This is a genomic window from Clostridium beijerinckii HUN142, assembly GCF_000621745.1.
Taxonomy (GTDB): domain Bacteria; phylum Bacillota; class Clostridia; order Clostridiales; family Clostridiaceae; genus Clostridium; species Clostridium beijerinckii_A.
The window spans coordinates 173015-288357 of sequence record NZ_JHXK01000008.1 but is presented as its reverse complement, the minus strand read 5'-3'; the positions used below and the strand labels follow the sequence as shown (position 1 = coordinate 288357).

The window sequence follows — 115343 nt, the reverse complement described above, 5'->3', positions numbered from 1 at the left end:
GTAAGTTACTACTATCTAAAGAAGTCATTAATTCATGGTAAAGTAAACTATAATTATACTAAGAGTTATTTAGAAATGATATCTATCGCAGGATTAAAGCCGGAATCAATTCCTATTAATTTGAAGATCATTTTAATAGGAGATTATGAAAGTTTTCAGATATTATATGATAACGATGAAGATTTCAAACAAATATTTCCAATCAGAATAGAAGCAAGTACTGAACTAAAATATACTGATATTACTAAAAATTCAATAGAAGGATTAATAAAAGAAAAGATAAAAAAAGATAACTTATTGAATATAACAGATGATGCCCTTAGGGAAATGATTAAGTTTCTTGCGAGGGTTGCAGGACAGAGAAATAAAATATCTATAGATGATTACTATATAAACAAGTTACTGCATTTATCTAATAATAATGCAAAAGAAGATAAAAGAAAAAATATAGAAAAGCAAGATATAATTGATGTAGCATATGAAGATGAAAAAATTTTGGAAGATATAATGGATAACTATAAAAGTAGAAAAATACTAATAACAGTAAATGGAAGAAAAACAGGAATAATTAATGGACTTTCTGTAGTTGGAAATGGATCTTATAGTTTTGGTAAGCCTATGAGAATAACATGCTTATCAAATATAGGAGATGGAAGGATAATAGATATTCATAAAGAATGTAAAATGAGTGGAAATATCCATGAAAAATCGATTGGTATACTTCGTGGATTATTAAGTAATTTAATAAGTCCTTATGAAAAATTGCCAGTAGATTTTCAATTAAGTTTTGAACAAACTTATGGAATGCTTGAAGGTGATAGTGCTTCTGTTGCAGAGATAATTTGCATTCTATCGGCTTTAAGCAAGAGGCCAATAAGACAAAATATTGCTGTTACTGGATCTATAAATCAGTTTGGAGAAATTCAGGCAATTGGCGGTGTTAATGAAAAAATTGAAGGCTTCCATAGAGTTTGTAGTATTATTGATAAAACAGATGGAAAGGGTGTTTTAATTCCAAATACAAATGCTGATGAGTTAATATTAAGATGTGAAGTTGAAGATGATGTTAGAAGCGGAAAGTTTCATATATATACTATGGAAACTTTAGAGGATGCTATTGAAGTATTAATACTTGATGAAGGAGAATCTGGAAAGAGTTTCTTTAAGGAAATAGAAACTGAAATTTTAAAATATAAGGGTGGGAAAAAGAAAAAGTAACTAAATAAATCCAATATATATTTATTATTTAGCTTACAAACGATAAGCCAATAAAGATAGAAGATAATTGTATGGTATATATTTATATGAATATATCATGATTATCTTCTATTTTTTATATATTAAATAAAAATTTATTCACCTAACATTTGGAATTATCTGCTTTAGTTGAGTATTGATTTTTATATTGTATATATCATTATTTATAGAGGAAAAGTTAATAATTAAAATTATGAGTTATAATAAATAGAAAAAAATGTAATAAATAGTTTGACGTTGAATAAAATAGTATGTTAAAATATGGTAAAAGGTGAAATGAGATAAAAGAGGAGGTGAATGTAGAATATCTTAAAACTTAAATATATAAGTTTAAAACTATATTGTGAGATATTCTTAATTAATATGTATTTAAAATTTGAGAAACAAGGAAATATTCTAATAACTACTCTTAGTGGTGAACTAGATCACAATAGTGCAGAGGAAGTTAGAGTAAAAATTGATGATAGAATAGATAGAGATAATATAGAAAAGGTTATTTTAAATTTTTCAGGTGTTACTTTTATGGATAGTTCAGGAATCGGAGCTGTTTTAGGTAGATATAAAAAACTATCGAATAAAGGGGGGATGCTTTGTATTGCAGAACCCAACAAGAATGTAAATAGAATCTTTGAGCTGGCGGGATTGTACAAGTTAATTAAAAATTATAATACTGTAGATGAAGCAGTAAGGTGCATTTAGATGGAGGGGTTATCATGTCTGACAATAAAATGAGCATAGAATTTGTAAGCAAATCTAAAAATGAAGCTTTTGCAAGAGTTGCGGTTGCAGCTTTTGTTGCTCAATTAGATCCAACAATTGATGAAATAAATGATGTAAAAACAGCAGTATCTGAGGCCGTTACCAATTCTATAATACATGGATATGAAAATAGAGAAGATGGATTAGTTAGAATTGAAGCAGAAATTAATGAAAATCAGGTAACTATAGCAATTATAGATAAGGGAATTGGAATTGATAATATAGAGCAAGCGATGGAACCATTATATACATCAAGACCAGATTTAGAAAGATCAGGTATGGGTTTTACTGTAATGGAAACATTTATGGATGCGCTAGAGGTTGACAGTGAAAAAGGGATTGGTACAAAGGTGGTAATTAAGAAGAAATTTGACGTGGTAAGTTAGGTGAAATAAGATGGAAAAAGAGGATTTAAGACGAGAGGATTATAATTATGATAAGAATCCAAAGCTATTAGCTCTAGCAAGAAGTGGCGATACTGATGCTATGAATGAATTAATAGCAATGAATTTGCCATTAGTGTCATCTATAAGTAAGAAATTTCTAAATAGAGGATATGATTATGAAGATATATTTCAAATAGGATCTATTGGGTTAGTTAAAGCGATTAACAATTTCGACTTGACTTATAACGTTAAGTTCTCTACTTATGCAGTTCCTATGATTATAGGAGAAATAAAAAGATTCTTAAGAGATGATGGAATGATAAAAGTAAGTCGTAACGTTAAAAGTCTTGCTAGAAAGATACACTTTCAAAAGGAGGTTTTAACAAAGAAGCTTAAGAGATCACCTACTATAGAAGAACTTGCAGAGTATGCAAATGTTGATAAGGAGGAGATTTTATTTGCAATTGAATCTTCTAATAGCTTGCAATATTTATATGATACAATACACCAGGATGATGGAGCTCCAGTTCTTTTAATAGATAAATTAAGCGAGAAAAGTGCAGATGATGAAAATCTTATTGAAAAGATAGCTCTTAAAGAAGCTCTAAATAGTTTAGATAATAAAGCTAAACAGATTATAATGTTACGTTATTTTAAAGATAAAACACAAGTTCAAGTAGCTAAAATGTTAGGTATAAGTCAAGTTCAGGTATCGAGGATTGAAAAGAAGGTTTTATCTGAAATGAGGAAGAAATTAGAAGAATAAAATTTGTTAATCATACATTGGTAAGAAAAATGATAGATATAAAAAATATTATTATGGAATATATATTTGTAAAATTTTTAATTAAATTAGGACAAATATGTATTCTATTTTTTTACATAAAATATATGCCAAAAAATAACACGATTAATCTTAATAATTTTGCAAATGATAGATATACAGGTAAAAAAGGAGAGTGATCATCTTGACTAATAATAAAGAAGTGAGTGAAGAAAATATAAAGCAAAAATATAATGCTATGGCCAATGAAGCTGTCCCAAAATCTAAGATACTTAAAGATTGTTTGAAAGCTTTTTTAGTCGGAGGATTAATTTGCGATGTAGGTCAATTAATTTATAATATTGCAGCAGGATTTGGAATTGCAGAAGAACAAATAATGAATTTGGTTCCAATTATAATGGTATTTTTAGGCGCACTATTAACAGGTACAGGAATATATGCCAAATTAGCCAATTTTGGTGGAGCTGGTACTGTTGTTCCGATAACTGGGTTTTCTAATGCTGTAGTTTCGCCAGCAATAGAATTTAAAAAGGAAGGATTTATATTTGGAGTTGCAGCCAAGATGTTTACAATTGCAGGGCCAGTATTAGTATATGGTATTGGTACGTCAGTAATAATAGGAATAATTTATTATATAATTACAATAATTTAAATTAAAAAAATTTAAATTGAAAAAGGAATTACAATTGAAAATTGGGGTTATATATTTTATTGATAAGCGATCAAGTTGCTTTTAACTCAAAAATGTATAGGAGTGATTAATTTGCAAATGAAGAATAAGAAGATAGGAAGCCAAACTGTAAAATTGGATAATCCACCTAAAATAATATCAACACATTCCATTGTGGGTCCTAAAGAGGGGCAAGGACCACTAGGAGAATATTTTGATGAGATATTAAATGATGACACCTTAGGAAAAGAAAGCTTTGAAAAGGCTGAAAGCGAGATGATGTTTACGGCTATATCACAAGCTTTAAAAAAAGGTAACATTAAAGAAACAGATGTGGATTATTTATTTTCAGGAGACTTATTAAATCAAATTATCTCGTCGAGCTTTGCTGCTAGAGAATTTAGTATTCCATTTTTTGGATTATATGGCGCGTGTTCTACCATGTCCGAATCTTTGAGTTTAGCATCAATAATTATGGATGGAGGATTTGCCGAATATGTAGTTGCAGCGACATCTTCACATTTTAGTTCAGCTGAAAGGCAATTTAGATTTCCACTTGAATATGGGTCCCAGAGACCAGCAACAGCTCAGTGGACAGTAACAGGATCAGGAGCGTTAGTCTTAGGACATGAGGGAAATTATCCTGAAATAACATATGTGACAACTGGAAAAGTTAAAGATTATGGACAAAAAGATGCTAATAATATGGGAGCAGCTATGGCACCAGCGGCGGCTGATACGATTGTAAGTCATTTTAAGGATACAGGAAGAAAACCAGAAGATTATGATGTTATAGCTACAGGAGATTTAGGTGTAATAGGCAAGGAACTTGCTGATAAATTAATTGAAGACTTCGGATATAACATTAGAAATCAACATATAGATTGTGGTGAAATTATATTTGATAATGAAAAGCAAAATACACAGTCAGGCGGAAGTGGATGTGGATGTTCAGCAGTTGTTTTTACAGGTTATTTATACAAGAGACTTGTGAAAAAAGAAATTAAAAAAGTATTGTTAGTTTCAACAGGTGCACTTATGAGCACTACATCTTCTCTTCAAGGCGAGACAATTCCGGGAATAGCCCATGCAGTTGCTATTGAAATGAATTCAAATTAAGCGAAAAGAAAGATTCTTATAAATAAGATATCGATTCGCAAAAAATCTTTTGTTTGAAAGGAATGAAAATTGAATGAATTATATAAGTGCATTCATAATTGGGGGCATTATTTGTGTTATAGGTCAAATACTAATAGATGTTACAAAATTGACTCCAGGGAGAATACTAGTAGTATTTGTTGTACTTGGAGCTGTAGTAGGTGCTTTTGGATGGTATGATAAATTGATTTCAATCGGCGGAGCGGGTGCAACAGTTCCATTGCCGAGCTTTGGGAATGCGTTAGCTAAAGCTACAATAAAGGAAGTAAAGGAAACAGGATTGATAGGAGCTTTTACAGGAGGAATTAAAGGAGCGGCAGCAGGAATTACAGCATCAATATTTTTTGGATATCTTATGGCACTAATCTTTAATCCAAAAACAAAAAAATAAGCAAGTTTATATAAAAAATAATTGAGCCCAATGCAGATTATATAATAGAACCTAGCGTAAATAAAATTAACTTTTATAAATACATATCGAAAAAAATATATAAGATATTAAAGTTTTGCCTTTTAATGTCTTTGAACGTATAATTATACTATAAATGAATGTAAATATATAAGAATGAAAAATATAGTATAATAAAGAAGTTATTAAAGAAGTTATTAAAGAAGTAATTAGAATGGTGGGGTTTTTTTGGAAAAATACTGCAATAACTCTTGGGCTCAAATAGTTGAATTACTAAATAGTAATGTTCAGAATGGAATTAACGAAAATGATTGTGAAGCATTAAGATTAAAATATGGGACCAATAAGATTGATTTGCCGAGTGGAAATAAGGTTTATAAACATATACTAAGTGCCTTAAAGCAAAAAGCTGTAATTATAAATATAATAATTACAATAATTTTATTTCTATTTGAACATTATTTATTTAGTGCATTAATAGGCTTAATATTACTATTAAATTTAATTTTAATAGTAATGCATACTACAAAAAGAGATAAAGAAATTGGAGCTCTAGAAAGGCTTAATTCTGCGGATACAGTAGTTATTAGAGATGGAGCCCAGAAAATTATAAAATCAGAAGAATTGGTAATGGGGGATATAGTAAAAATTAATAGAGATTCTGTTGTTCCAGCCGATATAAGAATAATAAGTGCCAATGAAATTAAAGTAGATGAGAAGAGTATAACAGGAGAAGGGTTTTATAAGGAGAAGTTTGAGAGTAAGATAATAGGAAATATATTTTCTCTAACAGATATGAAAAATATATTGTTTAAGGGATCTATAATAAAATCAGGTAGTGGACTGGGAATAGTAATATCTACCGGTAATTCCACTCAATTGGGTAGAATGCTTACCATGCTTACGTATGCAAGTAATAGAAAACATAATTTTGGGACAATGATATCTAAAATTTTAGAAAAATATTTATTAATTTATTTCCTAGGAATTATATTTATAGGATCATATTTTATATATACAGGACGAGATATAAACAAGAATTACATATGCACAGCTTTATTTGCGCTTGGATGTTTCCCGATTACTATAATAGCAAAGTTAGTTTTTAAAAATATAGTTAAAAACTTTAAGGAAGAAAATATAGAAATAATAAATTTTTCGGTATTTAATTTGATTAAAGATGTGAATATTTTATTTTTAGATAAAGTTGGTGCAATAAGTAAAAAAGAAATGATAGTCAAGAAGTTATTTATTAATGATAATTTGATATCAGCTGAGGAACCTTATGTAAAAGAGACAACATTCGATAGGATAATTGAGATATCATTAATATGTAATAGTGCTATTTATAATCCAAGTGATGATAGTGGAAAAGGTGAGTTGGATGAACTTGCTTTCTTAAGTTATGCTGCTAGAAAAAAGATTTACAAAGCTGCCATAGATAGCAGAAATTCTAAGATTTTAGAAATACCTATGGATTCAGATAAAAGATTCTCTACAGTTGTAAGTAAATTTAATAAAAGATATAGAGCAAATACTAGAGGTAACGTAGATGATGTTTTAGAACAATGTACACATATCATGATAGAGGGCATTGAGAAAGAGATTACAGATGAATATAAAGCAAAAATAAAAGAAATTGATATGAACTTATCTATAGAAGGATTGATAACAGAAGGTTTTGCATATAGAAATTTTACTTATGAACCTTCCAGATCTGAAAATATAGAAAGCAATATGGTTTTTGTTGGAATAATCGGATTAGAAAATCCTCTCGAAGAAAATCTCGAAAATACAATAAATCGAATTAAGGATAAAGCTATAGTGCCAATATTATTTACAGAAGAAAGTAAGCTGAGTGCTATAACTAACGCAAAAATGGCTAATATAATAAGGAATAATAATCAGGTAGTGGCTGGTATAGAACTGGATTCTTTAAATCATCAAGAATTGAAGGATTTGCTTTGCAGAGTAAGAGTTTTTTGCAGAGTGAATCCAGAAATTAAATCAAAGATTGTTTCATTGTTTATAAAAGACGGTCATAAAGTTGCAACCACCGGCGAAACGTTAGGGGATCTCCCGGCACTCAACTTATCGAATGTAGGAATAGGCAAAGGAAAAGCATCTACAATTGTAAAAAAAGTATCGGATGTATATATTAAAGAAAATTATCTAGATGGATTTTTCAAAATAAGAGATTTTTCAAGAGTATTTGATGGAAATATAGATAGAGCATTCAAAATGTATTTTATGGCTTTATTTTCAGAACTTCTAACTTTAATGGGATGTATCATAATAGGACAAACTGAAAGTTTAGATTTCTGGAGTGTGATAACGATAAATGGAATATTATTCATTCCATTATCATTGATAATATTACTGAAAAAAGGACGAGATATTACTACTAATGAAATGATAGTTAGATCATTTGTTCTAAGCATAATTACAATGATTTCAATTTATAAACTTGATGTTAAGGAAGCAACAATAGTGACATTAACTATATTATCAATCGGTATTTTATTATCTACACTATTTAATATCAACATTTCTATAAGAAAATTTTCTAATGAATTGATTATGCCTGCTGTATCATTGTTAATAATAATTACGGCCATAGTTAGTATCGCTCTAATTAATAGAATATTAATTAGAGATATAATAGGAATAGAGTTAGCGGTATCAATAATATTTTTGTTGATTTTTGAAATTTTAGCTAGAAAGTGGCAAAACTCATTAATGAGGTGAGTTGATGTTTTCTAAAAAAATAGGAGATGTAGGAAATCCGTTAATATACATATTTTTAACGCTTGCAATTAGTTGTGTTTTCTATGGAATGGACAAAGAATTTAGAGGGCTTACAATATTCATTGTAGCCTTCTTTTTTATATGTATACTCTATTATTGTGGATTTAGTTTCTTTATTATTATGATTGGGTTTTTTATTGTTGGAATTTTAATTAATTTTTCATATTATAAAATTCCGAGCAAAATAGATGGAGAAGTAAGGATAATTAAAATAGATAATTATAATGTCATAGGAAGCTATGAAGGTAAAAATATCACAATAACAATCAATAATAAGAATTTAAGTATAGGTGAAAAATATAGAATTATAGGAAATGTTAATAGTATACAGGATAGATACAATGGAATAGTTGGAGAAGTAGAACCTAAAGTATTATATAAGATTAATGGAGATTTAATAACAAAGCTTTATGAAATTAAAAGAAATATATATTTAAAATTGGAAGAAAATTTAGGAACTAGAAAGGCTGGATTAATATCATCAATTGCTTTTGGATATTGTGATTATTTAGATTTTGAAGATAAAGATGATATGAAAAACTTTGGAATTATACATAGTATTAGCGTTTCAGGGTTACATGTAGCTATAGTATATGGTTTTTTGAGGATTTTTGTTGGTAGGAATTTAGGCGTTTTGGCGACTATGATATATGTCGTATTCACAGGGCTTAATTATTCTAGTATAAGATCTTTCTTAATGCTTGCATGTGTAGAAGGTGGACATATTTTAAAAAGAAATAATAATTCAATTTCTGCTTTATGTTTTTCAGCAACATTCTTGGTTCTTTATCAGCCTTATAGTATTTTTAATATATCATTTCACTTATCGTATTTGGCTACTCTAGGAATAGCAATATTTAATAAGAAATCGAACTATGCATTATATAAATTAAATGTTAAATTAAGAGAATCATTAAGTTTAACATTAAGTGCTCAGATGTTTACTCTGCCATATCTAATTTTAATTTTTAGAGATTTTTCAGCAAATTTTATTATTGGAAATTTAATTTTAGCTCCGCTTTTAGATGTCATTGTTATTACGGGAAATATATTGGTATTAACATATAAATGTCCTCAATTATTTGATTTTTGCAGTTATATGAACTTGAAAATAATAAATATATTTGATTGGATTCTAAATTATATGGAGAATTTTTCATTGCCAATGTTTTATGGAAATGAAAATGTAGTTTTCTTCTATCTATTTTTAATGTTTAGTGCGTATTTTGTAAACAAAGGATATAAAAAATTTATTTATCTTCCACTTATAGCTATTTTTATTATTACAATTCAAATATACAGTCCAATTCCAAGTATACGATGCTATAAAGAAGGTGCTATTTTGTTTTCTTATAAAGGTGATAGAATATTAATAGCCAATAAAAATCAGATTGACCTAAATAGACTCTCTAAATCAGCACTTGCAACAAGATATTTTAGACAGAGAAAGACAATTGTTATGAATGGAATTTGTAAAATAAGCTTCAAAGGAAAAAATTACGTTTTGGAAACTAGTGATGAAAAATATTTATTAAAAGTAACAAGTGATAAAATTCAATACGGAGAGTATGATATAATAAATTTTAATGATAGGATTACTAATAATATATTTATAATAGATGGAATATTAATATAGGCTTATAGATTTATATCAGAACTAAGTTTAAATTAATATAGCAGCACATTTTTACACGAAAGGAAAATTAAAGTGATTAATTACGAAGTTTATGAGCAAGAAATTGAAAAAGGAAATATAAAAAATGGGTATATATTTTGTGGGTTGGATGAAGAATTTATTAAAGATGGAATAAATCTTATTATAAAAAAAAAGATAGCTGAAGAATTTAAGGATCTTAACTTAATAAGGATAGATGGAATGAATACAAGTTTTGATGCTATTATGAATGCTTGTGAAACAATGCCATTCATGGGAGAAACAAAAGCTGTAATTGTTTATAGATCTAATTTTTTGCAAGATAAAACTGATTCGTCAGGGACTAAAATATACAACGATATTAAGAATTATATATCAAATTTACCTCCGTATACGGTATTAATAATGTATTATTTATTAAATGATAAAAGAGATAGACCAAATAAAAATAAAAAATTAGCTACTATTGGTAAATCTTTAACAATAGTATATTGTGATAAATTAAAAAGGGACAAATATTTAAAGAAAGTGTCTGAGGTATTTAAAGAAAAGGGAAAACAAATTGGAAGAACTGAGTTATCTTATTTCTGTGAGAAAGTCTATAATAATTTTGATATTATAAAAAGAGAAGCTGACAAGCTTATAGCGTATTGTAGTGAAAGAGAGATAAAAAAAGAGGACATTGATATGCTTATTTCAAAATCCAGTGAGGATGATACTTTTGATTTAGTTGAGTTAATAGCTACAAAAAAAATTGATAAAGCTATAGATACGATGAAGGAAATTTTGTATAAATCAGACCAGCATATGCTTATAGTAAGTGCTATTCAAAAGCATTTCTTGAGGTTATATGAGATAAAGATAAAGCTTAGTAATGGAAAAAAAGTAGAGGATTTTATGTCAGACTATAGATTGCCACAGTTTGTTTGTGAAAAGTTAATAATGCAGACGAATAAATTCACTGAAAAGCAATTATCAGAACTAATTAAGCTTTGTGTTAATACAGAAACAAAGTTAAAATCAACTGGAATAGATAAGACTATGGAAATGGAGTTCCTTTTAATAAATACCCTTACAGTTAAAAAATAATATTTATTAATAATATAAAAATAACCCATCTACTTAGATGGGTTTTAAGATTATGCCATAGAGTTTAACTTAGCAGCTAATCTTGATTTCTTTCTAGCAGCCATATTAGTATGAACAACTCCCTTAGTAGCAGCCATATCTAATGACTTAACAACTGATGTAAATAAAGCTTTAGCTTCTTCATTATTCTTAGCTTCTATAGCAGCTTCAAATTTCTTTATAGTAGTCTTTAAAGCAGATTTAATCATTCTGTTCCTTAAAGTCTTAGTTTCAGTAACTTTAATTCTCTTTTTTGCTGATTTTATATTTGCCATTCTTAATTCACCCCCTTAAATTTTTATAGGGTCTCTGCAGCTTTTGGGGAAATCTGCGTACGAGTTCATATTCAACAAACCTTATTATAGCATCAGAAGTTATGTAATTCAAGTATTAAATTCAAAGAAAAAGGAAAAATAAGACTGAGTAAATTTATAAAGAGGTGTTGGTATGATAAATGTTAGAACGGATTTAGTACTTGAAGCAAGAGAAATTTATAAAGAAAGTCACAAGGATGAAGTAGATATAGATGGAATAGAAGTTATAGAAGAAAGTGATGATGATATTAAGGTAACTACAGTAAAAGTAAAAAACGATGAAGGTGCTAAAAAAATTGGAAAGCCAAAGGGAAATTATATAACTATAGGAATGCCAGATTTTACAGCATATGATGGAGAAACTATGGATAGAGTTTCTCAAGTAGTATCAGAGATTTTGCAAAGATTAATTAAAATTGATACAGAGAAAACAGTATTAGTTGTAGGGCTTGGAAATTGGCAAGTGACACCAGATGCTTTAGGTCCGAAAGTAACAGAGAAGATTATGGTAACTAGACATCTACAAACAGTTATGCCTGAAGCAATTGATGAGTCGGTCAGACCTGTTTGCTCAGTGGCACCTGGAGTATTAGGAGTGACAGGTATTGAAACTGTAGAAATAATTAAAGGTGTTGTAGAAAAAATCAAACCAGACTTAGTGATATGTATAGATGCTTTAGCTGCAAGAAAAGTTGAAAGAGTAAATACAACAATCCAAATTGGAGATACTGGAATATCACCAGGTGCTGGAGTTGGAAATAATAGAAAACAGATAAATGAAGAGAATTTAGGCGTTAAAGTTATTGCAGTAGGTATTCCAACAGTTGTAGATGCAACTACAATTGCCAATGATACTATAGATTCTGTCATAGATTCTTTAATAAATAATTCATCAAGTGGAAATGAATTTTATAAAATGCTAAAATCGATTGATAAAAATGAGAAAGAAAGACTCATTAAAGAAGTAATGTCATCAAAAACAAGCATGGATATGATAGTTACACCTAAAGACATTGATTTAATGGTTAATTCTTTATCAAGAATAATAGCCAATGGGATAAACATGGCAGTTCAACCTAATATGGATATGGATGAGATTAATAAGTTTATGGGTTGATTATGAATAATATATTTTGAAAATTTTAGAATGATAATAAGAGGAAAAGGTCTCAAAATAATTTGAATTATTTTGAGACCTTTTCATACTAGATTGATTAGTAATGTATCTTTTAATTTATGCTAAGTTTTAAATAGATGAAATAATATTTATTAGAATAATTATGTAAATTCGTTAATATAAATATAAAAAAAGGGCAAGGGGGGGATTACCGTGATATATATGAGCAGAAGAGGAAAAAAAGGTGAAATTAATAATAGGATAAAAGCAAAACCTAACATTAATATAGGCTTAATAATCCTCATTTTAATTATAGGTGTGTTTTTCATAAGATTAGGTAATGTTTTAAAAAGTAACAAAGAAAGAGGAGCATTTGCCTATGTTCAATTACTAAATTTAGGAATGCCGATAATAGAATCACAAGTTTATGATGAAGGAACCTATGCTGAAAATAAACTTTCATTAAAAAATGTTTGCTTTCAAGTGTTAGGATTAAATAATCTTAGTTATAAAGGAATAATTCAAAATGAACTTAGTTTTTTTGGTGATGGAGAAAGTTCTGATAATACTAAAACAAATTTTATATTTAATCCGTTTCAAATAAGTGAAGACAGTATCTCTAAAGTACAAGTAAACACTGATAGTAAGAATACCCCAATTTATGATCCTAGTTTAAAGAAGGCCTTAGATAAATCTAAACCAGAAGTATTAATATACCACAGTCACACTACAGAAAATTATAATGCATCAGAACCCGATAGTTTAAATGAAGATACTAATGTAGTAGGGGTAGGAGATGTTCTTGCTAATGAATTAGAAGAGAATTATGGAATCTCAGTTATACATGATAAAACCAATAATTGTATTTCTTACAATGATAGCTATACAAGGTCAGGAGAAGTACTTGATAAATATTTAAAACAATATGGAGATTTCAAAATGATTATAGATCTGCATAGAGATTCAGTAGAAGATAAAGCTGCAACAACAACTGAAGTTGATGGAATGAGCGCATCTAAGGTAATGTTTGTAAATGCTGAAAATAGTACGAGATATCCTAAGAATAAAGAACTTACAGAGAAAGTATTTAACAAGACATCTGAATTATTCCCAGGATTGCCTATAAAAATATTGACATATCATAGAGGGAAAAATGCATTTAATCAAAGTAAAAGTGATGGATGTCTCCTTTTTGAAATAGGATCTCATACTAATACACCAGATGAGTCAAAGGTTACGGCAGAATGTATGGCTAGAGTAATTGCAGAGGTTTTGAATAAGAAATAAGTATAAAGTTATATGAAAGAAGTTTTGGAGTTATATTAAGTGCATATGAAAAATTAGATAACACGTGAGTGTGATTTTTAAGCACTAAGTATTTAAATAGATATTTCGAGTTGAGATTTAAACATAATCTTGATGATAAAAATTAAAGGAAAGATTAGAGACTTAAAGCTAGAATTTAGATCTTTAGTCTTTTCTTTATTTTAATTTATTAATACATAATATTGAGATGAGTAGTCAGTAGCTCGGTTGGCTGAGAAAATAGGTAATGAATAATAGTTTTGCTATATGGAAAGAATCTAAATAAAAATCAAAAAAACTTTAAAAAGGGTGTTTCGGCGTTGAAGAAAATTATTAAAAGTAACATTTTAAGAAGAATATCACCAATGATTTTTATATTATTTATTATTTTTCTTGGAATAATCAAAATAGATATGATTAATACTAAAGCATTATCTCCTCTTGGAAATACCAACGAAAATTATAAACTTGTAAGTAATGAATTTGGAGAAGATTTCTCAAACTTTATTAAAGACAATTCATTTCTTAAAATTTATAAGGAGTCTGAAAAAGATGTTTTGGTTAAGATAGGAAATAATGACTTTAGAATAAATAATCAATCTTCTTTTATAAAAAAAATAGAAGAGACAATTGAAAGAATAAAACCATAATATTAGTTAAATTATTTAGTTAATTTTAAAATATATATAAGGCATATTAGACATAGAACATTGAGGGAAAGTTTTGATAGCCTTTCTTTATGGATATATGTTATAATTTAGCTGATTTAATTATAACGGGGGTGAAAGGACTGTTTTTCGTTAATGATAACAGTTATGCGTATGAAAAGTGAAAGACAAAAACATATCAGAAATTTTTCAATTGTAGCACATATTGATCATGGTAAATCAACCCTTGCGGATAGATTACTTGAAACTACAGGAACCTTAACTAAAAGGGAAATGGAAGAACAAGTTCTAGATAATATGGAGATAGAAAAAGAAAGAGGAATTACAATAAAGTCTCAAGCAGCGAGACTTGTATATAGAAGAGATGATGGTGAGGAATACATTCTTAATTTAATTGACACTCCAGGGCATGTAGATTTTAACTATGAGGTTTCAAGAAGTTTAGCGGCTTGCGAAGGAGCAATATTAGTTGTTGATGCAACTCAAGGGATTCAAGCCCAAACTTTAGCTAATTGCTATTTAGCTTTAGATAATGATTTAGAAATTGCACCAGTAATAAATAAAGTTGATTTGCCATCTGCAAGACCAGATGAAGTTAAGAAGGAAATTGAAGATGTAATAGGAATTCCAGCAGAAGAAGCTCCTACTATATCTGCTAAAACAGGGCTTAATATAGGTGATGTACTAGAGTGTGTTGTTAAAACTATACCTTCACCTGATGGCGATGAAGAAGCTTCTTTAAAAGCATTAATTTTTGATTCCTACTACGATAGTTATAAGGGCGTTGTATGTATAGTTAGAGTAGTAGACGGAAGAGTAAAAATTGGAACTAAAATTAAATTGATGGCTACTAATAAAGTTTATGACGTTACTGAAGTCGGAGTGTTTACTCCAGGAGTGCTTCCAATCAGTGAGTTAAGTGCTGGTGATGTTGGATATGTGACAGCATCAATAAAAAATGTTAGAGATGCAAGAGTTGGAGATACTATAACTGAAGCTAATAGGCCAACTGAGACAGCACTGCCAGGTTATAAACCTGCTATACCGATGGTTTACTCAGGAATATATCCAGTTGATGGGGCAAAGTATGATGAATTAAGAGAAGCCCTAGAAAAGCTACAAATAAATGATGCAGCATTAAGCTTTGAACCAGAAACCTCTATTGCTTTAGGTTTTGGATTTAGATGTGGATTCTTAGGATTATTACATATGGAAATAATTCAAGAAAGAGTTGAAAGGGAATTTAATTTAGATATAATTACCACTGCACCATCTGTTATATATAAGGTAATTAAAACTGATGGGGAAATATTAGAAATAACAAATCCGACTAATTTACCACCTTTGACAGAAGTAGATTATATGGAGGAGCCAGTAGTTAAGGCATCGATAATAACCCCAAAAGACTATGTTGGAGCAGTTATGGAGTTGTGTCAAGATAGAAGAGGTATATACATAGATATGCAATACATAGAAGAAACCAGAGCTGTTGTAAATTATGATATACCGTTAAATGAAATCATATATGATTTCTTTGACACATTAAAATCAAGAACTAGAGGATATGCTTCACTAGATTATGAATTTAAAGGCTATATAAGAACTAAATTGGTTAAGTTAGATATATTATTAAATGGAGATGTAGTAGATGCATTATCTATGATAGTTCCAGAGGAAAGAGCATATCATAAAGGAAGAGGAATAGCTGAAAAGCTAAAAGAAATAATTCCACGACAATTATTTGAAATTCCGATTCAAGCAGCTGTAGGATCAAAGATTATAGCTAGGGAAACTGTAAAAGCTATGAGAAAAGATGTATTAGCTAAATGTTATGGTGGAGATATCTCAAGAAAGAAGAAACTACTTGAAAAGCAAAAAGAAGGAAAGAAGAGAATGAGACAGGTTGGTTCTGTTGAAGTTCCACAAGAAGCATTCATGGCGGTATTAAAGGTAGATTAGTTAGTATAAGTAATATAAAATAGAATGCTTTATACAAATAAATTATACTTATTTAAAAAGTAATTCTGAAAAACTAGCGAATGTATAAAATAAAAATATATTATTTTTGAGGAATTATTTGTATAATATTAATTAGTATTATACAAATAATTATTTTAATACCGGTTTGGGAGGGGTTTGAATGTTTTTAAATGAGTTAAAGAAAAATGAAGGAATTGCATTTATGCAATTAGTTAAAATCCTTGCAAATTCAGATAATGCTTTTGCGAGAGAAGAAAAAGAACTTTACAATGACTATTTAAAAGAGCTAAATATACATGAAAGTGAAATATCAGAATCAGATTTAAGTTCTGTATGTGAAACTCTAAAAAGTTCATCTAATAGATCAAAAAACATTATTTATTTTGAATTAATAGGCCTTGCTCTTATTGATGGAGAATATAATGAAGAAGAAGTTGAACTTTTAGAAAAACTAGGTGAAAGCTTAGAGATAACACGTAGCAAGCGAATATCATTTGCTAATTATTTCTACAATTTTGTAGATGTATATGGTTTTTCGGTTGTAGATGCAGAAAGTAAAATTGCTTTATTAAAAGAGCAAGCAGAAAAGTTATTAGCATAGATAAACTTTTATATGAAAAAAGCATGATGTATATTACCTGAAAATAAATAATAAAGAATGAATGATAAAAGTGAGAATATTTATTGAAATTTAAATTAAAGGTGTACGCCACTAATCGGTTTAAATGAAAAGTAAAAGCTCATTTAATTATTCATTCTTTATTTTTGCTTGATTTTAATCAGCAAAATATTTAAAAATATTTGGAGGAAAAATTGATGAAGGATATATCTTTATATATACATATTCCTTTTTGTAAACAGAAATGTCTTTATTGCGATTTTCCATCATATTCAGGAAAAGAAAGATTAATGGATGGATATATAGAGGCATTAAGTAATGAAATATTGCAAAAAGGAAAAGAATACAGAATAAGTAGTATATTTATTGGAGGAGGAACACCATCTTATTTGAATGAGTTAAGTCTACAAAAGCTATTGTATACTTTAAATAAATTGAATTTGAGGGATGGTTTGGAATTTACGGTAGAGTGTAATCCAGGTACATTAAATGAAAAAAATTTAAATATTATGAAAAAGCACAATGTTAATAGAATTAGTATGGGATTGCAATCAACAAAAAATTCTTTATTAAAGGATATTGGAAGAATACATAATTATGAAGAATTTGTAGAGAATTATTTCCTGGCTAGAAAGCTAGGATTCGATAATATAAATGCAGACTTGATGTTTGGATTGCCTAATCAAACGCCTGAAGATTGGGAATGCTCTTTACGGAAAGTAGCAGAACTTGGACTAGATCATATTTCTGCATACAGTTTAATTATAGAAGAAGGAACTTGGTTCTATAATTTATATGAAGAAGATAAATTGAATTTACCCGAAGAAGATAAAGAACGAATTATGTATTTGAAAACTAAAGACATATTGAATGAATATGGATATCATCAGTATGAAATATCTAATTATTCAAAGAAGAACAAGGAGTGCTTTCATAATAAAGTTTATTGGAAATGCAATGAATATCTAGGATTAGGCGCATCAGCTAGTTCGTTTATAAATAAGAAAAGAATTAAAAATATAGATAGTATTGAAGAATATATTAAAAGAATAAATAATGAAGAAAGTGTAATTGAAGAAGTGCACATAAATAATATTAAGGATGACATGGAAGAATTTATTTTTATGGGGCTTAGGATGATTGAGGGAATAAAAGTAGAGGAATTTAAAGAGCGATTTAATAAAGATATATATGAAGTGTATGGAGATATTATTGAAAAAAATATTAAAAAAGAATTATTAATTAATAATTCGGGAAATCTATATCTAACTTCGCATGGCATAGAAATATCTAACTATGTAATGAGTGACTTTATTTTATCTTAGTTAATTCACAGATGAAAAGTTTAAAGATAGATTTAGTATAATTATAAAATTACATTGTGTAGAAAAATCGAGTAAATAGCAGATATAAAGAGTTAAGTTAATAAAATCGCTTTATTATTAACGTTAGATAGCTATAATAAATATAAATAGAATTGACAAAAAACATCATAAATAATATATTAAAAACATAGTCATTAGCACTCGAGGTTAATGAGTGCTAACAAAAAGAGGTGAGGTTATGAGTATTGAAGACAGAAAAATAAGAATACTTCAAGCTATTATCAATGACTATATTCGAACAGGAGATCCTGTAGGGTCAAGAACTATTGCTAAAAATTATAATTTAGGTATTGGATCCGCAACAATAAGGAATGAGATGGCTGACCTTGAAGATATGGGATACTTAGAACAACCTCATGCTTCTGCAGGAAGAATTCCTTCTAGTAAGGGATATAGATTATATGTTGATCAGCTTATGGATAATCAGATGCTAACAGTTGAAGAGGATCTAAGAATAAAGCAATATATAATCGATTCGGCAATGCTTGAAGTAGATAAGATAGTTAAGCAAACCAGCGCCTTATTGTCAGAGCTTACTAAATTAACTTGTGTAATTGAGACACCATCAGTTAAAAGGAGTTTTATAAAGTCAATTCAGTTAATTAAAGTTGATGACCATAATTTAGTATCAGTTTTTTTAACAGATACTGGAGTTATAAAAAATCACATAATGAAGCTAAATAATGGAGTTCCTGAAGTGGAAACTTTAACTCGAATAAATGAAGTTATAAATAATAGGTTGGTAAATCTTTCTATACAAGAAATTAATTTAGAAGTAATTAATAACTTAAAAAAGGATTTAGGGGCATATGAAGAAATATTCAATGCTATATTACCTATTTTATATGAGACGCTAAACTCGGCAGATTCTACAGAAGTATTCATGGAAGGTACGACCAACATATTTAATTATCCAGAATATAACGATATTGATAAGGCTAAAGAAATGTTATCGCTTCTAAATGATAAGGAAGCTTTGATGGAGTTGTTTAATCCTCAAGACAATATAACAGTCAGCATAGGGGATGAAAACTACAAACCACAAGCCAGAGATTGTAGTATAATATCTGCTGAATATTCCTTTAATGATAGGCCTATTGGGAAAATTGGATTAATTGGACCTAGAAGAATTAATTACTCAAAGGTAATAACGATTATGTCAGAAGTTATAAAAGAGCTTAATAATATATTGAGCAATCCAAAATAGATGTTAGATTTGAAGAGAAGAGGTGTGTGTTAGATACATGGAAGAAAATAGAGATGTTAAAAATGAGGAACTAGACAAAGAAGAAATTACAGGTGAAGAAGTAGTAAAGGATAATGAGACTCAAGAACAAGAAAGCAATGAAGCAGTAGAAACAAATGAAGTCAGTGAAGAGGCTTCAGAAAATATAGAAGCTGCGGAAGAAGACCAAGAAGATTTAATAAAAAATCAAGAAGAGGAAAATAAGAAATTGAGAGAAGAATTAGATGCGACAAAAGATAGACTTTTAAGATTAACAGCTGAGTATGACAATTACAGAAAAAGAACAGTTAAAGAAAAAGAAGGAATATATAGCGATGCATATGTTGATGTGTTAAAAGAGATTGTTCCTATTCTTGATAATTTAGAAAGAGCTATTGCGGCTGATGGAAGTATTGAAGATCTAAAAAAAGGAATTGAAATGACAATAAAAGGCTGCAAAGATTCATTTACAAAACTTGGTGTTGAAGAAATAGATGCTTCAGGAGAATTTGATCCTAATCTTCATAATGCAGTAATGCATGTAGAAGATGAAGAATTAGGCAAGAATGTAGTAGCAGAAGTTTTTCAAAAGGGATATAAGAAAGATGATAAGATAATAAGACATACTATGGTTAAAGTTGCTAATTAGAAATAAGAATAAATTTCTTATTAATATATAAATAGGATTCAAAAATAATCAATTGAAAAATTCAAATTTAAATAAACTAATAAAGTTTTAGGAGGAAAATATCATGGGAAAAATTATAGGAATTGATTTAGGTACTACAAATTCATGTGTAGCAGTTATGGAAGGTGGAGAACCAACAGTTATAGCAAACTCAGAAGGTGCTAGAACTACTCCTTCAGTAGTATCATTTCAGGCTAATGGAGAAAGATTAGTTGGGCAAGTTGCTAAAAGACAAGCGATTACTAATCCAGATAAAACAGTTATCTCAATTAAGAGACATATGGGAACTGGATATAAAGTTGATATAGATGGAAAACAATATTCACCACAAGAGATTTCTGCTATGGTTTTACAAAAAATAAAAGCAGATGCTGAAAGTTATTTAGGTGAAACAGTAACTCAAGCAGTTATTACAGTGCCAGCTTACTTTAATGATAGCCAAAGACAAGCGACTAAAGATGCAGGTAAGATTGCAGGACTTGAAGTATTAAGAATAATTAATGAACCAACAGCAGCATCATTAGCTTATGGTTTAGATAAAACAGATTCAGCTCACAAGATTTTAGTTTATGATTTAGGTGGTGGTACTTTCGACGTATCTATTCTAGATCTTGGCGATGGAGTATTTGAAGTATTATCAACTAACGGTGATACAAAGCTTGGTGGAGATGACTTTGATGAGAAGATAATGAAATATATTGCAGATGAGTTTAAAGCTTCAAATGGAATTGACTTAATGCAAGATAAGATGGCAGTTCAAAGATTAAAAGAAGCTTCTGAAAAAGCAAAAATTGAATTATCAGCTTCTCAACAAACAAATATAAATTTGCCATTTATTACAGCTGATGCAACAGGTCCAAAGCATATAGATTTAACATTAAGCAGAGCTAAATTTAATGAAATTACTCACGATTTAGTTCAAAGAAGTATTGAACCTATGAGAAAAGCATTAGCTGATGCTAAACTTTCATTAAATGATATTGATAAGATAATCTTAGTTGGTGGATCAACAAGAATTCCAGCAGTAGTAGAAGCTGTTAAAAACTTTACAGGTAAAGAACCATCTAAGGGTGTTAATCCAGATGAATGTGTTGCAGTTGGTGCAGCTATTCAAGCAGGTGTATTAACAGGGGAAGTTAAAGATGTAGTATTACTTGATGTTACTCCATTAACACTTGGAATTGAAACAGCAGGTGGAATAGCTACTCCATTAATCGAAAGAAACACAACTATTCCAACAAAGAAGAGTCAAGTATTCTCAACTGCTGCAGATAATCAAACATCAGTTGAAATTAATGTAGTTCAAGGTGAAAGACAAATGGCTGTAGATAACAAGTCACTTGGACAATTTACATTATCAGGTATAGCTCCAGCACCAAGAGGAATTCCTCAAATAGAAGTTACATTTGATATAGATGCTAATGGTATTGTTAAAGTATCAGCATTAGACAAAGGAACTGGAAAAGAAGCAAATATTACAATTACTGCTTCAACTAATTTAAGTGATGATGAAGTAGATAAAGCTGTAAAAGAAGCAGAAAAATTTGCAGAAGAAGATAAGAAGAGAAAAGAAAAAGTTGAAGTTGTAAATAACGCAGACCAAACTATATACCAAATAGAAAAAACATTAAGTGAAGTTGGAGATAAAGCTACTGAAGATGAAAAAGAAGCAGTAAGAGCTAAAATTGAAGACTTAAAGAAAGTTAAAGATGGAGAAGATGTTGAAGCAATTAAAGCTGCAATCGAAGCAGTAAATCAATCATTCTATCCAATAGCTACAAAGATGTATCAACAAGCTGGTGGTCAAGACGGAGCAGGATTTGATCCAAATGCAGCAGCTGGAGGAGCAGGAGCTCAAAGTGCACCACATGATGACAATGTAGTAGATGCTGATTTCAAAGTAGATGAAGATAAATAAGATAAAGTGAAGCTTGATTCAGATGGGATATAATCCCATTCTGAATCTTAGTTGAACTTATCCAGGAGCGTGCAGTCGTTAACTACCACTGATAAGAGGGAGTAGTACGAATGCTAGCTATCGGATAATAAATTAGTTGTACTAAACTACAGTTATCTAATATAATAGGATAGGGAAGGCAAGCTCGTCTTCCCTTTTCTACAGTAAATAAAACTAGGTGGTGAATATAAACGAATGGCAAATAAAGACTATTATGAATTGCTTGGCGTTCAAAAGGGTGCAAGTGATGATGAAATAAAAAGAGCCTTTAGAAAATTAGCTGTAAAATATCATCCGGATAGAAATCAAGGAAATACTGAGGCAGAAGAAAAGTTTAAAGAGATAAATGAAGCTTATCAAGTACTTTCAGATCCAGAAAAAAAAGCTAAATATGATCAGTTTGGCTCAGCTGCCTTTGATGGTAGTGGCGGCTTCGGAGGCGGCGGCTTTGGAGGATTTGACGGATTTGATATGGGAGGCTTTGGAGATATTTTTGAGTCATTCTTCGGAGGCGGAGGATCAGGTTCTAGAAGGAGAAATGGTCCAGTAAGAGGAAATGATATTGAGTATACAGTAACATTAACTTTTGAAGAAGCTGTTTTTGGAGTAGAGAAAGAAATTTCTGTTACTAGAAGTGAAAATTGTGAGCATTGTCATGGAAGTGGGGCAGAACCTGGAACTAATGCAAAGACTTGTCCAACTTGTAGCGGATCAGGTCAAGTAAGAGTTCAAAGACAAACTCCTCTTGGAAGTTTTGTTTCGACTTCTACATGTGATACTTGTAGAGGTACTGGTAAAATTATTGAAAAGCCATGCTCAGAGTGTAGAGGAAAAGGTAATGTTAGAAAAACAAGAAAAATAAAAGTTAACATACCGGCAGGTGTAGATACAGGAAATGTAATGCCGCTTAGGGGACAAGGAGAACATGGATTAAGAGGCGGAAGCCCTGGAGACTTATATGTAAGAATTAATGTTACTCCATCAAAAGTCTTCACAAGAAAAGGAAATGATGTATATATAGATGCTCATGTTTCTATGGCTAAAGCAGCATTAGGTACAGAAATAACTGTAGCTACAGTAGATGGAAATGTTAAATATACTGTTCCACCAGGTACACAATCAGGAACAATGTTTAGATTAAAAGGTAAGGGAATACAAAGAGTTAATTCTGGTGGAAAAGGAGATCAATACGTAAAAGTTATTGTTGATATTCCTAAAACTTTAAATAAAGAACAAAGAGATGCTTTATATGATCTTATGAGAGCATCTGGTGAAGAGTTTGATGACGCCAATGTTCCTAAGAAAAAATTATTTGGGAAAAATAAATAAAAAGATATCAAAGAAACTATTTGAATAATGCTTGTAAATTGGCATTATTTTAATAGTTTTTTTTAAAATAAAAATTCCCCGACAAATCCTATAGTTATAGTCATATTTTAAAATATAGGTTATAATATATTAAAATAATTATATTTAGGAGGAGAAAAGGTGAAGGAATTGAAGGAAAAATTATTAATTGAAATAGAAGAGTTCAGGGAATTGGGAAATAAATTCTTATCTGGAGAAGTATCCATTATGGATTTTAAAAAAGTTTCTGGAGGAATGGGTGTATATTCGGAACGTAATAAGAGAGAATTCATGATAAGACTAAGAATTCCTTCTGGAATAAGTAGTTTGGAAAATATGAAATGGTTATGTGATATAGCTGATAAATATAAATTAGATAAATTTCATTTAACTACAAGAGAAGCAGTACAGTATCATAATTTATCAATAGATCAAGTTTGTGGAATAATGAAAGATGGTATAGATCATGGTATATATTCTAGAGGAGGCGGTGGAAACTTCCCAAGAAATGTAGCCATGTCTCCGTTATCAGGAGTAGATAAAGATGAGGATTTTGATGTAACTCCATATGCATTAGCTGTAAATAATCATTTTTTAAGTAAAATAACATCATATAAATTTCCAAGAAAGTTTAAAGTGTCTTTTTCAAGCAGCGACTCAGATCAGGGTCACTGTAATGTTGCAGATTTAGGATTTTTAGCAACTATAAAAGATAATGAAAAATATTTTAGAGTTTTTGTGGGAGGCGGAATTGGAAGAAATCCTCAAATTGCAGTTGAATATGATGAGCTTATAAAGCCAAGTGAAGTACTATATCATGTAGAAGCTATGACAAATCTATTCGTAAAAGAAGGTAATTATGAAGATAGAAATAAAGCTCGTATAAGATATATAGTAGAAAGAATGGGCAAAGAAAAATTCATAGAAACATATAAAGAGAATTTAAAAGATGTATTAGGTAATAATGAGTTAGATTTATTTATAGAATCTAAGGAAATTACTAAAGAAGGTAAAGAAATAGAATTAACTCATTCAAGATTATATTCACAAAAGCAAAAAGGATTATATAGCGTATATTTCCATCCAGTTGGTGGACAAATTTTTGTTAAGACATTAAGAGGAATTTTGGAAAAGTTAAAGTCAGTAGAGGACTTAGAAATAAGACTTACAATGACAGAAGGATTATACTTTAGAAATCTAAACGGTGATGAAGCTAAAGAACTTTTAGATATAACACAAAATATTGGAGGGGAAACAGCTCTTCAGCAAAGTGTATCATGTATAGGAGTGCCAATATGCCAAGTTGGAATTTTAGAAAGTCAAAAAATGCTTAATAGTATAATCAATTACTTTGCAGAAAAAGGCTATAATAAAGATATTCTTCCAAGAGTCCATATTTCAGGATGTGGAAACTCTTGTGCAGTTCATGAAGTTGTTGGTATTGGCTTTACAGGAAAGCGCAAAAAGGTGGATGATGCGGTTGAAGATGTATTTGAATTACATATTAACGGATCATTTAAAACTGGAAGTGCAAGACTTGGAAAAGTTTATGGAGATTTACTTGCTAGTGAAATACCACAATTTTTATATGAGTTATCATTATCGATAGAAAATAAAAGCATGAATTTTCATGAGTTTTTAGAAAATAATGAGGATGAACTATTAAAAATAATAGAGAAATATAAAAAGTAATTCTTAATATATAGTAGTTAAAATAGTACATTTCATTATTATGAGGTGTACTATTTTTTTTTTTATAACAATGGGGTGTTAATTATTAAATAAGATAATTTGCTAAGATGAATAACTTTGGTGACTTAGAAAATTATTGATTAATATTAAAAAGTATGCTTAAAAGTATAGGAATGCTTTTAAATAAAAAGATTCTATATAGGTATTTTGAGAGATCTGAGTTATTTTGCAATACCTGTATATTTTTGAGATAAAAATTGCAATATAAATTTTTATGGGTATAATTATTATGAAGGATACGCTGATTAATAAAATAACAAGGCTTTATGAAAGTCTTGCTTATACAAGATTGTGTCGATGAGTTTAATTATGTAAAGAATCTAATAGCAGTAAGGTGCTATTTTTTAAAGCTTATAAAAGATGGAGTGAACTAACATGAGAATGAGAAAAAAACCGTGGGCAAGATCTGAGCTTGAATGTTGCGATTTTTTTGTTATAAATCCGAAAGAATATAAGGGTAAATGGAAAGAGTTTTTCGGTAATGATAAACCAATATATCTAGAACTTGGATGTGGGAAAGGAACTTTTATGGCAGTTCATGGCTCCGAGAATCCAGATATAAATTATATTGCAATTGACATAAAGGATGAGGTCCTAGGATTAGCAAAAAGAAATATTGAAAAAGCCTATGAAGAAAAAAATAGGAAGGTTGATAATGTAAGGTTAATGGCTCAAGAGATAGGGCTTATTAGCGAAATATTAAGCAAAGAAGATGTTATAAGTAGAATATACATAAATTTTTGTAATCCTTGGCCAAAGGAAAAGCATAAAAAGAGAAGATTAACACATACAAGGCAGCTTGAACAGTATAAGACATTTTTAAAGAGTGACGGCGAAATTTATTTTAAAACTGATGATGATGAATTATTTGAGGAATCACTTGAATATTTTAATGAAGCAGGGTTTAGAATTAAATATATAACATATGATCTTCATAATAGTGACTTTGAAGGAAATGTTCAAACTGAGCATGAGAGGATGTTTAGTGAACAGGGAATAAAGATAAAATTTTTAATAGCTGTAAAGAGTTGATATAACTATAAAACAGGTAATATGCAAGTGTTAGATTTGCAAATCATGATTTCAATAAACTAAGTTTTTAATGAGAAGAATATTAAAAGTTGCTGTAAAAGCGATGTTACTAATAAGAATGTATAAGAATTGTTACTATGAATAAGTGATTTCTTATAATAATGGAAGGATGATAAATTGTGGATGGAATTTGGATTGAAGTTAGTGTAATAACAAAGAGTGAGGCATTAGAGCCTATATCAGGAATATTTTATGGATTAAATTGCCCAAATGTTGCAATTGAGGATCCAGAAGATCTACTTTCTAGAGAGCAAGGACCATTAACATGGGATTTTGCAGACATAAATATTTTAGAACATAAAGGAAATGCGGCCGTAGTTAAGGCATATTTTTCACAAGATGATAAAGTAGAGGAAATTGTTCAGTACGTAAAAGAAAAGCTTTCTGAGATTAAGGAATTTGGAATAGATATAGGCGAAGGCAAAGTGGAAGCTAAAAAGATGCATGAAGAAGACTGGGCAAATAATTGGAAGCAATATTATAAACCAGTTAAAATAACAGATAAAATTGTTATTAAGCCTATTTGGGAAGAATATGAAAAAAAAGATGGAGAATTAATAATAGAATTAGATCCAGGAATGGCGTTTGGAACAGGAACACATGAAACTACTAGAATGTGTATTAAAGCTTTAGACAAATATGTAAAACCAAATACAACAGTATTTGATGTAGGATGTGGATCTGGAATACTTGCTATTGCTGCTGCTAAACTTGGAGCTAAACATGTAGTTGGAGTTGATTTAGATCCAGTAGCTGTTGATTCATCAAAAGAGAATATTTCTTTCAATGATTTAAATAATATTGAAGTATTGGAAGGTAATTTACTAGATGTAGTTGAAGGTAAAGCAGACATAGTGGTTGCAAATATAATTGCAGAAATTATTTGCGTACTAACTGAAGATGTAAAAAAAGCTATAAATGAAGGCGGTTTATTTATAACTTCTGGTATAATACATGATAGAGTTGACATGGTTACAGAAAAGTTTGCTGAATGTGGTTTTGAAGTAATCGAAATTAATAAAGATGGAGAATGGAACTGTATAGTCGCAAAATTATCAAATAATTAATAAAATTGTGCTAGAAAAATTGCTTTAAAGATTTCAAACGTACAATTCGTTTATTAACTGCTAACTGGGCGAAGGGAGTTTATATGCATAAGTTTTTTACGGAACCTTATAATATTAATGAAATTGAAGGTAAAATACTTGGAGATGATGTAAAACATATTTATAAAGTTTTAAGATTATCAGAAGGTGAAAAGGTAGTATTAAATAACTGTGAAGGAATGGAATATTTAGGCGAAATTCAATCTATAACAAAGAATGAGGTTATAGTTAAGATTGTTAAAGAATTAGATATAAATAATGAAAGTGGAATTAAAGTACACCTTTTCCAAGGACTGCCAAAAGGTCAAAAAATGGACTTAATAGTGCAAAAGGGAACAGAGTTAGGGGTGGCGGGATTTATTCCTGTAACAACTGCAAGAGTAGATGTAAAGCTTAAAGGAGAATTTAAAAAGATTGATAGATTAAATAGAATTGCTCTTGAGGCATGTAAACAATCAAAGAGAAGTATTGTTCCACAAGTTAAAGAAGTAATTGATTTTAATGCGGCAATAAATGAACTGAAAAAGATGGATTTGATCATTGTACCTTACGAAAATGCCGAAGATTTTGGAATTAAAACTCTTGTGAGAAAATTAGAGAGAGATAATATAGATTTGAATACTATAAAAAGTGTGGGAATTTTAATAGGTCCTGAAGGTGGATTTGAAGAAACAGAAATTAAAACGCTAAAAGATCAAGGTGCCTATATAGTTACTCTTGGAAATAGAATATTGCGTACAGAAACAGCTGGATTTACAGCTACAGCTTTAATTCAGTATGAATTAGGAGATTTAGGAGGAATGCTATTATAATGGGAGAAAACCAAATGAAATTAGTCAGGGCAGGTAATGATAAGATTAAGCTTAAGAAGTTATCTAATAAAGAACCTATAAAAAATACAGAGGGAAAAAGTCTTGTGGCTTTTGCAACTCTTGGATGCAGGGTAAATCATTATGAAACAGAAGCTATGGCAGAAAAGTTCATAAGAGAAGGTTATGAAGTAACTGATTTTGAAAGTTTTGCTGATGTTTATGTTATAAATACTTGCTCTGTAACTAATATGAGTGATAAAAAATCAAGGCAAATAATTAGCAGAGCTAGAAGAACAAATGAAAATGCAATAATTGCAGCTGTTGGATGCTATTCGCAGGTTGCTCCAGAAGAAGTTTCTAAAATACAAGGGGTAGATGTTGTACTTGGAACTAGAAATAAAGGCGATATTGTTTATTATGTGAATAAGGCAAAAGACGAACAAAGACCTCAGTTAATGGTCGGAGAAGTTTTAAAGAATAAACAGTTTGAAGAATTAAATATAGAAGAGTACCAAGATAAAACAAGAGCGTTTTTAAAGATACAAGATGGTTGCAATAGATTTTGTGCATATTGTTTAATACCTTATACTAGGGGAACGACTTGCTCAAAAGACCCTAAAAAAGTGTTAGATGAAATAAAGAAGTTAAGTGAACATGGATTTAAGGAAATAATATTATCAGGAATACATACAGCATCTTATGGTGTTGACTTAGAGGGAAATGTAACTTTAATAACTTTATTAGAAGAAATAGAAAAAATGGATGGAATAGAAAGAGTTCGGATAGGTTCTATAGAGCCTAGTTTCTTCACAGATGAAGTTATCGAGAAAATGAAGAAAATGAACAAACTATGTCCACAATTCCATTTATCACTTCAAAGCGGATGTGATGCAACTTTAAAAAGAATGAATAGAAGATATACTGCTAAAGAATACGAGGGTGCAGTTAATAGAATAAGAGAAAATCTTAAAGATGCTTCAATAACTACAGATGTAATTGTAGGTTTTCCAGGTGAAACTGATGAGGAATTTAATGAAACTTATGAATACTTAAAGAGAATTAAGCTAACTAAAACACATATATTTAAATTCAGTCCAAGAAAAGGGACGAAGGCGGCAGATATGCTTAATCAAATAGATGGGACTGTGAAGGATAAGAGAAGTAAGGCTTTAATCAAACTAAATGCAAAGAACGAAGGAGACTTTAGTGAATCTTTGGTTGGAAGAGAGTTAGATGTATTAGTTGAGCAGGAAGTTCCAAATAAATTAGGTGTATTTGAAGGATACACAAGAAATTACGTAAAAGTTGAAATTCTAGATGGAAATAGAGATATGATCGGAAAGATAATTTCTTGCAAAATAATCAGCTCAAATGGGGAATATGTTGTTGGAAAAATTATATAGTTTTGGTATAATAAAAATTAACATAAGATCTATTAAGGATTATTTTGGAATTAATTAATCCTAAGAAGAAGAGTAATTTATAGCCAATATTATTCTCGTAGCTTTTAAATAAGTTAGTAATTAAAAACAAAATAATTAACTATTTCAATTAAAAATTAAATTAAAACTCAATTATTAAAAAATATGAAGTTTGAGTAAAAATATAAAAGATTAAGAGGAATTTTTGAAAAAAGAAGTATAAAATTTCAATTTTCATGTGTTGAACTCGAACTTATCAATTAGAAGGAGGTGAATTTATGGAAGGCTGTATATTTTGCAAAATTATAAGTGGGGATATTCCGAGTAAAAAAATATATGAGGATGATAAAGTTTATGCTTTTTATGACATAAATCCTGAAGCACCTACTCATTTTTTGGTTATTCCAAAAGAACATATTGAAAGTGCTAATACTTTAGATGACAGTAATATTAATATTATACCACATATATTTAAAGTTATTAATGAATTAGCAGTAAATCTTGGAATATCAGATAAAGGGTATAGGATTGTAAATAATTGTGGTGAAGATGGAGGACAGACAGTAAAACATATTCATTTCCATGTGCTTGGAGGAAGAAGCTTACAGTGGCCACCAGGCTAAAATTTGAGTTGTTATTTGATCAATAGTAGCTGGGGATTTTTTCTTAAATTCTTGACATTATTAATTTGAATATTGTATAATATACCATGTGTTATTAAGCCCATAGCTGAGTTAATTTAAGCTAGCGGAGGGAGGGATAGTAAATGTCAGAAATTAAAGTTGGAGAAAACGAAACACTTGAAAGTGCGTTAAGAAGATTTAAGAAAAAATGTGCTAGAGCTGGGGTTCTTTCTGAAGTTAGGAAGAGAGAACATTATGAAAAGCCAAGCGTTAAGAAAAAGAAGAAATCAGAAGCTGCTAGAAAGAGAAAGTTCAAATAATGATATTTTCTTTTGAAAGAAGGTAAAAAAATGTCATCAATTAAAGATAGATTACAAGATGATTGGAAAGTTGCTTTAAAGGCAAAAGATAAATTCACATCTAGTGTAATTAGTACAGCTAAAGCTGCAGTATTGTTAGTTGAAAAAACTGATAATAGAAAGCTTGAAGATGATGAAGTTATTACAATATTAGCTAAAGAAATCAAGCAAAGAAGAGAAGCTATGCTTGAATTTGAAAAGGGGAATAGGCAAGATTTAATAGATCAGTCTAAAGCCGAGATTGAAATTTTGTTGAAATACCTTCCTCAGCAGTTAAGTGAAGAAGAGATAAAACAATTAGTAAAAGAATCAGCTGAAGAAGTGGGTGCGAATAGCATTAAAGATATGGGAAAAGTTATGTCAGCTGTTAAACCTAAAGTAGTAGGAAAAGCTGATGGTAAACTTGTAAGTCAGTTTGTTAAGGAATATTTGAATAATAAATAAGAATAGAATTCAAGATTGTTTTGAATTTTATGCTAATATAACAGGACATAGGAGTATAAAGATCATCCTATGTCCCGTTTCATTTTTCTCTAAAATTCGACTATTAATGAAGTGATAATATTTTCTTTATATAAATAGAATATGCTATTGTAAATATATTAGATAAAGCCATAATAGTAATAAGTGGCTTTATTTTTTTAGGAAATTATCATTATTATTAAATTATAGAATTAATTCACAAATCCTATCATAAATTACAATGAGAAAGTTTATGTGGGAGGAAAATATGGAGGAAAAATTTCAAAGAGGGAAAGAAAAAATACTTAGTAAGTTAGATTTTCCAAGTGACATTTCATTAGATTTACCGAAGATAATAGTTGTAGGAAACAGAGAAATAACTATTGAAAATCATAAAGGCATTATATTTTTTGAAACTAATATGGTTAAAATAAATTCTAGAATTGGTGCGATTATAATTGAGGGGAAAGAGTTCGAAATACTTTTTATTGCAGAAACAAGTATAACAATAAGCGGAATCTTTAAAGGTATTTCATATGAGAGGTAAAATATTATGTTCAGTAGCTTAAAATCAGGACAAGTAACCATAGAAATCAATGCCTTAATGCCAGAAAAAATATTAAATGCTTTTTGGAATAATCAGATCTATACCTGCAATATAGTAAAAGTAAATTTGACAACGGTGAGGGTCACCATATATTACAGGGATTACAAAGATGCGGAGATATTAATAAAAAAATATAAAGGAAAAGTAAAGATAGTAAAAACCAGTGGAATGATAGTCTTACTTATGAAAATGAGAAGAAAGCTCTCTTTAGTTATAGGAATGGGATTGTTTTTCGTTGTAATATATATATTATCGAATTATATTTGGGCTATAGATATAGAAACACAGAGAAATTTAAGTCCATTTGAAGTTAGACAACAGCTCTCATCAATTGGTATTAAACCAGGACTTAATAAATCTCAAGTAAATGTATATGAAATAGAGAAAAAGATGGAAGACTTAAATGGTCAGATAATGTGGATTAGAGTTAGGATAGAAGGGTCAACATTAAAATTAGTTATAAAAGAAAAAGTAAATCCTCCGGCTACAGAAAAAACATTATATAATCAAGTTGTTGCTAAAATGGATGGAGAAGTAAAAAGAGTATATACGAATTCTGGAAATCCAGCAGTTGTACCAGGAGACATAGTAAAGAAAGGTGATGATTTAATACTACCTATTCAAGGGAGAGAAGGCTTTGAAATGGAAGTGAAGCCAAGTGGAACAATTATAGCAAATACTTTTTATGATAAATTTATGGAGATTCAAATAAGTGGAGAAAAGCTTGAGAGAACTGGTAATAAGAATAGTGATATATACTTGAATTTTTTTGGAAAAAAAGTTTACTTGAAAAAAGCTGTAAATCAATTTGAATCTTATGATAAAATAGAAGAGAAAGATGGTTTCTTTAATAAGATAACATATTTTGAAAAAAAAGGTATAAGTGTAAACTTGGATAAGGAAACTACAGTTAAGGAAGCAGCAGAAAAGTTAGAGAGTTCATTGAAAAAAACACTTAGCAACGATGCAAAGATAATAGATAAAAAAACTACAGTGGAAGATATTGAAGGCGGAAAAATCTTGATTAATGTTATATTTACTGTAGAACAGGATATTGCAAGAAACGTATCATAAGGGGTATTCAAAGTTGTTTTTTATGCCTATTACTTATTATTAAGATGAAAAGGTGAATTACATGGATATAAAACAAAATAATAAATGGAAAAATAATAGGATTCAAAGAATTGTATTATTTATACTTGTATTTAGTATAGGCTATTTATTGCTTGTTACCGCAATAACTCCTAAGCAATATAGCTTGAAAGAAGGAGATATACCAAGAGTAGATATAAAAGCTCCAAGAGATATAGTGGATGAAAAAGCCACAAAGGAAAAAGAAGATCAGGCAGCCGAAAAGGTAGGAAAACAGTATACATCAAAGCCAGAAGTTAAGAAAGAAGCTGAAGATAATATAAGAACATTGTTCGACAAACTTGTATCTTTAAGCAATATGACTAGTGCCACATTAGTAGACAAACAAAGTGAACTAAAGAAATTAACAATATTTCAATTAACAGATGAACAATATAAGGCGTTGCTAGGAATATCAAAAGATACGTTGTCAGGGATAGAAGAAAAAATAGTAAATATAATTGATAGTGCGTATGAAAAAAATATACAAGAAAAGGATGAAGGTGCTTTAAAAGAAGCAAAGGGAATTGTTTCAACTCAAATAGATAATTTAAATTTAGATAAAGATGTATCAAGTACTTTAAAGCAAGTTGTTCAAATGCAAATAAACCCAAATGTTTTTTTTGATGAAGAAAAAACGCAAGAAAAGATACAAGAGGCTAAAAAGAGTGTATCTAAAGTAATAATAAAACAAAATCAGATTATAGTTAAGGAAGGGGAACCTGTAACACAAGATCAAATTGATATTTTATCAGATTTAGGAATGCTTAATGATGAGAACGTAACAGCTTATGTATATATTTATTTAGCACTTGCAGTATTTTTGATGATAATATTATTTCTTCAATATGGATATGTCAGGATAAATTATGGTGAAATATATAAGAGTAATAAAAAACTTATTCTTATAAGTACAATCAATTTGATTTCGCTTGTGCTGGCTAGAACTGTAGGTATTATATCCCCATTTCTAATCCCTTTCGCATGTGCTCCTATGATGCTTACGCTACTGCTAAATTATAAGATATCATTTGTACTTAGCGCTCTAAATGCAATAATTATAGGCGCGCTAAATGGTTTTGATGTTCAAATTATTATTTTAGGGATAGTAAGTTCAGTATTAGGAGCTGCATTTTTAAAAAAGATGCAACAAAGAAATGAATTGCTATATTCAACATTGTATATTGCTGTTGTTACCGTAATACTTACATTGTCTACAGGAATATTAATATCAAGTAATTTTGGGGATGTATTAGTGAAAGGTGGAATCACATTCATTGGTGGACTTTTATCAGGAATATTTGCATTAGGAATATTACCATTTCTGGAAGGTACATTTAATGAGGTTACTACGCTAAAGTTACTGGAATTATCAAATCCTAATACACCACTTTTAAAAAAATTATTAATGGAAGCTCCAGGAACATATCACCATAGTATGCTTGTTGCCAATCTTTCTGAGATGGCAGCAGAGGAAGTTGGTGCTAATTCGGTAATTACAAGGATAGGATCATATTATCATGATATTGGAAAAACAGAGCGACCATATTTCTTTGGAGAAAATCAAATGGGAATAGATAATCCTCATGAGAATATACCTCCAAATTTAAGTGCTATGATAATAAAATCCCATGTTAAAGATGGTTTAGAGTTAGCTGTAAAATATAAGCTACCTAAGGTTATTCAAGACATTATATTAGAACATCATGGGAAAACATTAGTAAAGTATTTTTACTATACCATGAAAAATAGTGCTGAAAATCCAGAGGAAGTAAAAGAAGAAGATTATAGATATGAAGGTCCAATACCAAGCTCAAAAGAAGCTGGAATAGTAATGCTATCTGATAGTGTTGAAGCAGCTGTAAGATCAATTAAGAAACCTACTAAAGATGCAATTAACCAAATGGTTAATTGCATTATAGATGATAAATTATCATCAGGACAATTAAATGATTGCAATTTAACATTAAAAGACATAGAAAAAATAAGATTATGCTTTTTAACTGCATTAAATAGTATATATCATCAAAGAATAGAATACCCTAAAGAGAAAATGAAAGATTTCAATAGAGAAAACAATAAAAATGAATTTAAAACTAAGGAGTAATTTAAACAATGATTTATGTAGATAATAGGCAAAGTAAAGTAGAAGCAAGTGAAAAATTAATAAAAAGATTAACAGAAGTAATAGAATTTACATTAAAAGAAGAGGAAGTCAATATAGATTGTGAAGTTTCATTATTGTTTGTAGATAATAATGAAATTAAAGAAATTAATAATGAAACGAGAGGGATAGATAGAGAAACAGATGTACTATCCTTTCCTATGTTAGAATACGAAAATAAAAAAGTATTTAAGAATATGTATAAAGATTATAAGTTTTCTCAATGTGATTTTGATGGTGATGAACTTGTACTTGGAGATATAGTTCTATCTTTGGAAAAAGCATTAGAGCAGAGTAAAGAATTCAATCATTCGTATGAAAGAGAGGCATCATATTTGGTCGTGCATTCAGTATTGCATCTATTGGGGTATGACCATATGGAGGATGAAGATAAAACGATTATGAGAAGTAGAGAAGAAGAAATTTTAAATAAACTTAACATAATTCGAGTGTAATATTTTTTATTATGTAGAATAGAAGTAGGGGTAAATAATGAAAATGAAAAAAACATTAGAAAGCTTCAATAATGCCATAACTGGGATTATAGATACTGTAAGAACAGAACGAAACATGAAAATACATTTAATTGTGGCCTTAGGAGTACTAATTGCAAGCTTTTTCTTTGACATAACAAAATACGAGTTTCTTATATTGGCTGTTACAATAACAATGGTAATAGCAGCTGAACTAGTAAATACAGCTATAGAGGCAACCATAGACATGACAACTAATTATTACCACCCATTAGCTAAAATAGCTAAGAATGCAGCGGCAGGTGCAGTATTAATAACAGCCATAAATGCATTATTAGTTGGTTATATTATATTTTGGGAAAGATTGAGTAGATTTTCATTTTCTTTAATTAATAAAGTAAAAAATTCAGAGCCATACACAATACTTATTGTTCTAGTAATAGTGTGTATAGTAACGATAATAGCAAAGGCAATATTTGGAGAAGGAACTCCGTTAAAAGGGGGAATGCCAAGCGGACACAGCGCGTTGGGATTTTCAATAGCAACTGCAATATCATTAATAACAGAGGAACCAATTTGTATTCTATTAAGTTTTCTATTGGCGTTTATAACTGCACAAAGTAGAGTTGATTCGGAAGTTCATAGCATTTTAGAGGTAATAGTTGGAGCTATATTTGGTATATTATTAACTTTGGTTATTTTTACATTATTTAGGCTTTAATTAAACATAGAATAATAAAAATAGTATTTATAGGAGAAGATATAAGATGAAATAAAGCTTATATGCTCTCCTATTTCTTGAATTATATGAGTTTTCGATTTGATTCATGAGGAAACAATTAAGATTAATTATTAAATTATTATATAATCAAATTAAGAATAGTAGATTGTCAATTTACTCATAAATAGAGTATACTATTTGTAAAATAGGATAACGTTAGTTAAGCTTTTTTTAAGCTTATTTTGAGGAGGAAAAAATGTTTAAATCAGGATTTGTTACAATAGTTGGAAGGCCTAATGTGGGAAAATCAACTTTACTAAATTATATAATGGGGGAAAAATTATCAATAGTTTCTAATAAACCTCAGACAACAAGGAATAATATACAAACAATATTGACAGGCGATGATTATCAAATGGTATTTGTCGATACGCCAGGTATACACAAACCTAAACATAAGTTAGGGGAATACATGGTAAATTCAGCAAAAGAATCAACTAAAGATGTTGACTTAGTGTTATTCTTAACAAATCCAGATGAGGAGATTGGAAAAGGAGATAAATTCATATTAGAAACTTTAAGGGATAAGAAATGTCCTGTATTCTTAGTTTTAAATAAAGTTGATGAGAGTACACAAGATAGAGTGGCAAAAAGTTTGGAAATGTATTCAAAAGAATTTAAATTTGCAGAGATAGTACCTATTTCGGCAATAAAAGGGAAAAATGTCGATGTATTAGTGGAACTTATGAAGAAAGCAATGCCAGAAGGACCTAAATATTACCCAGATGATATGATAACAGATGTTCAAGAAAAGTTTGTGGTATCAGAAATAATTAGAGAAAAGGCTTTAAGAACTTTGAGAGATGAAGTGCCTCATGGTATAGCGGTAGATATAATTCAAATGAAACAAAATCAAATAGGTACATATCATATAGAGGTAGATTTAATATGTGAAAAAGACTCTCATAAAGGAATCATAATTGGAAAAAATGGTCAAACACTTAAAAGAATAGGGGAAAATTCAAGATATGAATTAGAAAGATTTTTAAGATCTAAGGTTAACTTGAAAATATGGGTGAAAGTTAGAAAAGAATGGAGAGATAATCAGCTTTTATTAAAGGAATTAGGTTATAAAGGGAATTCAAAGAAATAAGGTATTGATTAGAGATATATAATTAACCTAACATATTATTTTTTTAGATATTCCAAATAGGAGATGGTTAGCCTGTCAATAGTTGAAACAAAAGCTGTAATTATAAAAACACAAGACTTTAAAGAAAATGATAAATTGGTTTGGTTTTATACCGAGAAGTTAGGTAAAATTACAGCCATAGTTAGAGGAGCAAAAAAAAGCAAAAGTAAGTTCTTAGCATTAACATTACCGTTATGCTATGGAGAATATATGGTATATAAAGGGAAGAGTTTATACACTCTTCAAGAAGGAAAAATAATTCAATCTTTTCAAGGTCTTTTAAGCAACTTACATAAACTTACATATTCCTCATACCTATGTGAATTAATAGATATTGCTTGTGCTGATAATGAAATTAATGTGGAACTTTTTAGGACATTGATTACAACATTATATTTGTTAAATACAGATGCTCTAGATTATGAATTACTAATAAGAGCATTTGAATTAAAATTATTAAAAACTACTGGATATAATTTAACACTGAATAATTGTAGTGTATGCAGAAAAAAGATACCATCATCAAATTATATAAGTTTATCTCACTATGGAGGTATATGTGATGAGTGTCCTAAGGAGCATGGAGTATTTATTTCAAAAGGTGCATATAATGCTTTAAGGTTTTTGATGAATATGGATATAGATAAATTATATAGATTAAATTTAAATAAGGAAATAAAGAGTGAGATAGAAAAAGTGATTACTTTTTTGGTATCTAATAGCTATGTTAAAAAGCCTAAAAGTTTGGAGATGTTAAAATTTATTAAGGAGTGATGATTTATGGAAAATATAACATTAGAAAAAGTTGATATGATACGTGAAAGAACAGGAGTAAGCTACGAAAAGGCAAAGGAAGCTTTAGAAGTATGTGAAGGCGATGTACTAGAGGCTTTAATATACATTGAAAAGTCTCAAAAATTATTAGAGATTAATGGTGAGTTTGTTGACGAGGAAGCAAATAGGACTCCTATCTCTATAGAAGAATTGAGGGCTTGGCTTAAACAGGTAATAGAAAAGGGTAATGTGACTAGAATAAAGGTTAAGAAAGATGATAAGGAACTTGTAGATATTCCAGTTAATGCAGGAATTGCAGCAGGAGTCGTAGCAATTATAATTCCACCAATACTTGCAGCAGGAGTTATTGCAGCTATAGCAACTCAAATTACAATAGAGGTAACAATGGAAGATGGATCAGTAGAAGTTGTAAACAAATATGTTTCGGAAATAGCAAGCAATGTTAAAATTAAGGCAACTGATTTTGCTGATAAAATTAAGACTAAGGTTAATGAAATGAAGAATGATATAAGCAAACATAATGATGATTCAAAACAAAAAGTATATACTGGTTCAGATACTGTATATACTTATACAGTCAATTTTGAAGAAGAGAAAGAAGATTCGGAAAATTAAATGATATTGGGAGTAATATAAAGAAAAATAGATATATAAGTGATATAAAATTAATATATAAGAAATATTTGGTGAATTTATTTGATTTTTCTGAAAATTAAGTCTAGTCAAACAATAATTACATGATATAATTAGAGAGTAGTAAAAATTAATGAATTTGAACTAGATATTTCTTATATTTACAGAAAGAGGGATAAGATTGAAATTATCACCTAGGCAAGAAGAAATAGTATGCTTAGTAAAGGAAAATGCACCTATAACTAGTGAAGCTCTTGCAGAAAAGATTGGAGTTACTAGAGCTGCGCTCAGGGCTGATTTGGCAGTTCTGACTATGATAGGAACTTTGGATGCTAGACCGAAGGTAGGATATGTATATATAGGAAAGACTTCTAATGGACTAATTCATTCAAATATTAACAAAATTAAAGTATCCGAAATAATGTCAAAACCTGTTACAGTTAGCGAAGATATGATGGTATATGATGCAATCGTATACCTATTTCTCAATGATGTAGGGACATTATTTATAGAGAACAATGGGGTGCTTACAGGTGCAGTCTCTAGAAAAGACTTTCTCAAAATTTCAATAGGGGGAACTGATATACACAGGGTTCCTGTTGGCGTAATTATGACAAGAATGCCGAATATAATTTGTGCAAGCAAGAATGACAACGCATACGATTTAGCTAAGAAAATTATTGAACATGAGATTGATAGTATTCCGGTTGTTGAAATAATAGAAAAGTCTGATGGAAAAGATCAGATGAAGATAATCGGAAAGGTTTCTAAGACTAACATAACAAAGTTATTTGTTAAAATTGGAGAAAATGAGAATTAATTAACAGGGTAGCTACGAAGTCTTTAGATAGGCATCGATAGTAAATATAGTGAGAAATAATAAGAAAAGAGGGAGTATTGAGATGTCAAATAAGTATGTATATCTTTTTAGTGAAGGAAATGCTTCAATGAAGAATCTACTTGGAGGAAAGGGTGCTAACTTGGCAGAAATGACTAGTTTAGGAATTCCAGTACCACAAGGATTTATTGTTACAACAGAAACTTGTAATAAATATTACGAAGATGGTAGAAAGATTTCTGATGAAGTTATAAGCCAAATTTATGATAACTTAGCAAAACTTGAAGAAATAACAGGTAAAAAATTTGGAGATAATTCAAATCCTTTATTAGTATCAGTAAGATCTGGTGCAAGAGTTTCAATGCCGGGTATGATGGATACTATTTTAAATTTAGGATTAAATGATATAGCTGTAGAAGCTATGGCAGGATTAACTAATAATCCAAGATTTGCATATGACTCTTATAGAAGATTTATTCAAATGTTCTCAGACGTTGTTATGGGAATAGAAAAAAGATTATTTGAAAATAAAATTGATGAACTTAAAGAAAAGAAAGGTGTTGAATTTGATACAGATTTAACAGCGGATGATTTAAAGGAATTAGTCAGCGAATTCAAAGAAATCTATAAAAAGGAAAAGGGGGAAGATTTCCCAAGCGATCCTAAAACTCAATTAATTGAAGCAATTACAGCAGTATTTAGATCATGGGATAATCCAAGAGCTATAGTTTATAGAAGGTTAAATGATATTCCAGGGGAATGGGGTACAGCGGTAAATGTACAACAAATGGTATTTGGTAATAAGGGAGAAACATCAGGAACAGGAGTTGCATTTTCAAGAAACCCTGCAAATGGTGACAATGCTATATATGGTGAATATTTAATGAATGCACAAGGTGAAGACGTTGTTGCTGGTATTAGAACACCACTTGAAATTGTAAAATTAAAAGAACAAAATCCAGAAATATATGCTGAATTTGAAGGAATTGTTAATACACTCGAAAATCACTATAAAGATATGCAAGATATGGAATTTACTATAGAGGAAGGTAAATTATATTTCTTACAAACTAGAAATGGTAAGAGAACAGCTCAAGCTGCTTTAAAGATTGCTGTTGATTTAGTTGAAGAAGGAATGCTAAGTAAAGAACAAGCGATATTAAAGGTTGAACCAAAACAATTAGATACATTATTACATCCTGCTTTTTATACTGAAGATTTAAAGAAAGCTACACCAATTGCAAAAGGATTACCTGCATCTCCTGGAGCTGCATGTGGTAAAATTGCATTCACTGCTAATGAAGCTAAAGATAGAGCTGCACTTGGCGAAGATGTTGTACTTGTAAGACTTGAAACTTCACCAGAAGATATAGAAGGTATGATAGCTGCTGAAGGAATCTTAACAGTAAGAGGAGGTATGACTTCTCATGCTGCAGTTGTTGCAAGAGGAATGGGAACTTGCTGTGTAGCTGGATGTGGAACTATTAAGGTTAATGAAGAAAAGAGAACAGTAGAAGTTAACGGAAAAGTTTATACATCTGAAGATTACATTTCAATTGATGGTACTTCAGGTAATGTATATGGAGAAAAAATAAAAACAGTTACACCTGAAATATCAGGACATTTTGCAACATTTATGGGATGGGCTGATGAAATAAGAAAATTGAAAGTTAGAGCTAATGCAGATAGTCCAAGAGATGCAAAACAAGCTGTTGAGTTTGGTGCAGAAGGTATAGGTCTTTGTAGAACAGAGCATATGTTCTTTGCAGAAGATAGAATTATGGCTGTAAGACAAATGATTACATCTAAAGATTTAGAACAAAGAAAAGTAGCTTTAGATAAGATTTTGCCAATGCAAAAATCAGATTTTATAGGAATTTACGAAGCATTAGAAGGAAAAGCAGTTACAATAAGATTATTAGATCCACCTCTACATGAATTCCTACCAACTGTGGATGCAGATATAAAAGAATTAGCAAGAGAAATGGGAATAACTTATGAAGAATTAAAATCTACTGTATCAGAATTACATGAGTTTAATCCTATGATGGGGCATAGAGGATGCCGTCTTGCAGTCTCTTACCCTGAAATTGCTGAAATGCAGGCAAGAGCTATTATAGAAGCTGCAATAGAAGTTAAAACAACTAAAGGATATGATATTGTACCTGAGATAATGATTCCATTAGTTGGAGAAATTAAAGAATTAAAATATGTTAAGGATGTAATTGTATCAACAGTTAAAGCAGTTATGGAAGAAAAAGGAGTAACTTTAGATTATAAAGTTGGAACTATGATTGAGATTCCAAGAGCAGCATTAACAGCTGATGAAATAGCAAAAGAAGCAGAATTCTTCTCATTTGGTACAAATGACTTAACTCAAATGACATTTGGATTCTCAAGAGATGATGCAGCTAAGTTCTTATCTGCTTACTATGAAAAGAAGATTTATGAACAAGATCCATTTGGTAAATTAGATCAAACAGGAGTTGGTTCTCTAATAAAAATAGCAGTAGAAAAAGGAAAATCTACACGTTCAGATATCCATTTGGGAATATGTGGAGAACATGGTGGAGATCCTTCATCAATTGAATTCTGCCATAATATAGGACTTAACTATGTATCATGCTCACCATTTAGAGTACCACTTGCAAGGCTTGCAGCTGCACAAGCACAAGTGAAAAATCCAAGATAAGTCTGGAAATTAAAGAATATAATAAAGTAGAATATAAATCTTAGTAAAAGAAGATTTATAGCTAATAATACTATAAAAATATAAGGCATTGTAATTTAAAATAATTTCTGGTTTTAAGTTATAATGCCTTTTATATTTATACTATTGAAATTCTTATTATAAACTTATTTTAGGGTACAAGTTAGCCGACATTTTACGATATTGAGCAGGTCCAATCCCGTTAACTTTTATAAAGTTTCTAAGAAAAGAAGAGTAGTTTCCAAAACCATAATGATTGCTTATATAAGAAAAAGTTCTATCATAAGATAACAGAAAACATATTTGCGCCTCTTGAGACATTTTTAAAAGTTTGGCCAGGTATAGATTATAATCGTATTTGGGTACCAATGTTCCATATTTATTGTTTTGCTTATCCTGAAAGTTTAGAAGAATGGAGAAGATCAGTTGCTCCACATGAAAGATGCGGCAGAATTGCTATATTATATCCTGATAAACTATATTCATATATTTATCATCATTATGCTATTGTAAAAGAAGGATATTTTAAAGGTGATAAATATCAGTCGATTGCTATACATGAAAATATTGCTTTTTCATATTTCGAAACACCACGTGACAGATATATAACTAGTGTAAAACGAAATGCATCACAAGAATCTATTGAACTGCAGAATTGGACTAATGTAGATCCAGAAAGTCATTTTATTCATTTACCTGGTTCAAATGGACAAAACTTTTTAGAGATTCCATGCTATTTTTCAATTTCTGATAATTAAGTTCTTATTATATGATCACTTTAATATTAAAAGAGTATAGATTAGCCCCTTAAGTTTAAACGTTAAGGGGCCTTTTGCATGTATGTTTACAGAAACAATTTCAAAGTAAAGTCATATTGAATTTTTCCTGCACTTGACTCACTATATTTAGCGCGAAATCATATTGAAGATCTGTTTTTGATGTCGAGTTTAATATTAAAGTTAAGAAAGCAGATTTATTACACTTATGGATATTCCTATAGTAGTCTCTTGATATTCTCCAATATTTCTGAGGAAAACAAATATATGAAATTAAGTAACGTAAATCTGAGTGAGTTAAAGGACACAATTTATTATAGGTATCTAATATAGAGAGAGCTAATTTAACATTCCATTTTGTGTTTTCTCGTTTGAGTAATCTTCGCATAAAATATGCTAAATCTTTTGCGCTGTAATCTACTTTACATTTATCAAAATCTATTATCCAAGGATCTAAATCTGGAGGGAAAATTAAATTTTTGTTTACATAGTCACCATGGCATAAAGATCTACTTAATTCATTGTTATCAATTTTATTTGATATGTCTAGACAAAGTTTAGCAAGCCGTAAATTTGTATCAAAACTTGAAATGAATTGTCTTGAGAATGAGTCTTTATATTTAAATGCCTCATTTGATGCTTTAAGTAAATCTTCAAAATGTTTTAAGGTAGATATGTAATAATCCTCAAATCCTTCTTTTATTGAACTTCCTAAAATAGGTTTAAATTTGCGAGAGACCGAATGAATGTCAGAGAGCTTTCTTACAGATATTAGAACATGATCTAAATTATCGAAGTCACATTTCTCACCCTCAATCCAAGGAGTTAATATAAAAAGCATATTTCGATAAGATACAAATCTATTATTGTCAGTTGTAGGTAAAAGTTTAGAGACTCTAATATTATTTCTATATAGCCATTCAATGGCTGAATAGACATATAGTAAATCGTTTATATTATAATAAACTTTTTTAAGGCAGTAATTCTTGTCTTTATGAGTTACTCTATAAACTGCTCTTTGCTTATCAGTGTCCTTAAATTTGATTATTGAAATCTGAGAGTTTTGCAAGTTATAGTATGGTAAAACATTTTGTTTTATAATTTCTGGAGAAAGATTAGATTCTTGTAAAGATAAAACTTCAGTGCCCATAAATACGCTCCTTTATAAGGTGATTTTTATTAAACTTTTATAATAAAGGCAAACTTTGATTGAAAGTTATACATTTAAATCAAATTAACATATTTTTATACTTCAATTGAAATCTAAAATATATGCAATTAAAGTTTCTATATTAAAGAAAATTCCTAATTATTAAATAATATTAACTTAATTGTAGTATTAGACTAAAAAATAGTAAAAAAATAAAAATTAATTCGTATAGAGATATTATTTTTTAGTTATTTGCAAATAATAAATATAGTTAATAAATAGAGGAATATAATGATAGAGATAGAATACATAAAAAGAGGTGATAATATATGAATGTAAGAGAAAAAATTCAAAATTTTGAAAGCTTGACATTAATTAAAGAAGCTGCTTTTTCAAAAAATTCTATTGGCAGAAAAATTAAGGAAGATGATGATGAGATTAGAACTTGTTATGTGCTTGATAGAGATAGAATTATTCAAAGCAAATCATTCAGACGCCTCAAGCATAAAACACAAGTATATATAAAAACATTTGGAGATCATTATAGAACCAGATTAACGCACACATTAGAAGTGTCTCAAGTTGCAAGAAATATTGGAGCTGGAATCGGACTGAATGAAAATCTAATTGAAGCTATAGCGTTAGGGCACGATCTTGGGCATGTTGCTTTTGCACACAATGGAGAAGAAGTGTTAAATGAATACTTAGAAGATGGATTCCGTCATAATGAACAAAGTGTTAGGGTTGTTACTAAACTTGAAAATAACGGTCTAGGACTTAATCTAACAGAAGAAGTAATAAATGGGATATTAAATCATAGTGGTCTTGGAAGCATTAAAGACATAATTACATTAGAGGGAGTAGTAGTTAAATTTAGTGATAAAATGGCATATTTAAATCATGATATTGATGACTCCATAAGAGCAGGATTGCTAAGAAAAGAAGAGATTCCAAGGGAAATTGTTAAAGTATTGGGGGATACTTCTAATGAGAGATTAAATGTTTTAATTAAAGATTTTATAAGAAAATCAAATGATAATCTTAATAATGGAATAAAGGAAATTGGATTAAGTCCGGAAATAGGTGAAGCAATGACTGAACTTAGACAATTTATGTTTAAAAATATATATTTAGGGGATACATTAAAGGTTGAAAGAAATAAGGCGAAATTTGTTTTGAACCAATTAATTAAACATTTTGAGGAAAATCCTGATGAGATGCCAGAAATTTATTTAAGTATAGCCAAAAACGAGGGGTTGAAACGAGGAGTTGCAGATTATGTAGCCGGAATGAGTGATGATTATTGCTTATCGCTGTTTAATAAAATATTTATCCCTAAGTTTGTAATAGATTAATGAGTTGAGAGCTTTATACATTAATAAATTTAAAATTATATTGTATTTAATAATATGTTCAATAGATAAAGATTTACAATAAAAAAAGAGGATTTTAAGTTAATAAAAAGAATTACTTTAATATATAGTATTATTCAATAAATATTATTTTATAACGAGTGGAACTTTAAATTAAAAGAAATTAATAGTTTTCTAATTATTTTAGAAGGAAAACTCGTTATTATGTCGAATAATATATAATTGCCAAAAAAAGCAGTAGGAAGGAGATGCCTCCTTGCAAATATCAGAAGAAGTTCTTGAAAAAATAAAAGAACAAAATGACATTGTCGATATTATTTCAGAGGATGTAAGGCTAAAAAAATCGGGTAGAAATTTTATGGGATTATGTCCATTCCATAATGATAAATCTCCATCATTTAGTGTTTCTAGTGAAAAGCAGATATACAAATGTTTTTCATGTGGAGAAGCGGGAAATGTGCTTACGTTTGTTATGAAATATAAAAAGCTTACTTTTGTAGAAGCAGCAAAGTATTTAGCAGATAAAGCTAATATTCCGCTACAGATAAAAGATAATGAAAATAGTGCGGTTTCTAGAAAAAAGGAGTTTTTATATAAGATAAATGTTGAAGCAGCTAGATATTATTTTGCTAATTTGCAAAGGATTAAAATGGCAAAAGAATATTTTTTGAAGAGAGGGATAAAAGAAGAGACTATAAAGAGATTTGGTTTAGGATACTCTCAAGATAGCTGGTATGGATTAGCAAACTACTTAAGAACAAAGGGATATAAAGATAATCTATTACTTGAAGCTGGATTGATCTCCAAAAGTGAGAAGTCAGGAAATGTTTATGACAAGTTCAGAAACAGAGTAATGTTTCCAGTGTTTGATGTAAGAGGGAAAGTTATTGGATTTGGAGGTAGGGTTTTAGATGATTCAAAACCAAAATATTTAAATTCGCCAGAGACCATGATTTTTCAAAAAGGGATAAATCTTTATGGATTAAATTTTGCGATTAAGAATAAGCTAAAAGAGGATTACATTATTATAGTTGAAGGGTATATGGATTTAATATCACTTCATCAATATGGTATAACAAATGTTGTAGCATCACTTGGAACTGCACTTACAGTAAACCAAGCAAGACTTCTTAAAAGGTATGTTAACAAGGTAATAATTTCTTATGATGCTGATTTGGCTGGACAGACTGCTACCCTAAGAGGTCTAGAAATTTTAAGAGGCGCTGGATTTGATGTAAAAGTATTAATAGTACCAGATGGAAAAGATCCAGATGAGTTTGTAAGGAATCATGGAAAGGAGTCATTTCTGAAGTTGGCAAAGGAAGCTCTTCCTTTAATTGAGTATAGAATTAAGAAAGCAGCGGAGGGTATAAATCTAAATAATGGAAATGATCTGATAGAATATGGAGAAAAATTTGCAGAAATTTTAGCAGATCTAAACCCTATAGAAAAAGATGTATACATAAGGAAAATTTCAGAAGAAACAGCGATTAAAGAACAGGCGTTATATGACGTACTTTCACAAGTAATAACAAAAAAACAAAAAGAAGACAATTTTGTGAATAAAAAGGAATATTTTGGAACAAAATTATATGTAGAACCCGCATATTTAAAGGCCGAAAGAGCATTATTAAAATTAATGTTCAAAGATGAATTTTATGATGAGATTAAAAGCTCGATAAAATCCGGAGATTTTGTAATAGAATCACATAATAAAATTTATTCATTAATATTACAAGGCAAAAATGAGGATACTAATCATATAGGTAATATAGAATCCTATGTAGAAAGTAGATGTGACGATATAGAAAGTTCTAAAGAGTTGACCAAAATAAGGGAACATGAGATTTTAGATTTTACTGATAGAGAGAGACTAATAAAAGATTATTTAAAAGAGGTAAGAAGCTTTAAACTTAAGCTGCAAATTGAGGATTTAAAGAAAAAGCAAAATAGATTCGAAAAAGAGGGGGAAATTGAAGAATCTATAAACATTGCAATTGAGCTTACTAAATTATCTGAAACACTTAAAAAGGGAGAGAGAGGTTGAAGGTTATGACGGAAGGAGGCAATAATAAGATGGAACAAAAAGCGAATGGAAAAGTAATAAAGCCAAAAGATGATAAAAAAGATAAAAATGCTAAAATGGCGGCTGTAAAAGAATTAATTGATAAGGGTAAAAAGAATGGTTCCCTAACATATAAAGAAATTATGGAAGCTATGGATCATATTGATTTAAGCCCAGAGCAAATAGAAAAGATATATGAAGTTTTGGAAATGACAGGTGTCGAAATAATAGGTGAAGTTGCTGATACCGAGACTGAAGAAGAAATTGATTTATCAGTCCCAGAGGGTATAGCTATAGATGATCCAGTTCGAATGTATTTAAAAGAAATTGGAAAAGTGCCTTTATTGTCTTCTGAACAGGAAATAACTTATGCTAAAGAAATTGAAGAAGGAAACCAAAAAGCTAAGAAAAAATTGGCTGAAGCGAATTTAAGATTAGTTGTAAGTATAGCTAAAAGATATGTTGGAAGAGGTATGTTATTCTTAGATTTAATTCAAGAAGGAAACTTAGGGCTTATTAAAGCTGTTGAAAAATTTGATTATAGAAAAGGATATAAATTTTCGACTTATGCTACATGGTGGATTAGGCAAGCAATAACAAGAGCAATAGCAGATCAAGCGAGAACCATAAGAATACCTGTTCATATGGTAGAAACTATAAATAAACTTATCAGAGTACAAAGGCAATTGCTTCAGGAATTAGGTAGAGACCCATTCCCAGAAGAAATTTCAAAAGTTATGGAGCTCCCTGTAGATAAGGTTCGTGAAATTCAAAAAATAGCACAAGAACCAGTTTCACTAGAAACTCCAATAGGTGAAGAAGAAGATTCGCATTTAGGAGATTTTATCCCAGATGATGAAGCACCAGCACCAGCTGAAGCAGCAGCATTTACAATGCTTAAAGAACAATTAATCAATGTTTTAGATACATTAACTCCTAGAGAAGAAAAAGTATTAAGGTTAAGATTTGGACTTGATGATGGAAGAGCTAGAACACTTGAAGAAGTAGGTAAAGAATTTAATGTTACTAGAGAAAGAATTAGACAAATTGAAGCAAAAGCTTTAAGGAAGTTAAGACATCCATCAAGAAGCAAAAAATTAAAAGATTATTTAGATTAGTAGCTAAAAGCACCTAAAGTTAGGTGCTTCTTTTTAAGTAGAAGATTTAAATTTATAAATAAAATAAAAGAGAGGTAAATATGGAATTAAGTAAAAGACTGAAATGGATTATAGAAAAAATTAATAAAGTAGAAGTAATAATGGATGTCGGAACAGATCATGGATATATACCAATATATCTAGTTAAACATAATATTGTTAATAAAGTTATTGCATCAGATGTTAATAAAGATCCACTGAAAAAAGCAAAAGTTAATGCTGCACTTGATGGAGTACTAGATAAAGTAGATTTAAGATTAGGAAGCGGTTTATCTGTATTAAAAAATAAAGAAGTTCAGGCTGTAATAATTGCTGGGATGGGTGGCAATTTAATTAGAGATATATTGGAAAATGATTTAGATAAGGTAAAAGAATTAGAATATTTATTGCTTCAACCGGCGCAAAATCCAGAAGTATTAAGGGAATATTTATATAGCAGTAATTATGAAATATTAGAAGAGGATATTTGCTTGGATGAAGACAAGTATTATGAGATATTTAAAGTTAAATATAAGAAAGGAGACTATATAAAATTAGAAAATATATTTTATGAGATAAGTCCCTTTATATTAAACAAAAAATTACCTTTATTTAAATCATATATAGAAAGTAAAATTGAAAAAAATGAAAAAGTGATAGATTTTATTAGAGATAATACTGAACATGCAATTTCAAGAAAAAATGAATTGATAGAAAAGAATGAGAAGTTAAAAAAACTATTAAAAAGTTTTTAGGTGGTGAAATTATGGTCAAAGTTAAAGATATAATAAAAGAAATAGAAATATTTGCACCAAAATTTTTGATGGAATCTTATGATAATGTTGGCCTGATGGTTGGAGATGAAGATAAGAATATAAACAAGGTTTTGTTGTCTTTAGATTGTACAAATGAAGTAATTGAAGAAGCAGTAGATTTAAGATGTGAATTAATAATAACTCATCACCCTCTGCTATTCAAAAGGCCTAAAAATATAGTTAAAGGAGATTTATTAGGGAATAAGTTGATACGCTTAATTAAAAAGGATATAGCTTTATATTCTTGCCATACAAACTTAGACAGTGCTAAAGGTGGAATTAACGAAACTATAGTTGGAATTTTAGGCTTTGAATCACAACAAATTATTGAACCCAATGAATCTAATAATTACAAAGATGGCGGAATTGGAAGATTAATTAAATTAGAAGAAGAAATAATGTTAAATGATCTTATAGAAAATATTAAAAAAAATTTAAATATAAAAAATATGAGGATTGTTAGGGGAAAAGATAAAGCAAAAACAATAGCTATAATTAATGGCAGTGGGCAAGATTTCTTTTATAAAGCAAAAGATCTTGGTGCAGATTGTATAGTAACAGGGGATACAACATATCACTTTGCATCAGATTTCAAAGAATTAGGTGTAAGCATAATAGATGCAGGACATTTCTCAACAGAATATCTTGTGTTTTTAAAAACATTAGATTTTTTAAGGGCAAAATTTAAAGGTGTAGAGTTTATTGCTTCAAGAAAATGTGAAGATCCTTATGAGTTTATTTAATAAATAGAGTGATTGGTAGAACTTTATATTAAAATGGTTGATGTACTAAACCATTTTAATATTAGTTCTTAAGAACGATACCTTGAAAAAGAGTTTACTAAAAAATTGAATACATGCATATACTAATATTGAAATAATAATTATGCGGTGGATTATGGGGAAAGATCATGATTTTAATAATAAGGATAGTGAAGAGCTAAAAGATGACTTGAAAAATTTTTTTAAACATAGTAAGAGAACAATACGAAATTTTTTTAGGGGAGGAAGCAGAAAAAGTAAGTATGGTGGATGGAATGGACGGTTTCCGCCATTTTTCCCTAGCAAGAATCCTCTTTTATTTTTACTTTATCCTAAATTAATTGTTGGCGGACTTATATTATTAACGTTATTATTTTGTGGTGTAAGTTTATATGGAATAATAGTAATATTATTATTAACAGTAATATTTTTTTTAATATAACTATAATTTAGAAATGTTGTATGAAAAATATATTTGCATCTTAAAAGGATATATGTTAATATAGATTTTGCGAGTGAGACGTGCAATCGCTGCTAGACGTAGATCTAGGAGAGGAAAGTCCGAGCTCCATAGGGCAGGGTGCTGGATAACGTCCAGTCAAGGTGACTTGAAGGAAAGTGCAACAGAGATATACCGCCTAAGTTTTACTTAGGTAAGGGTGGAAAGGTGATGGTAAGAGCTCACCAGCGTGATGGAGACTTCACGGCTATGTAAACCCCACTTGGAGCAAGACCGAATAGAGAGGCAATTAAAGGGGCTGCCCGTCCCGCCTCTGGGTGCGTCGCTTGAGCTTACTGGCAACAGTAGGCCTAGATAGATGATTGCTTAATACAGAACTCGGCTTATGGCTTATCTCGCAACAAGTAATTGCAAGGATTTGAGGAATACGATATTCGTATTTCCCTTAATTTTCACTTGCTTTTTTTGCGTATAAAATATTTTATAATGCAGAGAAATATTTTATTGAATGAATATTTAAATAATATGTATACTCGTAATAGTGGCAAACACAAAAGTTTAGAAATAAATTTTTGTGTTTTTTTATTTAGTTAAAGTTTACACTTAGATGAATCAAATTAAGGATAAAATAATTAAAAGAAACTTTGTTAAAAATCAAATAAAAGATTTTATTAAAGTTTTTATTTGTACAAAGTTAGATTAAATTTATATAGTAGATAATATTAATTAAATTTTGATTTAGTTAGTAAAGAGGAAAAGAACATAAAATAACAAACAATAAATAGAAAATAGTTTATTTATTATTGTCGCTGAATAACTCATAATTGTAATGTAATCGATGTATAAATTATATAAGGTACTAGTTTAAATATATTTTGTAGGGAAGAGGAAACCTGTTTTTATAATATGTAAGAGATTTGATAACGTTAATTATAAGGAATTGCAGACAGCATTATTTAATATAAAGGCCTATTAATGTTGTGTAAGTATTTACAATTATAAAATCAAATTTAAGATTTTATAGAGTAAATGTTAACGTGTCTAGAAAATTAATTTTCATTACAGGAATAGTAGGTTACATCTAAAATATTAGGAGGTAATTTTATGAAGCAAACTAAAATGATACAGACAAGTATTTCTACAAGAGAAAAAATCGGGTATGATTTTGGAGATTTTGCATGTAATCTTGTATATGCAAGTATCTCTAGTTATTTATTGTTTTTTACACTGATGTTTTTGGGTTGACATCAAGTGCAGCGGCATTTATGTTTTTTATAGTTCGTATTTTAGATGCTGTTTCAGACCCGCTTGTAGTAATGATTATTGATAAAACAAATACTAAATATGGTAAGTTTAGACCATTTTTGTTATACGGCGCAGTACCTTTCGCAATTTTAGCTATATTGTGTTTTAGCACACCACAGCTAAGTGAAGGTGGAAAAATGATATATGCTTATGCAACATACATTGCTCTATCTGTCTGCTATACATTTGTTAATGTTCCTTATGGAGCTTTGACTAGAGATCAGCATGAGTCTGTGTTAGCATGACTACTTATAGAACATTTTTAGCAAATATAGGACAAGTTGTTGCTGCATTTTGTGTGCCATTATTAGCAGGTCAATTCTCAAAAACAATGGGTATTGGACAAAGTTGGCAATTGACTATGGCTATAATGGATATTATTGGAGGAATTTTATATATAAAACCAAGTTATATTTTAAGCAATAAGCATTATAATAAAATGTTTATTGCTTTTTGTAATTATTTCATTATAAATTGTAAAGTAATGAAGGATTTGATTTAAGTATTAAGGAATATCCTAGTTATTAATTTAGGTCAGCAAATAATTTCAATCATCAAATAAACAATATAAAAATATATATAGTATTAATGCAAGTAATATTAGGAGTTAGATATGTCTGATTTACGTGACTGTAATTTATATTATGATCCCGATTCGGCAAATTATTTGATTGAGTATAGAGGGAATTTTAAAGAACAAATAGATAAGTTATCTTATGCTTGTGGGGATATAATTACAGGCAATATCGGAGTAGTATCTGTACGAAACAATGATCTTGATAGACTCCTAAATGATGTGCCAGCAATTGTATTTTATGATTTTAGGACAATTTATGTTTTAGAAGATATTTCACCATCATCTGTAGATAATATAAATAACATAAAGATAAATCCATTTTTAGATTTGAATGGAAGGGGAGTTCTGATAGGGATAGTTGATACAGGTATAGATTATTTAAATGATGAATTTATAAGAGAAGATGATACATCAAGAATAATAAGTATATGGGATCAATCTATTCAAAGTAATACCAGTGACTCTGTATATATAGGCCAGACTTATTCAAATGACCAAATTAATAATGCTATTGCAGCTAAGAGGAATAATGGAGACCCATATCAAATAGTTCCTTCTAGAGATGAAGTTGGACATGGAACAAAAGCTGCTGGGATTATAGGAGCAAGGGGATACAACACTGAATTTCAAGGAATTGCAAATGCAAGTGATTTTGTTATTGTTAAGCTTTTTGAATCTACTAATTTCAAAAGGCAATTGCAAGAAAACGGAGTTCCGCACACTCCAGTATATAATGCATCTGAAATTGTAGCAGGAGTAGAATATTTGAGGAGAGTTGCAGTAGAACGTAAACAACCAATGGTTATTTATCTAGGTGTTGGAAGTACTGAAGGTAGTCATGATGGTAACAATTTAATTTCAAGATATATAACATCTATTGGGAATAGCAGAGGATTGTGCGTAGTAAATGGGGTAGGAAATGAGGGGGATTCTCAAGGTCATGTATCAGGGTATATTAGAAATGTAGGAGATATAAAAGTAATAGAGCTAAGAATACCAAGAGAAATAAAATATCTTCCGATTTATATATGGATACGAAGGCCGAATATTGCATCAATAAATGTAATTTCTCCGACAGGTGAAGCTTCGGCAGTTATACAATCTAAAATAAATAAAGTGCAACCAATAAGATTTGTTTTTTTAAATACAGATATGTTAGTAAGATTCTACTCGCCAGAACATTTTACAGGACATCAAGTAATAAGTCTTACGTTTAGTAATATAAAACCAGGAACATGGACTTTTAATCTTATAGGTGAATATATAACAAATGGTAGGTATGACATATGGCTTCCTCCTAAAAGCACCTTACCAGAAAATACAATATTTCTTGAATCGGATCCATTTACTACTCTAACAATACCATCAACAGCTGTTAATGTTATCACAGTATCTTATTATGGGAATAACAATGCATTAATTGCGGCTTCTGGTAAAGGATTTAATATTAATGGATTGATTAACCCAGATATTTCAACTATAGGCGTAAATATATTAACAACAAAGGTTGCAGGAGGAGTAACAACATTTTCGGGTAGTTCTGCGGCTACAGCTGTAGTGGCTGGAGCATGTGCGCTTTTATTACAATGGGGGATTGTAGATGGTAATGATCCTACCATGTATACTAAGAAAATTAGAACATACATAATGTATGGTGCTAACAGAAATTCAGCTAATAGATATCCTAGCAGAGAAACGGGATATGGTGATTTTGATTTGCTAGGTATTTTCAATGTGATAAGTGGTTTATATAGAAATAACAACCAAGGATTTAGGATGAATATTACTAACAAGAAATATATAAGTAAAGATTATAAGTTTGACGAGTATTATGTAAATAAATTATTTATAAGAATTCCAAAGGCAGGAGATGGAAAATTTAGATGAAGGAAGGTTTTAGAGCTCCAATAAATATTTTTTCTGATGCAAATTACTATCATTATATAGTTCAATACGAAGGTAACATTGAGGATGAAGTTTCAAAACAGCCAGGATATTATGCGACTATAATTAATAATCAATATGCTATATTATCTACACCAGTAGAACTTGATACGGGGACATCAAATCCAGTTTTCTCTACAGTAATATATAGATCTTTTCCAGATATATTTACGCTAGAGGAAGTTTCTCCGATTGAAGCATCTCAAGCTAATTTTCTGCAATTAGAGTTACCATTAAGACTTACTGGGAGAGGAGTAAATGTGGCAATTATAGATTCAGGTATTGATTATTTAAATGATGAATTTATAAGAGAAAATGGACAGACTAAAATAGAATACATTTGGGATCAAACTATAAATTCTGAGCAGCAAACTGGAAAGAATGGAGTTCCGTTCGGAAGTGTATATAATAAAAGTACAATACAACAAGCAATAGATGCTTTTAAGGCAGGACAATCTCCTTATGATATAGTTCCAACCAAAGACGAAATAGGCCATGGAACCAATATGGCAGGAATAATCGGATCAATTGGAAAAAATCCTAATTTAAAGGGTATGGTTCCAGAATGCGATTTTGTAGTAGTAAAACTTCTTCAAAATATTGCCTATAAAGAGCGTTATAATATACAAATACCTATATATAGTATGCTATCTGTTTTCTCAGCATTAGAATTTCTAAACAGATATTCACTAGAAAATAATAAACCCTTGGTAATATATATGCCTTTAGAAAGTAATTTAGGAAGTCATAAAGGAAATGGTTTTCTAGAGCAGTATATGGATTTAATATCTCAAAGCAGCGGAATTGCAATAGTCAATGGTTCGGGAAATCAAGGTGCAAGTGGAACACATACATCAGGTACAATATCACAGGTTAACGAATCTAGAACAATACAGTTATATATATCCCCAGAGCAAAAAAATGTAATAATTGACATTTGGATTGAATCGCCAAATATAATGACATTGAATATAACATCACCATCAGGAGAGAGTACTGGAACTATAAATGCAGAAATAACAGCCATAGAAACTTACTCATTTGTGTTTGAAACCACTTCAATGATAGTAAATTACTATGTACCAGAAGAATATACAGGAGATCAATTAATGAGAGTAAGGCTATTAAACATAACAGAAGGAATTTGGCGATTTACACTGACTGGACAGTCTATTCTAAATGGTAGATTTAATGCATGGATACCTCAAGAAGGAGTTAGTGTTGGCGGAACTAGGTTTATTTCCTCGGATCCGTATGGAACTATAAGTAATCCAGCAAGCTCAGAATATACAATTACTGCAGCAGCATACAATCAGTTAAATAATAATGTTCTAGATTATTCGGGAATAGCATTTTTAGAGGATTATCTTAATAGAATTGATGTGGCAGCAGGAGGAATGAATGCCTTAACTGTAGCACCTAATAATCAAACTGCTATTGTAAATGGAACAAGTGTATCAGCAGCTATATTGGCAGGGACTTGTGCCATGCTATTTCAATGGGGAATTGTAGAGGGGAATGATCCTAATATATATTCTCAAACAATAAAAACATATATTCAAAGAGGTGCGGTTCAAAGAAGTGGAGATTTATATCCAAATCCAGTATGGGGATATGGAATATTGAATGTGTTAAAAATGTTCCAAAATATGAGGTGAATTATGATATTAAATTATAGAGCATAATTGTATATTTTTAATTGTTAAAATTCATATTTTAAATAATTTAGAATCCCTAAAGTAAATCTTATGAAAGGCAAGTATACATAGATTTAAATGCACAAAGCAGTTTGAATTTAGGGATTTTAAATTATTTTTTATTGTTTAACAAATTGTTTTTAGATGAAGCGCTTATGAAAGCTTCAAAAAGTTTAAGCATATTCTTATCATTATAAGCAGTCATAATTTCAGGATGAAATTGCACACCAACAACAAAGTTTTTCTCACAACTTTCGATAGCTTCGATTACTTTATCTTTAGAGTAAGCAGTAACTTTAAAACCAGGAGCTAAATCTTTAATTGCTTGGTGATGAAAGGAGTTAATTACGGCAGTATCTCCTAAGATGTTATATAAAATTGAGCCCTCAAGAATCTCTAAAGTATGGCTAGCTGCTCCATCTTTTGTTTGTTGATGGTGCTTTATATAACAACCATTTATATCAGATAGATCTTGATACAATGTGCCGCCAAAAGCCACATTTAGAATCTGATGCCCTCTACAAATTGCTAAAATAGGTTTATTAAGTTCATAAGCTATTTTCACAAGCATCAGATCAAATTCATCTTTAGCTGGATAAATATAACCTAATTTAGGTGACGGCTCTTCATTATATAATAAAGGATTTATATCTATTCCGCCAGAAAGAACAATGCCATCAAGTAATTCAACTTGCTTTCTAATGGAATCTTCATCAGAAAGAATAGGAAGTATAATTGGAATACCACCTGCTTTAATTACAGATTCCACATAATCATTGCCAAGTGATTCTATAACTGAATGCGAATAGTCAGTTTCATGCTTAATAACTCTGCTTGAATTTATACCTACAATTGGTTTCTTCATAAATAATATACCTCCCTTAGCATATATATAAGTTATAATATATATGTATAAATCAAGATTGTCAATTGTGCATAAATGGAAGAAAATAAGAGAAAATCAAGAAGTTATAAATAAAATATAAATTGATGTTTACAAAATAAATAAAGTAAGTACAATATAAGTAGTGATAACTTATTTTTTTATTATCTAAAGAATTATATTGCTGGACAATCAGTGGACATTGTGCCTCTTATGGGTATAAGTTATAAAAAAGATGATTCAGAGTTTTCGTTTTAGAAGAGAATAAAAAAGAAAATATATTCGTCTGCCAGATTTTTATCAAATGCATTTAAAAAGGCAGATTCGCAAAAAAATCTACACCTATGAAAAGAGTGTGAAGCACAATACGGAACTTAATCTTAACCACAGTTTCCTGTTATTTTGATTTACATATGATGAAATTGGAAGTGTTGAAATGACATGGGGGTACATATTATTATGAAAAAATTTTTTAAGACTATAATAATAACTGCTATTATACAAGCTGTTACTATAACAGCATTTGCATATGACAAAGCTAATAATATGAAAAGCATGGAAGATTATATTTATAACCATCTTGAAAATAGAGATGCTGATTTTATAATTTTATATACCGGATTAAGGTCAGAATTTGAAGAGGATATAAGTAATTGTATTAAGGATGCGTATTCAAAAGATGATTATTTAGAAAGATCGTGGTTAGAGATAAAACCCAAAGCAAAGGTAACTGAAGATGGAATAGAGACAACCATAGATGTAACCTATTTGACAACCAAAGAACAGGAAAATTATATAGATAGTGAGTTAAAGAAAATTACTGATTCTTTGATTAGGAAAGATATGTCCGATTTAGAAAAGGTACAAGCTATAAACGATTATATTATAAATAGATATACATATGATTATACATTAAAATCAACAAATGTTTATTCTGCATTGACTACATCATTAGCTGTATGTCAGGGATATTCTATGACTGCTTATAAGATGTTTAACTACGCAGGAATAGAAAATAGAATTGTAGTTGGAAAGATTAAGGATATTTCTCATTCATGGAATACTGTAAAAATTCAAGGTAAGTGGTATCAGATTGATATCACTAATAATGATTCAAGTGATAAGAATAAATACTTTTTAGTTGGAGATAATACTCTACTTGACAATAATTATACTTGGGATAGAGAAAAATATCCTAAATCCTTTAATGGTTATTACAAATAAGCGTTTATTTAAAGAATTGTGACACAATCTGATTGAAGTGTATATGAGTATTAAAAATGTTATAAGGAAAGCATATATCTAGTTTTAATTAGTATATGCTTTTTTGATTATCCTTTTATATTATTTCACAAAAAAGACAAGGCAGTTTTGTGATTTCTCAATATAGAATACAAAGGATTACATATAGTAAAATAGATATATAGAAAACATTAAATAAAATATAAATTGAGATAATTAAAGCAGAAAAGGGAGGAAATAAATATGGCAGATTTGTCACTAAGACATATTTATAAAATTTATGAAGGGGATGTAACAGCAGTAAAAGATTTCAATCTAGAGATTGAAGATAAAGAATTTATAGTTTTTGTTGGACCATCAGGTTGCGGTAAATCTACAACTTTAAGAATGATAGCAGGACTTGAAGAAATATCTAAAGGTGAATTATATATAGGCGGAAAATTAGTTAATGATGTAGAACCTAAGGAAAGAGATATAGCAATGGTGTTTCAAAACTATGCATTATATCCACATATGACAGTATATGATAACATGGCATTTGCTTTGAAGTTAAGAAAAGCACCTAAAGATGAGATAGATAAGAAAGTTAGAGAAGCGGCAAAGAGATTAGATATTGAACATTTGCTAGACAGAAAGCCAAAGGCTTTATCAGGAGGTCAAAGACAAAGAGTTGCATTAGGACGTGCTATTGTTAGAGAACCAAAGGTATTCTTAATGGATGAGCCTTTATCAAATCTTGATGCAAAGTTAAGAGTTCAAATGAGAACAGAAATATCAAAGCTTTATCAAAGTTTAGGAACAACATTTATATACGTTACCCATGATCAGGTTGAAGCTTTGACAATGGGAACTAGAATTGTTGTAATGAAGGACGGAATAATACAACAAGTTGATACTCCTCTTAACATATACAATACGCCAAATAATTTATTTGTTGCAAGCTTTATAGGAAGTCCCCAAATGAATTTAATAAATGGTATTGCCAGTGAAAAGGACGGAAAGCTATATTGTAAATTTGATGAAAATAATATACTATTACCAGAAGAAAAGGCTAAGGTATTAAAAGAAAAAGGATATATTAATAAGGAAGTAGTATTTGGTATAAGACCTGAACATTTAGATGATAATGCTCAAATAATTGAAAACAATCCTGCAGCAACTTTAATTGGAGATGTAGAAGTTGTTGAACGTATGGGTGCTGAAAGTTACATTTACTTTAAGTCAGGAAACAATAATATGACTGCAAGAGTTGATGGAAGTACTAAGGCAGAGCCTAAGGATAAGATTAAATTATATGTGGAACATGAAAATATTCATGTTTTTGACAAAGAAACAGAGTTGAGAATTTGCTAGTATTAAGTTAGTGACAATTGAGGTGAGGGAATGAAAGGATTAGTGAAATATTTACAAGAAATATATGAAGATTGTGAAATACCATTTGAAGTTTATGTGGACGATGAAATTATATTTAAGGCTAATCCTAATTCTTTTAGCGAAAATATACTTGAAGATACATTTTTTATTGGACCAAAAAGTTTCAAAATAAAAACAGAAGGAAATCGCAAGGATTTCATAAGGATATTAGCGTTTTGTATCAAAGGTAGATATAAAGATAATTATAATAAGAAAGAAAAAATAGTTTCCCAATTATTGCAAGGCTTAAGTATATCTAAAGAAAAGATTAAGGAAATTATGCCACCAATAAAAGAAGAAACATTTTTAGTTACTTTAAATTTAAAAGAAAAAATAATAGAGGCATTAGAGGCTCTAAAAAATGTTTATAATAATAATGATATAGCTATTTTTATATTTGAAGATACAATCATTTTAATCGGTATTTTTGAAGATATAAAGGAACATGTATCTAGCATAAGTGAAACAATATACTTCTCGCTTTACGAAAAGTGTTATATAAGCTATTGTCATATTGAGGATTATGAATTATTGAATAAGTTATATGATGAAAATATGTATAAAATTAATTTAGCTAAAAAATATAATGTATCTCAAATGGTATTTGGACATAACAGTCTTTTATTTGAAGAAGTTATGGATAATTTAAATCAGGATATTAAGGAAAAAATACTAAATAATTTTAATGAAAGTTTTTCCAAGTTAGATGAAGATATGTTAAAAACCATAGAGGTTTTCTTTAAATCAGACTTAAATTTAAGTGAAGCTTCCAAAGGATTGTATGTTCACCGAAATACGTTAATTTATAGATTGGATAAGATACAAAAATATACAGGCTACGATATAAGGAAATTTAATGATGCTGCATTATTTAAGATAGCCTTCTTTATTTGGATTCAAAAGAATAAAATTTAATAGATATAGCTAGAAATCTTTTCTGGAGATTGTTAAAAGTAATCTTCAGATGAGATTTTTTATTTTTAGTCATATGAACTTAAATAAGTAGTAATAAATAAAAAATTTGTTGGTCTGTAACTATATAAATTAGTCATAAATTATAAAAAATGGTTAATAAAGCAGTAATTATGTAACCATAAATAGAAAATTAAGAAAATATAATATAATTTCAGGAATTTATTGTATAAACATTCCACGTTTGTTAAAATGTTATTAAAGTTAATTAAATAACATGACTATTATATAAACATGATTAAGAATAAACCGAATATAATATTGTATGCTTAAATATCTATCTAATTAAAATTTGTGAATTAACAGGAAATTGCGGTAACGATACCGAGCTATTATATTTTAATAGTAATTCAGGAGATGAATATGAATATAAAGGATATAGCAAAATTAGCACAGGTTGGAGTCAGCACTGTTTCAAGAGTATTAAATAACCATCCTGATGTTAAGGAAAGTACAAGACAAAAAATTTTGGAAGTAATAAAAGAAAGCAATTATATACCTAATAATAGTGCTAGAATACTAAAACAACAAAATACAAAAAACATAGGAGTTTTAGTAAAAGGAGTATTTAATCCATTTTTTTCTCAAATGGTTAATGTTATAGGAAATATAGTAAATGAAAATGGATATACAATGATATTGCATCAAAATGATTACAAGAATGATCAAGAAGTTGAAACTTTGATAGCGTTTATAAAAGAAAAGAAGTTACAAGGAATTATATGTTTAGGTGGGAATTTTGATGATATTACAGACGATTGTTTTAAAGAAATAAACGTGCCCATAGTATTAACTTCCGTGAATACTGCTTCAAAACAGGGTAAGGAATATTACTCATCAGTAGGTATAGATAATGTTAAAAGTGCATATGATGCAACTTCGTATCTAATAAAAAAAGGTCACAAAAAAATAGCGTTAATTTTGGGGGAAGCGGATGATATGGGTGTAAGCATATTGAGATTGCAAGGATATAAAGAAGCATTGGAAAAAAATAAAATAAAAATTGATGATGATTTAGTTATTGTTGGGGGATATTTAAGCAGAGGTGCATACAGGGAGACACTGGAATTATTAAAAAGAAGAAATGATATTACTGCATTTTTTGCTCTTTCAGATATTATGGCTATAGGTGCCGCTAAAGCAATTCTTGATAGTGGGTTAAGTATTCCAGGGGACATATCAATAATTGGATTTGATGGTATGGATGAAAGTGAATACTATAATCCAAGCATAACAACTGTAAAGCAACCAGACAAGTTAATGGCAACAATGAGTATAAATTTATTACTATCTCAGATTAATGAAAACAAGGAAAATCAACATATATTATTAGATACTAAATTAATTGAGAGGGATTCATGCTTTGATTTATTAAAGGGATGATTATTGAAAGTCAAAGGATATTAAAAATAGAAATAATAGATATAATAATTTAAGTTATTATTATATTCCTAGAGGGTGGAGGAATGAGAATGAAAAGAGGTAGTGGAATTATTATGCATATTGCATCTTTGCCAGGTAAATATGGAATTGGAACATTTGGAAAAGATGCATATGAATTTGCGGATTTTTTGAAGAAGGCAGGTCAAAGTTTTTGGCAGATACTTCCTTTGGGGCAGACTAGTTATGGGGATTCACCATACCAATCGTTTTCGGCATTTGCTGGAAATCCCTATTTTATTGATTTTGATATTTTAGAGTCTGAAGATTTGCTAAAAAAGTCCGATTATAATGAAATAAATTTTGGTGATAATCCAGAGTATATAAATTATGAATTGTTATTTAAAGAAAAATTGAAAGTATTAAAATTGGCATATGAAAACTTTAAGAAAAAAGAGTATGAGGATTTTAAGAACTTTGAAGAAGAAGAAGATATGTGGCTTGATGACTATGCTACATTTATGGCGTTAAAGAGTAAGTTTGATTTAAAAAGTTTTCAAACATGGGACGATGATATTAAATTAAGAAAAGAGAAAGTTTTAAATCAATATAAAGAAGAACTTAAAGAGGAAATTCAATACTGGAAATTTGTCCAATATGAATTTTTTAAACAATGGACAAACTTGAAAAGTTATGTTAACAAACTAGAAATTAAAATAATAGGGGATATACCTATATATGTTGCAGAAGATAGTGCAGACTTATGGAGTAATCCCAAAGTATTTTTAGTAGATGAGAAAACATTAACTCCATTAAAAATCGCAGGTTGTCCTCCTGATGCGTTCTCTGAAACTGGGCAGCTTTGGGGTAATCCCATTTATAATTGGGACCATTTAGAGAGAGAAAACTATAAATGGTGGATAAATAGAATTAGGCAGAGCCTAAAGCTTTACGATGTGATAAGAATAGATCATTTCAGAGGATTTGAGGCATATTGGTCCATACCATATGGAGAAAGAACAGCGGTAAATGGAGAATGGGTAAAAGGGCCAGAAATGAAATTATTTAATGAAATAAGAAAAGAACTTGGAAATATAGAAATTATAGCTGAAGATTTAGGGTTATTAACTGAAGATACTATAAGATTTAGAATTGAGACTAATTTCCCAGGTATGAAAGTATTGGCATTTGCTTTTTCTGGTGATTGTGAAAATCCATATCTACCACATAATTATGAAAGAAATTGTGTTGCGTATACTGGTACGCATGATAATGATACTATAAAAGGTTGGATTCAAACGACAGGAAGTAAGAATGAAATTGAAAATGCAGTTGAATATTTAAAACTTACAGAAGAAGAAGGGTATAATTGGGGGTTTATAAGAGGAATATGGAGCAGTGTTGCAGATACATCTATTGCACTTATGCAAGACTTCTTAAATCTTGGAAATGAAGCTAGAATAAATTTGCCGTCTACTATTGGAGAAAATTGGACTTGGAGAGCAAAAGACGGTGTTTTTACTAATGAGTTAGCAAATAAAATAAATAGATTAACTAGAATTTATGGAAGGTGTGAATAAGTGTGGATGGACAAAGAATAAGAGAAGGTATAGAAAGATATTTGAAAGTAAAACATGCGGTGAAGATGAAAGAGGCTCAAGATTATGAGATTTTTAATGCACTTTCATTAACTATTTTGGAAGAAATAATTGATAACTGGAATGAAACAGCTGAAACTTACAATAAAGGAAGAATGGCATATTATTTGTCAGCAGAATATTTAATGGGAAGAGCCCTAGGAAATAATTTAATGAATTTAGGTTTATACAATGAAGTTAAGGATGTTCTAAAAGAGTTGAATATAGACTTGAATAGAATTGAAGAAATAGAAGAAGATGCAGGGCTTGGTAATGGTGGACTTGGAAGGCTTGCAGCATGTTTTGTGGAATCAGCAGCGACCTTAAACATGCCTTTAGTTGGATATGGAATAAGGTATAGCAACGGGTTATTTAAACAAAATATTGAAAATGGGTTTCAAACTGAATGTGAAGATACATGGTTAAAATATGGAGATTCATGGAGTGTTAGAAAAGATGATGAAATTCAAATAATTAAATATTCAGATATGACAGTAAAAGCAGTTCCTTACGATGTACCTATAATAGGTTATGGAACTAGAAATATAAACACTTTAAGGTTGTGGCAATGTGAGGCTTTGAGAGAGTTTGACTTTAATTTGTTTAATAACCAACAATATATTGAAGCTGTATCTGCAAGAAATAAAGCAGAGGATATATCAAGAGTATTATATCCAAATGATACAGCAGAGGCAGGAAAAATATTAAGGCTTAGGCAACAATATTTCTTCTCAAGTGCGTCTATGAAAGATATACTAAAAAAACACAAGGCAAAATTTGGAGCAGATTTTTCTGAATTTGTAAGATACAATGTAGCACAACTAAATGATACTCATCCAACAATATCAATCCTTGAATTTATGAGAATATTAATTGATGAAGAGTATGTAGAATTTTCGGAAGCATTATCAATAGCTAAAGAATTTTTTGGATACACAAACCACACAATACTTGCTGAGGCACTAGAAAAGTGGGATATAAAATTAATAGAAAGATTATTCCCAAGAATACTTCAAATTGCATATCAGGTTGATGAAGCATTAATGAATGAGCTAAGACAAAAAGGATATGACGAAGGAGCAATATGGAATTTTAGAATTATTGCAAATGATCAGATGAGAATGGCCAATTTAGCTATATTTGTAGGACGAGCTGTAAATGGTGTTGCTGCACTTCATACAGAAATTTTAAAGAATACTGAATTAAATAACTGGTATCATTTATACCCTAATAAATTCCAAAATAAGACTAATGGAATTACCCCAAGAAGATGGCTTAGACTTTGTAATGCTGAATTATCTGAGTTTATAACTGATTTATTAGGAAATGAAGATTGGGTTAAGAATTTAGAGCTGATTAAAGAATTAGAGAAATATAAAGACGATGATGCTGTACTTGAAAAACTTATGGAAATTAAGCATGAAAAGAAAGTTCAATTAGCAGAATATATTAAGCAAGAAGAAGGAATTAATGTTGATCCAGATTCGTTCTTTGATATTCAAATTAAGAGATTACATGAGTATAAGAGACAATTGCTAAATGCTTTGTACATTTTAGACTTGTATTATAGAATTAAAGAAAACCCAAATTTAGATATACCAAAAACTACATTTATATTTGGAGCTAAGGCGTTCCCAGGATATAGAAGAGCTAAAGGAATTGTAAAATTTATCAATGAGATAGCTAGACTTATAGATAAGGATGAAGAGGTTTCTAAAAAGATGAAAGTTGTGTTTGTGCATAACTATAGAGTATCTTATGCTCAAAAACTGTTCCCAGGTTCAGACTTATCTAAGCAAATATCTACTGCAGGAAAAGAAGCATCTGGAACTGGTAATATGAAATTTATGTTAAATGCGACACCTACCTTTGGAACTTATGATGGTGCGAATATAGAAATCGTCCAAGAAAGTGGAGAAGAAAATAATTATATATTCGGGCTTAGAGTTGAGGATATTGAAAGAATTAAGCATAGCTATGATCCAAAATGGCATTATAGAGAAAATCCAAGCATTAAGAGAGTGGTTGATACTTTAATTGATGGTACACTAGATGATGGAAGAACGGGCTATTTTGAGGATTTATATAATGCTTTGCTAGAGGAAAGGGATCAATACTATGTACTTGCAGATTTCGACTTATTTAAGCAGACTCAAGAAAGAGTGTTTGAAGATTATAAGGATAAAAAGAAATGGGCTCAGAAGTGTTTTGCTAACCTTTATAGCTCAGGAACATTTTCAAGTGATAGAACTATAAAGCAATATGCAGATGAGATTTGGTATATAAAACCTGCCCCTATTAAGTAATTATTGATGGAAAAGATAAAATAATTAAGAGTTATGGATATAGAAAATTTTTGTATCCATGACTCTTTAATCTTTTACTTATTATAATTATCATAAGCTAATTAAGTTCACTTTTTAACATATAAATACAGTATCGATTAAGTTGCGAAATAGTTACGTATAAGTTTACATTTAAATTTGTTTACGGTATTATTAATATAGAAAAATAAGGCGTATAATCATAAATCTAGTAAGCAAAATCATAATTGTTGAAAATTTCTTTTTTATCATCATAGAGTAAATCGGATTATTTTAAAGTTGGAAAAGGAGATTGGGTATGAAAAAAATAGTGGTATTGGATGGAAGAACTTTAGGAAATGTAGATTATATTAAATTAAATGAATTTGGCCAAGTGATTTATTATGATTTGACATCGGAAGAGGAAGTTGAAGAAAGAATTAGAGATGCTAATATTGTTTTAACTAATAAAGTTAAGTTAAGCAGAGGAAATTTAAAAGACGCAAGTGAATTGGAATTAATATGCGAAATGGCCACAGGATATAACAATATAGATATAGAATACGCTAAGGAAAGGAAGATTGCGGTAACTAATGTAAGGGGATATTCAACTACTACTGTAGCTCAACATACTTTTGCTATGTTACTTCATTTATATGATAATATAAGCTATTTTGATAATTTTGTTAAATCTGGAGAGTATTCAAGATATAATATGTTTACCAATTTAGAGGTACAATATAAAGATTTATGCGGTAAGATATGGGGAATAATTGGACTTGGAGCTATTGGAAAAAGAGTGGCTAGAATAGCTCAGGCTTTCGGCGCAAGAGTGGTATACTATTCAACTTCAGGAAAAAATTCAGATTCGGATTTTGCTAGGGTTGAGTTTGAGTCATTATTAAAGCAATGTGATATCATTTCAATACACGCCCCTTTAAATGAAAAAACTGAGAGATTAATAAATTATGAAGCTTTCACTAAAATGAAAAAGGATGCTATCTTAATTAACGTTGGAAGAGGCCCTATAGTTGTTGATGAAGATTTATCGAGAGCTTTAGATGAAGGGATAATAGGAGGTGCAGCTCTGGATGTATTTAGAGAGGAGCCTGTTCCAGTAGAAAACCCATTATTAAAGATAAAAAACAAAGATAGGTTAATTCTAACACCTCATGTAGCTTGGGCAAGTGAAGAAGCTAGAAGTAGATTGTTTACAGATTTATTAGAAAATATAAGTGCATATAATAGAGGGGAAAAAAGAAATAGAGTAGATATTTAAAAATTGCCTATTTAAGATAAGTTATAACAATGAACCAATAAAAACTTAAATTAGAGGGAGACTTTAATGAAAAATAATAGGGAAATTTTTTATGGAACATCGGCATTAAGATTTTATAACAAAAAAGATATTATAAATGGAAAAGTTATAAAAATAAATCCTGCATTAATTACTATACTGGATAAATTAGATAAATCACTCGACACTAATACAATTCAGGAGAAGGTAATTGAAGAAGTAGAAATTTTACTAAACCATGGTAATATAAAAACATTGCATGTTGATATAAACTTCGACGATTATAGTAACTTTGGAAGTAATGGTCCAAGCGTCAATTCTCATATTTTTAGCATAAGCTTCCTTGAAAGATTAGATGCACTAGTTAGATTACATGAAGCATTTTTGAATATACATCTTCTTACGGATTATCCTAAAATTCATATAAAAGATATTAAACATATAAAGGTTGGAGCAGTATGCTTTCAGCTAGAGGTAGTGAAGGACTACCAGGAATTGAAGGAAATTATAAATGAGATAATTGAGATTGGAGCCTGTGTAAGTCCTGTGATTGAAGTTGTTGGAACAGACAAATTCATTCCGAAAACTAAGAAAGAAATATTAGAATTCGTATTGCCATTTCAAGATAAAATTGGAATGTTAACATTTCAAGTGGAGGCTACGGGCGCACGTTCAAGTAATTCAAGCGGGATGTTGAATTCAAAAGAAATAGAAGAGTATATTAATTATTTTACTAGAAATTTTGATGGTACAATACAGATACAAGGGGGTATTACGGCTGAAACTATAAGATCAGCTATTAAATTGGGAAGCGAATTTTTAGTCTGCGGTACAGAAATATTTAATAATAAATTAGGATATTCTTCGGTGGATGTTATAGAAAATATGCTTAAAGAAGCAGACAAAGCATTATGTATTGGCAAGAAATAATAAATTAAAATATTATAGGTGAGAAAAGTTTGAAGAATTTAGGTCAAAGGTATAGATGATATATTCATTTATACCTTTTTTAATATGTAATGCAGATTAAAAATGGATAGCATGAGATTACTTGTCTATTTTTTATACTTGATATTCCCATAAAGAACTTCAACTGGTTTTATTTTTTGATTAGTGTTAATATATATAAGTGCTACAAGTAATAACTAAGGCACCTGAAAAGAAATAATAGACCTGAAATGCAGAATATGCAGGTATAATGGTCCATTATTTTTTTTAATTGTGCTTAAAGGAGGATAATAAAATACATCATGGCGAAAGTTATTATTGCGGAAAAACCATCTGTTGCTAAAAATATTGCAGATGCATTTAATGTAAAGACTAGAAGAGATGGTTATTTTGAAGGAAATGGCTATTACATAACGTGGGCGTTTGGACATCTTTTGCAGCTATATGATGCGAAAGATTACGATGAAAATATGAAGGGGTGGAGATTTGAAAAATTTCCTTTTATTCCAGAGAATTTTTTGTATAAGGTGAAATGCGATAGTGTAGATAGAACTGTCGAAGATAAGGGTGCAAAGAAACAGCTTGGAATAATAAAAACTTTAATTGACAAGGAAGATGTTGATGGAATTATCTCAGCTACTGACTACGATCGAGAAGGGCAGGTTATAGCTGATGAATTATTTGATTACTTTAAGGTACAAAAGCCTATATATAGATTGCTTTTAAATGAGTGGACACCTGATGAAGTTAAAGGTGGTATGGAATCATTAAAAAATAACAAGGAAATGCAGCCACTACAAGATGCTGGAATAGGAAGACAATGGAGCGACTGGATTATTGGAATTAATTTAACTTCTGTAAGTACATTAAAATATAAATTTGAAGAAAATAAAACTATTAATATAGGGAGAGTACTTCTTCCAACTTTGAAAATTATTTATGATAGAGATATAGAAATAGAAAACTTTACAGCAACAACTTATTATAAATTAGTATCAAACTTCAAAACTTCTACTAATGAAGAATTTGAGGGCCTTTATTATGAGAATGATTCTGAAAAATTCGAGAAAAAGGAAGATTTGGATAAGTTTATGCCTATGCTTGAAGGAGCAACGGCTAAGATTATTGACAAACAGACAGAATTAAAAAAGGAATATCCACCGTACTTATTCAACTTATCTAACTTGCAAGGACACATAACTAGTAAATATAAAGGGTGGACATCAGATAAGGTTCTTAAAGTGGCACAATCTCTTTATGAAAAGAAGCTTACTACTTATCCGAGAACAGCAAGTGTTGTCTTAGAAGAAAGTTTAAAGGATAGAGCAAAAAAGGTTCTAGATACATTAAAAGCTGGATTACCATATGAAAAAGATATTAAGTTTAGTACGTCTAAAAGAATTTTTGACAGCTCGAAGGTTGAGAGCCACAGCGCTATAACACCAACATATATAAAGCCATCAGGGTTATCAGCAGATGAGAAAATAGTATATGATGCTATTAAAAATAGATTTATAATGCAGTTCATGCCTATAGCTGAATTTGAAGAAACAAAAGTTACATTAAAAGCTAATGTTTCAGAAATGAATGGAATTTTTGTTTCAAAAGGAAAAGTTAAGCTTGTAGAGGGATGGAAGGTAGTAGAGAAAATAGAAAGTAAAGATGTTATTCTGCCAAAAGTTGAAATAGATGAAACTGTAGATATTATAGATTCTAAAGTGAATTCTGTTACTAAGAAGCCGCCTAAATATCACACTGAAAAAACATTACTTAGAGTAATGGAGACTTGTGGAAAGGGTATTGAAGGAAAAGATGAAGACTCAGAAGAAATGATGCAGGCGATTTTAAGTGGATTTAGTATAGGAACTCCAGCAACGAGAGCAGAAACAATAAAGAAATTAAAGGATATAGGATATCTAAAGTCAAAAGGTAAAAATCTTATGTGCACAGAGCTTGGGAGAAATTTAGTAGAAACTTTTCCTGTTAAAGAGTTATTTGATTTGGAGTACACCGGAAGATTGGAGAAAACTCTTTCAGATATTGAGAAAGGAAAGTTTGCTAAAAGTGACTTTATTAAACTTATAATGGATTTCACAATTCAATCTGTAGAATTGATAAAAAAAGATGATGCAGCATTATCAAGATTTAAAGTAGAAATACCTAAGGATAGTGAAAATATAGGACCATGCCCGATTTGTGGAAATCCAGTACTTGAAGGCGAAAAGAGCTTTGGATGCAGCAACTGGAAAAATGGATGCAGATATACGATTTGGAAAGATGACAAATACATAGCATCTTTTGGTAAGAAAATATCTAAAGAAATGGTTGAGCTTCTGCTTAAGAATGGAAAAGTAGGATTTAGAAACCTTAAAAGCAAAAAAGGTAATACATTTTCAGCGTATTTTAAATATGAGAAAAATGAAGAAAGCGGATATTTCAATTGGAAGATTGAATTCATAGATAATAAGTAATTAGGGTACAATCAAAAAATAATATGAAATTTAATAAGAAAACAGATGTTAGTTCAATAGAATTAATATCTGTTTTTTGGTATCTAATATAAGTTAAGGAAAAATTAAGGAAATATAAATTGATAATTAATATATTTTAGCCTAAAATTTAAGTGTACTAATAGTAATAGTACACTTGGAGAAATATGAGATTAAAAGGAGAAAGTTTAGTGGCAGTAAGAAAATTTGAAAACAAAGAATAGATAATACATTAAAAGCTATTAATCATGTAATGTAAGGGGAGAAGTTCATGAAAAAATTTATATTGAATAAATTGCTAGGGATACTGGTTATGATCTGCACATTAATTAGTATAATGCCAACGGTATCTAAAGCAGAAGAAAATGACTTAGTTAAGATGGACGTTACTTATGGTATTGAAGGAAATTTCAAAGGATCAATTGGAATACCTATAAATGTGAGATTAGAGAATAATGGAGAAGACATAAATGGCGAAGTGGAAGTTAGAGTTCCAACTAATATGCCTAATACATACGATGCATTTGTATCAGAAATAAATTTAGCTTCTAAGGAGAAAAGAACAGTTTCGATTCCTATTAACTTGCCAGAAAATTCTTCGAAAATATCGGTAGTTCTTAAACAAGGAGAAAATATTTTAAAAGAGAACACGGTCATCCTAAGCAGCGGAAGGCTTAATGAAGCTGATATGTTTATGGGAGTATTAACTGATGATTTTAATGGACTTAGTATAAGATATCTAGATTTTACTGACTCAAATAATAAGGATAAGGGAGATGAAAGAGTAAATAAAGCTGACAGTGTACCTTTATCTATAGAGAATTTAAAGAGTAATTCAAAGAATATTTCCTCATTAGATGTAATTATAATTAATAACTACAATATTTCAAATTTACAGAAGGAACAATATGAAAATTTATCTGAATGGGTTGATAATGGAGGAGTACTAGTAATAGGAAGTGGAGAAAATGCGTCTAAAACAGTTGGAAATATAAATAAAGAATTTATAGATGCAAGCTATAATGGAATGAAAAATATAAATAATTACACTGTAGCTAATTTAAGTTTTAAAAATGCATCTACTGTATTGCAAGAGGGAGAAGATCCATTAATATATAAAATGGATAAAGGAAAAGGTAAGATATATGTTTCAACCTTTGATTTAGGAAATCAAAATATTGCCCCTAAAGACAATGTCATGAAGACATGGAAGCACTTACTTAGAGATGATTTTCTAAATAAATATAAAAATTCCCATAGACATGGAAATTATGTTCCTTATCAAATAGAAGAGTTGAGCAGTAATATACCTATTGGTGATATTTTTAAAATGAAAAAACTAATAATAGTTTTTCTGATTTATGCATTATCTGTAGGAATAATAGTTTATTTTGTAATGAAAAAACTAAATAAAAGAGAGCTGCTATGGGGAATCATCCCTATTATAGCAGTAGGTTTTTCAATATTCCTATATTTCATTGGAAGTAATACAAGAATTAATGATATTGTATTAAATCAAGTAAATATTATTCAAACTGACAAAAGTGGGACAAGCGATGTTATAGGCTATTTAGGGATTAGTTCTAAATATAAAAATCAATTAAAAGTACAAGAGCCTTCAGGGACAAATCTTCAAAATTATAGCAATGAGCGTTATTCTGACAGAGATCAGGGGGAAAATAATTTTACCAAATTAGCTACCCAAACTGTATATAGAGAAAATGATTCCTATTACGATTTTAAAGATTTGGCAGCATTAGATATGAAAAAGTTTGGAATTTCGGGACATAAAGAAATAGTTCCATTAATTGAAGCAAACTTAAATTATGACTCTAAGAATCTAAAAGGAAGTATTAACAATACTTTAGGATATGATATTAAAAAGCTTTTAGTTGTTTCATCTAATAATGTTTGGGATTTAGGAGAAGTAAAAGCAGATGAAAAGCTAAATGTGGATGAGGATAAGTTTTCTGCAGTTGGGCTAGCAGGATACGGTGATAGTTTAGAAGATGATTATTTTAAAAATTATGTGCGTGGCAAAAACAAAGGAGATATTAAAGAGCAATATAAAAATGTACTTAGAATGAGATCATTAGTATCAACAATAGGAGAGAATAATATTTCAAATAAATCAACATTTTTAGTTGCAATCACTGATATGCCGATAGACTATGGATTTGATTTTGGAAAAAAATCAATATCGAAGTACGATACTACTGCCATAATTCAGGATGTAGATATAGATTTTACTGATAGCGAAGGAAACTTAAATTATCCTTTAGGATATTTCCAAGCTGATATAACTCAATCAGATTCGAGTATTCATATGGAAACTTCGCGAAATGAAGTTTATGGAAGTGGAGATATGATACTTAATTATTCAATCGATAATAACATAGATATCTTAGATCTTAAGGTGGGATATATCGGAAATAAGAAGGCTGCAAAATTCAAAGGGGATATATATATTTATAATTATGAAAAAAATGATTACGATAAGATTAATTATACTGCCAAGGGTGAAAGCTTAGGAAATATCGGTAAATATGTTAAGGATGGAAAGGTATCAATAAAATTTCATGGTAATGATGAGGAAGGTATAGGAATTCCGCAGATTGCTGTAAAGGGGAGGGCTAAATAATGCTGGTAATTAGAGAGTTAGAAAAAACATATGGAAAATTTAAGGCCCTTAATAAATTGGATTTAGAGATAAAACAGGGAGAGATATTTGGTTTTATAGGACCAAATGGAGCAGGTAAAAGTACTACTATGAAAATAGTATCAGGGCTTTTATCTCCTGATAGCGGAGAGGTATATGTTGATGGAATGGATGCCATCAAAAATAATAAAAAGCTAAAAGAGAAAATAGGGTATATGCCTGATTTCTTCGGAGTTTACGATAATTTAAAAGCTTCTGAGTATTTAGAATTTTATGGTTCAATTTATGGAATTACAGGTAAAGAAATTAGAGATTTATCAATGGATTTATTGGAATTAGTTAATCTGCAAGATAAATATGATTCATATGTTGATGGATTATCAAGAGGAATGAAGCAAAGACTATGCCTTGCTAGATGTCTAATTCATAATCCACAGCTAATTATATTAGATGAGCCTGCATCCGGCATGGACCCAAGAGCAAGATTTGAAATGAAGAATATATTAAAGAACCTTAGAGATATGGGAAAGACAATATTAGTTAGTTCACATATTTTATCTGAACTTGGTGAGATATGCACTAATATTGGGGTTATAGAAAGTGGGAAAATGGTATGTCAAGGGACTGTAGAGGAAATAATGAGCGCTGTAAGCGGAAATCATCCAATAATTATTACAGTGACAGAGAAGACTCAAGAAGCCATTAAGCTGCTTAAGGAAATTCCAAGTGTTGGGAGAGTAAAGGCTGAAGATAACAGAATATCAGTTAATTTTAGCGGAAATGATGAGGAATGTGTAGGCCTACTTAAAAATTTAGTTATTAATAATATTCCAATAATCTCTTTCAATAGAGAAATGAGCAGTCTTGAAGATATTTTCATAAAGATAACTGATAGAAGTGAACTAAAGGAGGATTAGAATTTTGAGAATTAATCCAGTTTTAAAAAATGAAACAAAACTTGCTGTAAGAAGCTTTAAATTTACCTTAATGATATTTTTCTATATAGCTGTACTAAGTGCAGGAGCGCTTTTTATATTTAATGTTAATATTGAAGAAGCATATTTTAGAGGGATAAACCTAGAAACTACAGTATATTTTTACATTGGAATGTCAGTAATTCAGGCAATTTTACTGATGTTTATTGTACCATCATTAACATCTACAGCTATTTGTGCAGAAAGAGAAAAGCAGACATTAGAAGTGCTTTTATCAACTAAAATGAGTACATTATCTATAATAATTGGAAAGCTATTAGCATCCATAAGCAGGGTTATAATTTTAATAATCTGTACTATGCCCATATATTCAATTACTTTCTTAATTGGAGGAGTAGATTTAGGAAACATAATAGAGCTAAGCCTTTTCTTTATAGTAACAACAGTTTTTGTTGGTTCAGTAGGTGTATTTATATCTACATGTATAAAGACATCCAAGGCAGCAACGGCAGTAGCTTATGGGGTAGTGCTATTCATTTTTGTAGGGATAATAATACTAACATATATAAGCATATTTTTTAGCATTAGCAGAAGCACTAATATACAAAATATAAAGCTTCCTATTTTCTCGTACCTAAGTCCTACAATTGGTTTTATAAGTTTACTTATTAATCAATTTGGAAATTTAGAAGCTTTTGAATTTTTTAGGATGGGTATGAGTCCAGATATATTTGAAAACGGGGCTATTATATCTATAGTAATACAGATAATATTAAGCGTAATGTTAATCCTAGGAGCAGCGTACAAGCTAAATCCATTAAACAAAGGAATTAGATTTAAAAGAAAAGATAAACAATATTTGAATAGTCAAGCAGCAGGGTATGAGGATAAGTAACTATATTATTTACAGCGAAATGCTTAAGGCTAAAAAGGAGAACTTATGGATATTTTAGATAAAAAGATATTAGAGTTCATAAAAAAATCTGGACGAAGAATAAGACTAAATTTTATTATAAACAAAGTACTAATGGGGCTTCAGGCCTCATTAGTTTTAGTAGCAATTATCTTAATGGTAGCTTTAGTTATACCTTTTGAAAATTGCTATAAAGCAAGTGGTTTAGTTATATCGGCAGCCCTAATAATCAGTTGTGCTTTCGGAATAATGAAAGCACCTGATAATAAGAAAGTAGCATTAATTGCAGATTCAAAGGGATTGGATGAAAGAGTAACTACGGCTTTAGAGTTAATAGGAGATAATAGTGAAATAGCAACAGCTCAAAAAGAGGATACAATAAAATTTATACAAGCATATGATTTGAAAAAGAATTTACCAATAAGTGTGGATAGAAAAGAATTATATAAAATTTTAGCACTAGCTGTTGTGTGCTTTGGAATTATTATAGTTCCCACAAGTGCTAAGAAAGAAGCTGAAAATCTAAGAAAATTTAATGAAATTAAGAGTGAAATTTCAAAAAAAATAGATAAGGAAGAAAAGAAAATCCAAAAAGAAGATAAGTTATCTAATGAAGAAAAGGAAGAATTAAAAAAGATATTAGAGGAAGCTAAAAAAGAATTAAAAGAGACAAAGAAACAAGAAGACACAGATAAATTAATGGATAGATTAGAAAAAAAATTTGACTCACAAAAAGAAAAAGCAGAGTCAGAAAAGGGAAAAGAATTAGTTGAAGAACTAAAAAAGAATCTAACAGAACAACAAAAAAATGAAAAGAAACGTGAAGCTTTGAAAAACTTAAATGAAATTAATAATAGTTTAAGTAATAACAAATTAGGTAAAGAAATTATGGATACCATGAAAAATGGAGACAAGCAGGCGTTAGAAGATAAATTGAAGGAGTTAAATAAATCTTTAGAAAAATTAAGTGATAAAGATAAGAGCGAACTTTCAAACTCATTAGCCAAGGCTGCAGCAAATTTAAGTGATGAAGAGTTAAAAGAGTTGCTACAGAAAGCATCAGATAATGTACTAGATGGGGAAATTGATGCATCAGAACTTGCAGATGCTTTGGCATCATTAAATAATAATTCAAATGGTGGAAATAATGCTGCAAAAGGAAGTGGATCAAACTCAGGTAATGGAAGCGGTTCAGGTTCAGGAGCAGGAAATGGCAGCGGTTCAGGAACAGGCGGAAGTGGCAGTGGAAGCGGATCTGGAGCAGGTAATGGTGGAGGCTGGAATACTGGAAGCAAAAACGGAAAAGAAAATACATCTAGTCCTAGAAGCGGAGAGCAGGTGTTTATTCCAGGAAGAGAAGTTGGAAGTGATGCTAACTTAAAAGGAAACAAAAATAACAGCGGTACATCTCAAAGTATAGAAACTCAGAGTGGATTAAATATTGGTGGAGAAAAGAAAGACTACAATAGCATAATAGGTGATTACAGTAAAGAGGAAATAAATTCTATGAATAGCTCATCATTGCCAGAAAACCTACAAGATGTAGTTAAGGAATATTTCAACAATATTAAGTAGAGATGCGTTAGAAAATATTTTGAATTTGATTAGGAAGGGTGGTGAATTTCGGCAAGAATTAAAAAACATAAGGCACAATCATTTTATCTTATGTCTAGATTCTTGCTGAAAATAACTTATGAATATAAATGAAGAATTAATAAAAGATGTGGCTGATAAATTAGAAATGTGCAAGAGTGAGATTGCAAAAGGGATTATAGGACAAGAGGATATAGTTAAGAGTGTTTTAATTGCCATTTTCTCAGGAGGAAATGTTTTATTAGAAGGTATGCCAGGACTCGGAAAGACACAACTTGTTAAGACAATAGGGAAAGTTTTAAATCTTAACTTTTCTAGAATTCAATTCACACCAGACTTAATGCCAGCAGATGTGGTTGGAACAAACCTTATTATAAAAGAAAATGACTCAACTAAGTTTCAATTTGAGAAGGGTCCTGTTTTTACAAATTTACTACTTGCAGATGAAATTAACAGAGCTACACCTAAAACACAATCTGCTTTACTAGAAGCAATGGGAGAAAAGTGCGTGACAGTAGGTAAAACAACTTATGAACTGCCTAAGCCATTTATGGTTTTAGCAACTCAAAATCCAATTGAGCAGGAAGGAACATATCCCTTGCCGGAAGCACAACTTGATAGATTTCAATTTAAGGTTAAAGTAGAATTTCCGAAGCTGAATGAATTAATGAAAATAATGGACTTAACTTTATCTAATGAGACTGTTTCAATTGAAGCTATTTTAGGAGACGATGAAATTCTTGAAATTAGAAAGATAATTTCAGAGATACCTATGGCAGCTTCGGTAAAAGAGTATGCCTTGAAAATAATACTTGCAACTCACCCAGAAATGGAAGAGGGACATCCGTTAGTAAAAAAACATGTTGAGGCAGGGGCAAGCCCAAGAGCCGCTCAAGGATTATTTAGCGGATCAAAGGTTAGAGCAATAATGGAAGGCAGGCTTAATGTTTCTTTTGATGATATTAAAGTTATTGCATATCCAATACTAAGACATAGAATTATTTTGAATTTTGAAGCAATTACAGAAGGAATAACTGAAGAATTTATAATAGAAAAAATTCTTGAGGATTTAAAAATTATATAGATATAGGGCACAATCAAAAAATAAGAGACCAATATACTTGGCTATTTTCTGTGCCTAAGATAAATGTATAGTTCCAATTAATTAATAATTAAAGGTTGTGCGAAAATGGAAGAGAGAATTTTTAATGAGGACTTTTTTACAAAGTTAAATAAGATAAATTTAAATGTAAGTATGAGATTGTCTAAAGGAGCCCAAGGTGGAAGAAAGTCTAAAGCAAAAGGAGTATCAGTGGAGTTTTCAGACTTTAGAGAATATGCGCCAGGAGATGATTTTAGAAGAGTAGATTGGAATGCCTATGGAAGGTTAGATAAATTATTTATTAAGGTTTTTATGGAAGAAAGAGAAGGTATTTTTAATTTCTTTTTAGATAAAAGCAAGTCAATGGACTATGGGAAAAATAGCAAAAAGATTAAAGCCCTTCAGATTATAGGAGCTTTAAGTTATATTGCATTAAATAATTTAGATAGAGTTTATATAAATGTAGCAGAGGATGCAGCTCTTTCTCTTTTACGTGGAGGAACAGGAAAGAAAGGCTTCCAAATGATTTTAAAGGAGCTTGAGTCAGTAGAATTTGGTGGAGCTACAAAGCTTTCTGAAGCTATTACTAAAAGAAAAATAAATAATAAGGGAGTAAGTATTATTGTCTCAGATTTTTTTAATAATGAGGGGCTGGATTCCATAGAACAAGGATTAAAGTACTTAGCCTATAAAAAACAACAAATTGTTCTGGTTCAAATATTAGCAGAGGAAGAGGAGAATCCATCCCTTGAAGATGAGGTTACTCTAATTGACTGTGAGACAATAGAAAAAATAAAATTAAATCTTAACTATAAGTTAATTGAAGCATATAAAAAAGCTTTAAAAGATTTTAATAATAAACTGGGAGATTTAGCTGTTAAATATGGAGGAACCTTAATAACAGTAAATACTAATAAAAGCTTGGAAGAAATAATTTTAAATGATTTTGGCAAGAAGAGAGTGATTTATTAGAAAACGTAAAAGGAGGAATAGAGGATGGGGATAGGGAGTCTTTGGCCACTAGCGTTGTTAGTAACGATTCCTTTAATAATCGTACTTTACATATTAAAAAAGAAATATAAAGAAGTTGAAGTATCATCTTCACTGCTATGGAAAGAGGCTTATAAAAACACACAAGCAAACACTCCATGGGAAAAACTAAGAATGAATATAATGATGATACTTCAAATTTTAATAGTCTTGTTAGTAATTTTTGCCTTAATGAATCCATTTTTAAAGTTTGGCGGCAAAACTTACAAGAATTTAATAGTGGTAGTGGATACTACAGCAAGCATGAGCACCTTATACGATGGGGAGAAAACTAGACTTGATAAGGGAAAAGAGATAGTTCGTGATTATATTAAGTCAATAAAGGAAGATACAAATAACTATATATTAGCTTTTAACGGAACGACTAATTTAGAGGGTAAGAGTAATATAGATGAAGCTGTCCAAACTTATGGAAGTGGTGATATAAGCAATTCTCTATCATATATAAGGTCTCTAGGAGAACAGTTAGAAGATTATGAAGTTATAGTAGTAACTGATAAGAATATTGATTTAGGGGATATAAATGGTAAAGTAATTACCTTAGCTAATAGTGGGGAAAATGCAGCTATAACAAACTTATCTCATAAATTTATAGATAATAAGATAAAGGTTATAGCGACAATCTCAAACACAGGGAATAGTGATTATAGTGGTGATTTTTCCTTATATGATGGAGATAATTTATTAAAGGTAGACTCTTTAGAGTTATCTAAAGGTGAAAGTAAAACATTAAATTATGAACTTCAGAATTTAGAAGGAAGTTACTTAAAGGGAGAATTATCAAAGAAAGACTTAATAGCTAAAGATAATACTTACTATGACGTAATTAGCAATGATAAAGGAAAGAAAATATTATTAGTAACAGATCAGAATGTTTTCCTTGAGAAAAGCTTTAACACTATAGATAATGTTGAATTATATAAAACAAATGATGTAAATAACATAACGGAAGATTCTTATGATTTATATGTTTTTGATAATGTTATGCCAAAAGTTATGCCGAAAAGTGGAAGTATATTATTTATAAATCCTGTATCAAATGAATTTTTCAAGGTAGAAAATAGAGAAGAAGTTGGACGAGCTACAGGAGTTTCAGAAGAACTATCAAAGTATACAAAAGGTCTTGAGGTTACCCTTTCTAACTATAAGAAAATAGATATGCCATACTTTGGAAAAGCAATTTTAAAGATAAATGAAGAGACAATTGGTTTTTGGGGAGAGGCAAATGGAAGAAAGATTGGCGCTTTAGGCTTTGATATTCATAATAGTGATTTTGCACTAAAAAAAGAATTTCCACTTTTAATACATGAATTAGAAGAAAAATTAATTGAATCTGGGAGTTTATATAAAAATAATTTTAAAGCGGGAGAGGAAATTTTAATTAAAGGAACTCCTTTGAGTGATAAAATTCAAGTTAAGGCTCCAGGTAAAAATTACGAGGATATTGCACAAGGAACAAGATATAGTAGCATTTCTGACCTTGGACTATATAAAGTCAAAGAAACTTTTGAACAGGGTGATAGCAAGGAAGCATTATTTTCTATAAATTTCCCAGCAAGTGAGGAAAGTAATTTATCGCAAGAAAATATTGGGGAAGTTAATAATTTGAAGGATCAAACTAAGATTTTAAGGAAAGGTTTAAGTTTAATTCCAGTATTATTGATGTTAGCATTAATAGGATTGTTAACTGAGTGGATATTATACTTAAAAGGTAATTAGGGGGAGATTATGGGTATAGAAATAACAAGGATATATGCATTACTATTGATACCAATAATTTTAGTATTTATGTATTTAACTCTAAAAAAGCTTAAAGGTATAGTAAGAAAGGACAAGTTAATATTAATTAGCAGAATAATGATCTTAATGCTTATAGTTGTAGGAATTTCTGATATTACTTTGAATCTAAAAGGAAGGAATACTTGCACAGTTTTTTTACTAGATGTTTCAGATAGCATGAGCAATTTTAGAGGTGAGGGAATTAAGTTTATTGATAATGCCTTAAAAGAAATACCTAAGAATAATAAAGCAGGAGTAATCGTCTTTGGAGATAATGCATCAGTAGATAAGTTCATGGATAATAGTAAAGAATATAAGGAAATTAAAGCTGCGCCTATAGTCAATTCTACCAATATTGAGGATGCTGTCAATAGTTCAATTGGATTATTCGATAAAGGTTCTGCTAAGAGAATCGTACTTATTACAGATGGAGAAGAGAACCAAGGAGATTTATTAAAAAGCATTCCTATAATCAATAAGGAAAATATCGATGTAAAAGTATATAAAGTTGATAATGCTATTGGCGATGAAGCATATGTAGAAGAGGTTAAAGTTCCAGATAACATTTCTATTGGAGAAGAATTTTCAGTAATTACGAAAATTCAATCAAATGTTCAAACTAAAGCAAAACTATCTTTATTCTCAGGAAGAGATAAAAAAGGTGAACAAGAAGTCAAGTTAGAAAAAGGCAGCAATACCTTTGTATTTAAGGATGTTCAAACTACAGGAGGTTTTAAATCCTATAGGGTTTTAATTGAACCAGAGAAGGATAGTAATAAAACTAATAATGAGTATAGTTGTTTTACCAATGTCATTTCAAAACCTAAGATTTTAGTTATTGAAGGCAGTCAAGGTGAAAGTTCTGGAGTTATTGAAACCTTAAAAGCAGCTAACAGTGAATTTAATGTAGTATTACCAGCAGGGGCACCAAGGACATTAAATGAGCTTTTAGAATATAAAACTATAGTGCTGTCAGATGTTCACGTAGATGATTTAAACAAAGGTTTCATGGATAATATAGAGACTTATGTTAAAGATTATGGCGGAGGAGTAGTTACTTTTGGAGGGAAAAATTCTTATGCATTAGGAGGCTACAAAGATACCTCTTTAGAAAAAATCCTTCCAGTAAACATGGATAAGAAAGGTAAAAATGAGGTTCCTCAAATAAGTATAAGTTTAGTGATAGATAAGTCCGGAAGTATGTCTGGTGGCGATGGCAGCGTTAGTAAACTTACATTAGCTAAGGAAGCTGCAATGAGATCCTTAGATAATTTAAGAGCTACGGATGAAATCAATGTTATTGCTTTTGATGATAAATACCAAGAAGTAGTTGAAAGGCAGAAGGCAGCAGATAGGGAACAAATTAAAGGAATGATTGCAGGAATTGGAGAAGGTGGAGGTACATCTATTTACCCAGCGTTGGAAGAGGCTTATAAGAATCAATCTGAAAGCACTGCTAAGATTAAACATATTATTCTTTTGACAGATGGACAAGATAATTTTGGAGTGGGTAATTATAGTGATCTACTTGGAGATATAGATAAGGCCGGTATAACATTATCTACAGTTTCAGTAGGCGAAGATGCAGATAGCAAGCTTTTAGAACAATTAGCGGAGATGGGAAAGGGAAGAACTTATCATACTGATAAATACACTGATATACCTAGAATTTTTGCAAAGGAAGTACTCTTATCTGCTGGTACTTATATTATCAATGAAGAATTTACACCTAAAATAGTAGGTAATCATGAAATTTTAAATGGGGTGATGGTAGAGAATTCATTGCCTACATTACTTGGATATGTTGGTACATCCATTAAAGATAAAGCTATAGAAATTTTATCATCCAATCATGACGAACCAATACTTGCAGTTAATCAGTATGGGCTAGGCAAAACTGTAAGCTGGACATCTGATATTAATGGAGAGTGGAGTGGTAATTTCTTAACTTGGAATAAAGGAGCGCAGCTAATAAAAAATGCTATTTATTGGACAATTCCGGATCTTAGTGATGACGGAAAAGTGTCTATAACTCAAAGTGGCAGCGAAGCTGTTGTAGAGTTTTACAGTGATTCAGTTAAAGATGGGTCTAAAATTAAAGCCGTATACAATAGTGAAAGCGGAGAAAATGGCGAATTAGAATTAAGTCAGGAAGAACCGGGAAAATTTGTTGGAAGAGTTAAGCTGAATGATTTAGGATTCTATACTTTCAATATAAGAGAAGATAATAATGGAGAAGTATTAAATAATTATAATGGAGCATTCTCATTTCAGTATTCTGATGAATATAAATTCAATAAGAATAAGAATAAAATAGATACATTGGTAAGTGAAGTAAAAGGAAGCTTTATTAATAAACCTAAAGAAGCATTTGCAGGAGATATTAAAAGCGCATACAAACCTGTAAACCTAACAATCCCAGCTTTGGTTATTGCTATATTCTTATTCCTTTTTGATATAGCATATAGAAGACTGAACTTAAGTTTTGATAAGTATTTCAAAAGTTTTATAGCTAAATTAACTGCGCTTAAAGGTCGGAAGAATTTAGATAAGAATCATTATTCAGAGAAAAGGAAAAATTCTACTTTGGATAATAAAAATGATAAATTTGCTAATAATCCTGAACATGCAAGCAAGCTAAAGGGAAAAGAAAGCACAAGTGTGAATAAAGAAAAAGATATGAAAGTGGAAAAGCTAAGAAAGAAAACTAAAGAAGGCAACAGAAATAGAGATAAAGGCCAAAGATTAGATACGTCTGCATTGCTAAAAAATAAAAAGCAACGGGAAGAATAGTATAGATAAATAACGTGTAGCATACCGGAATAAGTAACATATTGTGTTTCGGTTTTTAGGAATTTTGATGGATGATTCTAAGACTAGAAATTGTACCCACAATGCTTGCCTCAACGACATGTGTTGAACAAGCATTGTGGAATTTTAAAGGAAACTTGACTCACTACGTTCACTGAGTAAGTTCAATTTACCAAATCATAGATTTTGAATTTCACTTAAGAATCATTACCATCACAGTTCTCTAGAAACCGAAACAACAGAGTACCCATTCTTTCGGTGAGTTATAAGCATAAGTTTAAGCTGAACATATATTTTAGCTGCTTACCATAGTTCCACCATTTACATGAAGTACTTGTCCAGTAACATAGGAGGAGTCATTAGATGCAAGATATACATATGCTGGAGCCAATTCGAAAGGTTGGCCAGCTCTTTTCATAGGAACGTCAGATCCAAATTTAGCAACTTCTTCAGCAGAAAAGCTTGATACTATAAGTGGCGTCCAAATGGGGCCTGGAGCTACGGCATTAACTCTAATTCCTTTAGTCACTACGGATTGGGAAAGAGAACGAGTGAAGGTTACGATTGCGCCTTTGGTTGAAGAATAATCAATCAAGGTTTTGTGGCCTTGGTAGGCTGTGACGGAGGCAGTATTTACAATTGCACTTCCTCGCTTCATGTGTGGTAATGCTGCTTGGGTTAGATAAAACATTGGAAATATATTAATTGAATATGTTGTTTTTAATTGGGAAGATGATATTTCTTCTATGCTATCTTGAGGAAATTGAACACCAGCATTGTTTATTAGAATATCAATCTTTCCTAGCTTTTCAATTGTACATTCAACTAGTTTTGTACAGAAATCTTTGTAGGCAATATCACCAGGCATGAGAAAACAACGTCTGCCGTATTTTTCAACATATTCCTTGGTTTTTATTGCATCTTGGTGTTCATATAAATATGAAATTACTACATCAGCTCCTTCTTTAGCAAAAGCAACGGCAACGGCTCTGCCAATTCCACTATCACCACCAGTAATTAGTGCCACTTTATCTTTTAATTTGTCACTCCCTTTATAATCAGGATTATCAAATATAGGAGGTGGATCCATAAGTGATTCAATTCCAGGCTGACAATCCTGATGTTGTGGAGGAAAGTTTTTGGGTAATTTGTCAAAGTTTATATGGTTTTTGCATTTTAAGGGCATAGCTTTCTCCTTGAATATCTCTATACTATTAATAATATTATGGATTTATTAAACTATTTGTGAATGAATTAATCTGCAAATTAAATGAAAAATGAAAGAGGTAAAAATAATTATAAAAATGTATACAGTTTAAATGAATATATATTAAATTTAGATATATTATGTTATAATAAATAAATATTTACATAGACAAAGCTGTCTCAAAATTAATTATGTTTTGAGGCAGCTTTTTTATTTGGAGCAAAGAATAAAGAATTTATTTTAATTAAAATTAAAAAATAAGAAAGAAGGTTGGTATAAAATGAAAAGATATGAAGTAAGTAAAAATGGAAAATTAGAAAATGTAGCTGATGCTTTTTCGGAAATATATAGTGTTGAACTTTTGATGAAAGAAAAGCCTGTTATTTTGGAAAATGAGTTACTAAAAAATATACAAAAATATTTTAAAAATGTTAAAGTTACATCTAATAGAGATAACAATATTTCGTTTGCATTTATGGACTATATGTTAGAATATAAAAATGTAAATGCTCCTGTTGGAATTGTTATTAGTATCATTGAAGAAAAGCCTGAAATTAATAAATTGAGAAAATCATTAGGACAATCATTTAACTATGCAAATAAAGAAGAATTTGAAAAATGTAAGGTTAGAGTTTTGGTTACAGATATAATGGCCATAGGATTAAATTATACTGAAAGAATAGGACTTTTTCAAAAAACGCTTTATTCTATAGTTGAACTAATTCAATGTGAAGGCATTCATTTTGATATTACTGAACAAGTAATAAGCAGGGAAGAGTATCTAAAAAATAATCCTCTAAATGATGATTATGATGTTTTACTTGGTATATTAAATGTAAGATTATTTAACATTGAAAATAATGCGAATGAGTATGTAATGGATACATTAGGATTATCAGCAGTAGGTTTATGTGATTTACAATGTCATTTTAAAAATTTAGATCCAGACAAAATATCTAATATTTTATATTCTTATGGATATTATATTTTTGAAAATAGCGATGTTCTTGAAGAAATAGAGACTATAGAAGGAATTACGGAAAATAGTAAGTGGAAATGTCGACATGAAGTTGCACTTGTGGAACCCGAACGAGTTGTATTAGATATAAATCCTGGAGAAGATTTTTCATGTGGATATAGAAATTAATTAGTAATATGTATATAAGAATTCTATTTTTAATTAGAACTCTCTTGATTTTATGCAAAAACAAGAGAGTTTTTTTACATACGTTTAAAAAGGCAGACGCTTAAAAATCTTTGGCTCACAGTCGCCTGAGATTTTGTTATTTTATCTGGCCCATATGTATAATGAAAAAAATAATTCATATTGAAAAATAATTAATAATAAATTATCATTTTATATTGACATATAAAACATGGGATAGTAAACTAATAAAAGTAATTTAAAAATTTAAAGAAATATGTAGAAAACAATGGCGTTTTCATTTCAAAAAAGGATATATTCAGTATGGGTATACCTTGTTTGGAGTGGAAGCGTCTTTTTTATTTTTTAACAACTTAGAATAAGCAATTGTACTCAAAATTTAATTAACTTTGTTCAAGGGGGAATAGAAAATGGAATTATTAAACGGCGCAGATATGGGATTTGTAATTATTAGTGCAGCGTTAGTAATGTTAATGGTGCCAGGGTTAGCTTTGTTTTATGGAGGTATGGTTAAAAGCAAAAATGTATTAAGTATTACAGTACATAGTTATGCAGCTCTTGTTATTATATCTTTACAATGGATTTTTATAGGCTATACTCTAGCTTTTGGTCCAGATGTAAAAGGGGTAATAGGAGGTTTAGATTGGAGCTTTCTAAAAGGTATAGGAATGGCGCCTAATGCGGATTATGCGGGCACAATACCACATTTAGAATTTGTAGTATTTCAGTTAATGTTTTCTGCGATTACTGCAGCTGTAATCTCAGGGTCTGTTGCTGAACGTATGAATTTCCCAGCGTTTATAATATTGATTATTTTGTGGAGTACATTTGTTTATGATCCTATTTCTCATTGGGTGTGGGGAGCTAATGGATGGTTAAAGAACTTAGGTGTTCTTGATTTTGCTGGAGGAAATCCAGTAGAAATAAATTCTGGTGTTTCTGGACTTGTTGCAGCAATTGTTGTTGGTAAAAGAAAGAGAGCAATTCCTGAACCACACCATATACCTATGGCAATATTGGGTGGAGGACTCTTATGGTTTGGATGGTTTGGGTTCAATGCAGGAAGTGCCCTTGCAATGAATTATGTAGCTGTAAATGCATTCTTTACAACTAATACTTCAGCTGCTGCGGGAGCAGTTGCATGGGTATTTTGTGAATGGTTACTTTATAAAAAACCTACAGCATTAGGAACAGTAAGTGGAGCTATAGCTGGGTTAGTTGCAATAACTCAGGGGGCAGGATTTGTGAGCCCTATATCAGCTGTACTTATTGGAGCAGTCGGCGGAGCATTAAGCTTTTTTGCGATAGCGATATTAAAGAGAAAATTAGGATATGATGATGCGTTAGATGCTTTTGGCTGTCATGGAGTAGCAGGAATATGGGGATCAATAGCTACAGCTATCTTTGCATCAAAGGCAATTAATCCAGCAGGTGCTGATGGTTTAATATATGGTAACTTTGCACTTTTGAAAGCTCATTTAATTTCGACTTGTGCAACTGCCTTATATGCAGCAGTTGTGACATTTGTAATACTTAAGGTCATGAATTTAGTAATGGATCTAAGAGCTACTTCGGAACAAGAAGCAGAGGGGCTAGATATTTCTTTACATGGAGAAGAAGCTTATTCAGGATTAAATATGTAGAAGCATTAAAATAAAGAATATACGAGTTGAGTGAAAGCAAAATCTAAGTTAATGATATAACTTGGATTTTGTTTTTTTATTCTCTAGGAATTTATATTCAAATTAAATTCAGAAATGTGATAACATTTGTGGAAATAAATTATGAAAAGGGATAATTCAGAAGGTTATATTTAAAAAGAGAAAAGAAAATATATCCGTCTGACCAATTTTTTCTACATACACTTAAAAATGCACATGTAGGAAAAAGTCTCGGTTACATGTTAACCTGCTAATTTGATCTAGTAAAAATAAATATAAATTTAAGGATTTAAGTGGAAGTATGATAATTAATAAGTTAGTTTGTTAAAATGTTGCTAATAAGTATAACAAATTAAAATGAAAATGATATTTGTAAGCAAGATTTCATAAAAAATAATGTTAAATGAGATATTTTGGCATATTTTGCGATATAATATGAACTGGAATTAATTATGAAATTATGAGGTGGAGGAAAATATGCATAAAGCACAAAATCAAATTAAAGCGGTGAGCATAAGATTATATTTGCTTATTACAATTGCTATGTTAGCAATAATACCAGTAGTTATTCTAGGTATTATTTCTACAACGACATCAAGGAGGAGTAATGAAAAGAGTTTTGATGAAAATAGAACCGTACTATCAAATGTAGGGCAGGAAATAATAAATAATAAGATTACATATTATGAGGATATATTAAAAACATTAATTGAGGGTAATGATCTTAATATTAAAGAATCCCCATATAATAAATTAAATGGAGATATGAAATTAATTAAAAAGACTGATGAAAGTATTTTAAACATATACTATTCAGATAATACTGGAAAAGTATTTCAAATACTTGACACTAAATTGCCTGATGATTATAATGCTACAGAAAAACCGTGGTTTAAAGAGACTATAGAAAATCCCAGTAAGTATATTATTCATAGCCCTTACCAAGATAAGATAACGGGAAAAAGTGCAATAACAATATATAGGGCTGTAATTAAAGATAATGTACCGATAGGTGTTATAGCTATAGATGTAGAGCTAAGTGCTTTAGCGGATCAGTTATCAGGTATAAAATATGGACAAACTGGAGAGTTTATTATTACTGATAAAGATGGTGTAGTTATTTCAGACAATGACAAAGCTAAGATTGCTGGAACAGAGCCAACTGAATACAATTGTTGGAATGAGATATCAACTAGTGATAAGGGAAAAATTAAATTTAATTATAATAATAATACATATGAGGGGTACTTTGAGACCTCAGAACTTACTGGATGGAAGTTAATACTAAATATTCCATCTAGTGAATTAAGGAAATCGGAAAATGATTCTACTATAGCATCAATTATAATTATTTTTGCAATAGCTATAATCACACTACTGATAACTGTGGCCATTGCTAGAAGAATAAGTAAAGGAGTAAATGCCTTAAAAGATGGAATGGAAAGAACCGCTAATGGGGAATTTAACAAAGAAATTATTATAAATAATCATATTCGTGAATTTATCATTCTAGAAAATAGTTTTAATAAGATGAAAAATAATATTGCAAAACTAATTAAGAGCGTTGATAATTCAGCAATAAATGTAAATAAAAATGCTATAAATTCAGCTAATATGAGCAAAGAAGTAGCAATATCTATGAATCAGGTAAGTGAGACAATAAATCAAATATCAAGTGGAACTATGGAGTCTTCTAGCAATTTGGAAATGATATCACACAGCATGGATTTACTATCTCAAGCTATGAATAAGATAGAAGAAGCGACGGAAAGTGTAAATGACATGGCAATAAAAGCAAATGATTTAGGTAAAGATGGGATAAAGATTGTAAAGACTGTTATACATAAATCATATGAAACTAAAAAAAGTACTGAATCAGTAAAAGATGTTGTAAGTGAAGTTTCAGAAAGCATCATGAAAATAGGTACAATGAATAAAGCAATAAGTGCAATTACAGAACAAACAAATCTTTTAGCTTTAAATGCAGCAATAGAAGCAGCTAGAGCAGGGGAATCAGGAAAGGGATTTGCAGTAGTTGCTGATGAAATAAGAAAGCTTGCAGAAGAGACATCAGTTTCGGCAAAACAAATAGATGAAATAATAAAAGAAATAAGAAGTAAATCAGAATTAGCAGTTGGCAGAGTATTAGAAACAAGTGGAACAGTAGATGATCAAGAGCATGCAGTCAAGGAATCAGAAGTTATATTTACAGAAATAGTAACATCTATAGAAAGTTTAACAGAAAAGGTAAGTAAAATAGCTGAAGGTGTAAGTTCTATAAATAATATGAAGGATGATGTTGTTGAAAAAGTGGAAAACTTATCAGCAATATTAGAAGAAACAGCGTCTGGAACAGAGGAAGTTTCAGCAACAGCGCAAGAAGTAACAGCTTCAACAGATAACTTTGTTAATAATTTTAATAATTTAAAAGATATGGCGGAGGAATTAAAAGAAAAGATAGAAGAATTTAAGCTATAAAAATATAAAATCATTATTATATTTAATGTTTCATAAGGTGTAGAGGACTGTTGCAAAATTCAATAGTCCTTTTACAATACAAAATAAGGTTTGATTAGTAAATAGTTAGTGTCAGATACAACCTAGGTTTCATATAATATTATATTTTAAGAAAGGTGAGTATATATGAAAAATAACCTTAGGTTTGATACTAATGGGAAGTTTAAAATCGTCCAATTTACTGACATACACGAAGGACCAAGCAGAGACAAGTCTATAAATCTTATGAATAAGATCTTGGATTATGAAAATCCTAATATGGTCATATTATCAGGAGATATCATTGATGGTAAATGCCAGACAGTAGAAGATGTAAAGAAAGCTATAAACCATATAGCGGAGCCAATGGAAAATAGAAATGTGCCTTGGTGTATAGTTTTTGGTAATCATGATGATGAACATAATATGATGACGAAAGAAGAGATGATGAATTTATATATGAGCTTTGAACATAATATGAGTCAAGTTGGTTACAAGACTTTTGATAGGATAGGCAATTACAATATTCTTATAGAAAGTTCAAAAGATAAAACTCCCAAATTTAATATATATATGATTGATTCAGGGAAATATGCTCCTAGTATTATTGGAGGGTATGATTGGATAAAACTTACTCAAATATGGTGGTATAAAAAGACATCAATAAACTTGAAGAAAAAATACAAGAGATCAATACCGGCACTTATGTTTTTTCACATACCCTTAAAGAAGTTTAAAAAGGCATGGGAGACTGGATTAGTAAATGGTGAAAGGCTTGAAGATGAGAGTTGCGCCAAGATAAATTTATGCTTATTTAATAAAATAGTTAAAATAGGTGATGTGAAAGGCATATTTGTAGGGCATGATCATTTCAATAATTATTGTGCTGTTTTAGATGGGGTTAAGCTTGGGTATGCTGGATATACTGGCTACGGAGGATATGGAGATGACAATATTCCTCGTGGTGCGAGAGTATTTCTAATTGATGAAAAGAATCCAGCTGATTTTAGAACTTGGACAAGAAGAGAGTTTGACACAGAACTTAAAAAGTAAACTCTATAAAAAAATGATTTTAGGAGATATATTTTCATGAATTAATATATATATGGAATTACAAAGTTTATGGATTTTCAAATTAATTTATCAATATAGTAATAAGAAAAATATCTTTAATATATTTTAATTAATGAATATATATTATTGAATAAGTGGAAGTATATTGAATTAAATGATAAAATAATATCCATTTTTACAATATAATAACCTAAATTTGGTGTATATAAGTTGAAAAATGTTGTAAAAGATGTAATAATAGAATAAAAATGAAAAAAATATAATATCAATAGGCACACTTATTGAAAAATAGGGTCGCAAAGCTATGAGTCTAAGGAAAAATTTAATTTTCTATGATTGTCAGGTTGCCAAAATGTATTTATAATAATAAATTTTATATTTTAATTTTGGTGTCCACAATTATGTAGACACCTTTTTTATGTTCTAAAACTTACAATAAGAAGGCTATTTTTATTATTTTTTTCGTGTGCAAAGTATTTGCTGCTAAATATTCGAAGTTTGAATTATAAATAATATTAAAAGCTGCGGAGGGAGTGAAAGAATTAATAAAATATAATCATGATAATTAATAGCAAAGCTAAAATAAGTTGGACAACCAGTACAACATAGTGTTGTTTGTAAAATCGCATTAAAATTTTGACTATAAAGGAGGGAAGAAGATTATTTTTAGCGGTTTTAATAATCTGAAACGATATGAGTAAAATAGACGAATTATTAAATGAAGTAGAAGTTATAGTAAATAAAGGTATAAATAAAGAAGGCGTAATAGAAATTTTAAATTCTCTAAAATGCTATTTTCCATATGAAATATTAGATGAAATGAAATTATATGGCGACTATCTACCTAAAAATAATGAATTGGGGTTTTCTGAAGAAAAAAGATACCTTCATTTTTTATGGGATGTGCTAGATAAGTCACCTATGTGCCTTATATCTAATTTTGCTATTCTGTATAGACAGATGCTAGCGAAAAAGTTATTTAAATCTTGTGGGAAGAATTTTATAGCAGAAGAAAATGTACGTTTCAATGTGCCGGATAATATTGAAATAGGAGATAACGTGTTTCTAAATAGAGGAACGTTTTTAGATTCAAAAGGTGGAGTTGTGTTAGGAAATTCGGTTACATTAACTGAGGGAGTAACAATATTTACTCATTCCCACGAGGAACATGATCATGAATCAAGGACATATGCAAAGGTCACAATTAAAGATTATGCCAAAATATATTCTAATTCAACTATATTACCGGGTATAACAGTTGGAAAACAAAGCATAGTAGCAGCCTGTTCTTTAGTTAGTGAAAATGTAAAAGAAAATACAATGGTTGCGGGAGTACCTGCAAAGCCAATTAGAGAAAGAAAAACATTAAATAGAAGTGATGAAGAACTAAAACATATATGGTTAAATAATAGTGAGTTTCAAGATTAAAAGATCTGTATATTTTAAGGGGGGAATACTTAATTATGAAAATGTCTTTTAAAACAAAGTTTATGGCAATAATTTTGCCACTCGTTGTAATTGGTCTGTTATCATTAACTGGATTTGCATATATAAATTTTAGAAATATAATAGAAACAGAATTAGTCAACTCTATGTTAACGAGAACAACAGAATCAACAAATCATATAAATACTTGGTTAAAGGGTAGGCTTGGAGAAGTTCAGGAAACAGTTCAAAGTCCTGTACTTAAAGAATTTTTGGATAAAAATCCGAATTTAGATTTAAATAGTACAAATGGATCTTTAGCTTTAGTAGATGGACTGAATTTATCAAGATTTAATTTCATCAAGAATACTTATCCAGATGAATATGCAGCAGTACATATATTAAATAATATAGAACCTAGTGAATGGAGTAATAAGGATAGCTTAAGTAAGCTTCAAGCAAGATATTATAATGTTAGCAATGGTCAATTTAATACTGCTAATTGGGCTAAAGGTGTCGCAACAGAAGCTTCAGAAAGATATTCAAAGACAAATGGGGTACCTTATGATACCATATTTAAGCCTACATATTCGGAAGCATATAATAAGAATGTTGTAATGATGTTTGCATGGCAAAAAGATGATCAAGGAAAAGTAAGAATAGGAGCAGCTTCTAGTTTAGCTATTGAAGCAGTGGAAGATCAAGTGAAAAACTTGAAATATGGACAAAAAGGTTATGGAATATTATTAGGAAGTGATGGAACTTTTATAGTTCATCCAAATAAAGATTGGGCTATGAAAGAGAAAATAAATACAGTTAACGATTCGGAGCTTACTAAACTTAATGAAGCAATTCAAGGCGATAAACCGGGAGTTTTTAAATTTGGAAGTGGATCGGAGAAAAAAATTGCATTCTATGCAAAGTCGCCAATTTCTGGTTGGACAGTTATAAATATTGTTTATGAGGATGAACTTTTTGCTTCATCTAATCACTTGATACTAATTATGATTGGAATAGCTATAGCCATTACTGTAATTTTATCAGTAGCTATATTTACTGCATCAACTAAGTTAATTAGACCTTTAGTACAACTTAATGAATTTGCAGAAGTCATATCTACTGGAGACTTAAGTGGTTCAATAGAAGTGAAATCTAAAGATGAGTTTGGAAATCTTGCTAGAGCATTTAACCATACAATAGAGGCATTAAGAGGCATAATTATGGATATAACTAGTGAATCGTCAAAGGTAAATGAAGTTTCTACTAACCTTGCAAACTCGTGTGATGATAGCATTAAGGTTACTGGAGAGGTTGCCAAAGCAATACAAGTAATAGCAGAAAATACAACTGAACAGTCAAGACAAGTAACTTTAGCCAGCGAGAAAACAATTGAAATGGAAGAAGTAAGTAGAGCTGTTGTTAATAAGTGTAATGATATGCTTGAAACAGCTGAAGAGTCACATAACATAAGCGCAGTTGCGTTTGAAGCTGTGGATAAAGCTGTTGAAAGTATGAAGTTAATTGTTGAAAATAATAAAACCAATTTGGAAGAAAGTAAAATGTTACTTGAGAAATCAAATGAAATTGGTAAGATTGTTGAAGTTATAACTAACATTGCAAGCCAGACCAATTTGCTTGCTTTGAATGCAGCAATAGAAGCAGCAAGAGCAGGAGAACAAGGAAAAGGATTTGCCGTCGTTGCAGATGAAGTAAGAACTCTTGCGGAACAGTCTGCTACTGCCGCTAGTCAGATTTCCTCTTTAATAAGCGGAATACAGAATCAAATTGAGACAATTAGTAATAGTATGGATGAAGGTTCTAAGGAAATTACTGTTGGCATGGAAACAGCATTAAAAGCTGAAACTCATTTTGATAATATAGAAAAAGCTATAAGAAATATTTTTGATGTAGTTCGTGATGTATATAATTCTACAGAATCTATGATTAAAACAGCTAAAGATACAGTAGTAGAAATGCAAGAAACATCAATTGTATCAGAACACACAGCATCAGCAACAGAAGAGGTATCAGCATCAGCTGAAGAACAGGCTGTTACTATGGACGAAATAGGTGATTCAGCTAATCAATTAGCAAAATTGGCTCATAGATTAAATGAGTTAGTATCACGATTTAAGATAAGTAAATAAAGATAAAAAATAATAGTAAGACTATGAATATTAGTCTTACTATTATTTTTTTATTTATAAGTTAAAGGTATAGTCTTAATAGAATCTTATACCTTTAAAAATATAAAGATACTATTTCATATCTGTTAATATATTTTCCATTTTATTAAACTGGTTACTAACCTCACTATCTGGCTTTTTAGTTAAAAGACTAACTATAATTACAGATAGAAGCGATAATGAGAAACCAGGAATCATTTCATATAGAAAACTAGATAAACCTAAAACAATCCATAAAATAACTGTTAAACCGCCAACAATCATTCCTGATAAAGCACCCCATTTAGTCATTCTTTTCCAGTACAGACTTAATAAAAGAACTGGACCAAAAGACGAGCCAAAACCAGCCCATGCTTGACCAACAATATCTAAAATTGTTTTATTTGGAAGGTATGCAAGTACTGTAGCAAAGGCTGCTATGACTAATACAGCTAATTTACCTATTACCATTTGTTGCTTTTCAGAAGCTTCTTTATTAAAGAAAGCTAGATAAAAATCTTTTGTAATAGAACTTGAACAAACTAAAAGCTGAGATGAGATAGTACTCATAATAGCAGCTAGTACTGCAGATAATATAATTCCTGTAATAAATGGGTGAAATAATATATCGCCAAGACGAAGGAATACTGTTTCCGGATCACTTAATGGACTGTTATGCTCAGTAAAATACACAAGACCTATAATACCACTTACAACAGCACCTAAAAGACCTATTGCCATCCAGCCAATACCAATCCTTCTTGCTGATTTCAACTCTTTAGCAGATTTTATGGCCATAAAACGAACAATGATGTGTGGCTGTCCAAAATAACCTAATCCCCAAGCCAGAAGGCTAATAATACTAGCTATGCTAGTCCCTCTAAATATATCAAACAATTTAGGATCGATGGCTTTTACTTTATTTATAAATGTACCTGCGTCTACACCTATATTCATATATGCTACAATTGGAACTGTAATCAAACATATAAACATTAAAGTTCCTTGGAAGAAGTCAGTAAGACTAACTGCTAAGAATCCACCGTAGTACGTATAAAGAACAACAACAGATAGAGTAACAACCACGCCCATTGTATAAGTTAATTTATATGTATCAACAAATAATTTTCCTCCAGCCACAAGTCCTGATGAAACATAAAGAATAAAGAAAACAAGTATTACTATACCAGATACAAGCCTAAGTATGTTGGATTTATCTTTAAAACGATTTTCTAAATAGTCTGGAATTGTCATAGAGTCATTTGCGATCTCTGTGTAGACTCTAAATCTTGGAGCCAGCAGAAGGTAGTTAAAGTAAGCACCTACGGTCAAGCCAATTCCTATCCAAATGTTAGAGATACCGGTTAGATATACTGCACCAGGAAGTCCCATGAGCATCCAACCACTCATATCACTTGCACCTGCAGATAGCGCGGTAACAAGAGGGCCGAGGCCTCTTCCTCCTATCATATAATCTGAAAGATTAGATGTTTTTTTGTAAGAGTAGTATCCTATTGTAAGCAAAATAAGTAAATATACTCCTATTGCTATAATGGACCATAGTTTCATATTAAATTCCCCTTTCATGATATACAAAATAACAATACTAGCAAAAGAATTATGTATAATTAATTTTTAATAAAAATAATAAAGATATATTATCATATTATTTGAAAAAGAACAAATAAATTAAAAAGATAGCATGAATTATGTAACATTTTTGAATTAATGCTAAAAGCTTAAATATTAAAAATATTATTACAGTAATATATATTTGATAATAATAAAGCTTAATATATTACAAGGAATATTTATGTATATTGGGTAAGTAATAAATTAAGAAGTATAAAAGTTTTTATGGATTTTAAAATAAATTTAGTTTATTATGTTGAATCTGTATACAAAAGGTGCAATAATTATATAAAAAGTAATATATTGCATAATGATGATGTAACAATTTAAGTAATAAAAATTAGAATCAGATTGAAACTAATTAGCCATGGATATAATTAGTTTCAATCTGATTCTAATTATTAATTTATATATAATAATGAGATATTTTTAGAATTATAAAAAAAGAGGAGGGAAAAGATTACTTTTATAGTTTTAGTAATCATATGAGGTATGGATAAAATAGAGGAATTATTAGGAAAGATAGAATCTAGGTTGGATAAAGGAATAAATAAAGAAGTAGTAATAGAAATATTGAATTCTATAAAATGCCCTTTTCCTTTTGAGATATTGGATGAGATTAAATTATATGGTGATTATTTACCTAAAAATAGAGAATTGGGCTTTTCGGATGAAAAGAGATATTTTCATTTCTTATGGGATGTATTAGATAAGTCTCCAATGTCTCTAGTAGCTAATTTTGCTATTTATTATAGACAAATATTAGCAAAAAGGTTGTTTAAGTCCTGTGGAAAGAACTTTGTAGCAGAGGAAAATGTACGTTTTAATGTTCCTGATAATATAGAAATAGGTGATAATGTATTTATAAACAGAGGAACGTATATTGATTCAAAAGGTGGGGTAGTAATTGGTAACTCTGTTGGAATAGGTGAAAGAGCTATAATATTTACCCACTCCCATGCGGAACATGATCATTCTATAAGAACTTATGAACCAGTAGTAATAGAGGATTATGCTAAGATATATTCAAGTGTAACTATATTAGGAGGAGTAACAATTGAAAAGCAAGGTATAATAGGAGCATGTTCACTAGTGAATAGAGATGTAAGGAGAAATACTGTAGTGGTGGGAACTCCTGCACGGGAATTAAGAAATAGAAGAAACCTTAATAGAAATGGGGAAGAACTAACACTTAGATTCGGCTAAGATATATACTATAGAATTTTAGTAGTGATTTAAAATAGTATAGAATTGTAAAAATATTTTTTCACAATTGTAGAATGATTAGACCTCTTATACAAAGATAATTGTAGCAGTAAACTATATGTGAAAACTAATATATTATTATTAAAGCTGTCACAAAATAAATTTTTGATACAATATATTGATCGTATAATTATGAAATCAATGTATTGTATTAATCTTTTTGTTTTGTAACGGCTTTTTATTATTTAATTAGAATTTAAAAGATGAACACAACTAAATAATGAAGAGATAACTAAATAATAAAATTTTAACAGACCAATTATTCCTGTGCTGCAAACAGATATTAGAACAATATTCTGTTAAATATCATATGATACATCATAAAACAGTATTAGGAGATGCTTTGTTCATGAAGAAAAAATTAAAAGTATTAACTGCTTTATTGATTTCGAGTGTAACTGCCATATCTATGTTTGGCTGTAGTAGTAATAGTAAAACTAAGGAAGGCAAAGTAACTGTACGTTTAAATGAAGTTACACGTTCAGTTTTTTACGCCCCTATGTATGTTGCGATGAAGGAAGGTTATTTTGCTGAGAATGGAATCGAAATTGATTTACAAACAGGTCAAGGTGCCGACAAAACTATGCAAGCAGTTTTAAGTAAATCAGCAGACATCGGTTTCTGTGGACCAGAACAAACTATTTACATTAATAATCAAGGAAGAGAAGACTACCCGGTACTTTTCGGACAGCTTACTCAAAAAGATGGTTCCTTTTTAGTTGGACGAACTAAGGAAGATAATTTTAAGTGGCAAAATATTAAAGGAAAAAATATTATAGGAGGAAGACCAGGTGGTGTCCCTGAAATGGCTTTTGAATATGCTATGAAACACAATAATATTAATCCAAAAACAGATGTCAATATGGTAACTAATATAGATTTTGCTGCAACTGCAGGCGCATTTGGGCGCTACATTAAAGAGCGCCTTTTTTTTTATTAGTGCAAAATGGCTTTATAACTACTTCTTGAGTATCTGAGTTATAAGAAATATAATCAATAAAAGAATTTATAAGAAGCTTTCTCATAGAATAATCAGCATTTTCCCATAGCTTTTTAAAATTCAAAAGCATAGAAGTAGAAGCATTGATTTCTTTAATAGCTGTTTTTAAATTACTATTAGTATTTTCTAATTCAAACTTTTTGAATTTCAATTCTTTAATCTCTTTATTCAATTCTTCAATTCTAGAAGAAAGTAAATCATATATGTTAGGATTTAAAGAAAGCTTATCAATTAAGTTTTTTACCTGTAGCTCCTTTTGGGATATTTGCTTTTCATATGATTTAATACTGCTTTTATCTACAGCTTCAGATTCTAAAGATTTTTTATATTCCTCAATGGCTTTAATAAGTGAGCCTTTATCATCAGTAGCCTTAAAGAGTTCTTTCATAACACTCTTTTCTAATTTATCAAGCCTTATGTTTTTAGAATCACAAGTATTATCACTTGGGTTAATTTTATTTATACATATATAATAACGAAGAATTTCTCCAGTCTTTCTAGAAACATGACCTTGCTTTTGAATCATTTTTCCACCACATTTAGCACAATGAAGTACTGAATTAAATACACCATATTCGCTGCCATTAACAAGTCTAGGTGCAAGATCTTTATTCTTATCTAATTGCCTTTGAACTTTAATCCATAAATTATCATCAATGACACCTTCATGTTTTGAAACAGAGAGGATCCATTCACTAATATCTTTATATTTATCCTTAGAATCTTTTTTGTTATAACTTAATATTCCATTACCATTTGGATCGCCAAATACAGTTGCACCTTTAATTGAAAGATAACTTATAACAAGTTCAGAAGATTTAACATAAACAGGATTTCTAAGTAATAGCTGCAAGGCTTTTATATCCCAAGCAGAATTTCTTTTGGTTTTAATATCATTTTGAATAAGATATTTTTGAAGCTTTCCAAGGCTTCCAAGAGTTAAATATTGTTCAAATAAAAGTTTCACTAGAGAAATTTCTTCATTAATAGGAGATAATTTCATCATCTTTTTTTGCTTAGAATTATTATCTAAATAATATATAGGTTCAGAAGAAAAACCAAAAGGGGGAGTGCCACCAAGCCAACGACCAGTTTTAGCAAGTTCATACATATTATCTTTGATACGCTCAGCTATAGTTTCACGCTCCAACTGGGCAAACACGCTGCTAATAAACATCATGGCAGTACCCATAGGACTAGAAGTGTCAAACTGTTCACGTATTGAAATAAAATCAATGCCGAGGACTTTTAATTCATCAATTAGGGTAGAGAAGTCAGAAACATTTCTGCTAATTCTATCAAGTCTATAACAAATAATTGCATTAAACTTTTTTGCCGCAGCATCCTTCATCATAGATTTAAATTCAGGTCTGTTTATATTACCACCTGAAAAGCCTTCATCTTCATATATATAAATATCATCATAGCCGTTATTTTTAGCATAAGATTTACATAGCTCTATTTGGTTCTCTACACTTTCACCTTTACCAGTAAATTTTGATTTTCTAGAATAAATAGCTGCTTTCATAGTATACCTCCAAAGTGTTATACATTGATTGTAGTTTTATAAATAGGTTAAGTTAATTGAATATAGCTACATATATTTATTAAAAAGTAGTAGGAAAAATACTATATTTCACAACTATTATATGGGACTTCCTTTCTCTTTAATGCAGATCTTATATGATTATATCTATTTTCATCAACAACTATAGAATGTATCTTATATTGTAGCATTTCATTAGTTATATTAAAAAAATCACATATCTCACAAGGAGTAGATATGCAATTACATAGTGCTTGCAGGAATTCATCATCACTTACAAGAAAATTAGCAGCCCAAGATTTTGCTCTATGCTCTTGTTTGTTTTTCATAAGTTTTTCAGAATAATTTTTAGATTCAATAGTTAAATTACCCAAACTAGTAAAGTAATGTCCTAACTCTTCAGCGAGAATAGATAAATATTTACACCTATCATTAACAATAGATTTTTCTACTATTATAACTGGAGGAAGCTCTGGAGCTTTAAAGTAAATTCCATTAAATGAATACGAATTAAGATTTCTTTCTTCAAAATATATTTTCTCTTTTTCAATAACGCAAAAAATATCATTTAATTTTCTCATTAGTTTATCACCACCATTATCAGTATTAATGATATTATTATAGAGCAATAAGAACATATGTTCAAGGGCGAGGTGATTATTTAAATTCTATCTTAAAAATTTACAAAATATAATATAATTAAAATGTATTTGTATATATTAGATTAAAATAGAAGTTCTATATTTATTATAAATTGTAAGTTAATCGATAATAGTGTCTATAATCAAGGAGGATATATGCTAGAGAAATTGATTTAAAGAACTTTAGATGTTTTGAAAATTCCAAAATGATAATAAAGGATCTAAACATTCCCCAATAGAAGAGCAATATAGAAAATACAGGCGAGAAGTACTCAAATTTTATAGAAAAATATGAAATCCTTGTAGGCACTTTTAAGCAATATGTAATAGATTGTTATACAACAAAATTTCAAGAACAAGATAGAAAAATTTCAGCAGGGACGGCTGCTTCTCGCGCTAGAGATTACATAAATCAACAATGGACAAGTTTAGAAGAAAAATTACATATTGTTTCAGGAAAAGATTTATTAAAGTCTACAAATCGTTGGATTAAGGAAAACTACAAAATTAACTGTTCAATGAAAAGTATATTTAATGCTATGAAGCCTGAGGATATAGATAGGGAGATGGTTGAAGTACTGAATTTATTAACTAATTCTTAAAAATAAGGTGTTCTTTATGAACACCTTATTTATTATCTTTATATTTTTTTGAAAGAGCATCATAATCAGCATCATGATAAAGAGTAATTTTAGTTTGTATTATTTATCATTTTTGAGTATCTTACATTTACAAAAAGGCTTGCAACGACAGAAGTACTAAAAATAATTAAAAGGAATAGTTTCATTATAGAATATGGGCAAACTATAATAAAATAAGTCAATATAATTGGTAAGAAAACAAATAAAATAAATAGTAGCGACCTTTTGTAATGCTTTCTAAGTAATAATTCCATAGAAATTGAAATTGAAAACAGCCAAAAAATAAATGTAAGTACATATATAATAAGCATCATTACATTTAGAGCATTTAACGTAATAAATTTTAGGCTAATAATTAGCAAAATAAGAGAAACAGTTAAAATCGATATAGAATATAAAAAGGCATTCCAATATACATCAAAATGATTTCTACTTAACATATCAAATATTCCAAATGTTGAAAAAGCATAATTCTTATCTATAATAGAATGCAATTGTTTGGTTTTTAATAACTGTAATTTATTTTTAATTTCCTTTGATAGCTCTGTAAGCAACTGACTTTTCTTTTCTGGAGTTATAATAAAACTATGAGATGTAAAATAATCTATTTTATCTATAATAGATTTATCAAAATACTTATATGACAAGTACATATTGTTTATTAAATCATGTTCATCAGTAGAATTGTTTAAATAGGAGTATATTGTTTTTAAAACTTGTGCATAGGAATTAATTGACTGGTCTAAAAAATCTAAATCCTGATTTTTTGTTTCAAGTAAAGATTTCTTTATATCTTTAAATAGCCAAACAAAGATAATCATTGATGCTAAGACAATGAACAGAGTATAATTGCCTTCCACAAGTAAATTAAGCAAATCTTTCATTATTAATCACCCCATTCAAAAATAGTTATATAATTATTCAAATATATATTTAAAAATAAAGGTGTTCGTGATGAACACCTTTATTAACTAGCAAATTCTTCAGAGTTTTTCATTTCATTTTCAATAGCTAAACTTTCTCTATACTCTTTAGCCTCAGCTAGCATTGTCCATTTTGATTGAATACCCATTTTCTCTATTTGTGATTTAACATCATTAATATTAACTTTAAAGAATTCTTTTTTAGGATTAACTTTATTAACTTGATTTTTGTTAAAAATTTTATGTAATTCAGTTTCAAGTTTTGGCGCATCATCGCTAAAAATCATGCTATGAACATCAAAAGTGAAAGGTACACTTGCATCACCTAGTTCTTTTACTCTATCTAATGGATCTAAACGTCTAGTCATACCAATTTTATAAACATCTTCACCAAACGAACCGACATTTGAGATTATATATACATGTCCAGATTTTGTTTGCTGTGCCATAGATAAAGCTCTTTGATTCTTTTCTTCAGCTTCTTGTAATTTCTTTTGTAAGTCTATAAGTTTAGATTCATATTCTGCTTTTTGCTGATCGTTAGCTTCTTGCAATTGTAACTGAGCTTTTTCCATAAGCTTCTTTAACATCTCTTCTTCTTTAGCGGCTTCCTTTATAGCTTTTTCATAATCTCGTCTAGCTCTTTCTTCTTCTCTAATTTGTTCCTTGATAAGGCGTTGTTCTTCTTTTTCTTTTTCTTTCAATTCAAAGGCAGCAACAGCCCATTTTAGTTCATCAAGTCTAGCTTGTAAATATTCTGGAGTAATTACAGCGTTTCTGAAAGCTTCACCTAAATTGTTAACAAGTATATATGAATCAGTAATTTTTTGTTTTAAAATACCGTAGTTTGTACTTTTTACTGTTGATAAAATTGTATCAACTTTACCATTAAAAGCATCAGTAACAAAATTAATAGCAGTAGTCTTTCTATTATTTTCAACATAATCACATTTTGCAGTTAGTCCGTTTTCAACCATAAATTTTGATTTTTGTCGTGATTTCTTTAGTTCAATTCCAGCTTCGGTATAACCAAAATCATCTGCAAGTTCATCAAGGATTCCATGAGTTGGGATAATATATTTATTGCCATAACCCTCTATAACATTTTTCATTGCCTTGGCCTTTTGTTCCAACTCTTTATGGTTATTTAAAGCTTTGTAAGCATCCCCTGCAATTTCTTCTGCTTTTATATTTGCATCTGAAATTATTTGTTTACTTTGTTCTACCGCAGTGGATAAAATGTTATCATATTCTACTTTTCTTATTTTTATTTGTTCATCCATTTGCTTTTTTGCAGATAATGATTTTTCTTTAATCTTTTCAGCTTCTATTTGAGCAAAGGTTAATAATGTTTCATATCTTTTCTTTATTAACTCCGCTTTATTTTGAGCATTAGATAGAAGTTCATCACATTTTGATTGTACGTCGATAATATCTTGATATTTAGAAAGTTCAGATATTATATCATCTTTCTCTCTTATTGTTTTATTTAAGTTAGATACAGTTTCAGTTAGTGTTTTCTGCAATTTAGTTTTAGATTTTTTAATAACAAATATTGTTATAATTAGAGCTAGTATAATAAAAATTAGCATGATAAAAATCTCCTTTTATATTGATATTTTGATAAAATATAACAATCTATATTTAAAAATATAGATGTTCATAAAGAACACCTTATTTTTTATCTTTATATTTTTGTTTTATATATTCAATAAAATTATTAATCTCTTCTTTAGCTTCTTTTGGAAGTTCATCATAATCAGTATCACTATGAAGTGCAATAGTGATATTAGGATCTTCAGTATAATTTTTTGCATCAGTTTTTCCAAGGAGATAATCTAACGACACATTGAAATATTCTGAAATTTTTAATTTAATTTCGTCACTAGGAGTACTATTGCCAGTTTCATACATAGAAACTGTGGTTTTTCCTACACCAAGTATTTTACCTAATTCAGCTTGCGTTAAATTATTAGATTTTCTTAATTCTTTTAATCTATCTGATAATGTATCCATCTCATAATCTCCTTTATTAATAGTTCAATATAATTGTACATATTTACATAAATAAATAAAAGTCATATCCAAGAAAATTGGTTTTTTATTTTGAAAAGCATTGACAATCCAGCAACCTTGGATTATTATAAAAATATAGTAGTCCAAGATTATTGGATTTTAGGAGGTGTGTAGAATGAATCAATTGTTAAAAAAACTTAGGTTAGAAAGTGGAAAAACGCAAAAAGAAATTGCAGAAATTCTTGGATATAGTAGTAAAAGTGGATATTCTATGCTTGAAAATGGAAGTGTAGAACTCACTATTTCAAAAGCGAAGGTATTATCTAATTTTTATAAAATTGATCCAAAAATTTTTTTTGAAAAATAGTCCAATAAACTTGGATACATATATTTTAATTTATACATTGGAGGAAAGAAATGGAACAATACTACAGAAATATTTACCAAATAGCGAGAGAATGTACAAGCTTAACTCAAGAAAAATCATCAGAACTACTAGATATATCTGTTGATAGTTTAAGAGCATATGAAGGTGGGAAGAGAACACCACCAGAGAACATAGTAATTGAAATGGCTAAGATATATAATCGTCCATATTTAATTTTGCAGCATTATCAAAATACTTTGATAGGGAAAGAACTTTTTCCAAAGATAGAAGTTAAACATTTAGCTGAAGCAGTATTAACATTTTTAGATGAGCTTGAAGATCTAGAGAGCATTAAGAAGTTAATGATTAAGATTTCACGTGATGGTCAAGTTGATGAAGATGAAAAAGAAGATTGGCAAATGATAATGAAAACACTTGATGAAATGGTATGTGCAATTATAACTATAAAGTTTGCGAGGTAACACATTGTGATAAGAAAACATATTATGAAATGATTTATATTTACGGGGGAATGGATATGAAAGGCGATGAATTAAAGGTAACCATTATAGGATTAGAAGATAAAAAAGGCTTTGATGAGCTTATGGCAGAGTTACAAGTTGCTGCTGTTATGAAAATGTGTCCTCCAGAGCTAAGACTTCAGGTTTTAAATAATGCTCTAAAGATATTAAAAGCAAATTAACTTATTTTAAACATATTAAAGGAGAAATTCAGAAGATGAATATAATAGAAATCTTATGGAAAATAGGCTATGACGTTATTAAAAGTGATTCTGAAGAATGTGAATACACAATAATGTATGCTCCAGAAAGAAAAAGACGTATGTGGAAGCAAATAAAAGATGGGACTATTACAGTTGAAAATGATTTGCTTAATGATATCTATACAGTAACTGCTGGGGAAGTTTGTTTTAATCAATGTGGAGATTTATATGTTGAATTTACTGATGTGAATACAAAAAAATGTATTGATTTTTATGAATATAAGAACATGAAAGAAGATGAACTTTATAAATAAAAAAAGAACCTTAATTAAAGGTTCACAAGTGTTTGAGATACGGATGGCGATCCGTATCTCCATTATAAATTGAAATGGAGGAAAAGTAAATGGTTTTAGAATTCTTAAATGATTTAAAATCAAAAGTCAGCAAAAAAGATTTTAATATTATTTTTGCTATGACAAGAGAAGACATAAGGTTTAATAGGAAAAGTTTTAATAAAAAGACTACACCTGAAGAATTTATTGAAATATTTAAAAGGTGCTGTGTTGCTTTAAGTAGATGCAGCTGAGTTTTTTAGTTAATAGAAATTATAAATAATGAAAGTGAGGCGAGACTGTGGAAAGAGATTTTAAAGGCATATGGATACCAAAAGAAATTTGGCTGAATACTCATTTAACTATGAATGAAAAATTATTTTTAGTTGAAATAGATAGCTTAGATAATGAAAAAGGATGTTTTGCGTCTAATGACTATTTTGCTGAGTTTTTTGGCTTATCTAAAAACAGGTGTAGTGAAATAATAAAATCCTTAGAGAAAAAAGGATTTTTAAGTGTTTCTTATAAATACAAAGCTGGTACAAAAGCAATAGAAATTAGAATAATTAAGCTACTCGAAATATCGATAGGGGGTACTCGGAATATCGACTGCGGTGTTCGAAATATCGATAGAGGTACTCGAGATATCGACAGAGGGTATTCGGAAAACTGTGAAGATAATAATACAATACTTAATAATACAATTAATAATATAAATACTATATCTAAAGATATAGTTAGTAGCACTAAAGTGCAACCCATAATAGATAAGTGGAATGAACTTGGACTTCAAAAGCTCATATCCATAAATAAAGGCACTAACAGATATAAATTACTTCAAGCAAGGCTTAAAGAATATGGACAAGATAAAATGCTTCAAGCCATAGAAAACATAAAATGCAGCAGTTTCTTAAAAGGTCAAAATAATAAGAACTGGACAGTAACCTTTGATTGGTTAGTAAAGCCAAATAATTTTATTAAGATCTTAGAAGGTAATTATGTAGATAAAGAAAATCCAGTTAAGATATCTAAGAATAAAGAGGTGCAGGCACTCAGATTTAATAATTTCGAGCCAAGAAACTATGACTATGACAACTTAGAAAAGAAGCTCCTTGGGTGGGATAACGATGATTAAAAATAAAATGGATGAAGTTTTAGATGGTCAAATAAGTATATTTGATTTAGTGCTTAATGAAGTTAAAGAGCCCAAAAAAGAGAATGCACCAGTAGTCAAAAGTCATAAAGATAAATTTGCAGAAATTATTAATCTATATAAACCCAATGCAGCAAGAATGGTTAAAAGAATATATGGAGCATTGCTTGTGGAGCTTGAAGAAAAGACACTGTACTTTAACAGTGATGGAGTAAAAGAACTGGAGTTAAAAAAAGATATAGACCTGCTTCCAGCTGATGAAATTCTATTTGTAAATCAAGATAGAAAGTTAAATGATATGCAGCTTAAAAAACTTAAGGACATGCACGTTACAGAATACATTAAACGTAAAGGTGATGCTAATATAATAATTCAAAAGCAGGATAAGACAATTGTTATAAATCCTAAAGGATGGATCTTAGAATACTTACAAAAACCAAAATATCATGAAGATGAATTATATAGAATTGAGATTCCTAAAGAAAAAATAGACTTGCATATCTTAAGCGCAGAAACAGATATTGATGAGAAGGAAAGCTATATTAAACCATCAACCTTTGCTCATAATGTTATAGATTTTGAGGAAAATGATCTGGTAGAAATAGAGTATAAAGGCACAAGACATATAGGCAAGGTAGTAAGTATTTACAACAACGGTGAAACCTTGAATGTTAAATGGGATGGCAAGCAGACAGCTTTTTATTATAAAGCAGTAAAGAAGCTTAAAGAAATAAATATGAAAAATGCTATTTAATTAATTGGTGGGAATATGAAGGAAGCCCCTAAAAAGGGGCTTAAAAATCACAAGGTAAAAGCAAAAAAATGACTATGAATGAAAGCGTAAGTAAAGGAGCAATAAAGTAATAGCGAAGAGACTACATTTAATTATATGAAGACTAACTTCAAATAATTCTAAATTTTGATAAATAATTTTTTACATTAAAAAGCCCCAATTAATGGGGCAAAAAAAATATTATAAATAATAGTCTATTGAGATCATTATATTTTATGCAATTTGAAAATATCTATTCTGTTATTGTTACAGTACCAGGGCCTAATATTACAATTTTATCAACATATTTAAAGGGACCAATATTATATTTTGTTGAGTTTTCTAATAAACGGTGTGATTCCATTACCTGCTGATCGCCATCTATTCTCATCATAAAAATAGTTCCAGCAGAGGTATTTTGAATATTGTATTTGGTATTTTCCATTAAATTTAAAGCCTTTATATTATAAATACCTTCATGTAATTGTATATTTAGTGTATCAGCTTTAACGGTTAAATTATTCATGCTAAAGGATAAAAGTAAAAGAGAAGAAAGTATAAGGAATATTTTTTTCATTTGATAAGCCACCTTTCAGAATTTAAGAAAAAGTTAAAAGAATATCATTATATATTATAAATCTATAGTCATTCTTAAGAGACGTAATAGGAATTTGAGCGGCGCTAGCTGGTATTCTTACAAGTTGTTGTATTTTTCTATCAGGATCAAGAATTATTAATAAGCCCTCAACATGGGGGTGATGGTTTTGGACTTTGTAAGTAACATCTTCACCTAAATTCAAATCTTTCATGTCATAAAAGCCTTGTGAGTACATTTTTGGCTGAGCCACGGCAGTTACTGCATTGAAAGTAAATAATAAAAGTAAGGATATAGAAAGAATATATATAAATTTTTTCATTCGATTAGCCTTCTTTCTTATGTGCTAGAGAATACATTGAATGACTAAAATTATTATGTGGAAATATGACAGAAATATTCATTAATGCATTGCGGGACTGGAAGGGGCATTAGTAGGGATTACAATGTTAATGTTAAGGTTCTGCAAAAGATAAATAAGAAGAGAGTTAATTAAAGCTCTCTTCCTAAAAAGGAGCTATAAGGATGGGAATTATTAAAGATATAGTTGATATAGTGGTTCCAAGAGTACAAAAGAGAATGGAGGAGGAAGGATTAGATATTAAAGAAGCTTTGAATAAGGAACTTAGGGAAATGGGATATATTCAGAAGGATGATAAAGTGGGGAAGAAGTTTAGAGAGTAAATCGTAGTATGTATGGTGGAGGGATTTTAAGGATGAATAGACCAAAGGACTTACCTAACCGATTAGAATGTGCGTATTGTAAGCGAAGTTATAGAAATGGTGGAGAATGCCATGGGAAGGATATAAATAGAAATGAAACTGGATGTTTATTCTTCAGTATGGATTCAAGAGGATGCATAAGAACACAAGATTTAATACTTCCTTTTAATTTGTATATGGATATTCCGCCATTAAATATGTGGGATGATAGTTGGACAGTATGTGGAAATGATACAGAAGTAAGAATAAATAAAATATATGCTTTAAGTTGGGATAAGCAAAAAGGGTTATTAAAAGTAAAAGCAAATGTTGATTACTATATTAATGAGTTCAGCGAAGAATATATAAACAGTAAAAATAAATCTATTTTAAAAGTTATTAAATAATGCACAAATTGTAGATATGACATAGTAAATTATAAAAATGTTCTTTGAAAACTGAATAATGTGGTGTTTTATGATTATTTTAACAGATAGGCAGTAATTACCTAAAAAACATGTGTTTAATCAGAAAAGCTTTAGCAAATACTAACCTAGAATAAATAATAAAGGAGGAATCATATATGCCAACAGTAACTCTTGATTTTCAAAAAATGTTACAAACTCTAAATGATTTGTTAAAGATGGGTCCTTCAGATGAAGGTACAGAAGGTAGTCTAAATGACTTTAAATCAGGTGTGAAGAAAAATTATCTTACATATCCAGAAGCATCTGAAGTAGTTTATGTTGAAGAAGGGATTGGTACGATTCGTTATCCATACAGTTGTAGGATTAGAACCGAGGTTTACGATTTAGGTGTAAAAACCAGTAATAAAGATGAAACCTGTCGAGGAACTATAACTGCGGATTTTGAGTTTACTATCAGAGGAAAAGTTCTGATAACTAATATTAGAGCTGAAGGTGATAGACCAGGTCGAGCAGCTAATTCTATTGTAGAAAGAATAAAGTCGTTAAATGGAAAAGAGATTGGATAACATAATATATATTTTACTTTTATTATAATAAAAGTAAAATAAGTTAGGATACCGCATTATTCACAATATGAATTTGCGGTATTTTTTATGTTATAAATAATTCGCAATATTAATATTAAATTCGAAATATGCTTCAATTAAGGGGAATACAATGGATTTTATAAATAATAATATAATAAACAACCAAGTATATTATTATTTGAAAAAAAGTATTCAAGTAATTTAATTTATAACACTAATATTAAAAAATAAAAGGTGTTCGTAATGAACACCTATCTCAATTAGAGAACGAATCATGGAAAGAAGATTCTCTAATCAATCTATCTAAATTATAACATATTTTATAAAGGATAGGTGGAAAAATATGAGCGAGAGAGTAAAAAAGGAATTAGCATTATATAGACTAAGAGAAATTGAAATCGATGATATGAAGTTGAAAGTTGAAGAATTAAAAATTGGCGAGCAACTTGGAGCAATGAATTATGAGGAAAAAGTTCAAAGCTCTATGAAATGCAAAAATAATGATTATGTTATGAATGAAATAGAAACTTTGGAAAAGAAAATAAGATTTAATGAAATTGCTAATAAGAGAATTGATAATGCATTAAAAAGATTGGATATAGATGAAGTAGTAGTTATACAAAAAGTATTTGTAGAAAAGAAAAGTATAACACGAGCATCACAAGAGTTATTTAAATCAAGAAAAAGCATTAAAAACTCCATAGATAGGGCGTTTCAAAAGTTGAAATTAGCTTAAGAGGGTATCGGTAGGGGTAGCAGGAAAGGTACCATAAAGGTAGCAGTTAGGGTAGCAAGAAAGGTATCACGAAGGTATCAGGAAAAGTACCTATGCAGTACCAAAAAAATATTATATACTGTATGTGGTTAAAGGAATAACCTCTTGTAATTTTTAGATGACATTTTAGATTTTTAAAGCACTTATTTTTAGGTGCTTTTTTATTATGCAATTTTTCATAGGTAAGGAGGTTGAATCATGAGAAAGAAGGTTGAGTTAAATATTAGATTTATGGGGAATAAAGTTTTATGTGCTAAATCACCTACAAATTGCAAAGGCTGTGTTCATAAAAGTAATTGTGAAGAATTAGAATTATTTTATTATCCCTATAATAAAAAAGAAATAGAAGAATGCTTTAAAAATGATGAAAGGATCAGGTGAGGTGGGTGAAATAGTATGGGAAGGAAAAGACCTGCTAAGCCAATTACAAATACAGAAAGGGTTCTTGATATTCAGGATTATTTAAAGTATAAAAATGAACGTGATTATGTTTTATTCGTAGTTGGTATAACTACTGGATATAGAGCAGGTGATTTAGTAAAATTGAAAGCCAGAGACATAAGGGAAGCTCTTAGGAGAAGTGAGTTTACTATTTTTGAAGGTAAGAAAAAGAATTCAAAAAATATTAGAGAAAAAAACAGAAAGCCTAGAACAGTTGAAGTAATACCTAAAGTCACAAAGCTCCTTAAAGAATATACTAGAGATAAAAAGGATTATGAGTATATATTTCAATCTAGGAAAGGTATTAATAAACCAATTGGAGTACAAGCCGTTAGTAATATCTTAAAAGAAGCAGGAGAGTATTTTGGTTTATATGATATTTCAGCTCATAGCATGAGAAAAACTTACGCCTATAAGATCTATGTTGAAAGTGGTAAGGATATTGTAGCAGTGCAAAAGTTATTAGGCCATAGAACTACTCAGGAAACAGAATTATACATAGGATTAGATAAAGAAAAATATCATCAATATTCAAAGTCATTAAGTGATTTTGTGAGGTGATATTTTTTATTTTTGCATATGAATGTTTGATTTTCGAAGGCATTAACATTCGAGGTTAAAAAATAAAGGTATATAGAAGAAGAGAACTTTTAAAATGAATGTGTGATTCTCCTATATAATTAAACATTCAAATTGAAAAACACGAACGTTTAAATTGAATTTATTCTTGTCATTAGTAAGTTCTTTATTTAAATATTGAAGAGTAGGTAAATAGCAAATTAATCGGATATGTTATTAAAGATTAATTAATAGATTAAATTAGGAATAAAAAGAAACTGTTGGTTAATAATTTGATAGTTCAATTAAATATCTTAATAATGAATTTTTTAGGATAATAATTAACTACTATGAAATGTAGATTTGTGTATATATTAATATATATCGTATACGTAATGTTCATAATATGTTATTATAAATTCAATAAATAACTAATTAATAATAATATTACTTATGGGGGACAAAAATGGAATTTATAGTAGGAATTGCTGTAACATGCGCAATAATTGTAATAGCACTATTTTTAGTTGTAGGATATTTTGTGCGTCAACGTATAATAGGAGAAGTAGAATCAGGAAAAGAGAATATGCCTAGATATGGAACTGGTGTTGTAATATTCATGATTTTATCGGTATTAATACTCTTTGGATTTGTTATGACATATTATATGAATCCTAATAATAATGATATTTCTCAGAGTGGGCTCTCATTCTCAGTATATTCAGTTTTGATTGGAATGCTTATTCAAATAATTTATATATTAATAACTAAAATAGTAAACAAAATATTTAAAAGAACTGTTTTATATGGTTTAAGTCCAGAAGAAATTAAATGGACATTCATATTAATATGCCTTGCATTATCATTTTTATGTTATAAGTTTAATATTCTATTATTGTCATATACTTTTTGGGTTATGATATTAGGAAAAGTAGTATGGCTAGATTTTAATTGTGATAAATTTAAAGAAGAAGTGAAATCATTTAAGAAATTAAAAGCATCCTATTGGTATGTAATTATATTGGTTGGCGTATATATATTTGCATTTTGGAGATATAACACTATTGTTGAGATTATTTCTGCTGAAGTTGGTATTTTTATTGGTTACTTTGGAGGAATAATTTTACAACATTTAATATATAATAGAAAAAATAATAACATATAAAGAAATATTTAGTATTATAACTTGATATACAGTTATTAAAAAGTCTTGTTAATGATGGAATTATGATATTTTTTATGGAAGTAATATCGAATTTAGCACTTACTATTGTAAGTGCTTTTATTATGCACTTAATTTGATAAGGAGATATAAACGAATGGCTAAAATTTTTGCTAAAAGATTTTATAACAGCAAGGAATGGAAGAAATGCAAAGCATCATATATAAAATCAGTAAATGGATTGTGTGAAAGATGCGAGAGACCAGGTTACATTGTCCATCATAAGAAAGGCTTAACACCTAACAATATAAATAATCCTAACATAACTCTTAATCATAATAACTTAGAGTATCTATGTTTGGATTGTCATAATGCCGAGCATGACTTTAATAGAGAAAAGAGAAGTGCAACTAAGAAAGGTTACAAGTTTAATGACAAAGGAGAATTGATTCCAAGTACATAGCCCCCCCATAAAAACTTGCAGGGAGTGGCTTTGGGAGACCGTATAGGGGACAACAATTTTCCTCCGAACGAAATTTTGAAAATAGGAGGGGGTATATTTTTGAGCATTTCCGAACAATTGGAAAGAGATAAAAAAATAAAGCAGGAGATAAATAAAATTAAAAAGATATTTAAGGATTTTCCAAAAGATAAAACTAAGGTCCTTGAAGGTTTAATTAATGAAGCTGCATTTATGAAAGTATTACTTGAAGATACGAGAGCAGATCTTATTAAAAAAGGATTGACTGAATTATTTGAACAGGGAGAACAATCTTTTAACAGGGAAAGACCAGAGGTTAAAATTTATACGACTTTCATGCAACGATATTCAGGAGTAATGAAACAATTAATTGACTTGCTGCCAATTGAAGTAAAAAAACAAGAAGCAGATGCACTTATGGAATTTATTAAAAAAGGTAAATTAAAATAATGAATTATATAGAAGAATACTATAGCAAAATTGAATCAGGTGAAATTTTTGCATGTAAAAGAATTAAGCAAGTGTATGAAATGCTGGTTGATAAATTACATAATCCAGAAAAATATTATCCTTGGATATTTGATGAAGAATTAGGAAATAGACCTATTGAGTTTATAGAAACTTTTTGTAAGCAAGCTCAAGGTGAGCTTGGTGGAGCTTTGAAGTTAGAATTATTTCAGAAAGCAAAACATCAAGCAGTTTTTGGATTCGTTCATAAAGATACTAGATTTAGACAATATCAAGAGGTACTTGATATTAGAGGTCGGAAGAACGGAAAAACTACAGAGCTTGCAGCGGATGAAACTTATATGCTGGTTGGTGATGGAGAAGGATCTCCAGAATGCTATATTATAGCTACTAAATTGGATCAATCAAAAAAGGGATTTAATGAATGCTATAAAATGATTCAACAGTCGCCAGATTTAAATAAACATCTTAAGAAAAGAAAATCCGATATATATTGTCCTTTTAATTATGGAAGCATTCAAGCATTAGCAAGTAATTCTAATGGTCTTGATGGCTTAAATGCGCATATGGTTACTATTGATGAATTAGCAGCCATAAAGAACAGAGACATATATGATTTAATGAAGCAGTCAATGAGTAGTAGAAGACAGCCACTTTTAGATTGTATAACTACTAATGGTTTTATTAGAGGCTCAATATTTGATTCTCAATATGATTATGCATGTGGTGTACTTGATGGAAAGATAAAGGATGATAGATTTATAGCATTTATATATGAGCTTGATGATAAGGAAGAATGGGACAAAGAAGAAATGTGGATTAAAGCTAATCCAGGATTAGGTCCAATTAAAAAGGTTGAATTTTTAAGGGATTGTGTAAATAAAGCCAAATCAGATCCAGCCTTTAAAGCTACTGTAATGGTTAAAGATTTTAACATGAAGGAAAACTCAGCATCAGCATGGTTGC

The 115343-nt window shown here is 29.7% G+C and carries 103 protein-coding genes, 1 other RNA gene, 1 pseudogene and 1 riboswitch (2 of these 106 running past the window's edge); of the genes and pseudogenes, 93 read left to right on the top strand and 12 right to left on the bottom strand.

Annotation, left to right across the window (positions count from 1 at the left end; translation table 11 throughout):
* The 10 genes from T483_RS0102945 to holA form a co-directional block, all read left to right on the top strand.
* A protein-coding gene (locus T483_RS0102945) for an AAA family ATPase (RefSeq protein WP_026885489.1) crosses the window boundary here: on the top strand, positions 1-1218 show its 3' portion. The gene continues 1089 nt to the left of window position 1, outside the view; the window shows 1218 of its 2307 coding nt (coding positions 1090-2307); its start codon lies beyond the left edge, outside the window; the stop codon is at positions 1216-1218.
* Between the two features lie 402 nt (positions 1219-1620).
* Entirely contained in the window at positions 1621-1956 is a 336-nt protein-coding gene (spoIIAA, locus tag T483_RS0102940; protein WP_026885488.1) for an anti-sigma F factor antagonist, read from the top strand.
* 14 nt (positions 1957-1970) lie between these two features.
* Complete coding sequence (spoIIAB, locus tag T483_RS0102935) at positions 1971-2402, top strand: anti-sigma F factor (protein WP_026885487.1); 432 nt, start codon at positions 1971-1973, stop codon at positions 2400-2402.
* A gap of 10 nt (positions 2403-2412) precedes the next feature.
* Positions 2413-3168 (top strand): RNA polymerase sporulation sigma factor SigF, encoded by a 756-nt coding sequence (sigF, locus tag T483_RS0102930; protein WP_026885486.1) that lies wholly within the window; start codon positions 2413-2415, stop codon positions 3166-3168.
* A 202-nt stretch (positions 3169-3370) separates the two neighbouring features.
* A complete protein-coding gene (gene spoVAC / locus T483_RS0102920) occupies positions 3371-3838 on the top strand; it encodes a stage V sporulation protein AC (protein ID WP_026885484.1) in 468 nt (155 codons plus the stop codon).
* Positions 3839-3949: 111 nt separating this feature from the next.
* Positions 3950-4975, top strand: a complete 1026-nt coding sequence (gene spoVAD / locus T483_RS0102915) for a stage V sporulation protein AD (protein WP_026885483.1) — start codon at positions 3950-3952, stop codon at positions 4973-4975.
* Positions 4976-5048: 73 nt separating this feature from the next.
* Positions 5049-5405: a stage V sporulation protein AE gene (spoVAE, locus tag T483_RS0102910; RefSeq protein WP_026885482.1), complete on the top strand. Its 357-nt coding sequence runs from the start codon at positions 5049-5051 to the stop codon at positions 5403-5405.
* Positions 5406-5651: 246 nt separating this feature from the next.
* On the top strand, positions 5652-8171 hold the full coding sequence (locus tag T483_RS0102905) for a cation-transporting P-type ATPase (protein WP_026885481.1): 2520 nt from the start codon (positions 5652-5654) through the stop codon (positions 8169-8171).
* A gap of 4 nt (positions 8172-8175) precedes the next feature.
* Entirely contained in the window at positions 8176-9867 is a 1692-nt protein-coding gene (locus T483_RS0102900; protein ID WP_026885480.1) for a ComEC/Rec2 family competence protein, read from the top strand.
* 72 nt (positions 9868-9939) lie between these two features.
* Positions 9940-10974, top strand: coding sequence for a DNA polymerase III subunit delta (gene holA / locus T483_RS0102895; protein ID WP_026885479.1), 1035 nt, complete (start codon positions 9940-9942; stop codon positions 10972-10974).
* Between the two features lie 50 nt (positions 10975-11024).
* On the opposite strand, the gene rpsT is transcribed toward holA, so the two are convergent.
* Positions 11025-11288 carry a 30S ribosomal protein S20 gene (rpsT, locus tag T483_RS0102890; RefSeq protein ID WP_026885478.1) on the bottom strand — a complete coding sequence of 88 codons (264 nt, stop codon included), beginning with the start codon at positions 11286-11288 and terminating at the stop codon, positions 11025-11027.
* 172 nt (positions 11289-11460) lie between these two features.
* Here rpsT and gpr point away from each other — a divergent pair, with 172 nt between their 5' ends.
* The 29 genes from gpr to T483_RS30055 all read left to right on the top strand — a co-directional run bounded on the left by gpr (position 11461) and on the right by T483_RS30055 (position 43267).
* A complete protein-coding gene (gene gpr, locus T483_RS0102885; RefSeq protein ID WP_026885477.1) occupies positions 11461-12444 on the top strand; it encodes a GPR endopeptidase in 984 nt (327 codons plus the stop codon).
* A 213-nt stretch (positions 12445-12657) separates the two neighbouring features.
* The gene (locus T483_RS0102880) at positions 12658-13731 is read left to right on the top strand and encodes a stage II sporulation protein P (RefSeq protein ID WP_026885476.1); all 1074 of its coding nucleotides are present in this window, start codon (positions 12658-12660) and stop codon (positions 13729-13731) included.
* 338 nt (positions 13732-14069) lie between these two features.
* A complete protein-coding gene (locus T483_RS0102875) occupies positions 14070-14399 on the top strand; it encodes a hypothetical protein (protein ID WP_026885475.1) in 330 nt (109 codons plus the stop codon).
* A gap of 171 nt (positions 14400-14570) precedes the next feature.
* Positions 14571-16376: a translation elongation factor 4 gene (gene lepA, locus T483_RS0102870; protein ID WP_026885474.1), complete on the top strand. Its 1806-nt coding sequence runs from the start codon at positions 14571-14573 to the stop codon at positions 16374-16376.
* A gap of 181 nt (positions 16377-16557) precedes the next feature.
* Positions 16558-16998 carry a hypothetical protein gene (locus tag T483_RS0102865; protein WP_026885473.1) on the top strand — a complete coding sequence of 147 codons (441 nt, stop codon included), beginning with the start codon at positions 16558-16560 and terminating at the stop codon, positions 16996-16998.
* A 215-nt stretch (positions 16999-17213) separates the two neighbouring features.
* Positions 17214-18341 carry a radical SAM family heme chaperone HemW gene (hemW, locus tag T483_RS0102860; RefSeq protein ID WP_026885472.1) on the top strand — a complete coding sequence of 376 codons (1128 nt, stop codon included), beginning with the start codon at positions 17214-17216 and terminating at the stop codon, positions 18339-18341.
* Positions 18342-18579: 238 nt separating this feature from the next.
* Positions 18580-19608: a heat-inducible transcriptional repressor HrcA gene (hrcA, locus tag T483_RS0102855; RefSeq protein ID WP_026885471.1), complete on the top strand. Its 1029-nt coding sequence runs from the start codon at positions 18580-18582 to the stop codon at positions 19606-19608.
* A 37-nt stretch (positions 19609-19645) separates the two neighbouring features.
* Positions 19646-20275 carry a nucleotide exchange factor GrpE gene (grpE, locus tag T483_RS0102850; RefSeq protein WP_026885470.1) on the top strand — a complete coding sequence of 210 codons (630 nt, stop codon included), beginning with the start codon at positions 19646-19648 and terminating at the stop codon, positions 20273-20275.
* Between the two features lie 103 nt (positions 20276-20378).
* A complete protein-coding gene (dnaK, locus tag T483_RS0102845) occupies positions 20379-22232 on the top strand; it encodes a molecular chaperone DnaK (protein WP_026885469.1) in 1854 nt (617 codons plus the stop codon).
* A 234-nt stretch (positions 22233-22466) separates the two neighbouring features.
* Positions 22467-23600 (top strand): molecular chaperone DnaJ, encoded by a 1134-nt coding sequence (gene dnaJ / locus T483_RS0102840; protein WP_026885468.1) that lies wholly within the window; start codon positions 22467-22469, stop codon positions 23598-23600.
* 159 nt (positions 23601-23759) lie between these two features.
* Positions 23760-25310, top strand: a complete 1551-nt coding sequence (locus tag T483_RS0102835; protein ID WP_026885467.1) for a nitrite/sulfite reductase — start codon at positions 23760-23762, stop codon at positions 25308-25310.
* Positions 25311-25745: 435 nt separating this feature from the next.
* Positions 25746-26402 carry a tRNA (guanosine(46)-N7)-methyltransferase TrmB gene (gene trmB / locus T483_RS0102830; RefSeq protein WP_026885466.1) on the top strand — a complete coding sequence of 219 codons (657 nt, stop codon included), beginning with the start codon at positions 25746-25748 and terminating at the stop codon, positions 26400-26402.
* Positions 26403-26581: 179 nt separating this feature from the next.
* Positions 26582-27529 carry a 50S ribosomal protein L11 methyltransferase gene (prmA, locus tag T483_RS0102825; RefSeq protein WP_026885465.1) on the top strand — a complete coding sequence of 316 codons (948 nt, stop codon included), beginning with the start codon at positions 26582-26584 and terminating at the stop codon, positions 27527-27529.
* Between the two features lie 83 nt (positions 27530-27612).
* The gene (locus tag T483_RS0102820) at positions 27613-28380 is read left to right on the top strand and encodes a 16S rRNA (uracil(1498)-N(3))-methyltransferase (protein WP_026885464.1); all 768 of its coding nucleotides are present in this window, start codon (positions 27613-27615) and stop codon (positions 28378-28380) included.
* Positions 28380-29783: a tRNA (N(6)-L-threonylcarbamoyladenosine(37)-C(2))-methylthiotransferase MtaB gene (gene mtaB / locus T483_RS0102815; protein ID WP_026885463.1), complete on the top strand. Its 1404-nt coding sequence runs from the start codon at positions 28380-28382 to the stop codon at positions 29781-29783. The genes T483_RS0102820 and mtaB overlap by 1 nt, the downstream gene beginning before the upstream one ends.
* 296 nt (positions 29784-30079) lie before the next feature.
* A complete protein-coding gene (locus T483_RS0102810) occupies positions 30080-30424 on the top strand; it encodes a histidine triad nucleotide-binding protein (RefSeq protein ID WP_026885462.1) in 345 nt (114 codons plus the stop codon).
* A gap of 143 nt (positions 30425-30567) precedes the next feature.
* Positions 30568-30744 carry a 30S ribosomal protein S21 gene (rpsU, locus tag T483_RS0102805; RefSeq protein ID WP_003371500.1) on the top strand — a complete coding sequence of 59 codons (177 nt, stop codon included), beginning with the start codon at positions 30568-30570 and terminating at the stop codon, positions 30742-30744.
* A 30-nt stretch (positions 30745-30774) separates the two neighbouring features.
* Positions 30775-31227 (top strand): GatB/YqeY domain-containing protein, encoded by a 453-nt coding sequence (locus T483_RS0102800; protein ID WP_026885461.1) that lies wholly within the window; start codon positions 30775-30777, stop codon positions 31225-31227.
* A gap of 286 nt (positions 31228-31513) precedes the next feature.
* The gene (yqfC, locus tag T483_RS0102795; RefSeq protein ID WP_011968183.1) at positions 31514-31792 is read left to right on the top strand and encodes a sporulation protein YqfC; all 279 of its coding nucleotides are present in this window, start codon (positions 31514-31516) and stop codon (positions 31790-31792) included.
* A 6-nt stretch (positions 31793-31798) separates the two neighbouring features.
* Positions 31799-32926, top strand: coding sequence for a sporulation protein YqfD (gene yqfD / locus T483_RS0102790; RefSeq protein ID WP_035789947.1), 1128 nt, complete (start codon positions 31799-31801; stop codon positions 32924-32926).
* A 61-nt stretch (positions 32927-32987) separates the two neighbouring features.
* Positions 32988-35090 carry an HD family phosphohydrolase gene (locus tag T483_RS0102785; RefSeq protein WP_026885459.1) on the top strand — a complete coding sequence of 701 codons (2103 nt, stop codon included), beginning with the start codon at positions 32988-32990 and terminating at the stop codon, positions 35088-35090.
* Between the two features lie 8 nt (positions 35091-35098).
* On the top strand, positions 35099-35602 hold the full coding sequence (ybeY, locus tag T483_RS0102780; RefSeq protein ID WP_026885458.1) for an rRNA maturation RNase YbeY: 504 nt from the start codon (positions 35099-35101) through the stop codon (positions 35600-35602).
* 37 nt (positions 35603-35639) lie between these two features.
* On the top strand, positions 35640-36341 hold the full coding sequence (locus T483_RS0102775; protein WP_026885457.1) for a diacylglycerol kinase: 702 nt from the start codon (positions 35640-35642) through the stop codon (positions 36339-36341).
* Between the two features lie 256 nt (positions 36342-36597).
* A complete protein-coding gene (gene era, locus T483_RS0102770; RefSeq protein WP_026885456.1) occupies positions 36598-37494 on the top strand; it encodes a GTPase Era in 897 nt (298 codons plus the stop codon).
* 63 nt (positions 37495-37557) lie between these two features.
* Positions 37558-38307, top strand: coding sequence for a DNA repair protein RecO (recO, locus tag T483_RS0102765; RefSeq protein ID WP_026885455.1), 750 nt, complete (start codon positions 37558-37560; stop codon positions 38305-38307).
* 6 nt (positions 38308-38313) lie between these two features.
* Positions 38314-38943 carry a DUF4342 domain-containing protein gene (locus T483_RS0102760; RefSeq protein ID WP_026885454.1) on the top strand — a complete coding sequence of 210 codons (630 nt, stop codon included), beginning with the start codon at positions 38314-38316 and terminating at the stop codon, positions 38941-38943.
* A 199-nt stretch (positions 38944-39142) separates the two neighbouring features.
* A complete protein-coding gene (locus T483_RS0102755) occupies positions 39143-39781 on the top strand; it encodes a helix-turn-helix transcriptional regulator (protein ID WP_026885453.1) in 639 nt (212 codons plus the stop codon).
* A gap of 82 nt (positions 39782-39863) precedes the next feature.
* Entirely contained in the window at positions 39864-42491 is a 2628-nt protein-coding gene (gene ppdK / locus T483_RS0102750; protein ID WP_026885452.1) for a pyruvate, phosphate dikinase, read from the top strand.
* A 386-nt stretch (positions 42492-42877) separates the two neighbouring features.
* Complete coding sequence (locus T483_RS30055; protein WP_051560275.1) at positions 42878-43267, top strand: hypothetical protein; 390 nt, start codon at positions 42878-42880, stop codon at positions 43265-43267.
* 100 nt (positions 43268-43367) lie between these two features.
* Here the strand turns inward: T483_RS30055 and T483_RS0102740 are convergent, their stop codons facing one another.
* Positions 43368-44435, bottom strand: a complete 1068-nt coding sequence (locus tag T483_RS0102740) for a CotS family spore coat protein (RefSeq protein ID WP_026885451.1) — start codon at positions 44433-44435, stop codon at positions 43368-43370.
* A gap of 329 nt (positions 44436-44764) precedes the next feature.
* Between T483_RS0102740 and T483_RS0102735 the strand changes: the two genes are divergently transcribed.
* The 12 genes from T483_RS0102735 to T483_RS0102685 all read left to right on the top strand — a co-directional run bounded on the left by T483_RS0102735 (position 44765) and on the right by T483_RS0102685 (position 56529).
* The gene (locus T483_RS0102735) at positions 44765-45790 is read left to right on the top strand and encodes a deoxyguanosinetriphosphate triphosphohydrolase (protein WP_026885450.1); all 1026 of its coding nucleotides are present in this window, start codon (positions 44765-44767) and stop codon (positions 45788-45790) included.
* A 274-nt stretch (positions 45791-46064) separates the two neighbouring features.
* Complete coding sequence (gene dnaG, locus T483_RS0102730) at positions 46065-47855, top strand: DNA primase (protein WP_026885449.1); 1791 nt, start codon at positions 46065-46067, stop codon at positions 47853-47855.
* Positions 47856-47860: 5 nt separating this feature from the next.
* Positions 47861-48991, top strand: a complete 1131-nt coding sequence (gene rpoD / locus T483_RS0102725) for an RNA polymerase sigma factor RpoD (protein ID WP_026885448.1) — start codon at positions 47861-47863, stop codon at positions 48989-48991.
* Between the two features lie 80 nt (positions 48992-49071).
* Positions 49072-49764 (top strand): tRNA (adenine(22)-N(1))-methyltransferase, encoded by a 693-nt coding sequence (locus T483_RS0102720; protein WP_026885447.1) that lies wholly within the window; start codon positions 49072-49074, stop codon positions 49762-49764.
* Between the two features lie 11 nt (positions 49765-49775).
* Positions 49776-50567, top strand: coding sequence for a Nif3-like dinuclear metal center hexameric protein (locus tag T483_RS0102715; protein ID WP_026885446.1), 792 nt, complete (start codon positions 49776-49778; stop codon positions 50565-50567).
* A gap of 154 nt (positions 50568-50721) precedes the next feature.
* Entirely contained in the window at positions 50722-51027 is a 306-nt protein-coding gene (locus T483_RS0102710) for a hypothetical protein (RefSeq protein WP_026885445.1), read from the top strand.
* Positions 51028-51097: 70 nt separating this feature from the next.
* An RNA gene (rnpB, locus tag T483_RS30060) (RNase P RNA component class A) lies at positions 51098-51447 on the top strand.
* A 702-nt stretch (positions 51448-52149) separates the two neighbouring features.
* The gene (locus tag T483_RS31870) at positions 52150-52290 is read left to right on the top strand and encodes a hypothetical protein (protein ID WP_207641428.1); all 141 of its coding nucleotides are present in this window, start codon (positions 52150-52152) and stop codon (positions 52288-52290) included.
* Between the two features lie 20 nt (positions 52291-52310).
* On the top strand, positions 52311-52595 hold the full coding sequence (locus T483_RS31865; RefSeq protein WP_242841789.1) for an MFS transporter: 285 nt from the start codon (positions 52311-52313) through the stop codon (positions 52593-52595).
* Entirely contained in the window at positions 52592-52852 is a 261-nt protein-coding gene (locus T483_RS31860; RefSeq protein WP_026885443.1) for a hypothetical protein, read from the top strand. The genes T483_RS31865 and T483_RS31860 overlap by 4 nt, the downstream gene beginning before the upstream one ends.
* 111 nt (positions 52853-52963) lie before the next feature.
* Entirely contained in the window at positions 52964-54814 is a 1851-nt protein-coding gene (locus T483_RS0102690) for a S8 family peptidase (protein WP_026885442.1), read from the top strand.
* Positions 54811-56529: a S8 family peptidase gene (locus T483_RS0102685; RefSeq protein WP_026885441.1), complete on the top strand. Its 1719-nt coding sequence runs from the start codon at positions 54811-54813 to the stop codon at positions 56527-56529. The genes T483_RS0102690 and T483_RS0102685 overlap by 4 nt, the downstream gene beginning before the upstream one ends.
* Before the next feature lie 151 nt (positions 56530-56680).
* Here the strand turns inward: T483_RS0102685 and T483_RS0102680 are convergent, their stop codons facing one another.
* Complete coding sequence (locus tag T483_RS0102680) at positions 56681-57433, bottom strand: gamma-glutamyl-gamma-aminobutyrate hydrolase family protein (RefSeq protein WP_026885440.1); 753 nt, start codon at positions 57431-57433, stop codon at positions 56681-56683.
* A gap of 477 nt (positions 57434-57910) precedes the next feature.
* Between T483_RS0102680 and T483_RS0102675 the strand changes: the two genes are divergently transcribed.
* From T483_RS0102675 to T483_RS0102595, 17 genes are all read left to right on the top strand, one after another.
* Positions 57911-58675, top strand: coding sequence for a transglutaminase domain-containing protein (locus T483_RS0102675; RefSeq protein ID WP_026885439.1), 765 nt, complete (start codon positions 57911-57913; stop codon positions 58673-58675).
* Positions 58676-58936: 261 nt separating this feature from the next.
* The gene (locus T483_RS0102670; protein ID WP_026885438.1) at positions 58937-60046 is read left to right on the top strand and encodes an ABC transporter ATP-binding protein; all 1110 of its coding nucleotides are present in this window, start codon (positions 58937-58939) and stop codon (positions 60044-60046) included.
* Between the two features lie 30 nt (positions 60047-60076).
* Positions 60077-61021, top strand: coding sequence for a PucR family transcriptional regulator (locus T483_RS0102665; protein ID WP_026885437.1), 945 nt, complete (start codon positions 60077-60079; stop codon positions 61019-61021).
* A 420-nt stretch (positions 61022-61441) separates the two neighbouring features.
* Positions 61442-62461 (top strand): LacI family DNA-binding transcriptional regulator, encoded by a 1020-nt coding sequence (locus tag T483_RS0102660; protein WP_026885436.1) that lies wholly within the window; start codon positions 61442-61444, stop codon positions 62459-62461.
* An 89-nt stretch (positions 62462-62550) separates the two neighbouring features.
* Complete coding sequence (gene malQ, locus T483_RS0102655) at positions 62551-64038, top strand: 4-alpha-glucanotransferase (protein ID WP_026885435.1); 1488 nt, start codon at positions 62551-62553, stop codon at positions 64036-64038.
* Between the two features lie 2 nt (positions 64039-64040).
* Positions 64041-66401, top strand: a complete 2361-nt coding sequence (locus tag T483_RS0102650) for a glycogen/starch/alpha-glucan phosphorylase (protein ID WP_026885434.1) — start codon at positions 64041-64043, stop codon at positions 66399-66401.
* Between the two features lie 316 nt (positions 66402-66717).
* On the top strand, positions 66718-67677 hold the full coding sequence (locus tag T483_RS0102645; protein ID WP_026885433.1) for a D-2-hydroxyacid dehydrogenase: 960 nt from the start codon (positions 66718-66720) through the stop codon (positions 67675-67677).
* Between the two features lie 66 nt (positions 67678-67743).
* Entirely contained in the window at positions 67744-68625 is an 882-nt protein-coding gene (locus tag T483_RS0102640; RefSeq protein ID WP_026885432.1) for a hypothetical protein, read from the top strand.
* 320 nt (positions 68626-68945) lie between these two features.
* Positions 68946-71114, top strand: a complete 2169-nt coding sequence (locus T483_RS0102635) for a type IA DNA topoisomerase (RefSeq protein WP_026885431.1) — start codon at positions 68946-68948, stop codon at positions 71112-71114.
* Positions 71115-71403: 289 nt separating this feature from the next.
* Positions 71404-73773 (top strand): hypothetical protein, encoded by a 2370-nt coding sequence (locus tag T483_RS0102630; RefSeq protein WP_026885430.1) that lies wholly within the window; start codon positions 71404-71406, stop codon positions 73771-73773.
* The gene (locus tag T483_RS0102625) at positions 73773-74708 is read left to right on the top strand and encodes an ABC transporter ATP-binding protein (protein WP_026885429.1); all 936 of its coding nucleotides are present in this window, start codon (positions 73773-73775) and stop codon (positions 74706-74708) included. Before T483_RS0102630 ends, T483_RS0102625 begins: the two co-directional genes overlap by 1 nt.
* 4 nt (positions 74709-74712) lie before the next feature.
* Positions 74713-75621 (top strand): ABC transporter permease, encoded by a 909-nt coding sequence (locus T483_RS0102620; RefSeq protein ID WP_026885428.1) that lies wholly within the window; start codon positions 74713-74715, stop codon positions 75619-75621.
* Between the two features lie 45 nt (positions 75622-75666).
* Positions 75667-77214: a hypothetical protein gene (locus tag T483_RS0102615; protein ID WP_026885427.1), complete on the top strand. Its 1548-nt coding sequence runs from the start codon at positions 75667-75669 to the stop codon at positions 77212-77214.
* 118 nt (positions 77215-77332) lie between these two features.
* Positions 77333-78316 carry an AAA family ATPase gene (locus T483_RS0102610; protein ID WP_026885426.1) on the top strand — a complete coding sequence of 328 codons (984 nt, stop codon included), beginning with the start codon at positions 77333-77335 and terminating at the stop codon, positions 78314-78316.
* Positions 78317-78421: 105 nt separating this feature from the next.
* Entirely contained in the window at positions 78422-79306 is an 885-nt protein-coding gene (locus T483_RS0102605; RefSeq protein ID WP_026885425.1) for a DUF58 domain-containing protein, read from the top strand.
* A 24-nt stretch (positions 79307-79330) separates the two neighbouring features.
* A complete protein-coding gene (locus tag T483_RS0102600) occupies positions 79331-81103 on the top strand; it encodes a vWA domain-containing protein (protein WP_026885424.1) in 1773 nt (590 codons plus the stop codon).
* Between the two features lie 9 nt (positions 81104-81112).
* On the top strand, positions 81113-83956 hold the full coding sequence (locus T483_RS0102595) for a VWA domain-containing protein (RefSeq protein ID WP_026885423.1): 2844 nt from the start codon (positions 81113-81115) through the stop codon (positions 83954-83956).
* A gap of 313 nt (positions 83957-84269) precedes the next feature.
* Here the strand turns inward: T483_RS0102595 and T483_RS0102590 are convergent, their stop codons facing one another.
* On the bottom strand, positions 84270-85160 hold the full coding sequence (locus T483_RS0102590; protein WP_026885422.1) for an SDR family oxidoreductase: 891 nt from the start codon (positions 85158-85160) through the stop codon (positions 84270-84272).
* Between the two features lie 301 nt (positions 85161-85461).
* On the opposite strand from T483_RS0102590, the gene T483_RS0102585 reads away from it, so the two are divergent.
* From T483_RS0102585 to T483_RS0102560, 6 genes are all read left to right on the top strand, one after another.
* On the top strand, positions 85462-86328 hold the full coding sequence (locus T483_RS0102585; protein ID WP_026885421.1) for a DUF4261 domain-containing protein: 867 nt from the start codon (positions 85462-85464) through the stop codon (positions 86326-86328).
* Between the two features lie 428 nt (positions 86329-86756).
* Positions 86757-87989, top strand: a complete 1233-nt coding sequence (locus T483_RS0102580) for an ammonium transporter (RefSeq protein ID WP_026885420.1) — start codon at positions 86757-86759, stop codon at positions 87987-87989.
* A gap of 495 nt (positions 87990-88484) precedes the next feature.
* On the top strand, positions 88485-90485 hold the full coding sequence (locus tag T483_RS0102575; RefSeq protein WP_026885419.1) for a methyl-accepting chemotaxis protein: 2001 nt from the start codon (positions 88485-88487) through the stop codon (positions 90483-90485).
* A 165-nt stretch (positions 90486-90650) separates the two neighbouring features.
* A complete protein-coding gene (locus tag T483_RS0102570; protein ID WP_026885418.1) occupies positions 90651-91556 on the top strand; it encodes a metallophosphoesterase family protein in 906 nt (301 codons plus the stop codon).
* Between the two features lie 282 nt (positions 91557-91838).
* A riboswitch (cyclic di-GMP riboswitch) is annotated at positions 91839-91929 on the top strand.
* 341 nt (positions 91930-92270) lie between these two features.
* Positions 92271-93005, top strand: coding sequence for an acyltransferase (locus tag T483_RS0102565; protein WP_026885417.1), 735 nt, complete (start codon positions 92271-92273; stop codon positions 93003-93005).
* Between the two features lie 35 nt (positions 93006-93040).
* Complete coding sequence (locus T483_RS0102560; RefSeq protein WP_026885416.1) at positions 93041-95149, top strand: methyl-accepting chemotaxis protein; 2109 nt, start codon at positions 93041-93043, stop codon at positions 95147-95149.
* Between the two features lie 111 nt (positions 95150-95260).
* Here T483_RS0102560 and putP read toward each other — a convergent pair whose 3' ends face one another.
* Positions 95261-96736 (bottom strand): sodium/proline symporter PutP, encoded by a 1476-nt coding sequence (gene putP, locus T483_RS0102555; RefSeq protein ID WP_026885415.1) that lies wholly within the window; start codon positions 96734-96736, stop codon positions 95261-95263.
* A gap of 555 nt (positions 96737-97291) precedes the next feature.
* On the opposite strand from putP, the gene T483_RS0102550 reads away from it, so the two are divergent.
* Together T483_RS0102550 and T483_RS28660 are read left to right on the top strand one after the other, a co-directional pair.
* Complete coding sequence (locus T483_RS0102550; protein ID WP_026885414.1) at positions 97292-98005, top strand: acyltransferase; 714 nt, start codon at positions 97292-97294, stop codon at positions 98003-98005.
* A 409-nt stretch (positions 98006-98414) separates the two neighbouring features.
* A pseudogene (locus T483_RS28660) lies at positions 98415-98969 on the top strand (ABC transporter substrate-binding protein); the annotation flags it as partial.
* Positions 98970-98979: 10 nt separating this feature from the next.
* Here the strand turns inward: T483_RS28660 and T483_RS0102540 are convergent.
* From T483_RS0102540 to T483_RS0102520, 5 genes are all read right to left on the bottom strand, one after another.
* On the bottom strand, positions 98980-100593 hold the full coding sequence (locus T483_RS0102540) for a recombinase family protein (protein WP_026885413.1): 1614 nt from the start codon (positions 100591-100593) through the stop codon (positions 98980-98982).
* 101 nt (positions 100594-100694) lie between these two features.
* Positions 100695-101192: an ImmA/IrrE family metallo-endopeptidase gene (locus tag T483_RS0102535; RefSeq protein ID WP_026885412.1), complete on the bottom strand. Its 498-nt coding sequence runs from the start codon at positions 101190-101192 to the stop codon at positions 100695-100697.
* 751 nt (positions 101193-101943) lie between these two features.
* Complete coding sequence (locus T483_RS0102530; protein ID WP_026885411.1) at positions 101944-102777, bottom strand: hypothetical protein; 834 nt, start codon at positions 102775-102777, stop codon at positions 101944-101946.
* 83 nt (positions 102778-102860) lie between these two features.
* The gene (locus tag T483_RS0102525; RefSeq protein ID WP_026885410.1) at positions 102861-104408 is read right to left on the bottom strand and encodes a DUF4041 domain-containing protein; all 1548 of its coding nucleotides are present in this window, start codon (positions 104406-104408) and stop codon (positions 102861-102863) included.
* 82 nt (positions 104409-104490) lie between these two features.
* Positions 104491-104832: a helix-turn-helix domain-containing protein gene (locus tag T483_RS0102520; protein ID WP_026885409.1), complete on the bottom strand. Its 342-nt coding sequence runs from the start codon at positions 104830-104832 to the stop codon at positions 104491-104493.
* Between the two features lie 175 nt (positions 104833-105007).
* Between T483_RS0102520 and T483_RS28655 the strand changes: the two genes are divergently transcribed.
* The 7 genes from T483_RS28655 to T483_RS0102485 all read left to right on the top strand — a co-directional run bounded on the left by T483_RS28655 (position 105008) and on the right by T483_RS0102485 (position 108162).
* Positions 105008-105199 (top strand): helix-turn-helix domain-containing protein, encoded by a 192-nt coding sequence (locus T483_RS28655; protein ID WP_035789946.1) that lies wholly within the window; start codon positions 105008-105010, stop codon positions 105197-105199.
* A gap of 50 nt (positions 105200-105249) precedes the next feature.
* Entirely contained in the window at positions 105250-105681 is a 432-nt protein-coding gene (locus tag T483_RS0102510; protein ID WP_026885408.1) for a helix-turn-helix transcriptional regulator, read from the top strand.
* 56 nt (positions 105682-105737) lie between these two features.
* Positions 105738-105902 (top strand): hypothetical protein, encoded by a 165-nt coding sequence (locus tag T483_RS31855; protein WP_173709452.1) that lies wholly within the window; start codon positions 105738-105740, stop codon positions 105900-105902.
* A gap of 35 nt (positions 105903-105937) precedes the next feature.
* The gene (locus T483_RS28650) at positions 105938-106237 is read left to right on the top strand and encodes a hypothetical protein (RefSeq protein ID WP_026885407.1); all 300 of its coding nucleotides are present in this window, start codon (positions 105938-105940) and stop codon (positions 106235-106237) included.
* Positions 106238-106326: 89 nt separating this feature from the next.
* On the top strand, positions 106327-106509 hold the full coding sequence (locus T483_RS0102495; protein ID WP_026885406.1) for a hypothetical protein: 183 nt from the start codon (positions 106327-106329) through the stop codon (positions 106507-106509).
* A gap of 47 nt (positions 106510-106556) precedes the next feature.
* Positions 106557-107390, top strand: a complete 834-nt coding sequence (locus T483_RS0102490) for a helix-turn-helix domain-containing protein (RefSeq protein WP_026885405.1) — start codon at positions 106557-106559, stop codon at positions 107388-107390.
* The gene (locus T483_RS0102485) at positions 107383-108162 is read left to right on the top strand and encodes a hypothetical protein (protein WP_026885404.1); all 780 of its coding nucleotides are present in this window, start codon (positions 107383-107385) and stop codon (positions 108160-108162) included. The genes T483_RS0102490 and T483_RS0102485 overlap by 8 nt, the downstream gene beginning before the upstream one ends.
* Before the next feature lie 271 nt (positions 108163-108433).
* Here the strand turns inward: T483_RS0102485 and T483_RS0102480 are convergent, their stop codons facing one another.
* Positions 108434-108757, bottom strand: a complete 324-nt coding sequence (locus T483_RS0102480) for a hypothetical protein (protein WP_026885403.1) — start codon at positions 108755-108757, stop codon at positions 108434-108436.
* A 22-nt stretch (positions 108758-108779) separates the two neighbouring features.
* Positions 108780-109097 carry a hypothetical protein gene (locus T483_RS0102475; RefSeq protein WP_026885402.1) on the bottom strand — a complete coding sequence of 106 codons (318 nt, stop codon included), beginning with the start codon at positions 109095-109097 and terminating at the stop codon, positions 108780-108782.
* A 203-nt stretch (positions 109098-109300) separates the two neighbouring features.
* Here T483_RS0102475 and T483_RS31460 point away from each other — a divergent pair, with 203 nt between their 5' ends.
* The 10 genes from T483_RS31460 to T483_RS0102425 form a co-directional block, all read left to right on the top strand.
* Entirely contained in the window at positions 109301-109459 is a 159-nt protein-coding gene (locus T483_RS31460) for a hypothetical protein (RefSeq protein WP_196244836.1), read from the top strand.
* Positions 109460-109491: 32 nt separating this feature from the next.
* Positions 109492-109884, top strand: a complete 393-nt coding sequence (locus T483_RS0102465; RefSeq protein ID WP_026885401.1) for a hypothetical protein — start codon at positions 109492-109494, stop codon at positions 109882-109884.
* Between the two features lie 176 nt (positions 109885-110060).
* On the top strand, positions 110061-110471 hold the full coding sequence (locus T483_RS0102460) for a hypothetical protein (RefSeq protein WP_026885400.1): 411 nt from the start codon (positions 110061-110063) through the stop codon (positions 110469-110471).
* Between the two features lie 364 nt (positions 110472-110835).
* Entirely contained in the window at positions 110836-111228 is a 393-nt protein-coding gene (locus T483_RS0102455) for a hypothetical protein (RefSeq protein WP_026885399.1), read from the top strand.
* A gap of 237 nt (positions 111229-111465) precedes the next feature.
* Positions 111466-111648: a hypothetical protein gene (locus T483_RS0102450; protein WP_026885398.1), complete on the top strand. Its 183-nt coding sequence runs from the start codon at positions 111466-111468 to the stop codon at positions 111646-111648.
* A 15-nt stretch (positions 111649-111663) separates the two neighbouring features.
* Positions 111664-112269: a tyrosine-type recombinase/integrase gene (locus tag T483_RS0102445; RefSeq protein ID WP_026885397.1), complete on the top strand. Its 606-nt coding sequence runs from the start codon at positions 111664-111666 to the stop codon at positions 112267-112269.
* Between the two features lie 463 nt (positions 112270-112732).
* A complete protein-coding gene (locus tag T483_RS0102440) occupies positions 112733-113431 on the top strand; it encodes a hypothetical protein (protein WP_026885396.1) in 699 nt (232 codons plus the stop codon).
* Positions 113432-113585: 154 nt separating this feature from the next.
* Positions 113586-113891, top strand: a complete 306-nt coding sequence (locus T483_RS30870) for an HNH endonuclease (RefSeq protein WP_026885395.1) — start codon at positions 113586-113588, stop codon at positions 113889-113891.
* A gap of 99 nt (positions 113892-113990) precedes the next feature.
* On the top strand, positions 113991-114359 hold the full coding sequence (locus tag T483_RS0102430; protein ID WP_026885394.1) for a hypothetical protein: 369 nt from the start codon (positions 113991-113993) through the stop codon (positions 114357-114359).
* Positions 114359-115343: the 5' portion of a terminase large subunit gene (locus tag T483_RS0102425; protein WP_026885393.1), read on the top strand. Its footprint extends 680 nt past the window's final position; 985 of the gene's 1665 nt are visible here — the first part of the coding sequence; its start codon is at positions 114359-114361; the stop codon falls past the right edge of the window. Before T483_RS0102430 ends, T483_RS0102425 begins: the two co-directional genes overlap by 1 nt.

Coding starts and splice junctions, on each gene's coding strand:
- T483_RS0102440 (WP_026885396.1), top strand. CDS start 112,733: ATGGAATTTATAGTAGGAATTGCTGTAACATGCGCAATAATTGTAATA.
- sigF (WP_026885486.1), top strand. CDS start 2,413: ATGGAAAAAGAGGATTTAAGACGAGAGGATTATAATTATGATAAGAAT.
- T483_RS0102680 (WP_026885440.1), bottom strand. CDS start 57,433: ATGAAGAAACCAATTGTAGGTATAAATTCAAGCAGAGTTATTAAGCAT.
- T483_RS0102800 (WP_026885461.1), top strand. CDS start 30,775: ATGTCATCAATTAAAGATAGATTACAAGATGATTGGAAAGTTGCTTTA.
- T483_RS0102450 (WP_026885398.1), top strand. CDS start 111,466: ATGAGAAAGAAGGTTGAGTTAAATATTAGATTTATGGGGAATAAAGTT.
- T483_RS0102810 (WP_026885462.1), top strand. CDS start 30,080: ATGGAAGGCTGTATATTTTGCAAAATTATAAGTGGGGATATTCCGAGT.
- T483_RS0102565 (WP_026885417.1), top strand. CDS start 92,271: ATGAGTAAAATAGACGAATTATTAAATGAAGTAGAAGTTATAGTAAAT.
- dnaK (WP_026885469.1), top strand. CDS start 20,379: ATGGGAAAAATTATAGGAATTGATTTAGGTACTACAAATTCATGTGTA.
- ppdK (WP_026885452.1), top strand. CDS start 39,864: ATGTCAAATAAGTATGTATATCTTTTTAGTGAAGGAAATGCTTCAATG.
- T483_RS0102615 (WP_026885427.1), top strand. CDS start 75,667: ATGGATATTTTAGATAAAAAGATATTAGAGTTCATAAAAAAATCTGGA.
- T483_RS0102735 (WP_026885450.1), top strand. CDS start 44,765: ATGAATGTAAGAGAAAAAATTCAAAATTTTGAAAGCTTGACATTAATT.
- dnaJ (WP_026885468.1), top strand. CDS start 22,467: ATGGCAAATAAAGACTATTATGAATTGCTTGGCGTTCAAAAGGGTGCA.
- hrcA (WP_026885471.1), top strand. CDS start 18,580: ATGAGTATTGAAGACAGAAAAATAAGAATACTTCAAGCTATTATCAAT.
- spoIIAA (WP_026885488.1), top strand. CDS start 1,621: ATGTATTTAAAATTTGAGAAACAAGGAAATATTCTAATAACTACTCTT.
- putP (WP_026885415.1), bottom strand. CDS start 96,736: ATGAAACTATGGTCCATTATAGCAATAGGAGTATATTTACTTATTTTG.
- T483_RS0102510 (WP_026885408.1), top strand. CDS start 105,250: ATGGAACAATACTACAGAAATATTTACCAAATAGCGAGAGAATGTACA.
- T483_RS30870 (WP_026885395.1), top strand. CDS start 113,586: ATGGCTAAAATTTTTGCTAAAAGATTTTATAACAGCAAGGAATGGAAG.
- T483_RS0102630 (WP_026885430.1), top strand. CDS start 71,404: ATGAAAAAATTTATATTGAATAAATTGCTAGGGATACTGGTTATGATC.
- T483_RS31870 (WP_207641428.1), top strand. CDS start 52,150: ATGAAGCAAACTAAAATGATACAGACAAGTATTTCTACAAGAGAAAAA.
- T483_RS0102645 (WP_026885433.1), top strand. CDS start 66,718: ATGAAAAAAATAGTGGTATTGGATGGAAGAACTTTAGGAAATGTAGAT.
- T483_RS0102785 (WP_026885459.1), top strand. CDS start 32,988: ATGGATATAAAACAAAATAATAAATGGAAAAATAATAGGATTCAAAGA.
- T483_RS0102585 (WP_026885421.1), top strand. CDS start 85,462: ATGAAAAGATATGAAGTAAGTAAAAATGGAAAATTAGAAAATGTAGCT.
- T483_RS28655 (WP_035789946.1), top strand. CDS start 105,008: ATGAATCAATTGTTAAAAAAACTTAGGTTAGAAAGTGGAAAAACGCAA.
- gpr (WP_026885477.1), top strand. CDS start 11,461: ATGATAAATGTTAGAACGGATTTAGTACTTGAAGCAAGAGAAATTTAT.
- T483_RS0102660 (WP_026885436.1), top strand. CDS start 61,442: ATGAATATAAAGGATATAGCAAAATTAGCACAGGTTGGAGTCAGCACT.
- T483_RS0102475 (WP_026885402.1), bottom strand. CDS start 109,097: ATGAAAAAATTTATATATATTCTTTCTATATCCTTACTTTTATTATTT.
- hemW (WP_026885472.1), top strand. CDS start 17,214: ATGAAGGATATATCTTTATATATACATATTCCTTTTTGTAAACAGAAA.
- T483_RS0102560 (WP_026885416.1), top strand. CDS start 93,041: ATGAAAATGTCTTTTAAAACAAAGTTTATGGCAATAATTTTGCCACTC.
- T483_RS31855 (WP_173709452.1), top strand. CDS start 105,738: ATGAAAGGCGATGAATTAAAGGTAACCATTATAGGATTAGAAGATAAA.
- T483_RS0102685 (WP_026885441.1), top strand. CDS start 54,811: ATGAAGGAAGGTTTTAGAGCTCCAATAAATATTTTTTCTGATGCAAAT.
- T483_RS28650 (WP_026885407.1), top strand. CDS start 105,938: ATGAATATAATAGAAATCTTATGGAAAATAGGCTATGACGTTATTAAA.
- T483_RS0102595 (WP_026885423.1), top strand. CDS start 81,113: ATGGGTATAGAAATAACAAGGATATATGCATTACTATTGATACCAATA.
- T483_RS0102580 (WP_026885420.1), top strand. CDS start 86,757: ATGGAATTATTAAACGGCGCAGATATGGGATTTGTAATTATTAGTGCA.
- T483_RS0102535 (WP_026885412.1), bottom strand. CDS start 101,192: ATGAGAAAATTAAATGATATTTTTTGCGTTATTGAAAAAGAGAAAATA.
- lepA (WP_026885474.1), top strand. CDS start 14,571: ATGAAAAGTGAAAGACAAAAACATATCAGAAATTTTTCAATTGTAGCA.
- T483_RS0102465 (WP_026885401.1), top strand. CDS start 109,492: ATGAATAGACCAAAGGACTTACCTAACCGATTAGAATGTGCGTATTGT.
- T483_RS0102455 (WP_026885399.1), top strand. CDS start 110,836: ATGAGCGAGAGAGTAAAAAAGGAATTAGCATTATATAGACTAAGAGAA.
- spoIIAB (WP_026885487.1), top strand. CDS start 1,971: ATGTCTGACAATAAAATGAGCATAGAATTTGTAAGCAAATCTAAAAAT.
- era (WP_026885456.1), top strand. CDS start 36,598: ATGTTTAAATCAGGATTTGTTACAATAGTTGGAAGGCCTAATGTGGGA.
- T483_RS0102665 (WP_026885437.1), top strand. CDS start 60,077: ATGAAAGGATTAGTGAAATATTTACAAGAAATATATGAAGATTGTGAA.
- T483_RS0102610 (WP_026885426.1), top strand. CDS start 77,333: ATGAATATAAATGAAGAATTAATAAAAGATGTGGCTGATAAATTAGAA.
- T483_RS0102720 (WP_026885447.1), top strand. CDS start 49,072: ATGGAATTAAGTAAAAGACTGAAATGGATTATAGAAAAAATTAATAAA.
- T483_RS0102525 (WP_026885410.1), bottom strand. CDS start 104,408: ATGCTAATTTTTATTATACTAGCTCTAATTATAACAATATTTGTTATT.
- grpE (WP_026885470.1), top strand. CDS start 19,646: ATGGAAGAAAATAGAGATGTTAAAAATGAGGAACTAGACAAAGAAGAA.
- T483_RS0102575 (WP_026885419.1), top strand. CDS start 88,485: ATGCATAAAGCACAAAATCAAATTAAAGCGGTGAGCATAAGATTATAT.
- T483_RS0102480 (WP_026885403.1), bottom strand. CDS start 108,757: ATGAAAAAAATATTCCTTATACTTTCTTCTCTTTTACTTTTATCCTTT.
- trmB (WP_026885466.1), top strand. CDS start 25,746: ATGAGAATGAGAAAAAAACCGTGGGCAAGATCTGAGCTTGAATGTTGC.
- yqfD (WP_035789947.1), top strand. CDS start 31,799: ATGTTCAGTAGCTTAAAATCAGGACAAGTAACCATAGAAATCAATGCC.
- T483_RS0102495 (WP_026885406.1), top strand. CDS start 106,327: ATGGTTTTAGAATTCTTAAATGATTTAAAATCAAAAGTCAGCAAAAAA.
- T483_RS0102540 (WP_026885413.1), bottom strand. CDS start 100,593: ATGAAAGCAGCTATTTATTCTAGAAAATCAAAATTTACTGGTAAAGGT.
- T483_RS0102675 (WP_026885439.1), top strand. CDS start 57,911: ATGAAAAAATTTTTTAAGACTATAATAATAACTGCTATTATACAAGCT.
- T483_RS0102710 (WP_026885445.1), top strand. CDS start 50,722: ATGGGGAAAGATCATGATTTTAATAATAAGGATAGTGAAGAGCTAAAA.
- rpoD (WP_026885448.1), top strand. CDS start 47,861: ATGACGGAAGGAGGCAATAATAAGATGGAACAAAAAGCGAATGGAAAA.
- T483_RS31460 (WP_196244836.1), top strand. CDS start 109,301: ATGGGAATTATTAAAGATATAGTTGATATAGTGGTTCCAAGAGTACAA.
- T483_RS0102625 (WP_026885429.1), top strand. CDS start 73,773: ATGCTGGTAATTAGAGAGTTAGAAAAAACATATGGAAAATTTAAGGCC.
- T483_RS0102740 (WP_026885451.1), bottom strand. CDS start 44,435: ATGGGCACTGAAGTTTTATCTTTACAAGAATCTAATCTTTCTCCAGAA.
- T483_RS0102530 (WP_026885411.1), bottom strand. CDS start 102,777: ATGAAAGATTTGCTTAATTTACTTGTGGAAGGCAATTATACTCTGTTC.
- T483_RS0102760 (WP_026885454.1), top strand. CDS start 38,314: ATGGAAAATATAACATTAGAAAAAGTTGATATGATACGTGAAAGAACA.
- T483_RS0102570 (WP_026885418.1), top strand. CDS start 90,651: ATGAAAAATAACCTTAGGTTTGATACTAATGGGAAGTTTAAAATCGTC.
- T483_RS0102900 (WP_026885480.1), top strand. CDS start 8,176: ATGTTTTCTAAAAAAATAGGAGATGTAGGAAATCCGTTAATATACATA.
- mtaB (WP_026885463.1), top strand. CDS start 28,380: ATGGGAGAAAACCAAATGAAATTAGTCAGGGCAGGTAATGATAAGATT.
- T483_RS31860 (WP_026885443.1), top strand. CDS start 52,592: ATGACTACTTATAGAACATTTTTAGCAAATATAGGACAAGTTGTTGCT.
- T483_RS0102820 (WP_026885464.1), top strand. CDS start 27,613: ATGCATAAGTTTTTTACGGAACCTTATAATATTAATGAAATTGAAGGT.
- recO (WP_026885455.1), top strand. CDS start 37,558: ATGGTTAGCCTGTCAATAGTTGAAACAAAAGCTGTAATTATAAAAACA.
- malQ (WP_026885435.1), top strand. CDS start 62,551: ATGAAAAGAGGTAGTGGAATTATTATGCATATTGCATCTTTGCCAGGT.
- T483_RS0102605 (WP_026885425.1), top strand. CDS start 78,422: ATGGAAGAGAGAATTTTTAATGAGGACTTTTTTACAAAGTTAAATAAG.
- T483_RS0102715 (WP_026885446.1), top strand. CDS start 49,776: ATGGTCAAAGTTAAAGATATAATAAAAGAAATAGAAATATTTGCACCA.
- T483_RS0102485 (WP_026885404.1), top strand. CDS start 107,383: ATGATTAAAAATAAAATGGATGAAGTTTTAGATGGTCAAATAAGTATA.
- T483_RS0102775 (WP_026885457.1), top strand. CDS start 35,640: ATGAAAATGAAAAAAACATTAGAAAGCTTCAATAATGCCATAACTGGG.
- T483_RS0102670 (WP_026885438.1), top strand. CDS start 58,937: ATGGCAGATTTGTCACTAAGACATATTTATAAAATTTATGAAGGGGAT.
- T483_RS0102550 (WP_026885414.1), top strand. CDS start 97,292: ATGGATAAAATAGAGGAATTATTAGGAAAGATAGAATCTAGGTTGGAT.
- rpsU (WP_003371500.1), top strand. CDS start 30,568: ATGTCAGAAATTAAAGTTGGAGAAAACGAAACACTTGAAAGTGCGTTA.
- T483_RS0102865 (WP_026885473.1), top strand. CDS start 16,558: ATGTTTTTAAATGAGTTAAAGAAAAATGAAGGAATTGCATTTATGCAA.
- T483_RS0102600 (WP_026885424.1), top strand. CDS start 79,331: ATGGGGATAGGGAGTCTTTGGCCACTAGCGTTGTTAGTAACGATTCCT.
- rpsT (WP_026885478.1), bottom strand. CDS start 11,288: ATGGCAAATATAAAATCAGCAAAAAAGAGAATTAAAGTTACTGAAACT.
- spoVAE (WP_026885482.1), top strand. CDS start 5,049: ATGAATTATATAAGTGCATTCATAATTGGGGGCATTATTTGTGTTATA.
- T483_RS0102590 (WP_026885422.1), bottom strand. CDS start 85,160: ATGCCCTTAAAATGCAAAAACCATATAAACTTTGACAAATTACCCAAA.
- T483_RS0102460 (WP_026885400.1), top strand. CDS start 110,061: ATGCCAACAGTAACTCTTGATTTTCAAAAAATGTTACAAACTCTAAAT.
- T483_RS30055 (WP_051560275.1), top strand. CDS start 42,878: ATGTTCCATATTTATTGTTTTGCTTATCCTGAAAGTTTAGAAGAATGG.
- ybeY (WP_026885458.1), top strand. CDS start 35,099: ATGATTTATGTAGATAATAGGCAAAGTAAAGTAGAAGCAAGTGAAAAA.
- yqfC (WP_011968183.1), top strand. CDS start 31,514: ATGGAGGAAAAATTTCAAAGAGGGAAAGAAAAAATACTTAGTAAGTTA.
- T483_RS0102690 (WP_026885442.1), top strand. CDS start 52,964: ATGTCTGATTTACGTGACTGTAATTTATATTATGATCCCGATTCGGCA.
- T483_RS0102635 (WP_026885431.1), top strand. CDS start 68,946: ATGGCGAAAGTTATTATTGCGGAAAAACCATCTGTTGCTAAAAATATT.
- T483_RS0102520 (WP_026885409.1), bottom strand. CDS start 104,832: ATGGATACATTATCAGATAGATTAAAAGAATTAAGAAAATCTAATAAT.
- T483_RS31865 (WP_242841789.1), top strand. CDS start 52,311: ATGTTTTTTATAGTTCGTATTTTAGATGCTGTTTCAGACCCGCTTGTA.
- T483_RS0102445 (WP_026885397.1), top strand. CDS start 111,664: ATGGGAAGGAAAAGACCTGCTAAGCCAATTACAAATACAGAAAGGGTT.
- T483_RS0102640 (WP_026885432.1), top strand. CDS start 67,744: ATGAAAAATAATAGGGAAATTTTTTATGGAACATCGGCATTAAGATTT.